A 110904-nucleotide genomic window follows, 5' to 3' on the forward strand; every position below is an offset into this window, starting at 1 on the left:
CGCGCGTCCGGGCGGCTTTGCTCTACCGAGCTACACCACCACCGGGGACACGACCACAGGCGGCCGCAAGGCCGCCTGCTTCGTGCTGGCAGGACCATGCACGGTTCTAGCACTTTCCGATCAAGTCTGGTAATGCGACGCGCGGACGGGCAGCCCGGCACATGCTGGCCCCTGCCCGCTTCCTGAAAGCGCGTCGCCGGCTTAGCTCAGCGGTAGAGCAGCGGTTTTGTAAACCGAAGGTCGGGGGTTCAATCCCCTCAGCCGGCACCAGCGCTTCTTGCGCATCCGTCAGTTTGACGTCTTCGGAATGCTGCCGTGTTGCAGATGCTCGACATCCGCGCCGACGACATCGACCCATGCGTGCTTCGAGCGCTCGAACACCGATTTTGATGGCGCCGGAAAATTCGGATCCGCGATGGCGCCGACCGCGACGCCCATCATCGCAGGGAACTTGTCGGGCCTCCAATAAACCGTCGAGCCGCAATCGGGGCAGAAATAGCAACGGATGTTCCCGCCGCTGTCGCCGGTGCGAACATATTCTTTCGGCGCGCCCGAGACCTTGACCGCTTCGGCCAGATAGAAGGCACCAACGCCGAATGGCGCACCGGTCCGCCGCTGGCATTCGAGACAGTGACAGGCCGCGACCATGAGGGGCGCCTCCGGAAGCGACAGCGCAAGCGCGCCACAACTGCATCTGGCGTCGATCATTGACTTCACTCCTTGCGTTCCTTGCTTCGATGTCCGGGAAAGCTGCGGCGATGATCGCCGCGCGTGTCACGCGCGATCGGCCGTGCCTTCCGGCAACGCGTCCAGCCGCCAGAGCCCGAGGCTCTTGTCGCGCCAACCACCGCCACCCTCGTCGCAGCGCTCGTTGATCAATTCGCGCGGCTGCGTCCAGCCGAACGGGGGCTTCGTCATGTTGAGCGCGCGCCAGTCGCCGTCCTCGCAATCACTGTTATCCCCCCATTCCGGAAACGTCGTGACCACAAGGAATTGCGCACCGCTGGCACGAAAGCGGGCCATGGCGCGCGCGATATTCTGAAAGCTCAGATGCACCAGACAGTCGCGGCACAGGATCACCTCGCAGCGCGGCAGCGGATCGCGCGTGATGTCGGCGACGAGGAACTGGCCGCGCAATTCGCCCCGCGCGACGCGCGCGCTGTTGGCCACGATCAGCGATGGCACGACATCGATGCCGGTATAGTCGACATCGAGTTGCATGCCGCCGATCCAGCCGGCATCGCCGCAGGGCGCATCGAGCAGCGAGCGCACGCCAAGTCGTCGCAACATCCAGGGCAGTGCTTCGCGGATCGCGGCGGTGGCGCGATCCTCCGAGCCAAGACCCGAGACCGAGGTCGCAGCACCCCACAGATTGGTCCGCTGGATCCGCTCGAAGCGCGCGGCGAGGTCGAGGCCTGCAAAATTCTCGCGGTCGGCAACGAACCGCTCATGGGCGAGCACGGACGGACGATGGGAGATCATGTGGTAGAACTCGCGTCAAGATTCCGTCGCAAGCATACTATAGGCGCAAGGCATTCCATTCCGGAATTTCCCGCGAGCGAGTTCGCAGATGATCACCCGACGAGCGGCCGCGGCCGGCCTCGCCACCCTGCTGGCACCGATCGCCGCGCGCGACGCTTCCGCCGAAGAGCTCAAGGTCGCCTCCGGCGGGGACAGCCTCTCCGTGTTGCGCTATGCGGCGGCCGGATCGCAGCAGCGCCCTGCCGTGGTCGCGCTGCACGGCGCCCGCGGCATCGAGATCAGGCCCCGCGCCTATGAACGATATGCCGATGCGCTGACGGCAAAGGGCATCGATACCTATTTCCTCCGCTACATGACGGCAGCCGACATGGCTGCGTTGACGTCCACCTCGCATGAGATCCGTGAAGCCTATGAGACGACGCGCTACGACGGCTGGGCCGATATGGTCGCTGCAACGGTGACATCAGTGCTCGGCCGGCCCGATTGTTCGGGGCGCGTCGGCCTGCTTGGCTTTTCGCTGGGCAGCTACATCGCCGCCGAGGCCGCCGCGCGCGACAGCCGCGTCACTGCTCTCGCCGTGCTGTATGGCGGAATGCCCAAGGCCATGGCCACCAAGGTCAAGCACCTGCCGCCGCTGATCGCGCTGCATGGCGAGGCCGACAAGAACGTCCCGATCTCGGAAGGACGGCAGTTGGTTGCGCTCGGCAAGTCCGTCGGCGCCGAGACGGAGTTCGTGCCCTATCCCGGCAAGGCCCACGGCTTCGATTTCTCCGAGACCGATCCGATGACACCTGATGCGATCGATCGGGTGACGCGGTTTTTCCAGGCCAAACTCGTCGCCTGACCGGACGGGTCTTGGATTGGACCGGAGCTCAACATGAGGTAGTATGTGCCTCGCATGCCGTCCTATGCCAACCGAGATAGCGCCAAGATCGTCGCCGGAGCCGTGGCGGCCGTCGTCGCGACGATTTTCCTGTTTGCGATAGCGATGGCATTCTTGCTGCAATAGGGCTCTGCGGCACGCCGGCGGCGCAAGCGCCGCCGACCTTGGTCGTCGCGCGGGATCAGGCCGCGCGCACCGTGCGCAGGAATTTTCCGACTTCGTCCTTCAGCCTTGTGCTGTCGGTCGCCAGCATCTTCGCGGTCGAGAGCACCTGCGAGGAGGCCGAGCCGGTCTCGGTCGCGCCGCGCTGCACGTCGGTGATGTTGCTCGAGACCTGCTGGGTGCCGTGGGCGGCCTGCTGGACGTTGCGCGAGATCTCCTGTGTCGCCGCGCCCTGCTCCTCGACGGCCGCCGCGATGGTCGAAGACACTTCCGACAGCCGCTCGATGGCCGCGGAGATGTCACGGATCGCCGTCACCGAGTCCTGGGTGGCATTCTGGATGCCGGAGATCTGCTGGCTGATCTCACCGGTGGCCTTCGCAGTCTGCTCGGCCAGCGTCTTCACTTCGGAGGCGACGACGGCAAAGCCGCGGCCGGCCTCGCCCGCCCGTGCCGCCTCGATGGTGGCGTTCAGCGCCAGCAGATTGGTCTGGCCGGCAATGGTGTTGATCAGCTCGACGACGTCGCCGATGCGCGTGGCCGCAATCGACAGCTCGCTGACGCGTTCGGTCGTGGTGCGCGCCTGGTTGACGGCCTCGCTCGCCATCCGCGCGGATTCCTGCACCTGCCGGCTGATCTCGTTGACCGAGGACGACAATTCCTCCGTGGCGGTCGCAACCGATTGAACGTTGCCGGTGGCTTCGCCCGAGGCAAGCGCGACAACAGAGGTCAGTTCCTGGGCGCGCTGCGCGGTGGTGGCAAGCGTCGTGGACGACGCCTCGAGCTCGGTGGAGGCGGATCCGACCGTATCGATGATCTCGCCGACCGCGCGCTCGAAGCCATCGGCGAGGTTGACCATATCGCGGCGGCGCTGCTCGGCAGCTTGCTTCTCGGCTTCCACCTGCGCAGCCTTGAGGCGCTCGACCTCGATCGCGTTGGTCTTGAACACCTCGAGGGTCTTGGCCATCTCTCCGATTTCGTCGCTGCGGTCCTTCTCAGGCACTTCGGTCTTGAGATCATTGCGCGCCAGGCCTTCCATGGCGGCCTTGAGACGGGCTATCGGCTTCGACATCGCCACGAGGCCGATGAAGAGCGCGATCGCGATGCCGACGACCAGGCCGCCGGCGCTGACGCTCATCACGGTCCAGACCGCGGATTTGGCGTCACGCTCGATGGCTTCCTTGCGCTTGGCGACGGCCTTGGACGTGTCCGCCGTGAACTTCGCAACACGTTCGAGAGCCGCATCGATCAGCGGATCGCACGCCTTGTGCGCACGATCGGCGACCTTGGCATTTTCCTCTGGCGTGCTTGCAGCCGCGCCGGCCTGGAGCACCGGATCGCAGCCTGCAAAGGCCGCCGTCAGCTGCGCGCCGACGCCCTTCGTCTCGGCGGCTCGCGCCGGATCATCCTGCTCGGCAGCATTCAGAAACTGAACAACTTCATTGCGGTTCTGGTTCGCGATCTTGAGGCGATTGGCGTTGCCCGCCTCGGTGGTCTCGGTGAACACCGCATAGAGCGCGGCGTGGTAGGTCTCGATGCGGCGCTGGGCGCGTGTGAGGTTGAGGGCCGCCGACTGCATCGCCGTGAGCTCGCTGAAGCCGTCGACGGTCGCGGACAGCTCGCGGGTGCCGAAGGCCGCGACTGCGACCAGAGCGGCGCCCATCACGGTCACGATCAGCGCAACCTTCAACACGATTTTCAGATTATTCAGAAAGCTCATCGCAGCCGCCAATCAACACAGGGGTTCCATTGCCGGAACAAAATCCGGCGGCGGCATTGGAACCCGAGGACATTAACATTCGATAGTAAATGTCGTGATCGAGGTTACGGAAAAATACCCAATCTGTGCCTGGCCGTAAGCCTCGCGTAAGCTTGCGCTTTCTTTTGTGGCATAGGCCGAATTGCAAACGTCAATCCGCGCCGGCTCCCGGCCTCATCGCGGGGAGGCCTCCTGGCCGTTATCGGACTGGGTGTGAGCGCGCACGAGGTCCTCGGCGAACGCGATCACCTCCGCCCGTTTCTCGGGCGGCAGTAACAGAAAGGCGCGCACGAGCCGCAGGCCCTGCGCTTCGTCCGACGACTCGGCCCTGGAATCCATCCGACCAATGTCAGGCGGCCGGGAAAAATATGCAATCCCCTGGCACGCGACCTCCTTGATTCGGCGCTCCGGCTTTGGTGGAATGGCCTCTAACAGGGTGGTGGATCATGAAGTGGATCAGGGAGCGCGACGCGCTGATCGCGCAGACACTGGCCTTCGTGCAGTCGGTTGCCGGCAAGAAGGACGATTTCCGTCAGCCGGATACCGCTACGGCTGCTCCGGTCCTGGCGGCAGAGATTGTCTCCGTCCAGGCCGTGACCATGGCGTTTGAACGGGTGCCGGCCGATCCACCGCCGCAGGTCGTCCCATCGCCCCAGCCCCTGCCCCTCCCCGCGCCACGGGCGGGCACCGATTTCCGCAGCGAGATGCAGACCCGCATCGCCAATTTCAGAAAGCATCAGGAGCGGTTTGAGCGCGAGCGGGAGGAATATTGCGCGGCGACGTTGACCAAGCTACGCGCTGCCATCCATGAGGCTGCCCCGCCGGCCCGGAAATAGGGCCGGCCCGCCCGTCTACAACCAGGACCACACCAGCCACAGATTGGCTGCGCAGGCGCCGATCAGCGCCAGCGTCAGCGGCAGGAGCATGTGCCCAGAGCAGGTTTTGAGGTCGGTCGTCATGCCAGGGAACATCTGCTGATTCCGCCAAACGAGTCCCAAGCTTTCTTTTTTTGGGGATTCAGGACTCGTTAAGGACTCAGGTCCCAGCCCCTGGCACCGCTAACCGGCGCCTATCACGGGCCTGTGATCGGCTCGGAACTGCCCGGCCCATGAATTCGTTAATGCGCTTTCCAGGAGCGGGAAGCATGCCCTACGCCCTGTTCTGCAACGACAGCCAGATCAGCAAAGCCTATCCTGATGAAGCCGACGTCTGGCAGCTTGCTCAAAGGAGCGGCCTTGTCGTCGATGTCACTACCGACGACGAGCGGCACGGTCCGCGCCGGGTGCTCGACAACGACTACGAGATCAAATCCTGCCGCGCCGCCCAAGGCGAGGACCCCGCCAAGAACAAGGCGGACGCCGAGCGGGAATCCAGGATGGAGCTTCAGCTCAATTCATGAGATCCGGCCAACGCGCCTCAGAGCGAGGCGCTTCGGGACAAGGTCAGGGCGTCGCGATCGCGAGCGAAGCCTGCTCACCACCGACGGCCACGCAAGCCTTGCGGCGATGCAGCCCGCGGATTGCTCCGGTTACCTTCAGCACCTTGCCGGACGGACAGGAAGCGTCCTTGACGAAGGCGACCTCGTAAGGTGCCAATGTCAGAGGCTCGGATTTGAGGATTGTTTGGGCAAAGCACGGCACCGCGGAGAAGCAAGCGACCGCTACCACTGACGCCAAGATACGCATGTTCGTCATCCCACCAGCCCGGTAATCCCCTAATCCGCGTACCGGAGCGCGAGTTCCGTAAGTCGCAAAAATTATTTTTGCTTTACCCGATGCCCGTGACATCAGTGAGAAAGCGCGTGCCGGACTGTTTGCCTGCAAATGACGCGCCAGATGGTTCACGCATTGAAAACAGAGCCGGCAAAACGAAAGGCCGGCGGGCGCCGGCCTTTGTCAGATCGCGTGGTGTCAGATCATGGTCGAGCTCGCTTCCGGGCGGCTCAGTAGCGCGAGGCCGATGGACCACCCCAGCCGAAACGATAGTTCACACCGACCTTGACGGTATGCTCGTCGTCCCGGCCGCGGACACCGACGACGTCGGCCGGACCCGAGGTGATCGTCGTGCTGCCGAAATTATAATACTGGTACTCGGCCTTGGCCGACCAGTTCGGCGCGAACATGTATTCGAGGCCGGCGCCGACGGTATAACCGTCCTTGCTGTTGCCGGTGGCGGTGAAGGTCTGCGGCACGCCGGCGACGTTGACGCCGAGGCCACCATTGCGCCAGGCGTAACCGCCCTTGGCGTAGAGCAGCGCCGGGCCCCAGGTGTAGCCAAGGCGACCGGTGACCGAGCCGAGCTGGTCCGTGTTCGACGTCACCTGCGTCCCGAGCGGGAACGTGGCGCCGTTGTTGTTGGTCGGCAGCCAGGAATACTGGGCCTCGATACCCACCACCCAATTGGGCGCGAACTGGTAGTCGAAGCCGCCCTGCACGCCGCCCATGAAGCGGGCGTCGCTGGACTGGAAGGTGTTGTCGCCCGCGAAGGCGCCGCCGACATGGCCGCCGATGTAGAAGCCGGTCCAGTTGTAGATCACCTGCGGCGGCGTGTAGGCCGGCGCCTTGGTGTAGGTGCGCGGCTGCATGTCCGCCGCCGCCGCCGGTGCGGCCAGCGCGAGCAGAGCTGCTGCACCGAGCAAAATCGTCTTCATGGTCATCCCCGTTCTTTCATTTACGACACTCAGGAAACAACGTGGCGTGAATTGGGTTGCTTCGCGGCGATGCCGGAACGTTGATCGTTCGTTACTGTGACGGGGCGGCAACATCGCGATTTTGTTCCGTCACGTCCCCCCGCGCAGACAAATTTTGTCGCCCGCGCAAGTCCAGCCGTAACGATTTGTCGCAAGGCAAATCGGCCCCGTTCAAAGCTCGCCGAAATGTGATCCAGCGGCCCCGGCGGCTTCTGTCCTAGCACCGCGCGATGAAGGCGGGCTTTGCGCTACCGCGCCATCTTTTCCAGTTCTGGAAAGGGTGCGTAAACCGCGCCGGCGCAGAGCTCGCCCGCGCGATCGACGACGCGGTCGGCCCGTCCGTTGACGTAGACGATGGCGCGCTCGCGCATGACCTTGTAGCTGCCGTCGGTCTCGCGCGGGGTGAAGTGCAGGCAGCTGATATAGAACTGCCGGCCACCAACCTCACGCAACACCGGATCCGCCATGCTGGCATCGCGCACGCCGACCGGATTGTTGAGATAGGCGCGCATCAGGGCCAGCGCGTCGCCGCGAAAATTGTCGGGGAATGGCTGCGGCCCTCCGGCCTGCGCCCCCTCCATCAGGGATGGGCGGTCCCCATCGCTGCCGAAACAACCCGTGAGCGTCAGCGGCAAGGCCAGGATCAGTGCCAGGCTCGCCGCACGTTTCGCCAATCGCCCCACAGTTCGCGCTCGCCGCTCAATCGACTTGGAATGTCTCAGCCCGAGAGTGTCCCAACACTAAGGCTGCGATGATGCCTGTCTAGAGGTGTTTTGCCCGACGAGTCAAACGATTTCGCTAAATCCGCAGGTGCACGCTGATCAACCCCTTGATGCATCGGCGGTCGCCTACTGTGCATGGGGTTGTTTTCGAATTTCCGTTCGCTGGGGCGAACGGCGCACCGACCCGTCGCCAGCACCTCGCGCTTTCGCGTGAAGCATGACGAACGGGCCGGGCCTGAACTCCGCACTAGGCGGCGGGGCAATGCCAGGGATGCCGCCTCGCTGGGGCCAGTGGTTAGCTGCGCTTCTCGGTGGTCACCGGCTTGGCGAGGCCAGAGTGCGTCTTGAGCGACTTCTTGGCCGACAGGTGCTTGTGGTGATGACGGTGCGTCCGCACGGTCTTGTGCTCGTCCGGCGTGATGGCAGCGTTGGCGTTCATCGCCTTGGTCTTGGTGTCGACCTTGGCATCAGCCTTGACGTCGGCAGCGGGCTTGGCCGCGGTGGTCGAGACCTTGCTCTGGGCCTGGTCCGCCTTGATCACCGGCGCAGTCGTGGTGGTCTTGGCATCCTTGACCGCGTCCTTGGCGAAGGCCGGAGCGGCGATGACGGAAGCTGCGAGCAAGGCTGCGGATATGGTCTTCAACATGGTGGTCTCCTCTTGAAGGATCTTGAGGCGGCGCCCTCTCGCCAACTCTTCGATCATGGGGAGAGCCTAGATGGCGGGCGCTGAACCCGTTCTGAAGCGGACGGCAGGCTTCTGTTCATCTGGATGACAAGTTTGTTATCTTTGCCCGGGAAGGCCGAACCGGCGGAGACGGCCGGGAATGTTTTTGGGGGCCGGGTGTTCCGGTCTTTGGGCAATCGTGTAGGATCGCCACGTTCCATACGGGAGAACTTAGATGCGCAGACTCTCAACGCTTCTTGTGCCGGGACTTGTCGCCATGACCTTGGCGGCCGGACCGGCTCTGACCAGCGCCTATGCCGCCGGCAGTGACGAGCCCTCCTCGCCGCCAAAGTCCGATACGTCGACCAAGAAGGGCAAGAAGAAGAGCTCTTCCGTGAGCGATCCGAAATTCCTCGCGGCCTACCGTACCGCGTACACCACGATCTACGACAAGCACGACTATACCGACGCGATCGGCCAGCTGAAGCAGCTCAAGCGCGACGACGTCGCCGACGTCGCCAACCTGATCGGCTACTCCTATCGCAAGCTCGGCGACTACCAGTCGTCGAAGACCTATTACGAGATCGCGCTGAAGGACGATCCGAACCACGTCCGCACCTGGCAGTATTACGGCCTCTGGCAGCTCGAGCAGGGCAACCGCGAGCAGGCGCAGTATCACCTGGACAAGATCGCCTCGCTCGCCGGCACCGACAGCTCCGAGTATCGCTCGCTGGCTGCAGCGCTCGACAAGCCGACCGGCGCGACGCTCGTCTACTAAAGACATCGCATCTTCCGATGACGCGAACGGGCACACCCTTCCGGGTTGTGCCCGTTCTGCTTTCTCGGCTAGCTTTCCCGCACCCATCCCCCCGCAAATTGGTAGCGCAATGGACAAGTGGCTGCGATCCGCGATCGACTACATCGGCTCCTGGATTGAATTCCAGCAAACGACCTTCCAGCAGCCGGGCGTGTTGCTCGCCTTCGTCCATCGCGGCGAGGTCGTCGCCGAGCATGCGTTCGGGCTTGCCAATCTCGACACCGGTGAGAAGCTCACCCCGCGCCACCGCTTCCGCATCGCCTCGCACTCGAAGAGCTTTACCGCGGCCGGCATCCTGAAGCTGCGCGAGCAGCGCAAGCTCCGGCTCGACGATCCCGTCGGCCAGTATGTCCGCGGCCTGCATCCGAGTGTCGCCGGGACGACGATCGCGCAGGTGCTCTCGCACAGCGCCGGGCTGACGCGCGACGGTGTTGATTCAGGCCAGTTCATCGACAGCCGTCCCTATCTCAACGCGATAGAGTTGCTCGCCGAGTTGAAGCTGCCGACCGCGATCGAGCCGGGCACGCGTTTCAAATATTCCAACCACGGCTTTGCCCTGATCGGCCTCGTCATCGAAGCGGTGACGAAGGAGCCCTACTCCGCCTGGATCAAGCGCGAGATCATCGAGCCTGCGGGCTTGCGCGAAACTGAGCCGAATGCGCCGCTTCCCAAGGGCGCGCTGCTCGCGCGCGGCCATACGCGAAAGCTGCCGTTCGGCGAGCGCTGCGTGATCCCGGGCGACAATCCGGCCCACGCGATGGCGTCAGCCGCGGGCTTCGTCGCCACCGCCGCGGACACCGCGCGATTCTTTGCCCAGCTCGCGCCTACTGCGAAGAAGAGCGTGCTGTCGGTCGCGAGCCGCCGCGAGATGACGCGGCATCATTGGCGCGTGCCGCAGAGCTTCGAGGGCTATTACGGCCTCGGCGTCAACGCCGGCAAGACCGACGGCTGGGACTGGTTCGGCCATGGCGGCGGCTTCCAGGGCTACATCTCCAGGACCTGCTCCATCCCCGGATGCGAGCTTGCGATCAGCATCCTCAGCAACTCCATCGACGGCGCCGCACCGTTCTGGATGGACGGCGCGATGCAGATCCTGCGCGTCTTCAAGTCGCGCGGCGCGCCCGACCGCCGCGTCCGCGACTGGACCGGCCGCTGGTGGACGATCTGGGGCGCGACAGACTTCGTGCCCGCCGGAAATCGCGTGCTGATCGCCAACCCGCAGTTCAACAATCCCTTCATGGACGCCGGCGAAATCGAGGTCACTGGCCGCGATACCGGCAAGCTCGTCTGGGCGGCCGGCTATTCCAGCCACGGCGAGCCCGTGCGCCGCGTCCGCGACAGGCGCGGCAAGGTCAGCGACATCTGGATTGCCGGAGCTAACGTCAAACCCGCCAGTGTGGTCGCACGCGAGATTGCGCGGAGGTATCCTCCGCGCAAAAAGCGGCCTACTCCCTGATCAGCGCCTCGACCTCACTGCGAAGCGCCTGGCGCGAGCCATCGCGCGAATAGAACATGTGGCCGCCGGGATAAACGACGAACTTCACCCGCGATGTCACGAAGGCGGGCAGCTGGTCGAGCGCCCGCTTCGTGCCGAAATAGGGCGTGGCGAGATCGAACAGACCGTGCGCGACCAGCACGTTCAGCTTCGCATCCGTGGCGAGGATCTGGCGCAGCTCCGACAACGATTGCGGTGGGTTGATGCCGCCGCCGAAATCCCAGTTGTGCTCGACGGAGCCGTTGAGGACCTCATATGAGCCGTCTGGCCGCCAGTTGAGCTTTCGCGTGAGCACATCGACCGCGGCGCTCGTCAGCGGCGCCTGAAGTGCATCGCCTGAGGGGTCGCCGAAGCGTGAGCTGCTCGAATCCGGATAGGGATCGAGACCACGTACCGAGCCGTCGTAGCGTCCCGTCACCATACCGTTCTTGCGATCGAGTTCGCGGCGGAATTCACCCACGTCGAAGCGGCCGGCGAGCCTGCGGCTTACCGCCTGATCGATGCCGGTAAGCTCAGCGACCTTGTCGGCGAGGCGATTGGTGGCTTCCTGGTTCGCCTCGCCCTTGACGAGATCAGCCAGGAATTCGCCGTTGGCATAAGCCTCCACGTCGGCGAGATCGGCGCGCTTGACCGGTCCCTTGGCTTCGCGCGCCGCCGCCACGTAACTCGGCAAGCTCGCGACATATTGCAGCAGGCTCGTGCCGGTGAACTCGCGGAAATCCAGCAGTGGTGACACCAGGATCATGCCCCTGACGCCCACGCCGTGCTGAATCTGCAACTGGCGCACGACCTTCGGCCCACGAATGCCGCCATAGCTCTCGCCCGTGACATATTTCGGCGAGGTCAGCCGGTTGTGCTTTTCGAGCCAGCGACGAATGACGAGCGCGATCGAATTGACATCCCCGTCGACCGAGTAGAACCGCTTGCGCGCGTCCTCATCGCTCGCGATGACGCGGCTGTAGCCGGTGCCGACAGGATCGATGAAGACGAGATCGGTGAAGTCGAGCCAGGTCTCGGCGTTCGGTTTCACCTCGGGCGAGGCCGACGGCGACAGCCCCTCGCCGTCAAGCGGCAGCCGCCACGGCCCGACCGCGCCGAACTGAAGCCACGCCGAGGATGCCCCCGGCCCGCCGTTGAACAGGAATGTCACCGGCCGCGTCGCGCGGTCAGCACCGTCGAGTTCGTAGGACGTGGCGGCGATGTCGGCGAGCGGCTCGCCCTTCTCATTGAACACCCGGATCGAACCGGCGGTCGCGGTAAAATTGAGCGTTCGGCCCGGCAGATCGAGGGTCTGCTTGGTGGTCGAGTCGTCAGGGAGGCGACGATCGGAAGCCGCTGGCGAAGCCTGCGCCGGCTTCTGTGCATTGCCGGCGCGCCCGGCCTTCTGCCCAGTGGGCGCTGCCGCCTCGTTGCGTGGCTGCGGCGGATCGTCCGCCCAAGCCGGGCTCGCGAGCGCGAAAGCAATGACGGCAAGCACCAGCCCCGCAAGGCGCTGCATCGGCAAACTCATCAACATGATTGCTTCTCCCGGCCCCCTCGCAGCTTCTCTATCCCGGACATAGCCACCAATTGCGACGGTTTGGCGGATCGGAGGCCCTCGACTGGCCTTCGGAGCCGATGAAGCCGGCTTTTGCCCTCAAAACGAGGCGCCCGGTCGGCCCCCGCGTCTGCCTTGCCAGCCGGTCATCCTCGACAATACAGGCCCAGGTCGTATAGACGACCTCGGCGGATCTTTCTCAAGCCAGCGGCACCTGCCTGGAAGCCATGACCAAGCCATCGCGATACGAACGGATCGCCTTCGTCGCCAGCCCGAGCAGCGAGGCGGAGGCCGCCTTCCACCAGCTTACGTCGCAATACGGCAATTGCGATCCTCACGAGGCAGACGTCGTGGTCGCGCTTGGCGGCGACGGGCTGATGCTCCAGACGCTGCACAACCACATGCGCTCGGGCAAGCCGATCTACGGCATGCACCGCGGCACGGTCGGCTTTCTGATGAACGAGTACTCGACGCATGATCTGCGCGCGCGGCTCGAGGCGGCGCATGAATCCGAGATCAATCCGCTCCTGATGCGCGCGACCGATGTCAACGACCGCGTCCATCTCCACCACGCCATCAACGAGGTCTATCTGTTCCGGCAGACCTCCCAGGCGGCGCGCCTGCGCATCCTGATTGACGAGCGCGAGCGCATGCCCGAGTTGATCGCCGACGGCATCATCGTGGCGACGCCGGCAGGCTCGACCGCCTACAATCTGTCGGCCCAGGGCCCGATCTTGCCGATCAACGCGGCGCTGCTGGCGCTGACACCGATCAGTGCCTTCCGGCCGCGGCGCTGGCGCGGCGCCCTGCTCCCCAACACCGCCTATGTCGTGATCGAGGTGTTGGAAGACGACAAGCGCCCGGTCGCGGCGGTGGCCGACCACGAGGAGGTGCGCAGGGTCCGGCGCGTCGAGATCCTGTCCGACAAGACCATCTCGATGCGCATGCTGTTCGACCCCGGGCACAGCCTGGAAGAGCGCATTTTGCGCGAGCAGTTCGGCAATTGAGCTCTCGCCCAGGCGCCCGGCAACGCTTCGTTAACCCGAGCCACGATATGGTTAACGAAGGTTGACCGCTTTAGCCTGGGCGTCATGTTCCGCATCGACTTCAACAAGCTGCGTTTCCTCGTCTGCGACGACAATCCGCACATGCGCCGGATCCTGCGGACGCTGCTGCATTCGTTCGGCGCGCGCGAAGTCTATGAGGCCGAGGACGGCGCGACCGCACTCGAAATGTACAGCCATTACGTGCCCGACATCGTCATCACCGACTGGGCGATGCCGATCTTCGACGGCCTCGAGCTGGCGCAGATGATCCGGCAGCCGGAATCCAAGGGCAATCCCTACGCACCGATCATCATGCTGACCGGTCATTCCGAGAAGCGCCGCGTCACGGTCGCTCGCGATGCCGGCGTCACCGAATTCCTGGCCAAGCCGATCTCGGCCAAGGGCCTCTACCAGCGCATCCTCAACGTGGTCGCCAGTCCCCGGCCCTTCATCAAGACCAAGACCTATTTCGGCCCCGACCGGCGCCGCAACACCAATTCCGCTTATATGGGCCCGGAGCGCCGTGTCGGCGAAAAGCACGAGGTGCTTCAGCAGCCCTCGCTGCTCGACAAGGCCCGCTCCTCCATCTAGCGCAACATCTCATCCGGCGAGGCAGGCATTATGGCGAAGAACAGCGCAAAGGACATCGAGGTCAAGGCCTTCGCCACGCATCACGTGATCACGCAGCCCAATCCGCTGCGTAAGGTGCTGCGCCGTGTCGAGGAAAAGGACATGGACGATCCGGTCGGCCGCGCCGAGCAAGCGCTTGCCGATTTGTCCGGCGAGTTCAAGAGCTGGATGACGACCGAGGCCAACCGTCTCTCGACCGCCTACGTCGCCATTCGCAACGACGGCTTCACCAAGGAACGGCGCGACGAGCTGTTCCACGCCGCGCACGACATCAAGGGCGACGCTGCGACGTTCGGTTTTCCGGCCGCGGCTGTGGTTGCCGAAAGCCTGTGCCGCGTCATCGAGCATGCCCCGGATCTCGAGAAGGTGCCGGCCGAGCTGTTCACGCACCACATCAACGCCATCCTCGCCATCGTCCACGAGAACACCAAGCTCGACACCATCAGCGTCTCCGCCGAGCTCAGCCGGCGTCTGCGCAAGGTCGCCGACGACTATCTCGCCGACGTCAACCGCGACCGCCCCGAACATCTTGAGGCGATCCTGGCGCCGAGCATCGTGCCGGCAGAGTAGCGGCACCACTCTCTCCTCTCGTCATTGCGAGCGCAGCGAAGCAATCCAGGCTGGTTCCGCGGAGGGACTCTGGATTGCTTCGCTGCGCTCGCAATGACGGAGTTTTGCGGGACCGCCTCGGACTACGCCGCGATCAGGTCGTCGTACAGCGGATCGATTGCGTCCTCCGCGACCAGCTCGTCGCAGAACAGCCTCGCCTCCTCGCGCGCCGACTCTGTGGCGAAGCGGCGCAGCAGCACCATCAGTGGCTCGGTGGCGCCGCGATCGCTCTCGCAATGGGTGAGCACGCGCTCGACCATGCGACGGCGCAAGCGCGCCGCGGTGTCGTCGGTATCGACATAGCCCTGCTCGTGGCAGGCATCGAGCGCGACCTGGAACGCGGCGAAGGTCGCTTCGGGCAATCCGGCGCGACGGAGCAGCGCGTGCAGGCTGTTGCCACCGCGATCGTGCAGCAGAGCCGAGACGCGCGCGAGCGGCAGCTCGGCGAGCTCGGCCAGCGCCGCATCAAACAGGTCGAGATTGCTCGACAGCAGCGCGCGCAGGATCAGGCCTGCTGTGAGCTGGCCGGTGATGCGCAGATGCTTGACCAGGCCCTGCATGTCGTCGCCGCGCGAGCGCGCCGCGATATTGATGGTGGAGCGGTCGCGCGCCTCTGACGTCATGCGCTCGGCACGGTCGGCGCTCAGCCAGTTCCGCGCCACGACGAACTGGGCCAGCGTCTCGGAGAGTTTTGCCACCAGCGCGGCGCGGGTGGCGGCCGGAATATCGTCCAGCACCAGCATCGCCTCGCGGATCGCGGCAAGATGGCCGTGACGCTCGACGATGCGCGTCCAGGAGAATGGGGCGAGCTCGGCATGGGGGTTTTCGATCAGCTCGAGGGCCGCGGCAGCGCAGCCGACCTCGGCGATGGCGGCGCAGACCGAGACCGGCAGTGTGATACGGCGGGCGACCGCGCATTGCACCTCGTCATTGCCGGTCGCGACGATGTCGACGAGATCGGCATCGATCAGCAGCGGCGAATGTTCAAGCACGGGCAGCGCCACCGACGGCTGGTCCGCCGACAATGCCCGCACGATCGACGCCGGCGCATCCGTGCTGCGCGCAAAGGCTTCGGCCATCGCCTGCCGCACCAGCGGTGAAGGATCGTCGAGCAGCATCAGCAGCGCGCCTTCGGCGGCGACGCGGTCGTCATGGGAAAGGTCTGAGATCAACCAGGCCCGGGCCAAGGCCCGCGTTGCCTCCGCCCGCTCACCAGCGGGCGCGGTCCTGATCCAATTGATGAACTGCCGAACAATCATGGTGCTTCCGGCTTACGCAACGAAAAACGAGGAGGTGACGGCTTGTCACCTGCAACACAAAATAAACCACGACGCTTAACAAAGCGTTCACCATAACTGGCTGGTTTTATTGAGGATTTGTTAAGAGCTGAAAGCCACCCGAGAGGCGCTGCTGCGCGCTAGCTCGAGAACGTGCCGCTGCGATCGCTGAAGAGATCCAGCGGCTGCGGCGGCCGGACCTCGGGCGTCGCTGAGGCAACCGAGGTGAGCGAGGCGTTGTTGCCCCACAATTTCTGTACCGTCGTCGAGACCGGCTGCGTCGCATCACCGGGCTGATAGATCGAACGGAACGCAGGTGCGGTCGGCGTGTTGTCGGCCACTGTCGTCGACGATGTCGCACTCACCGGCGTCACCGAACGCGAGTCCGGAAAGGTCTGGAGATAGGCCGCGCCATTGACCATCGGCGCGGCGGGCTGCACGCCGTTGGCGGCGGCGACTTGTGTGGTCGACGGCGTGTCGCCATACATTGCCATCGCGCTGCGCGTCGATTTTGCGTTCGAGGCGCTGGCGTAGCGCGCATTCAAAACCGAATAGACTTCAGAGACGCTGCGTGCGCGGCCGTCCCTGGCGTAGAAGATCGAACGGTTGGCGGATGCGGCATTGGGAAACAGCCGCGCACCGACGGCTTGCGGATTGTCTTCGGCATTGGCGATCAGTTTCGCCGCGCCGCCGACGCCCATGAAATGCGCCATGTAGAGCTCGCTGTCGGATGGCCTGCGGCCGATCAGACCCGTGAGCTTGAAGCTGTTGGACTGCGTCAGCGCCGCGGCCATGCTGGAGGCGGCCTCCGGATCGTCGCGCAGCTTCATGATCGAGCGCTTCATGAAGGGATCATCGACGGTGTAGGTGCCGGACGATGTCCTCGTGATGGCGTCGGAATAGTTGCCATAGCCGAGCTGGGTGCCCGCCTCCTTCACCGTGCCGAGCCAGGTCTGGTCGATGAACTGATAGAGGCCGTGGGCAGACGATGTGGTGGCGCCGGCAGACGGATCGAAATCCGATTCCATCTTGGCGGTAGTCAGCATGTATTCGAAGCTGACGCCGGTCTGGTTCGAGGCCTGCTTGATCGCGCCCGCAACGCGCCGGGCACCGTCCGTTGCGGCGGTCTGCGAGGCACTGGAATTGTCGACCGACATGATGGCGTGACCGGCCCGCGCGGCGTGTAAGCGGCGCCGGCAATTCGGCACCCTGATCGTCCCACCGTGGGACGGTTATGGTTAATGCGGGGTTAATTCGAAGGGCTGCTGTCCACCCGAGTCATTCCGGGGCATCGCGCAGAGATGAGCCCGGAATGACAAGAGTTATTTCTTATAAACATCGTTCGGATCGAACAGCCTGTCGGCGTCGACGAAGACCAGCTTCGCGCCCCCGCCCTCGGCTTCGACCTTGCGGTAGAAGCAGGACCGGCGGCCGGTGTGACAGGCCGCCCCAATCTGCTCGACGCGGAGCCAGACTGCATCCTGGTCGCAATCCGTGCGGATCTCGACCACGTGCTGGGTTTGACCTGAGGTCTCACCTTTTCGCCACAAGGCATTGCGCGAGCGGCTGAAATACCAGGCCTCGCCGGTCGCAATGGTCTTGCGCAGCGCCTCGTCATTCATGTGCGCAACCATGAGCACGTCGCCGGTGGCGACGTCGGTCGCGACAACAGTCACGAGGCCGGCGGCATCGAACTTGGGAAGGAAGGCGAGACCTTCCTCGATCTCATGGGAGTGACCGGACACGGGCGTCCTCGCTCAAGACAGTCGCGAGATCAGCGCGGAAGGCCTCGCACCATGGACAGGAAACGGGCCTGCTCCGCAGGATTGTCGCGGAACATGCCGGTGTAGCGGCTGGTGAAGGTCGAAGCGCCATGCTTGGCGACGCCGCGTACCGACATGCAGGTATGCTCGGCTTCGATCAGCACGGCAACGCCGCGTGGCTTCAGGATCTCGTCGATCGCGGCCGCGATCTGCGCCGTCAGATGCTCCTGGGTCTGGAGGCGGCGGGCGAAGATGTCGGTCAGACGGGCAAGCTTGGACAGTCCGACGACGCGCTCCACGGGCGTATAGGCAATGTGCGCCTTGCCGTAGAACGGCATCATATGGTGTTCGCACTGCGAGGTGAACTCGATGTCCCGCACCAGCACGAAGTCGTCATAGCCGGCGGTCTCGCCGAAGGTACGGTCGAGCACCTCCGCCGGGCACTGGTGATAGCCCTGATAGAGCTCGTCGAACGCCTCGACGACGCGACGCGGTGTATCGAGCAGACCCTCGCGCTGGGTGTTCTCGCCGATATAGGCGAGCAGCGTCTTGACGGCGGCTTCGGCCTCGGCACGCGCGGGACGCGGCTGGTCGGCGCGGACGGCGGCCGCAAGGAATTCGGCAGGGTCAAGCTCGGCCGGACGGCTCTCGGGCAGCCGGTCGGAGGGCTTGCTGGGGCGGATGGATTTGATCGTTGCGTCCATGTCTACTCCGTTCGACGGCCCTGCGGCCGGAGTGTCACCGGCAGACGGGGCGGACAAACCGCCGGACGCCTGAAGAGAACAGTTTTGACGAAAATGGCCACTTGGCAAGAACGCCGGCTGCGCAGATCTGGATCACCACCGATGTACCGCCGGACTGTTTTTCCGCCAGTTCCGCTCCTATATAAGACCCTGGACCGCGCCCGCCAAGGCCGATCCGGCAGGTAAGTGTTGGGCTCCATCACATGCTGAACGACATCTATAACAAGCGGATCATCGAGTTGGCCGGTAATATTCCGCGCCTCGGACGGTTGTCGGACCCCGATGCCACCGCCACCGCCCATTCCAAGCTGTGCGGTTCGACCGTGAAGATCGACCTCAAGATGGAGGGCGACACCGTCACCGACTTCGCGCATGACGTGAAGGCCTGCGCGCTCGGACAGGCCTCTTCATCCATCATGGCAAGTCACGTGGTCGGCTCGACTGCGAGCGAACTCCGTGAGTTACGCGAAACCGTTCGCAAGATGCTCAAGGAGAACGGCGCTCCTCCTGAAGGCAAATGGGAAGAGATCAAATTCCTCGAGCCGGTCCGCGACTACAAGGCGCGTCACGCCTCCACGCTCCTGACCTTCGATGCCGTGGTCGATGCGATCGGCCAAATCGAGGCCAAGGCGAAGCGCCCGGCCGCCGTGCAAGCCTGAAGCCGAGCGGCTTACTTCTGCGGCGTCGTGGCCGGCGTCGCCACGCCCCCGGTCGGGACCAGGGCTTCGGCCGTCTTGGTCGACTTGGCGGGCTCCGGTTCCTCACCGAACCTTGCCTGCGTCTTTGGCGCAAGCTCCGCCATCGCAGGCGCAGTGACATCCACGCGCGGCAGCACGTCGGACACTAGATCAGTCGTCACGAGATTGGTCAGCTTCAGCTCAGACGCATCGAGCTCATGCAGGTCTTCCCACGGCGGCACGCTCAGCGCGAGCGACAGCAGGTCGCCCGCTCCGCCCATGTCGAAAGTGTATTTGGCCAGCCGGCCGATGTCGCGTTCCACGATCATCAAATCCTGCGCGTTGTAGCTCGCCGCCTTGGCGTCGTCGGCGCGGTCGCCCATCCAGATCTGGTGGACGCGGACATGGGCCGCTTCCGGCACGTAGCGCTTCTTGCCCGCCAGCAGCAGGAACACGCACATGGATTCGCAATAGGCCTCGGAAGCGACCGCCGGACGGGCGCCCTTCCCGCCGCCGTTCTGCGTGACGCCGACGGTGGTCAGGAGACCGAGATTACGGAAGCGGCGGCCAAGCGTGATCGCGTCATTGACGGAACCGCCACTGGAGTCGAGCACCACTGTGGCGCCGCCGAGCTGCCGGCCGCGGGCGAAGTCGTCAAAGTCCTTCGGTGTATCTGCAGTGATAATGCCGACCGCGCTGACCCAGCCGCGGCAATTGGGCTCGCAGGCAATCCAGCCGAACTTCATCGGCAGCTTGCGCTCTTCGAGCGAGGCGCCAGCGCTGGCTGGCGAGCCAAAGGTCGCGATGGCCCCCGCCAACACGACGCCACAAGCGGCGGTTCCCATCAGCAACCAGCCGCGAAGGTTGAGCGACTTCAGAACTCTCAAACTGGTTCCTTCCCCAAGCCCCAAAAGCAATCAGGCAAGCCCCGTTTCGACGTTCCTTTGAGTCTACACATGGACGTCACAAAAATGGTATCCGGGGGAATACAGATCGTCCATAGGTACTTGCTGCACTGCTCCCTGAAAGCAGGCAAAATATGGCGCGTATACAACAGCTCGTTGTTCCCTGCGTTGGAACTACGCAATTGCGCGCACAGGATGTCGGCACATCGCACATGAAGCACTCAGCCTGCGAACATTGTTCCGCACCCGTCGCCGAAGCACTGCGACTGCCGCGCAGATTCGGCCGCGCGCTGATCTGGCTCTACCGGCATACACTGTCGCCGCTGGTCGGTTACAACTGCCGCCATCTCCCGACCTGCTCCGTGTATGGCGACGAGGCCATCGAACGCTTCGGCCTCTGGGCCGGCGGCTGGATGACGGTCGCCCGATTGTTGCGTTGCAACCCATTCGGCACCTCAGGCATCGACAACGTGCCGCTGACTGCGCCGCAAAGTGCACGCTGGTATTTGCCGTGGCGCTACGGCCGCTGGCGCGGGGTCAACGCCTCGTAACCATGCTGCGGTGCTTTACGCATCGCTGCCCTGAGCGGAACCGGAACTTCGCCCTCCCGTTGTTGTGATGCTCCCACGGGAGGAAACAACAATGCGCTGGAAAATCAGCCATCATTTTCATTTCAAGCCTGGCTTACACCTTAGCTTCGATCTCAGGGATCACGATCCTCGCACCGTCGACATGATCGCGATTCTCGCGCTGCTCGTGCTCGTCATCGGCTCCGGCTGGTATCTGGCCTCAAGCCTTGCAACGCCGCCAAGCACGACGGCATTCATCGTGCCCAGCCAGAGCGTGCACTGGTAGCTAGCGGTACCAGAAGAATCGTCCGGGCGGCGGCGGCACCGGCTCGGGTGGACGCGGTCGCTTCGGGCGCGTCGGTTTCGGCGGCGGCTCGACGGACGAGCTGGCCTCCGCGGCAGGCAACGCATCGCTCCCCGCAACCTTCACCGACAGCAGCAAATTCGACTCATGCATGCGCCAGCGATAGCCGACGCCGAAATCGATGGGCTGGGCGCGCGTGAACAATTCGGCGTAACGCTCCTGGTAGCGGCCGGGGAATTCGTTGATCGGACCGAGATAGCGGCCGAACGGGAAGAAGCGCCATTGCCGCGGATTGTAGTTGGCGAGCGGAATGCCGGAATCGTCCTGGATGATGGTCGCACTGTTGGCGAGCAGCCAGTCGCGCGCGACGGTGAAGTTGCCCGCGTGCAAGAGATACGACGCGCTCTTGATCAGACTGTTGCCGGGCCCGAACGTCTCGCAGAATTTCAGGAAGCCGGCCACGCGAGCCCCGGAATTGGAAAGATCGGTCGAGAAGTAATACAGGGTGCGCGCCTCACCGTCCGAGCCCGCGAAGGTGATGCGGACGCCGCGCGTGGCATTGGGCCCGGGATTGTCGTTGCCGGTGTGCACTCCGCCCTTGTCGTCGAGCGCGACCATCTCGACGTTGCGGATGGTTTTGCCGGAGCGCGCCAGGAAAACGTAGAGGATCGGCAAGGTGCCGTTGACCTGGTTGGTGTGCAGGTCGACCTTCATCTGCTTGGTGATGAAGAAGGAAAAGCTGAGGATCGAGCCGAGCGAGCGCTCGACATTGTACAGCGCGGCATCGACGGAGCCCCGCGACAGCCTGGTCAAATCAGGCACCGCGCCGACCGGTTCGAGCGCGCCGAGCACATAGGTGCTGGCCTTGGAATAGAAGGCGTCGGCGTAAAGGAAATCCGGGCCGCTGAAGAAATAGAACATCGTCGGCCGAGGGGCGGCGAGATTGACGTCGGACCAGCTCCGGATCTTCGATATCTGTCGCTGCTCGAGTTGGCCGAAGGCGCTGTCGAAGAATTTTGCGTGATGCTGCCAGGATGGATCCCTGGTCAGCGCCGTCAGCGGCGAATCCGCCGAGGGCTGCATACCCGCGAGGAAGCGCGCGGTGTCGTCGTAGGTGACCTCGGCCGCACGCACGGACGAGATGGTCGCGGCCAGCAGGGCAACAGCGACGGCCGCAATTCTCATGGGTCGAAACATGTCTATTCGCGATTGTGTGAACTGGCAGCGGCGACCGGCCGCCTGCGGAAAACAGCATAAATCAACAGGCCTGCGAGCACGACGAGCATCCCCGACAGCGACTGCACGGGTCGCTCGGTCAAGAGGTAGTACATCATGAACGCGGTCACGAGCAGGAAAATGAGCGGCGTGAACGGGTATCCCCAGGCGCGGTACGGCCGCGGCAAATCGGGATCGGTGATACGCAGTTTGATGACGCCGGCCACCGTGAAGAACGAGCAGAACAGAAGCGCGAACTGGATGAAGTCGAGCACCGCCTCGAAACTGCGCGTGAACAACAGCAGGTTGGCGACCGCGAGCTGAAACAGGATGGCGTAGGCCGGCGCGCCTCTCACCGATCGCTTCGAGAACACCCGCAGCGCCGGAATGTCCTCTCCCATCGTCATCATCACGCGCGGGCCGATCCACATCATCGCGCTGATCGAGGAGATCAGGCCGACGCAGATCATCGCACCGACGATCCGACCGCCGAGCGCGCCGAAAATAGCGCTGCCGGCAACGCTTGCGACATCGAGCTGGCCGGCCAGCGCGCTGATTGGCGTTGCGTAGAGGAACACCGCATTGAGCGCGACATACAGCACCAGAACGATCAGCGTGCCCGCAAGCAGCGCGCGCGGCAGGTTCTGCTGCGGCATGTTCATCTCGCCGATGATGTACGTCGCGGCATTCCAGCCGGAGAACGAGTACATCACAAAAACGAGCCCGATCGCGAAAGGCGCGCTCACAATGTGGGCGAGATCGCCCGTGTGCGGCGCAAAGGAGATCGGCTGCGGCGTACCGATGACGAAGCCGGCAATCAGGAAAGCGACAATCAGCACGACCTTGAGGATGGTCGAGATCAACTGGAAGGTTGACGAATGCCGCACGCCCGTCAGTTGCACGATCGAGACCAGCCACACCACGCCGATGGCAAGCGGGATCGGGGGGAGATCTGGGAGAACCGACTTGGCGTATTCGCCGAAAGCCATGGCCGCCAGCGCGACCGGCGCTGCGAAACCGACCGTCGCCGAGACCCAGCCGGCAAGAAAGCCGAAGGCCGGATGATAGGCGCGGCCGAGGAAATTGTACTCGCCGCTCGAGCGCGGAAACATCGCGCCCAACTCGCTGTAGGAGAACACCCCGCACAACGCGACGATGCCGCCGACCGTCCAGAGCGCGATGATGGAGAAGCCCGAGGGGATATCCTTGACCTGGAAGCCCAGGCTGGTGAACACACCGACCCCGATCATGTCGGCAACGACGATCGCGGTTGCGACCAGAACGGAAACCCCGGAGCCGCCGGTCAGTCGCCCCGTCCAGGGCGCAGTTCCCGCATCTGATGCCGTCATCTGGGTCCTTAACCTCAGGCGTCGAGCCTCGTCGGAGGCATCGTGCAGATTGGCTCCAGTCAATTCAAGCAGGGTTAACAAGGGTTAAATGAGGCGGTCCAAATAGGTAATCAGCCACCTTCTTTGCCCGCTTTGGGCCAATAAACCCGTAGTTGCCCGCGCAAATGCGCTTGCCTCTCCCACAATCGCGACACGATTGCGTGGTCTTTTTTGATGCTTCCGGATGTGGGGAAGTTTCTCCGGACGCTTAACGTCGCCTAAACACCAGTCGGCTCAATTGTCTTAAAGATTGCCGATGGTTCGTGACTTGGGTCGTGACTTGGGGTCATGGGTGGATGGTCGGGGCCGTTCCGAAATTGAGAGCAGACATGCGCGCTGACCGGACCAAGGCGTCCGGGGCGCGCGGTCGTGCGCTTCGGGTCGCCCTGATCTCAGGCTTGGTGCCATTGTCGCTCACGCTGGTTCAATGCGGCCAGTCGCCCAATCCGATGGCGCTGGCTGCGAGTTCGCAGGCCAACGTCCAGGTCGTTGCGAAGACCAATCCGCAGGCGGGCCATCAACAGCTCGCAAGCGGCGATACCTTCGAGGATCGCTTCCCTGCCCCGCAGTTCAAGGAGCGTTTTCCCTCGGCGAGCGAGAGCTTCCTGCAGCGGCAGATGTCGGACTTCTCGCCCAAGCGCGCCGTGCAGCAACAGCCGGAGCAAGCGCCCTACAAGGTCGCCTCGCTCGCCCCACAGGTCCCGTATCGGCGTCCGCCGCGCCAGGATCTGACGACCCTCGTCAGCATGAAGTCCTCGGCCTTTCCTTATTTCGGCAACAACCCCGCCTCCGACGCGCCCTTCCTCAACATTTCCAAGGGCGACCGACGCGGCCACCGCAGCTTTTCCGGCCGCGTGTTCTGGCAGGACGAGACCTATAACGACAGCCGCGTGCTGATGCACGTCCCCGAACATTTCGACGTGCGCAAGCCTGGCGTGATCGTGGTGTTCTTCCATGGCAACGGCGCGACGCTCGAGCGCGACGTGCGCGACCGGCAGATGGTGCCGAAGCAGATCACCGATTCCGGTGCGAATGCCGTGCTCCTGGCGCCGCAGATGGCCGTCGATGCCGCCGATTCCAGCGCCGGAAAATTCTGGCAGCCCGGCGGCCTGAAACGCTTCATGGACGAATCCGCCAGCCATCTGGCGCAGCTGACTGGTGATCCCAACAGCGTACGCGCCTTCGCCAGCATGCCGATCGTGATCGTCGGCTATAGCGGCGGCTTCCTGCCGACCGCCTGGAGCCTCGAGGTCGGCGGCATCAGCGACCGCGTCCGCGGTGTCGTATTGCTCGATGCGGTCTACGGCGAGACGGACAAGTTCGCGTCCTGGATCGAGAGCCACCGATCCGGCTTCTTCGTCAGCTCCTACACGCACTACACGGCACGACGCGACCACGAACTGATGAGCACGCTCAGGCAAAAGGGTATTGGCGTCTCCGAGGACATGGACGGCCCCTTGCGGCCCGGCAGCGTCGTCTTCGTCGAAACCGGCGAAGGCATCACCCATCGCGACTACGTCAACCACGCGTGGACGCAATACCCGCTCAAGGACGTTCTGGTGAAGATGTCGGCAACGCCGGCGCTGGCGTTGACCCGCGTCGCGGCCACCAGCCCTTCCGCATCGAGCCGCTGATCCGGATATTGCGCATGCCGGCATTTCGGCGCGCTGCCTGCAATTCTGTCAGGCCATGATCAAAATGTGATGTTGATGGCCCACGATCCCGGTAGCCACCGGATTGTTTCCGCTGGCCACGATCATAATTTGCCGGCCAAGTTGAGTTGGAATTCTTCGGGGACAGGGCGTGCGTCAGGGATTGTACAAGGTCGACTTCCACACCGTTCACGGGACCGGCTGCGGCGTCGTCTATGTGACTGAGGGCAAGATGCGCGGCGGCAATTCGGCCTTCGCCTTCATCGGCACCTATACGGGCCAAGGCGATAGCGTCAAGGTCAAGATCTCGACCGAGCGCTACAACGACGACCCGACGTTCAAGGCGCTGTTCGGCATCGACCGGATCACACTGACGCTCGCCGGCCGTGAGGACGGCGACACGGCCGAGTTCGAAGGCACCGCACTGCAAACGCCGGGCGTCGCCTTCAGGGCCGTCTTGAGTCGGATCGCCGACTAGCCTCCCAAAGCTTGGTCTTCAGCTCTTGGGCAGTTTCGGAATGCTCTCGGCGAAGCCGTTGAAGCAAGCCAATCGCTCGTCCTCTTCCTTGAAGAAGCGGCAATCGGCGTAGCCCTTGGCCTTGGCCGGCTTCGGCTTCGGCGTCGGCGTTATGATGGCGTCGTAGCAGTTGAGCCGGTCCTTGGTGCCATCGTCGGTGTCGAGGCAGGCCTGCAACCGGGCTGCGACGGACTGCGGCTTGCCCTTCGGCGCCGCTGCCGGCTTGGCCGCCGCCTCCTTGGTCCCAGCCTTGGTCCCCGCTGCAGTCCCCTTGGGCTTGACCTGCACCAGCGGCTTGTCCCCCACCATCGGTGGCTTGTCGGTTTGTGCAAACGCGGAGGCTGAATAGAGCACCGCGGCAACCGCCAGAATCATCCTCATTTCAGTCAACTCTCTTTGGTCCCCATGTCTGGCCTTCTAGCGCTCTCCCGCGCCGTTTGCCAAGCGCCTTGCGCAGGGCAAACACAGCCATCAGACCGGGGCCACAGCCACCGGCCGGGGCCGGCTCACGATCACCAGGACCAGCGCCAGGACGACGAAGCCGACCGCCACGAAGCTTGTGCTGTGCAGCAGGTCGCGAGCAAACAACAGCCCTCCGACGGCGGAGCCAATGGCCTGGCCGATATAGAGGACTGACGTGTTGAGCGCGACGGTTGCGGGCGCAAGCGGCGGGGCGGCCGCGACCAGCCGCACCTGCTGCATCGAATTGGTCGAGGCAAAGCCCAGTCCCCAGATCGCGACCCCGGTCGCCATCAGCACGAGCGTGCCGGCGCTCAGCGCCCAGCCGGTGATCCCAGCCAGTAACAGGCACGTGAACAGCAACGAGGTCCGGTACGGCCCCCAGGTATCGACGATACGGCTCGCCACGGCGACGCCGAGAAAACCGCAGACGCCGTAAATGGCGAACACCACGCCGATCGCATCCGGGCTTGCGTCGGTCAGCTTCTTGAGCAGCGGACCCATGAAGGTGAACACTGCGAACTGCCCGGACATTTGCAGCATCGTGATCAAAAGCAGCAGTTGGATAGTCCTGCTGCGGCCAACCTCGCTCCAGATCTTCAGGTCGACCGGCGTACCCTTCAAGCCGGCCGGCAGCCGCACCAGCAGCAACAGGAAGCTGACACAGCCGAGCGCGCCGATCGTGCCATAGGCGGCGCGCCAGCCATAACGACTGGCGATGAACGTGATCAGCGGCAGGCCGACGGCGGCCGCAAGCGACCAGCCGAGAAAGATGTACGCGATCGTGCCCCCGCGCCGCTCCGCCGGCACGATCAGCGCCGCGGTGCCGGCGGCCTGCGGCGTGTACAGCGCGCCGATTGCGAGCATCACGAGGCGAATGACAAGCAGTCTTGCATAGTCAGGCGCAAAGGCAGAGGCGAGATTGCCGAACGCCAGCACCGCAAGCGTGGTCGCGAGCAACATCCGCCGTTCAATGCGGCTGGTCAGCCAGGCAGTCAGCGGCGAGCCGATGCACAGCGTGATCGCGCCAAAGGTGATGAGCAGCCCCGCCGCATGGATGCTGGTGCCGAGCCCGCTCGACAATTCCGGCAGCATCCCCGCCGGCGCCAGCACCGAACAGCCAGTGACGAGATTGCCAAGCATCAGGGCTGTCGGGGTGAAGCGGCCGGCGCGGGGATATTCCATGCAACTGCATGTAGAGCAGCGCCGCGGCCAGTTAAAGGGCGTCGTCCGAAATAGTTGGCGCATCGCCTTGGCTTTTGCGCGCCACTTTCTTGGAAATGCCGGATTGCACAGGCCGAATCGCCTGATATATCGCTCGTTCCCGCTTACCTGCGCTCGTTCGCAGGAGTGAGCCTCAGGAGAAAAGCAATGTCCGACCAGCCCAAAGACCAAGCCAAATCCGAATCCGGCTTTCAATATTCCCTCAGCAACCTGAAGCCCGTGACCCCCGCCGCCAAAGTCACCCTCACCTTCCCCGACGGCGCCCAGCGCCAATATGACCAGAACATCACCGGTCTCGATATCGCCAAGGGCATCTCGCCATCGCTCGCCAAGCGCACCGTCGCGATGGCGCTCGACGGTGTGCTCACCGACCTCAACGATCCCATCGAAGCCGACGCCAAGATCGAACTCGTCAACCGCGACGATCCGCGCGCACTCGAACTGATCCGCCACGACTGCGCCCACGTGCTGGCGGAAGCCGTGCAGTCGCTCTGGCCGGGCACGCAGGTCACCATCGGCCCGGTGATCGAGAACGGCTTCTACTACGACTTCTTCCGCAACGAGCCGTTCACGCCGGAAGACTTTGCCGCGATCGAGAAGAAAATGCGCGAGATCATCGCGCGCGACAAACCTTTCACGAAAGAGGTTTGGGATCGCGAAAAAACAAAACAGGTGTTCCGCGACAAGGGCGAGGCCTTCAAGGTCGAACTGGTCGACGCCATCCCCGGCACCGAGCCGATCAAGATCTACTACCAGGGCGACTGGTTCGATCTCTGCCGCGGCCCGCACATGACCTCGACCGGCAAGGTCGGCAATGCCTTCAAGCTGATGAAGGTGGCCGGCGCCTATTGGCGCGGCGACAGCAACAACCCGATGCTGACCCGCATCTACGGCACGGCCTTCGCCAAGCAGGAGGACCTCGATGCTTACCTCAAACAGATCGAGGAAGCCGAGAAGCGCGACCATCGCAAGCTCGGACGCGAGCTCGACCTCTTCCACTTCCAGGAGGAAGGCCCCGGCGTCGTGTTCTGGCACCCGAAGGGCTGGACGATCTTCCAGCAGCTGATCGCCTATATGCGCCGCCGCCTGACCGGCGATTACAGCGAGGTCAACGCGCCGCAGATCCTCGACAAGGTGCTGTGGGAGACCTCGGGCCATTGGGGCTGGTACCGCGAGAACATGTTCGCGGCGCAATCGGCCGGCGACGAAGCCGAGGACAAGCGCTGGTTTGCGCTGAAGCCGATGAACTGCCCCGGCCACGTCCAGATCTTCAAGCACGGCCTGAAGAGCTACCGCGACCTGCCCATGCGCCTCGCCGAGTTCGGCGTGGTGCATCGCTACGAGCCGTCGGGCGCCATGCACGGCCTGATGCGCGTGCGCGGCTTCACCCAGGACGATGCGCATATCTTCTGCACCGAGGAGCAGCTCGCCGACGAGTGCCTGAAGATCAACGATCTCATCCTATCGACCTATGCCGATTTCGGCTTCACCGGCGATCTCACGGTCAAGCTGTCGACGCGGCCGGAGAAGCGCGTCGGCACGGATGCAATGTGGGATCACGCCGAGCGCGTGATGGCGACGGTGCTGCGCGAGATCCAGTCGCAGAACAACCACATCAAGACCGAGATCAATCCGGGCGAAGGCGCGTTCTACGGACCGAAGTTCGAATATGTGCTGCGCGACGCCATCGGCCGCGACTGGCAGTGCGGCACCACGCAGGTCGACTTCAACCTGCCGGAGCGGTTCGGTGCGTTCTACATCGACCATGACGGCGGCAAGAAACCCCCTGTCATGGTGCATCGTGCGATCTGCGGCTCGATGGAGCGCTATATCGGCATCCTGATCGAGCACTATGCCGGCAACTTCCCGCTCTGGCTTTCGCCGGTGCAGGCAGTGGTCACCACCATCACCTCGGAAGGCGACGAATACGCCAAGGTGGTGCTGGAGCAGGCGCGGCGCGCCGGTCTTCGGGTCGAGATCGACCTGCGCAACGAAAAGATCAACTACAAGGTTCGCGAGCACTCGCTGGCCAAGATTCCGGCGCTGCTCGTGGTCGGCAAGAAAGAGGCCGAGACGCATTCGGTCTCGGTCCGCCGCCTCGGCAGCGACGGCCAGAAGGTGATGACGACCGAGGAAGCCATTGCCGCCCTGGTCGACGAAGCAACCCCGCCGGACGTCCGGCGGGCGCGCGGCGCGGTCTGATCGTTGAAATCGATCTAAACTCGCTTTCGGTTGCGGGCGTGCATGCCTATCTCGGCATGGCACGCCCGTCGTCCATCTGAAGAGGCCATCGCAATGCTTGATGCCATCGAACTCCTGAAAACCCGCCGCTCGGTCAAGCCGCGCGAGATGACCGGCCCCGGCCCCTCGCCGGCTGAGCTCGAGACCATTTTGACCATCGGTGCGCGCGTGCCCGATCACGGCAAGCTCGCCCCCTGGCGCTTCATCATTTTCGAGGGCGATGCACGTCAGCGCGCCGGCGAAGTGATCGCCAAGGTCTTTGCCCGCAAGAATCCCGGCGCTCCTGCAGCCGATATCGAGACCGAGCGCAAGCGCCTGACCGATGCGCCGCTGGTGATCGGCATCGTCAGCTTCACCAAGCCGCATCCCAAAGTGCCGGCGTGGGAGCAGGAATTATCCGCAGGTGCCAGCGTCATGAATATCGTCACGGCCGCGACCGCGCTCGGCTACGGCGCTTGCTGGCTCACCGGCTGGTTCTCCTTCGATCGCGACGTGCTTGATGGCCTCGGCCTAAAGGTGGACGAAAAACTCGCCGGGTTCGTGCATATCGGCAAACCGACCAAGCCGAGCGAGGATCGTCCGCGACCGGTCCTTTCCGAAATAGTCACGCGCTTTTAATCGAAGTTTTGTTGACGCCTCTGACGTCTTGCGGCTTTGCTCCCTCGCGAGGGAGGAGCCCGGATGAAGCGTCGTGAATTTCTGGTCGGGGCCGCAATGCTGGCCGGCACGATGGCGCGGAGCCGCGCCACCGACATCCCCGCTCCCGCACCCGACAAGCTGCGAGGCATCACCGCGTTCTTCGAGAATGAGGTGACCACCGGCCGTTTACCGGGCGCGATCGTGCTGATCCACCAGCACGGCAAGCCGGTCTATTTCAAGATGTTCGGCGTGCGCGATGTCAGGACCCGCCTGTCCATGACGCCGGACACGATCTTCGCCATCCATTCGATGACCAAGCCGATCACCAGCCTCGCGGCGATGATGCTGATCGACGAGGGCAAGCTCGCGCTCACCGACCCCGTGTCGAAATACATTCCCCTCTTCGCCAGCACGAAGGTCGGAATGGAGATCACCAAGCCCGACGGTTCGATGGCGCTCGAGATGGTGCCGCCGGACCATCCGGTGACCATCAGGGATTTGATGCGGCACACCTCGGGCATCACCTACGACTACATCGGCGGCAGGTGGGTCGAGCTTGCCTATAAGGCGGCCAATATCTTCGAAGGCCCTTTCAACAACCGGGAATTCGCCGACCGTATCGCGAGGCTCCCGCTGGCGCGCGAGCCGGGGACGCTGTGGCGCTACGGTCACTCCACCGACGTGCTCGGAAGCGTCATCGAGATCATCACCCAGCAGTCGCTCTACGATGCGCTGAAGCAGCGCGTCCTCGATCCGCTCGGCATGACCAGCACCAAATTCGCGTTGTCGACGCCGGACGAGTTCGAGCGGATGGCGCGGCCGCTGCCGAGCGACCAGATCCTGCTCAAAGGCGAGCGCGAACGTCTCGACCATCCGGAATGGCAATCCGGCGGCGGCGGCCTGCTTTCGACCATCACGGACTATCAACGCTTCGCGCAAATGCTGCTCAACGGCGGCGAATTCGACGGCAAGCGCTATCTCAGCCCGGCTGCCTTCAAGGACATGACGAGCGATCAGATCGGGCCCGGCTCCGGCGTCGAACGCGACTATTTTTATTTCCCCGGCGATGGCTTCGGTTATGGCTACGGCATTGCAGTACGAACCGATCCGGGCAACGCCAAACCGCCGCCGGCCGGTTCGATCGGCGAATTGAAATGGGACTCAGGCAGCGGCACCTATTTCGGCGTCGATCCAAAGCTCGATATGGTCTACATCCTGATGGAGCAGACCCAGAACGAACGGGGCCGCATCACGCCCGCGTTCAAGGAACTGGTCTACGGGAGCTTTCCGCCCGAGCTAAGCCGCCCGTGAGGGGCGCTGATCGAACTCGGCAAGCAGCTTTGCGATCTCGGCGGCCGGGCGCGCTGCACTGAACAGAAACCCCTGCACCTCGTTACAGCCTTCGGCGCGGAGCCAGTCGAGCTGATCCTCGGTCTCGACGCCCTCCGCGGTCGTGGTGATCTTGAGGCTGCGGCCAAGCCCCGAGATCGCACGCACGATCGCGACGCAATCGGGCCGCTGCGCCAGATCCTTCACGAAGGAGCGGTCGATCTTGATCTTGTCGAACGGGAAGCTGCGGAGATAGCTGAGACTGGAATAGCCGGTGCCGAAATCATCCATGGAGATGCCGACACCGAGCTCGCGCAGTTGATGCAGGATCGCGAGGTTGGCGTCGGTCTCGGCCAGGAAGATCGACTCGGTGATTTCGAGCTCGAGCCGCTTCGGCGACAGGCCGGACTGCGCCAGCGCCGAGATCACGACCTGAACCAGATTGCGGCTGCGGAATTGCGCCGGCGACAGATTGACCGCGACCTTGACGTCGGAGGGCCACTTCACCGCTTCCTGGCAGGCCTCGCGCAGCACCCATTCGCCGAGCTGGGTGATGAGGCCGATGTCTTCCGCGACTGGAATGAATTCCGCCGGCGAGACCATACCCTTGTCGGGGTGGCGCCAGCGCAACAGCGACTCGAAGCCGGAGATGCGGTCTGATGCGATCGACACCAGCGGCTGGTAGTGCAGCTCGAACTCGCCATTGGCAAAGGCGCGGCGCAGATCGACCTCCATGTCGCGGCGCTTCTGCGCCTGCAGGTCCATCTCGCGTTCGAAAAAATGGTGCACGCCGCCACCGTCGGATTTCGCCCGGTACAGCGCCATATCGGCGTTGCGCATCAGTTCCTCCGACGTCGTGCCGTCGCCCGGCGACAGCGCGATGCCGATGCTGGCACCGATCACCATCTCCTGACCGTCGATGTCGTACGGCGCCTTCAGCAAATCGATCAGCAGCGTCGCGCAGGTGCTCGCCTCGTTCGGCGAAACGTCTGCGGCGAGGATCACGGCGAACTCATCACCACCAAGCCGCGCCGCGAGATTGGCGCCGCGAACAGCCGTGGTGAGACGTTCGGCCACTTCCTTCAACAGGCGGTCTCCGGACGGATGCCCGAAGGAATCGTTGATGTTCTTGAACAGGTCGAGATCGATATAGAGCACGCCGACCCGCTTGCCGCCCGCCTGGTCGAGCGCCTGCTTCAGGCGTTCCCGGAAATATTCGCGGTTGGGCAGGTCGGTGAGACCATCGTGGTGCGCCATATAGGCGATCCGCGCTTCCGCCTTGCGCCGCTCGGTGATGTCGGCCACCGCAACCAGATAACCGTCGCGATCGTTGAAGAAGACGCGGCGGCCAAAGGTGAGCACTTCGATCTCGCTGCCATCGGCGCGCAAGTGACGCCAGTTGCGCGAGGAATGGTAGGTTTCCCCGATCCGCTCGAGCGCCTCGGCGTGGCTTTCCCACTCGTCCTCGGGCCAGATCTGGTGCAACTTCATGCGTAGGAAGGCGGCGCGACTGTAGCCGTAATGCTGGACCGCGGCGTCATTGACGCTGAGGAATTGCTTGGTTTCGGCGTCGAACACCCACATCGGCATCGGATTATTGTCGAACAGCAGGCGGAACGAAGCGTCGCGTCGCTTCATCGCAGTGACATCGGAGATGGTCAGCGAAAGGACCTCGGCGAACGCCGTCGCGCTCATGCGCAGATAGCGGCCATCGCTCGTGATCTCGAGCTGCTCACCGCGGCCGCCCAAGACCGTCTTCAGCAAGAATTCCATGATTTCAGCCGCTGCCAGCAGCGTGGTGCCCTGGCCGATCTGGCGCCACAACAGGCCGCTGCTCGTCACATCAAGCAGCAACTCCGCGCTCTTGTTGTGATGCACGACCTGAAAATCGAACGGCTGACCGTTCGCATCGCGCAGCGTCGCCAGCGAGACCACGGCATCGTCGGTCGCCGAAAAGATCGCATCCAGCAGGTTGTACTGCGCGCCGCGCTCGTTGACATAGGCGCCGACCAGCGTCGCGCCCCAGCGCGAGGCGGTCGGCAGCGCCAGCAGATCGTAGGTCCTGACCATGCCGTCGCGCACGCAATGGGCGCTGGCCTGGTGCGGCCGTCCGTTCTTGAGCGCGCTTGCCACCGCTGTTGACAGCGCGGTTGCATAATCTGGCGGCAGCTCCTGGACCGGAATGTCCCAGCGCTCGTCGCCGAGCCATTTCTGCACGTAGCGTCCGCTGCGCGACAGTTCGAGCGTGCCCTCGCCCTTCAACAGTGCGATGTGATCGGCCAGCCGTCCAAGGCTGCCGAGCATCACGTCTTCATATCGCGGCAGCCGGTCACCCGGCCTCAATGCGGCACGCCATTTGCGTTGAAGCACCGGGATGTCGTCAAACATTTCGGTGGCCGGTTTGCCCGGCATCTTCTTCGCGGCACTCATTGCAGTCCCCAACGCACTTTTCCGGCGCATCCAAAGACCGGCCTGCTTAATGGCGTGTAAAAGGCCGCAGCCGCCAGTTCCGTTACAGTGATTATGACAGTTTTAAGTCGCGCGTTGGTTAGTGCGCGTTAGAGACTATGACGGTGGCTTGAAATACGAAGCGGAGGTTTCGTGCACAGCTGCATCGCCGCCGCCATCACTACTGCGCCTCCCCCGCCAACCTCTCAATCACGAGATCCAGTAGCGCGCGCAGACGCGCCAGCCGCTTGAGATCGCGGTGATAGCCGACATAGGTGTCGCGGCCCGGCGGGCTTGCGCCGATATCGAACGCGACCAGGCGGCGGTCGCGATCGCCGAGCGGACGCGGCAGCACGGCAAGACCGCCACCAGCGGCGCAAAGCTCGGCTTGCGCTTGCCTGTTGTTGCTGCGCGCGGCGATCTCCGCCTTCGGCAACGTGCGCTTCAGCCAGACGGCGTCGGGCATCTCGGCGAATTCCGCGTTCATGGTCACGACGCGGGTGTCGCTGCCATCACCGGGGCGCGGCGGCTTGCTGCCCTTCTTGCCGTAAAGCGCGTAGGGAATGTGGAGCAGCTTCCGGGAAATGACCTCGGGCTCGTTGAACGGCTTGATGCGAAAGACGAGGTCAGCTTCGCGCCGCGGCAGGCTGTAGAGCCGGGCATCGGTCAGGAGTTCGACTATCACCTTGGGATGGCGCTTGCCGAACGCCGCGATGGCAGGCGACAGCATCAGCGTGCCGAACCAGTCCGACGAGGAAAGACGCAAGGTCCCGTCGAGCTGCGTCGTAGACCCCGTCGCCTGCCGCTCAAGCGCGAGCGCCTCCTCCTCGATCCGCTCGGCATGGGCCAGCACGGCCGCGCCTTCGTCGGTGAGGACAAAACCGTCGGCCGTGCGCTGGAACAGCGCCTGCCCGAGCGCCTGCTCGAGCGCGCGCAGCCGGCGTCCCATCGTCGGCTGGGTCTGCCCGATTTTTCGCGCGGCAGCACCCAACGTGCCTTCGCGCGCAATCGCCAGGAAGATGCGCAGATCGCTCCATTCCATCGGATTTCCTCTTCATTCAAAAATGCACGAGTATCGTACATCCTTGTTTCTTCCCATACAAAAACTCATGGGCCTATTGGAGGCCGACAACGGAGCGAGACGACCATGACGAGACCAGCGACGATGCACGCGGGCGTGCTGGAGTCCCACAACGCGCCCTTGCGCATCTCAACCATCTCCACGCCCGAGATCGGCCCGCGCGAGGTGCTGGTGCGTATCCGCGCCAGCGGCGTCAATCCACTCGACACCAAAATCCATGCCGGCGCTGCGGCGCATGCGCGCCATCCGCTGCCGGCGATCCCCGGCATCGATCTCGCTGGCGTGATCGAGCAGACCGGAGACGAGGTCTCGCGGTTCAAGGTTGGCGACGAGGTGTATGGCATGACCGGCGGCGTCGGTGGCGTGCAGGGATCGCTCGCCGAATTCGCCGCTGTCGATGCCGACCTGCTGGCGCTGAAGCCTGCCAATCTGAGCATGCGCGAGGCCGCCGCCCTGCCTCTGATCTTCATCACCGCATGGGAAGGCCTGATCGACCGTGCCGCCTTGAAGGCCGGACAGAAAGTGTTGATCCATGGCGGCGCCGGCGGCGTCGGCCATGTCGCTATCCAGATTGCACGCGCGTTCGGCGCGGAGGTGTTTTCGACAGGCTCGGCCTCGCAACGCGCGACCATCGAAGGTTTTGGCGCCACCTTCATCGACCGCGAGGTCTCAGTCGACGCTTACGTCGACGAGCACGCCTGCGGCCGCGGCTTCGACATCGTTTACGACACCGTCGGCGGCAAGGTGCTCGATGCGTCCTTTGCGGCGGTGCGCCGCTTCGGCCATGTCGTCAGCGCGCTCGGCTGGGGCACGCATGCGCTGGCACCGCTGTCGTTCCGCGCCGCCAGCTATTCCGGCGTGTTCACCCTGCTGCCGCTGCTCACAGGCGAAGGCCGTGCGCATCACGGGGAGATCATGGCGGAAGCCACGCGCCTCGCCGAGGCCGGCAAGCTGGTGCCGCTGCTCGACGCCAGGCACTTCACGATGGAGAGCGTGGGCGAAGCCTATGCGCTGATCCGGGACCACGCCACCAAGGGCAAGCTGGTGGTCGATATCTGAAGCGCAGTCGCAGGGCTGACCATCCTGCGAGGCACGCGCGACTAGTCCTCGCTGGATGCCGTGAAGCGGTTGCGCAGGTAAGCCTGCGAGAGCAGGAAGAACAGCGCGCGCTCGCCGTGATATTTGGCTGACGGCCGCGTGCGCTCGAAGCCATCGGCAAAGATCTTGCCGGACTGGTCGCAGACCTGCCACCGCCAACCGAACCGTTTGCGCCTGGTGAGGATCACTTCGAACATGCCGACGCGCTTGGTCCCCTGCTCCTTACCCGGGCGCAGGCCATTTAGCAGCGCCGGGGTCCCCCATTGGACGGATGCCCGACATATAACCCAGCAGGACGGAAAGCGAATGAAATTGATTATCGGAATTGCGTATCTTGCAAAGGTCATAACGAAGTCGCGGTGAGGCTGGAATAAGCCGATGCCGCCGGTGTTTTCTTCCTCCGCTGCGCGGCGTGGTCGCGCTTGCCGCCGGTATGCAAGGTGAAACACAGTGGGACTGTCCGGTAAGCGAATGCTCACCGGGCTTTCACAACAAATGTTGCATTCGAGTGGCGCCGAAGGATGCGCCGGATGAGAAGCGCGGTACGATGTTGTGGAAATCCATGCAGTCGAACGTCGTGCCGAGGCAACGCAAGGTCAGCGTGCGACGACTTCGACCTCGCCGTCGACGCCGTTCACGACGTTGAAGCCGCGCTCGTAGACCTTGCCCTCGTTCTTGGCGATGGCACGGTATTCGCCCTCGGAGAGCACGACGCGGGGGAAGGCGCCGATCGATTCCTTGATGACGTCGCCGCCGGGCGTCAGCACCGACCAGGCGGTGTTGGCGAGCGCCTCGCCGCCCTTGTCGCTGACGAGCTTGAGCGTGATCACCGCGGCGCGGTGGGTGATGGTGACGTCGGTGAGCTTGCCGGCCTGGACGCGGATGTCCGAGCGCACCACCGAATTGGCGTCGCCGTAATTGGAGATGATGTAGTAGGTGCCCTCGGGCAGCAGCACGACGTCGCCAGCGGCGACGTTCGGCACGAGCGAAGCCCGCTCGCCGGATTCGAACTGGCTGCCCTTGTAGATCGCGAACGAGATCTGGTTCTGCGGGATGCGGCTAGTGCCGACGCGGCCCTCGATGCGCAACCCCCCGGCCGGCAGCACGAAGGACTCGCGGTCGGTCTCGGCCTTCAGACTGACGGTGCGCACCGCGCTGACGAGGCCGAAGGCGACGTGCACGACATAATTGCCCGGCGGCAGCACGATGTTGGGCGTCGCGTTGCGGTCCTCGCGGATCAGCTTGAACGTGCCGTTCTCGTCGGGACGATCGGCGAACACGCGCCACACCAGGCCGCTGGTGATCGCAGGCGTGTCCTTGCCGTATTTGGCGGACAGCGACAGCACGGCCTGGCCGGGCGCGGCCGCATTGAGGGGAGCTGCCGGCGGCACGCTCGTCACCGCGGGCGGTGGCATGCTCGGCGTATTCGGCTGTGTCAGGGTCGGTGGCAGGCTTGGGGGACCGGCGCCCGGACCGGACGGCGGCGCCAGGCTGACGGCGCCGCCGGGATCTGGCACCGAGGCCGGAGGCACCGGCGGCGGACGATCGGAGAAAAGCTGCGCCCGCGCGGAAGTTAGGCCTGACAAACCGAGGCATGCGGCCAAGAATGTGGCCAAGACAAACGCCGGCAGCGGCATGCCGCCGCGCCGCCATCTGATGATGCCGTCACCCCCTGGAGTCATGCCTCCTGCTTTTCACCGAAAACGCGGCAAATTCAAGCCTCTGAAATCCCGGGGATTACGGTCCTTTGGAACCCGGTTGACGTCTGCGTGATTACATCTGAGGCAACGGGCCCTCGCCACACTCCTGCCCCCCTGCGTCCCGAACGCTATAAACCATGCTTTGTCCTGTTTCTGGCGAAGCGGCAGCGCGGCGCCTACTCTGGAGTGAGGACGGCCCGAGGTAGGAGAGTTTCGGTGCTGGATATCTTGAGAGGCCGGGCTTCGAACGGCGCGAATGGCGAGAAAGTCGGCCTTGGCAGTATCCGCCGGCCTGTTATCGGTCTCGCCCTCGGCGGCGGCGCAGCGCGCGGTTTTGCCCATATCGGTATCATGAGAACGCTGCTGGCCAACGGCATCGTGCCCGATGTCGTGGTCGGCACCTCGATCGGTGCTGCGGTCGGCGGCGCCTATGCGGCCGACCGGCTCGACGCGCTGGAGGATTGGGCCCGCAGCCTGCAGGGCGTGCGCAACATCCTCGGCTATCTCGACATCCGCCTCAACGGTTCGGGCCTGATCGGCGGCGAGAAGCTCGCAAGCCGGCTGGAGGAATCGATCGGCCAGACCCTGATCGAAGACCTGCCGATGAAATATGCCTCGGTCGCGACCGAGGTCCGGACCGGCCACGAGATCTGGCTGACACGCGGCCGTCTGGTCGAGGCGATGCGCGCCTCCTATGCGCTGCCCGGCATCTTCTCGCCCGTGATGATCGGTGACCGCTGGCTGGTGGACGGCGCATTGGTGAACCCGGTGCCGGTCTCGGCGGCGCGGGCGCTCGGCGCGGAAATCGTCATCGCGGTCAATCTGTCCACCGACATCTTCACGCATTCGACGACGATTCATGCGCATGGGGCGATGCCCGTGCCGGTCGCCGCCCCTGTCGCCGAGGAGGTTCCGGCCAAGCGGCGTTTTCCGCGCATCTTCTCGCCGGAGAAGACCGTCAAGCGCGAGTTCTTCGGCAGCGCCGGCCGTCCAGGCATCTCGTCGGTGATGATCGATGCCTTCAACATCATGCAGGACCGCATCACCCGTGCGCGGCTCGCCGGCGATCCGCCGGACCTCCTGATCACGCCGCGGGTCGGCCAGTTCGGCTGGTTCGACTTTCACCGCGCCGAAGATCTGATCGCGCACGGCGCGCGCGCCGCCGAGCGCGCGCTGGAACAGATCCAGGAAACCATCGACGTGCTGGCGCCCCCGCCCGAAGGCGCGGCGCCGAAGGCGGCCGAATAAGTCTGGCTCAGGCCGTCTTGATGTAGTCGCGCAGGGCTTCCTGCTCGGACTCGTATTCGCGCACGCGCCATTTGACAATGTCGCCGATCGAGATCAGCCCGACCACCTTGTTGTTCTCGAGCACCGGCAAGTGGCGGAACTTGCCTGTTGTCATCATCTCCATCAGCTCGGCGACCGTGTCGGTCTCCTTGCAGCTCACGACCTTGCGCGTCATGACCTGGGAGACCGGCTCGTCCAGCACGCCGGCGCCGCGCTCACCGAGCACACGCACGATGTCGCGCTCGGACAGGATGCCCTCGAGCCGGCTCTGGTCCATGACCAGCACCGCGCCGATCTTCTTCTCGCCGAGCAGCTTGACGGCAGCGGCGAGCTTGGCATCGGGCGCGACGCTCAGGATCTGGTGGCCCTTGGTATTGAGAATGGAACGTACCGTCATTGTCGCCTCCCTGAATCGGACCCGTCCGCTTTGCGCGGTCCGGACTTGTTCGCGAGTCTTCAACTAACAGTTTCAGCGCCGGTTTCACGCTCGAGCGCTTTGCGAAGTGCAGCTTCCATGAGCTTGCTGCTTCGGAACATTCTTGACGGGAATGATGGATGAATTCGGGCTGAGCCGCAAGCGCCGCTTCAAATACCGCTTGAAATGTCCTGTGATGACGCATCCGCAGCATCACCGTTTCGCACACGCGGCACAGGATCGAACAGCGCGAACAGCAGCAAGCCTGCAAAGAAGCCACCGATATGCGCTTCCCAGGCAACACCTGCGCTATCGCGTTCGACGCCGATCGCGCCGACGCCGAAGATGATGTTGAGGGCGAACCACACGGCGAGGAAGCCGACGATCCGCCGGTCGCGCAGCGCCTGCAGCAGTGGAAGCGCCGGAACCCTTGCTGCGGTATCGGCGTCCGAACGGCTGAACGACAGGAAGCTGCCGCGCACGAACGCGAACCGGATCGCCGCCGCCATCGCACCCGATACCGAGGCCGATGCGCCGATCATCGGCACCACGGCATGCTCATGGGTGACGAGATGGGCGAGCGCGCCGGCGGCGGCCGTCACCGCCAGGAACACGAAGAAGCGCAAGCCGCCGAAGCGCCGCGCCAGGGCGCTGCCGAATGGCAGCAGCCACAACACATTGAAGGCGAGATGGGTGAGATTGGCGTGCAGCAGCGAATAGGTGACGAAGGTCCAGACCTTCGCACCGGCGCCGCCCGCGAACTGCAGATTGACCAGCGAGGAATCGTAGCGCTTCGGGATGAAGCCGAAGACGTCGATGGTCCAGTTCTCCAGCTCCGGCGGCAGCAACACCCGCAGATGGATCAGCGCCAGCAGCAGGACATAGGCCGTCAGCGGCCACGGCAAGGTCAGGATCGGCTCGCGCGGGGCCTCTTCGAGGACGATGGCGGGCTCGTCCGACGGTGGTTGTGGCGGGGAATCCAAGGCGGTTTCGCTTTCAGGCGCGATCAGGCAACGGTTCTCGAAGCAAGGACTTGGAGATAGTCGCGTTTACCGGCCTTGCGCAAGTGCACAAAAGGAAAAGGCAGGGCCCTGGGAAAAGCCCTGCCTGTCCGTGTCGGCCTTTCCGACGCAACGAGAGAATAAGGTGTATCCCTACCCCTCCCCGCGGCCAGTGACCAAACTGTTTGACGCCCGTGTACAGGCCTCGCCGAGAACCTGGAGAAAGCGGCGAGGCTTGCGACTGCAATCACCATAGCAGGCGTGCGGCGAACGCAAAGCGCATAGTTAATTTAACGTTAACGACGCAAAGGCCGCGCTGCGGATGCCAAAAACGCGTCCGCGGCATGGACGCTGCAATTCCCCTCCTGCACAACATCAAAGGGATCTCGGGTGCGCTGAAGCGGGACAGCTTTGTCCCATGAGGTTGCGCCGAGAAGTAAGCGTCGATCATGAAGCATCCATCGAGCAGCGCGTTCTTCGCGTATTGGGACAAGAAGCGCGGCAGCGCGCGGGCCCCTGACCGGGCCGATATCGACCCGGCCGCCGTGCGCGAGCTGCTGGGCGACATCTTCGTCCTGTCCTGCGAGCCAGGCTTTCCGTTCCGCGTCGCCGGCACCCGCCTCTGCGCGCTCGCAGGCCTCGATCTCAAGGACCAGGGCTTTGCCACCTTGTTCACCGAGGCGAGCCGCGGCGAGATCGAGGAGATCACGACAATCGTCGCCGACGAGACCCTGGGTGCGATCGCCGGCCTCACGGCGCAGCGCGAGGACGGCAGCAAGGCGCATCTCGAGCTGCTGCTGTTGCCCTTCAATGCCCGCCCGCATACGCCTGTCAGCGTGACCGGTGTGCTCGCGCCGTTCGAGGATGAATGCGGCGCGCTCGGCCCGTTCACGGTCACCTCCTGGCGCTACCTGCACCAGCCCGAAAAACTGCTGCCGCGCGCGATCCGCAAGCTGCAGATCGCACGCGGGTTGATGGTGTATGAGGGGCTGCGCTAGGCAGCCTCTCTCGTCGTGCTCACGGCATCGCCAGATGCCAGGCGCCGTTCAAGAAGCCGTCGCCAGTGACGTCGCCGGGCTTGGTGTCCTTGGCGAAAGTATAGAGCGGCTTGCCCTTGTGGGCCCACTGCTTGGAGCCGTCATCGCGGGTGATGATGGTGTAGCCGTCGCCGGGCGTGTCGCTGGCCTCAGCCTTCAGCGCCGGCCAGTTTGTCGCACACGGCCCGTTGCAGGCGGACTTGCCGTCCATGTCCTTGTCGAACGTGTAGAGCGACATACCCTTGGCGTCGGTAAGCACGTTGCCCTTGTCGGTCTTGCCGGTCTTGGTCGGCGGTGCGGCGAAGGCCGCGGAGGCGAGCGCGAGCGAGGTTGCGAGCGTGAGTGCGAGGCGGATCGAGGACGTCGTCATGGTATCTCCTGTCATGCAGATGGCTTGCACGAGGTAGGACGCCGCGACCCGCGCACTATTCCTCGTGAGCGGGCAAAGATATTTTTGGCTGCGTAGAGTAACGTCGCGGAATAAATTGCTGACGAAGATACGGGACAACGAAGATGAGCAAGCCTCGATGGCGCCGTGCGCACGCCAGTGATCTCGAGGCGATCAGTGCGATCGCAGCGCGGATTCATCCTGATCTCCCTGAAAGCCCCAGCGTGCTCGCGGAAAAGATGCGGCTTTATCCGGATGGTTGCCGCGTGCTCGCCGCGGGCAACGCCATCGCAGGCTACGGCCTCGCGCATCCCTGGATGCAGCAACGGATCCCGCCGCTCGACCATTTCCTCGACCGATTGCCCGATGCGGCCGACTGTATCTATCTGCACGACGTCGCCGTGCTGCCCGAGGCCCGCGGCGGCGTGGCGCGCAGCTATGTCGCGGAGATCGAACGGCTCGCGCGATCGTCAAGTCTTGCGACGCTTGCGCTGGTCTCGGTCCACGGTACGCGCGTGCTGTGGGAGCGTCTCGGCTTCCAACCCGTCACGCCGGATGCGGCGCTAAGCGCCAAACTCGCGTCCTATGGCGCGAACGCGACCTACATGCTGCGCAGGCTCGCCCCATAGGCCCTGCCCCGCGCCCCCTCAGCCGCGGCGCTTCTTCTTGTTTTTCTTGCCCGACGCACCCGGCCATTCGGTGACCGATGGCGCGTGTTTGGCGTCGCCGGATTTGTTGCCGAATTTCTTGTTTTTCGTCCCGAACGCCGGCTTGCCGGATTTGCCGCCGTCATGAGGCTTTGCGTGGGGCTTGCCGTGCGGCTTGCCCTCGGGCTTTCCCCGTGGCCTATCGTGCGGCTTCCGCTCGTTCGCGTTCCACGGATCGTCGCTGCGGCGGGCAACCTGATCGTCGTCACCGTCATCGCGCTCGCGAGCGCGGATGCGCTTCTCGGCCGGCGCATTCGCTTGCGGCGCGCCCGTCACCAGCTCGATCCGGATGCTGTCCTCCTTGTCCGGTCGCTTGACCTTGGCGGCAAAAGCTTCCGCAACGCGCTCGGAAATCTCGAACTCCGTGGTGGTGTCGCTGATCTTGATCGCACCGATATCGCGCTTGTCGATGCCGCCGCGGCGGCAGATCATCGGTAGCAGCCACCGCGCTTCGGCATTCTTGCGACGGCCGATGGCGGCCCGGAACCAGACCGTCGGCTCCCCCATGACGTGCTTCGCCGACGACTTCCCCGACTTGGCGCGAGGCCGCTCGGAGCGATCATCGCCGTGCGCGGCGCGATGACGATCGTCACGCGGCCGATTGCTTCGTTCGCCCGGATCGATGATGTCTTCCGGCGACGGCAGCCGCGCGCGGTAAAGCCGCGCGAGCGCGGCGGCGATATCTTCCGCTGACCGCTCGGCCAGCAGGGCCTTCGCCAACTCCAGATCGTCCGATGTTGTCTCCTCAGTGAACAACACGTCCTTCATGCGCTCATGATCGAGCTTGCGGATCTCATCCGCCTGCGGCGCCGTGCCCCAATTCGCCTCGATGCCAGACAGATTTAACAATACCTCGGCACGCCGCCGTCGTATCGGCGGCACCAGCAGAACGCTGACGCCCTTGCGGCCGGCGCGCCCGGTGCGGCCTGAGCGATGTTGCATAACCTCCGGATCGTTCGGCAGATCGGCGTGAATGACGAGGTCGAGGCTCGGCAGGTCGATGCCGCGCGCGGCAACGTCGGTCGCGACGCAAACGCGGGCGCGCCCGTCCCGGAGCGACTGGAGCGCCAAAGTGCGCTCGTTCTGCGTCAACTCACCTGACAGAGCCACCACGGAAAAACCGCGCTCCAGCAGCGCTGCCTGCAAATGCCTGACGGCATCGCGCGTATTGCAGAACACCAGCGCGCTCGGTGCCTCGTAGAAGCGCAGCACGTTGACGGCGGCATGCTCGACGTCACCGGGTGCGACCCGGATGGCGCGATACTCGATGTCGGCGTGACCGCCCTCGTCGCCCGCGACCTCGATCCGAAACGCGTCCTGCTGGTACTGTTTGGCCAACGCCACGATGCCGCGCGGGAACGTCGCCGAGAACAGCAGCGTGCGGCGCGTCTCCGGCGTGGTCTCGAGGATGAATTCCATGTCCTCGCGAAAGCCGAGATTGAGCATCTCGTCGGCCTCGTCGAGCACGACGACCTTCAGTTCGGATATGTCGAGGCGGCCCCGCCGCAAATGATCGCACAGGCGGCCGGGCGTGCCGACGACGATATGCGCGCCCGCGGCCAGCTCCCGCTGCTCCCGGCGCGGGTCCATGCCACCGACGCAGGAAACGACACGCGCCCGCGCATGCTCATAAAGCCAGATGAGCTCGCGCTGGACCTGCAGGGCGAGTTCGCGGGTCGGCGCGACGATCAGCGCCAGAGGCGCCGCGGCTTGTGCGAACCGCTCGGCGTCGCCCAGAAGGTCCCTGGCCATGGCAAGACCGTAAGCGACGGTCTTGCCCGAGCCTGTTTGCGCCGACACCAAGAGGTCGCGGTCGACCGCATCCTCGCCGAGCACGGCGAGCTGAACAGGTGTCGGTGAATCGTAATTACGCTCGGCCAACGCACGGGCGAGCGGCGGGGTCAGGGCCGGAAAAGACACGGAATGGAAAACCTTGGTTGGTCCGGGCGCGGAACGGAAAGCCGAGGGGCCCGACCCTGCAATCGCTGCAGAAGGCCCGGTCACACCCATGATGATTTTGATTTGGACGCTCTTTACGCCAGATGCGGCCAAATCGCCATGGCTTTGATGCATGGCATTGGCGACAGGGTGAACGGGTTTGGGAGGCTCGGCCCGGCTCTTTTGGCGCTCTTTTCGGCCGAACGGCGGAGTTTTGCAGCTTTCTCGCCTGAATCGGACGTACCAAGGATGCACCAATGACGCGACAAGTGGACTAAGGTCGGGCAGAGATTGGTAGGAGCACAACGATGCGATTGGCGGTCATTTCCGACATTCACGGCAACCTTGCTGCTTTGGAAGCCGTGCTGGCCGACATCAAGGCGCGTGGTGTCGACAAGACTGTCAACCTCGGTGATTGCGTCACCAGCCCGTTGTGGCCGAGAGAAACGTACGAAGCGCTGCAATCACTCGCCTTGCCGACCGTGCGCGGTAACCACGACCGCTGGATCGAGGAGTTTCCGGAAGAAAAGCTCTCTCCTGCAGGCAGGTACGCGCGCAACGCGTTGACGGCGGAGCAGCGCCTCGCGCTCCATAAGCTGCCTCCGCAGCTACGGCTTGAGAACGGAATCCTCGCCTGCCATGGCACGCCTGACAACGATACGGCGTGCCTGCTGGAGGAATCGCTCGACGACGGCCGCTTCGTGCCAGCTCGCCGCGACGTGCTGGAATCGCGCCTCGCCAGCGAGCCGATGGCGCGCGTGGTCCTGTGCGGCCACAGCCACCGCCAAGCGGCCGTTCATGGACCGAATGAGTGCCTGGTTGTCAATCCGGGCAGCGTTGGGTGCCCGGTGTTCGCGGACATTCCTTTTGCGGCCAAGCTGGAACACCGCTCGCCCCATGCCCGCTATGCGATCATCACACAGCGAAAAAGAGGCTGGCAGGTCGAGCTGTTGGCCCTGGAATATGACTGGGAGGCGGCATCAGCGCGTGCTCTTGCCAACAACCGTCCGGAATGGGCACAAGCCATGTTGGCCGGATACGTGAAATAGCAGCTCGCGTGAGAGCGAAATAACAGGTGAAACATGGCCGACAGCATATCGCTCGCCGACAAGCTCGCGACCTTCAATGACCACTGGTCGCCACGCACAGTCACGACCTTCAACGATTGCGACGTGATGGTGGTGAAGGTGAAGGGCGAATTCACCTGGCACAAGCACGACGACACCGATGATTTCTTTCTCGTCCTGAAGGGTACGCTCGACATCGAGTTGCGGGACCGCACCGTGACGCTCCGCCCCGGCGAGCTCTACGTGGTGCCCAAGGGGGTCGAGCATCGTCCGGTGGCACGCGAGGAGGTTCATCTGATGCTGATCGAACCGATCGGCACGCCGAACACGGGCGACAAGGCGACGGCCGCGTCGCGCAAACTCGCATAGCAGGCGCTGATCTAATCCCTTGATGGCACGAGCCTGCCGGAGCTGCCGGCCAGCCTTGCCTTCGCCCGCACCACAAATTCTTTGGCCACGCGACTGACGGCGCGGATAGCGCGCCAGGCTTCGGTCGCCTGCAACCACGCCTTCATCTCCATGAACTTGCCGTAGGTCCAGGCGAAAGCCGGGATCCGCATCAGCTTGTCGCGCGTCAGGTGAAACAGGCGCTCGACCAGCACGAGCTTGAGCAGCTCGCAACCGACAAACGCCGCCATACCGCTGAGGAACTGACCTGTTGCAACGAGGTATGCTGCCAGCGGCTTGATCGGCTCAAGGATGATCACCGGCACCGAAAACAGCGCGAGCGACGGATAGGGTGGCAGCGACCTGATCCAGGCGCGCAGCCGCTTGAATTCCAGATTCCGTTCAAGCCAACGCGAAATCGGCCGTGCGACGGCCATGAAGACCGCATCCACCAGGAAGTAGATGGCGGCGAGGATATAGGTGACGGGTCTCAGGATTCGCTTCACGATGCACTCTCCCGTGAACCAAAAGCCGGAGACCGGGCTTAAGTTTCGCCTCAAGGTGAATTTCTCGTGGATTCCCTGTGGAACTTTTTGGGCAGGCGACCTGACCTGACTTAGATCTCGGCGTAGATTTCAAGCAGATTGCCATCAGGATCCCTGAAAAACAGCGTGCGATGCCCGAACGGCTGGTTCGTCGGTGGCGACAGAAGCTCAACGCCCTGCCGCACGAGTTCCTCGGCGCAGGCGTCAACGTCGGCTGGGGAGACTTTGAAAGCCAGTTGCAGCGAGGCACTCCCTGCCGGTGTCGGCGCATCAGAGGCCGTGCGGCTTGGTCGCGCCAATGCCAGCGTGTTGCTTCCTATCCCGTACTCGATCCAGTTCGGCGATAGTTCGCGCAGCAGCGACAAGGCGATCACGTCCTCGTAGAAGCGGCGCATCGCGGCCATGTCGCGCACGAAGATGACGGTGTAGTCGATCGCACGGATGGCGCTGAAGGGCGAGCGGGTACGGTTGGGTTCGTTTGCCATGGTCTCGTTTATTCCAACTCTGACGCGTAGCCCGCATGGAGTAACAGCGGAATGCGGGATCGGCGGCCCCGGATTGCGTGGCGCTCGATCCGGGCTACAATCATTCCACCAATTCCGGCCACGGCACGATGGTCGATTTCACCGTCTTCATCGCCATCGCATCCTTGACCGCCTGCGCCACACCCTGCTCGGTGAACGGATAGATCGTCTGCATCTTCAGCCACGGGTATTTGTCGCGGGTGCGGTAGAGCATATCGACGCCGAGCGGCAGGTCGTTGCCGGTAAAGCCCCACGAGCCGAGCACGTTGAGGTCCTTGGTGCAGATACGGTGCCAGGAGGTCTCGATCGAACCGGCGTCGGTGAACTGGCCCATTTCGACATAGGTGCCGCTGTCGCGCAGCATCTCGATGCCTTCGGGGCCGGCGGTCGGGTGGCCCGAGCAATCCATCACGAGATCAGCACCGAAGCCGCCGACGATCTCGCGGACACGCGTGATGCGCTCCTGCGGCGATTTGATCTCCTCGATGTTCACGGTGGCTTCCGCGCCGAACTCACGCGCGAGCTTGAGCCGCGGCTCCTCCGGTGCGCCGACGCAGATCACGCGCCCTGCCCCCATTTCTTTTGCCGCCGCGACCGCCAAAATGCCGATCGGGCCCGAGCCCTGGATCACCACCGTATCGGCCCAGGTGAATCCGCCAGCGCGGGTCGCGCGGTTGAAGGCACGGATGCAGGAGGTCAGCGGCTCCGACAGCGCACCGAGACGCAGCGACATGTCATCGGGCAATTTGTAGATCTTGGTGCCCGGCAGCATGTCGAGATCGACATAGACATATTCGGCCCAGCCGCCCCACATATGCGGCGCCTTGTCGAAGCCGAGATAGCGACCGTAATAGACAGGCGTCAGGCATTTGTTCGCTGTCTGCGGATAATGGATGCAGTAATAGCAGCGGCCGCACGGCATCAGCGGCGGGATCATCACCTTTGATCCGACCTTGAGCGGCTTGCTCATGAAATCCTCGGTGAATTCCTCGCCGCATTCGACGATGACACCGCCGAGCTCGTGACCGAGGGTGAACGGCCACGGCAGCGGCTTCGGCCAGTGACCTTTCAGGATATGCAGATCAGTGCCGCAGACACCGCACGCCCCGATCTTGATCAGCGCGGCCTTCTTGCCGACCTTCGGCCACGGCACCGTCTTGATCACGGGCTCCGAGCCCGGTCCGGCGTGAGTGCATACGCGGATTGAATCCATGGCTGTTTCCTCGCGGCCCGTCTTGTGTTGAATGATTGTGTGGGCTCTGACGGAGCGTATGTGAGGTTCGGCAAGATGCCAACCGCGGCAGCGCGTCGTAGCCCGCATGAAGCACAGCGCAATGCGGGAAAATGGCCACAGCTTGCGCTGCGCTCCATCCAGACTACAGGCGCCTCGGGCGCAATCCTGCCAAGGTGATCGCTTGAACCCCCTCCCCCAGAATCCCTTGGCCGCGTCCGGTTCGTTCGCGGCCATGAAGTCCGTGCCTTACAGGTTGCAGTTCATCGCCTATGTGCTGGCGATGATGGCCGACAATATCGAGCATGTGATCAGCTATTGGGTGGTGTTCCAGAAATTCCACTCGCCGACGCTGGGTGGCTTTGCCGTGCTGTCGCACTGGCTGCCGTTCCTGCTGTTCTCGGTCGTGGTCGGCGGGCTGGCCGACCGGTTCGATCCGCGCCGCATCATCCAGTGCGGCATGCTGCTGTTCATCGTGGCCTCCGCCGGCTGGGGCTTCTTCTTCATCACCGACACGATCCAGATGTGGCACGCGATGCTCCTGCTGGTGATCCACGGCTGCGCCGGCGTGCTGTGGCAGACGCCGAACCAGCTTCTGCTCTACGATCTCGTCGGTCCGGCCGACCTTCCGAGCGCGGTGCGGCTGAATGCGATGGCGCGCTATCTCGGCATCCTCGTGGGGCCTGCGGTAGGCGGCCTCATCATGCTGACGCTCGGCACCTCGCACGGCATCATCTTCAACACTCTGTTCTATTTGCCGATGCTGCTGTGGCTGTTCTGGGCCCCGGTGCGCGACGGCAGCATCGCCGTGCGGCGCTTTGCCGTGCGCGGCTTTGCCGACATCCTGCTGACGATCCGCGCCATCGGCACACAGCCGGTGCTGACGGCGATGACATGGCTTGCCGGCCTCACCTCCTTCATGATCGGCAACGCCTATCACGCGCAGATGCCGGGCTTTGCCGGCGATCTCGGCCATGGCGATCCCGGCGTGTCCTACAGCGTGCTGCTCGCGGCCGATGCCGCCGGCGCGCTGCTCGCCGGCATCGCGCTGGAATCCTGGGGCCGATTGAAGGGCACGCCGAGCACCGCGATCACGCTCGCGATGCTCTGGAGCGTGGCGCTGCTCGGCTTTGCCGCGGTGCAGATCTATCCCGTTGCGATCGTGCTGCTGTTCTGCGCGGGCTTCTTCGAGCTGTCGTTCAACACCATGGCCCAGGCACTGGTGCAGTTGAATGCGCCGGCCGACATGCGCGGCCGTGTCGTTGGTCTCTATAATATGGCGGGACTTGGCATGAGGGCCTTCAGCGGTATTACCGTCGGCGTCTTTGGTGCGGCGATCGGCATCCACTGGTCGCTGGGGTTGTCGGCCGCGGTGCTGCTGGCGCTGCTGGGATTGCTCTATCGGCGCGCGACCAGGAAGGCCTAGGGGCGGCACGGTCGCCGGCTGGGACTGCGGCGGCTCTCCGATCCGGAAACACCGGGATGCAGCCCGCGGGTGTGGCTTTTTGAACGCATTGTGTCCGTCCGTTGTCGCCGCGCCAAATCATAACGCGGCATTAACCCTATGCGCCTTAGGGTCGTCTCGGACTCCGCCAGGCGGGGGGTCGGGTTGTGAAAATGGCGTTGGCGAACAAAAAATTTCTTCCGGCCGCCGAGGAACGTCGGCGTTTCCAGCGGGTGAAGGTGCACCTGCTCGGCCGTTACATGCTGCCGGATCGCCGTGAATTCCCCTGCCAGGTGATCAACATGTCGCCGGGCGGCCTTGCGCTGCTCGCCCCCGGCATCGGCAATGTCGGCGACCGCGTGGTCGCCTATCTCGACCATATCGGCCGGGTCGAGGGCAAGATCACCCGGATCATCGACAACGGCTTCGCCATGACGGTGGGCGCGACGCCGCGCAAGCGCGACAAGCTCGCGGCCCAGCTGACCTGGCTCGCCAACCGCGACATCCTCAATTTGCCGGAAGATCGCCGCCACGACCGTATCATCCCGCGCAACCCGATCGCGGTGCTGACGCTCGAGGACGGCACCAAGATGACCTGCCGCATCATCGACCTGTCGCTGTCGGGCGCGGCGATTGCCGCCGAGAACCGTCCGCCGCTGAAATCGATCGTTCTGCTCGGCCGGGTGCAGGGCCGCGTGGTCCGAAACCTCGAAGACGGCTTCGCGCTCGAGTTCATGCACGAACAGCCGATCGAGACACTCGAAGAGAGCGTTACCGCGCGGTAAAGCGCGACGGCGCCAAACCCCCTGTTTTTCCAGCCCTGAAGGCGGTCTCTGCGATGCAGATGCCGCCTTTTTCGCGTCTCGCTGCGGCCGCAGGCGGTTAACGCGCGGCCTGTTCACACACCCAACCAGCGGTTCCGTCAGCGTTTCCGCGTTAATCGCTACAATTTTAATCAATTGCAGTATTCTCAAATTTTAGTCGATTTCTATTCAAGTATAAATCGAATTCGCCGCCAGTTTTACTTGTATTCGTCTCGACTTGACTTGGCTGACTTAGCGGCAACTCAAAAGCTCCGTGCGAAATGTGGTCCCAACAAGAAACGGGGGCCGCAATGTTGGACTTCAGGGGACAGGGAAAGGCACTGGCGCTCGCCGCCATGCTGTTCGGAATCAACGCGACGGTGCAGGCAGGCGAAAGCCGTCTGCTCTACGCGAGCCTCGGCGACACCACGCGTGCGCCGATCGGCTGGGTCGAGTTTTGTGCAGAGAACGCCGCTCAGTGTCAGAGCGGACCGACGCAGGCACGCGATATCGTGATGTCGCAGACCGCGTGGCGCGACCTGACCAAGGTCAATCGCTGGGTCAACGAGACGATCAAGCCTTTGACCGACCAGGAGCACTGGGGCGTCGTCGAGAAGTGGTCGTTGCCATCAGACGGCTACGGCGATTGCGAAGACTACGTGCTGTTGAAGCGCAAGATGCTGATGGATGCCGGATGGCCCCGCGAGGCCCTGCTCATCACCGTCGTGCGCGACAAGAAGGGCGAAGGACACGCGGTGCTGACGGTGAAGACCGACAAGGGCGAGTTCGTTCTCGACAATCAGAATGAGAACGTCGTCGCCTGGACGGAGACCGGCTACCGCTTCGTCAAGCGGCAGTCGCAGAGCGATCCCAACGTCTGGGTCTCGCTTGGCGATACCAAGCCGGCGGTTTCGACCGCCAGCGCCAGAGATCAGTAGAGACAACGAACGAGTTACGCGACCCGGTCGCATCCCCACCCCTCCCCGTCCCAGACCGGTTCGCGCGCGGCCAGGCTTCCCCCAAAGCCTGGCCGCAACTTTTTTGAGGCTTTCTGTTCCCTGCGCTAGCGGTCTGCCGGAGCGGCGAGAGCGAGTTGCAGGCCGGCGCGCAAGGCCGAGCCGGGATGGCGGCCGAATTGGGTGGCGAGGCCCTTGTTGTCCAGCGATGGCGCGAACATCCTGAGCCTCTCCGCCATCCGGTGCGACTGCTCCACCTCCCCTTCCAGCGCATAGGCCGCGGTCAGTCCGGCCCAGCCACGAGGATAGCGCGGGTTGAGTGCGACCGAACGTTTGAACAGCGTGATGGCCTCTTGATATCTCTTCAATTCAAGCTCGCCATTGCCGGCAAACTCCAGCCAGATCGGCATGATCGGATCGCGCGGGCTAAGCCGCATCGCGTAACGCACATGCGCGAGCCCCTCGGCGGGGCGGCCCGAACGGATCAGCCCGTTGCCGATCTGCGCATGCGCGCTGGCATCGCTGGGGTCGATCCTGATCGCGCGCTCCAGATGCTCCATCGCCTCCGGCAGGGTCGGCAACGTGTTGAGCGCGAGCGCGAGGTAGAAATGCGCATTGCTCGAGTCGGGATCGCGTTCCAGCACCCGGCGCAGGATTTCGATCGCCATCTTGCGATGCGCCATCGAGTCGGTATCCAGCAGCGTGATAGGCGCCGATGCCCGTGAGCGCGCGCAGATTCTGCGGCTCCTTCTCCAACGCGCCCTGAAACAGCGTCAGCGCCTGGCGATAGCCTTCAAGACGGACTTCCGACAGCGCGGCCCAGCCGCGATAGGCGAGCGCGGCGGCATCCGAGCTCTGCGACAGGCGCGAGCTCTCGATCGGCAGCATCTCGAACTGGAGCTCGCGGGCGAGCCGCGCGACAATCTCGTCCCGCAAGCCCTGCCGATCGGCACCGTCGCGTTCGATCCGCGTGCTCCAGATCGACAGCCGGCTCGTCGGATCGACCAGCTCGACATTGACACGCACCCCCTCCTCCTGCCGCCGGACGCTGCCTTCGAGCACGTAGCGGACCTTCAACTCGTGGCCGAGCCTGCCGACATCGATCGCCTGACCGGCGAAGCTGCGTGCTGTTTGCTGCGAGATCACGCGGAAAGACGGCAGGCGGGAGAGCGTGTTGGTGAGATCGTCCGTCAACATGTCGGCCGTGAGCTGGAGATGGTCGTCCGCGACGCCCAGCGTCGTGAAGGGCAGCACCACGATCGGCACGAGGCCATTCGGAAGCATTGCATCACCGCCTGAGGACGGCGAACGCCAGGAATCCCCGGTCTCGGCGGACGGCCCGGCGACAAGTTCCGTGATGTCTGTTTGCTGACGGGCGCGCAGCTCGAACAGCGCGCCCAGGGTCAGGACCAGCACCAAGCCGAATCCCGTCGCCATCTTTCTCGCCAATTGCCAGCGCGCGCTCTCTTTGCGTCCCGCCGCAACCACCGCCTCCAAGGGCGGCGCATTCGAGATGGGAAGAACCGGCGCTGCCGCGCAATCGACGTCAGCCACGCGGTCGGCTTCGGCAGCGCCGGAGCGCAAGCCGTCGAGCATCGCGCGCGTCGCCTTCTCGGGGCCGACGCCGAGCTCGCGCTGCAACAGATCGGCGAATCCGGCGGCGCGGGTCAGCGCCTCGTGCCGGCCGTGATAGCGCGCATAAAGCGCGATCGCGAGCCGCTGGAAATCCTCGCGCAGCGGATCGAGCGCGACGAGCTGCTCGACCGCTGCGATCGCGTCGTTGGGATCTGCGACGAGATCAGGGCGTTCGACAAATGTCGCGCAGAGATGCGCCGCAGCAAGCTGAAGTCGCGCTCGCTGACCGTCCACCCACTCCTCGATCCCTTCCTCGTCAATGTGATGACCGGCGAGAAAGTCGCCGGTCAACAGACGAGCGGCAAGCGCAAGCTCCGCGGCCTGGGTTGATCGCGAGAGCTGCTCGAATTCGCGCGCGTCGATCGACCACAGCTCGCCGTCGAGCCGCACTACCCCCGCGTCGGCGATCACGAGCGACGGGCCAAGATGCTTGCGCAGCAGCGCAAGCGCCTGCCGCAGGCTTTGCCGGGCCTGCTGGTCCGAACAGTCCCCCCACAACAGCGTCGCGAGTTCTTCGCGCTGGGCCGCATAGTCGCGGCTCATCGCGAGATAGGCAAGCAGAGCGCCAGACTTGCGCGTCGGCAGCGCAATCGGAACGGGCGGGTCGTCAAGCGAGCTCACGACGAGGCGGCCAAGCAGCCGCAATCGCATGGTGCTGCGCGATGTCATTTGCGGGCTCACACCGACTCCCTCCCCTGGCGACGGTTGACCCGCTCTTTTCATGCGATCCTACGAGCGCTGCCAGCGAGAACAAGTCGAATAGGTCACATAACCAGGGTCCGTTTCACGTTTTTTTTTGCAGTCCCGTGACGGCGCCTGCCGCAGTGTTTTGAGTCTCGAGGTGCGACAGCGCGGGAAGCCGATTTTTGGAAGCGCTGCAGCATCCGGGCACGATCGTCAGAGGGCACCGCGTCCGCGACGCCGTGGGTAGCGATATCACCAGGCGTTTTTCCGCTCAGGCACTCGGAAAATTCATTGAGGAGGACTCCATGCAATTCAATTCACGCTTTGATTTGGCCGGCAGCCTTGTCGTTCTTGGTTTGCTTGCTGGCGTCGGCCCGGCGTCAGCCGATTTCGATGGTCCCAGGCTGAAAGGATCCTACGGCTTCACGGGATCAGCCGAATGCCTGGTCGCGCCCGGTCATGTCGGCGACCCGAACGGATCACCGCTTCCCAACCCAACGCCCGGCATTGCGCTGCCGAATGCGGGATTCCAGGCCAATCTGCGCCCGAATGACGCCGTGCCGGGTTCCTCGACCGATGCCTTCGCCACCTCGTTCGCGGTGGAAGGCATCCGCAAGTTCAACGGTAACGGTACCGGCACCGTGAAAGGCACGGTCGTCGGCGTCACCATACGTCCCACCCCCGGCCCCGGCGGCTTCCCACACTTCCCGCCCGCCGCCGGCTCCGCCGATTTCAGCTTCTCCTTCACCTACACCGTCAACGAGGACGGGACCTGGACCAGCACCATGGTGCCGGGCAGCTACACCGAGACGCACCTGACCGGGCCGCGGACCGGCCAGACCTCGACGGTCGACGCGATCCCGCCAATCACGGGCATGATCTCGGAGGACGGCAAAACGCTGACGGCAGCGCATGTGACGACAGCCGTGGAAACACACACCTACTCCAACGGCGATGTCGAGCCGCGGATCTGCCATCGCTCGCGAATCTACATCAAGCTCAAGCACGACGATGACGATGACGATCGAGGCAACGGCAATCACTAGTCGTGGCTGATCGCCCTTCCCCCCCGCGCGACCGCCATGCCGTTCTGGCGGTCGCTATAAGTCTCGCCTGCGGCCTGATCGCCCCGGCGAAAGCCGACATTCGCGTCGACGGCGACCCACGAGCCTTGCAACTGCAGGCGAGCGGCGACAGCCTTGCCGCTGTGCTGGCGCGTTTCGATCAGCTGTTCGCGGTGAAGGTCCGTTCGGCGGTGCCGCTCATGAGCGAGGTCAGCGGCAGCTATTCCGGCACGCTGTCGCAAGTCATGGCGCGGCTGCTCGACGGCTACAATTATGTGATCAAGGTGGATCGCGACGTCACCGAGATCCTGGTGCTCGGCCGCGGTGGCGATGTCGCCATCGTGCCAAAAGCAAGGCCTGCTTCTACAACAAAGACAGTGACAGCCCGCTGGCGCTAACGCAACTCCCGCCGGGAGGCGCACGCGCCTCTCGGAATCGCAGTCCCACCCCGCGCAACGTGGCAGGATATTTCTTGTAGATCTTGCCGTTCTTCATGATCAGCACATCGCCGGCCCGCCCACACAATCCGGACACATTCAATCTCCGCGCTGGGGTGCCGCTATGCAGCCGCCGCGACAGGTCGCCAGGCGAAGATCAGCCAGCCGATACCGTGGGAGAGCAGATCAATGCCGAGCAGCATGCCCAGCACCCAGAGCCCCGTCATCGGAAAGCCCGTGAGGATGATGAGACCGGCGAGCACGCCGAACAGGCCTGACGCCAGCATGATCCCGCCGCCCTGCTGCCAGCGGCCGATGCCGATCAGCATGCGGACTATTCCGGAGACCAGGAGCGCGAGGCCAAGCACATAGGTGAGCAGCAGCGCGCCGGTCAGCGGCTGGCTGACGAGGATGATGCCGAAGGCAATGTAGAGAATGCCGAGCACCAGCTGCCAGACAAAGCCGCCCCAGCCCTTGGTCCAGAAGGCGTGAAAGATCTCGAAGGCGCCCGCGGCGATCGCCATCCAGCCGATGAACAGCGCGCTGACCACGGTGAAGAAGGCCACGTCGCCCAGCACCATCAGTCCCGTGAACACCATGAAGAGACCCAGCAGCACGCAGACCCAGCGAGGCGGTTGCGGAAGGTTGGTCGCCCCGATCGGCGCACTATGATCGTAAGTCGTCATGACATGCTCCCTCGGTTAATGCCAACGCCAGCCGCAATGACGGCGGCCACGATGCCACCAGCACACCCAGCGCCGACGCCGCCGATGCCATGACGGCGGTCGCGCCGGCGGCCGATGGGGCGGACGATGAGGCGGGCGATGCGCCGGAGGCTGCGGGCGGCTCGATTGGGCAGTCCATTGCGCATAGGCGCGACCCGCCTCTTCACGCTCGAGCGGCGCTGGACGATTGGTTGGCGTCGCGTCAGTCAAGGCTACGGCGTCCTTCGGCAACAGGCTCACGCCTGCCCCCGTGAGGATCACGCCTCCGAACACGATACGAAGCGCACCGCGGCGGTCCGTCTCACTCATGGCATACTCCTTCCAGGTCCCCGCCCCCCTTCGAACTCACGTTTTTGCAGCGGCCTCGTCGCTCGGAATCTCGCCCGGAAGATAGTTCGGCAGCCGGCCCGCCGGAATGATCGCGATCAGCGCAAGACCCGCCATAATCAACAGCCCGATCTTCAGCGCGCGCAGCCGCGCCTCGGCGAGACGCGGACGGCTTCCGCGACTCTCCAGTAGCCGCGCGATGCTGCGATTGCGGAAATTGGTCTGTGACGCTGACGCATAGACCTCTTCATTGAGCGGCAGCGCGCGACCGGCAAACCGCGACAGACCATCATGAATGAAGGTCCATCGTGCTTCGGCCGTCGCGCCCGGCGCGAGGCTGGTTGTCGCAATCGCGCCAGCATTGACCATTGGATTGGTGCGACCGCCACCCTGCTCGATCGCGGCTAGCGAATTGAATGGAAGCCCGGTCGCGTTGGCGCCGAGCTTCGCACGCGCCTCCTCCGGCCCGATCGTCTCGCAGACCAGCGCAAACAGGAACGGCTTTGACACGCTCATGATAGAAAATTCGAAGTCGACGTCTCCGGCGCCGTAGATGCGGCCATTGGTGCCGACGACTCAGACGCCGAACAACTCGCTCGGCACCCGGGCAAGCGCCGGATAGACCTGCGAGTTCCCACCATCCCGATTTGATATGAAGCGGCGTTGCGCCTCGTTCACCAGCGACTGCACTGTGTCCGGGTCCGGCAGGTGGCCGGTCGAGACATAGCTCCGCTCCCGCTCTTCAAGGGCCGAACGCGACGCGATTGCACCAACTCCGCAGAGCGGATTCGACTATTGCCGAAGCAGCTCCATAACTCGATGCGCGAACGAGAGTTGATGCCTGTTATCAGACTGAGTCAATTTACAACCATAGAGCGATTTTGCATTACAGCCATACGAGTCCCACGGAGATGCACTTCCGGAACTATTCATGGGAAATAGCGGCATATCAGTAAGCGAGGCTGCCTCGCTTGCATCGAACTCTAATCAAAAGTCGAGTAACACGAAATTTCAATCATCAACGCAAGATTGCAACTTGCACTGACAGGCGTACGATCGCGAGTCTGCGCAGCAAAAACCGCGCAGCAAGTGGTGAGGCGTGACATGGTGGCACAAGCAAGTGACGGACCCCTGTTGCTCGTCAAGAAACTCGGCGGGCTCTTGGCAATCATCTTTGGATGCTTGCTGACCGCGGTCGGCGTGACCTTTGAATCCAGCGGAACGACTTTCGTCGGTGTCCTGCTGCTGGTCATAGGCGCTGTTCTGCTGGTGTTGAAGATCGTCAGGCGCAACGAAGGATCTTCGTTGCCATAGCCGATCAATGCGGCTCGCCTACACGCCGAGCACGTCGGCAAGCCGCAACTCGTCCGCGGCGGGATCCTTGAGAAACAGCTCGGCCTCGATTTCGTTCAGATGCGACAGCATCTGCGTGCGCGCAGCCTGCTTGTCGCGCTTGCGGATCGCGGTGACGATCTCGGCATGATGATCGGTGCCGCAGGCGGGCGTGTCGTGACGGCGATAGAGCAGGATGATCAGCGATGAGCGCGCGATCAGTTCCTTGAGGAAGCCGAGATAGATGCTGTGGCCGCTCATCTCGGCGATGAGCCGGTGAAAGTCGCCGGAGAGCCGGACCGAGGCGCGCGCGTCGCCGCGCAGCTCGGCTTCGCGCTCCTCAGTGAGGTGCTGCTGAAGGCGCTCGATCCATGCGGGCGAGACAGCCTCACAGGCATGATCGACGATGGTCGGCTCGATCAGGCGGCGCGCCTCGAACACCTCGCGGGCATCCGCAGGCGTCGGACGCGCAACGAAGGCGCCGCGGTTCTTCTCGATGTTGACGATGCCCTCATGCGCGAGCTGTTGCAGCGCGGTGCGGACCAGGGTGCGGCTCGCGCCATAGATCTCGCCGATCTCATCCTCCCCGAGCTTGGTGCCCGGCAAAAGTCGATGCTCGAGGATCGCCGCGGTCACGCCCTCCCTGATCCGGCTGACGCGATCGCTCACATCTGGCGCATCGGATTTCGGGCGGGGTTTGGCGGCCATCAGTTCGAAGTTTTGGTTTGAGGGCTCGATCAACGACGTTCGGTCCCGATGGTAATCGACGAGGTGTATCCAATCACAGGCGAAACTTTATACAATCTTCGCCCAATTTGTGTGCATGTCCGCACGCACGCTATGGGCGGCACAATCGCACCGGATTCGATCTAACGATCTGACTCCGCTGCACAGTTTTCGAATTGGGCAATTTTGGCGCTGTTGGCACGGACCTTGCGGAGAGAGGCGGAGCACCGCCCTCCTCTCGGACACGCCATGGCCACTCCTGCCGCTCTCGAACTGGTTGCCGTCACCAAGCGCTATGACGCGACGCTGGCGGTCGACAATGTCAATCTGAAGATCCCGGCCGGCACCTATTGCTGCCTGCTCGGCCCGTCCGGCTGCGGCAAAACCTCGACCTTGCGCATGATCGCGGGTCACGAGGCAGTCAGCGAGGGCGACATCATCCTCGGCCCGCAGAACGTCACGGACCTCGAGCCCGCCAAGCGCGGCACGGCCATGATGTTCCAGTCCTACGCGCTGTTTCCGCACCTCACCGTGCTCGACAATGTTGCGTTTGCCCTGAAAATGCGCGGCATCGACCGCGCCACCAGGCACAAGCGCGCCGGCGAGCTTCTGGAACTGGTGGCGATGAGCCCCTATGCCAGCCGCCTCCCAGCCCAGCTCTCCGGCGGCCAGCAGCAGCGCGTGGCGCTCGCCCGCGCGCTGATCACCGAGCCGCAGATCCTTCTGCTCGACGAGCCGCTGTCCGCGCTCGATCCGTTCCTGCGGGTCAGGATGCGGGGCGAGCTCAAGCGGCTGCAGCGCGAGCTCGGCATCAGCTTCATCCAGGTCACCCACGGCCAGGAAGAGGCGATGGCGCTTGCCGACCACATCGTGGTGATGAACCAGGGCAAGATCGAGCAGCAGGGCACGGCCCGCGACATCTTCCACCATCCCCGCACCGAATTCGTGGCTCGCTTCATCGGGGGGCACAACGTCCTCAACGACGCCGGCAGCCTCATCGCCGTGCGCGCCGATCAGCTCGGCATCAAGCCGGTCACTGACGGCGCGTTCGGCGCGCCAGCGCTGCTGACCCAGACCGAGTACCAGGGCTCCTATGTTGCCGTCTCGCTCACGCTCGACGACGGCACTGCCCTGTTCTCACACGTTCCCGAAGCCGCGTTCGACGTCCACCCGTTCCGGCCGGGCGATCGCGTGCTGGCCACCTGGGATCCCACCAAGGCGCAACGTCTGCAATAGCGCCGTCATTTTAGAAAATGCGCAACACAGAGGAGTGACTGGAATGACCGACACGACCAAAAAGACCGGCGTCAGCCGCCGCACGTTACTGAAGGGCACCGCGGGTCTCGCGGGCCTCGCCGCCGGCTCCGGCGCCATCACCGGCTTTCCCTACGTGATGTCGGCCGAGCCGAAGGTGCTGCGCTATCTCGGCACCGCCGTGAACGAGGGCGACGACATCTCCAAGCAGTGCCTGAAGGACACCGGCATCAAGATCGAATACATCACCGCGACCACCGACGACGTCACCAAGCGCGTGATGACCCAGCCGAACTCGTTCGACGTGCTGGACACCGAATATTTCTCGCTGAAGAAGCTGGTGCCGTCGGGCAACATCCTTGCCCTCGACGCCAAGAAGATCAAGGAATTCGACAACATCACCCCCGTCTTCACCAAGGGCGAAACGCCCGGCGGCAAGAAGATCGGCGGTCAGGGCACCGCGCCCTGGAAGGTGCTGTATCTCGAAGGCAAGGACTCCAAGACGTTTTCCAAGACGGCGACCGAGTTCGTCACGCTGATCCCGACCGTCTACAACGCCGACACGCTCGGCATCCGTCCCGACCTGATCAAGCGCCCGATCAGCTCGTGGTCGGAACTGCTCAACCCCGAGTTCAAGGGCAAGGCCTCGATCCTCAACATCCCCTCGATCGGCATCATGGATGCCGCGATGGTCGTGGAAGCCACCGGCAAGTACAAATATGCCGACAAGGGCAACATGACCAAGGAAGAGATCGATCTCACCATGAAGGTGATGACCGAGGCGAAGAAGGCCGGCCAGTTCCGCGCGTTCTGGAAGGACTTCAACGAGAGCGTCAACCTGATGGCCTCGGGCGAAACCGTCATTCAATCGATGTGGTCGCCGGCGGTGACGAAAGTGCGCTCGATGGGCATCGCCTGCACCTTCCAACCGCTGAAGGAAGGCTATCGCTCCTGGGCGTCCGGCTTCTGCGTCTCCAAGGGTGTGTCGGGTGCGAAGCTCGACTGGGCCTATGAGTTCGTCAACTGGTTCCTGTCCGGCTATGCCGGCGCCTATCTCAACCGCCAGGGCTACTACTCGGCCGTGCTCTCGACCGCGAAAGCGAACATGGAGCCCTACGAGTGGGCCTACTGGATGGAAGGCAAGCCGGCCGAAAAGGACATCAAGGCGCCCGACGGTTCGCTGCTGGAGAAGGCAGGCGCGGTGCGTGACGGCGGCTCCTACGAGGATCGCATGGGCGGCGTCGCCTGCTGGAACGCGGTGATGGACGAAAACGACTACATGGTCCGCAAGTGGAACGAGTTCATCGCCGCGTGATGGATACGTCGGAAGACATCCTGCAACAGGGATCCCCGGACCTGGTCCGGGGATCCGAGACGAGGCGCGCGGCGAAATCCGCGCGCCTGTCGCCGTCCTTCATCTCCTGGCTCCAGGCCGGGCCGATGATGCTGGTGTTTCTCGCCTTCTTCCTGATCCCGCTGGTCTTCGTCGTCATCGTCTCGTTCTGGGATTACAACGAATATCAATTGCTGCCGGCCTTCTCGGGCCGCGGCTACACCGACACGTTCGAAGGCTGCATCGCGCAGCTCCCCGATCTCTGCACGATCGCAAAGACCTATCTGAAGACGCTGAAGCTCTGCTTCCTGGTCTGGGCCATCACGCTCTTCATCGGTTTCTGGGTCGCCTATTTCCTTGCCTTCCACGTCAAGTCGAAGACCTGGCAGATGGGGCTGTCGCTGCTCTGCACGATCCCGTTCTGGACCTCCAACGTCATTCGCATGATCGCCTGGATTCCGCTGCTCGGGCGCAATGGCCTCGTAAACTCCGGGCTGATGAAAACGGGCCTCATCAACCAGCCGGTCGAATGGCTGTTGTTCTCCGAATTCTCCGTCGTGCTGGCCCTGGTCCACCTCTTCACCTTCTTCATGGTGGTGCCAATCTTCAATTCGATGATCCGCATCGACAAATCGCTGATCGAGGCGGCCTATGATGCCGGCGCCTCCGGCTTGCAGACGCTGGTCAACGTCATCATCCCGCTGGCCAAGCCTGGGATCGTGATCGGCTCGATCTTCGTCATCACCATCGTGATGGGCGACTTCATCACCATCGGCGTGATGGGCGGCCAGCAGATCGCGGCGGCTGGCAAGATCATCGAGACCCGGGTGAACGCGCTGCAATTCCCGGCTGCGGCCGCCAATGCCGTGATCCTGCTCGTCATCACCTTCCTGATCATCACCATGATGTCGCGCATCGTCGACATCAAGAAGGAGCTGTAGGCGATGAAGGAAGGACGCCCGCGCTCATTCTATGTGCTCGCGATTTTCTTCGCGGCCTATGTGCTGTTTCTCTACGGCCCGATGATCGCGATCTACGTGCTGTCGTTCCAGGGGCCGCAGGGCGGCCTCACCTTCCCGATGAACGGCGTGTCGACCTACTGGCTGGCAAAACTGTTCCAGGGCACCGGCATCATCGATCTCGGTGCATCCTTCCGCCGCTCGCTGTTGCTTGGCATCATCGTGATGGCCGTCACCGTCGTGCTGTCGGTCGCCGCCGGCATGGCCTTCCGCAGGAAGTTCAAGGCGCAGAGCATTCTGTTCTACTCGGCGATCGCAAGCCTGATCGTCCCCTCGATCATCACCTCGCTCGGCATCTCGCTGGAATTCCGCATCATCGACGATTTGATCAAGGCGCATTGGAACGAAAACTTCGAGACCTCGATGGGATTGCTCACCTCCGGTCTGGGTGCGCATCTGACCTGGACGCTGCCGTTCGGCCTGCTGATCATGTTTGCGATCTTCAACCGCTTCGATCCCAGGCTCGAGGAAGCGGCGCGCGATCTCGGCGCGACACCGTGGCAAACGTTCCGCTACGTCGTGCTGCCGATCATCCTTCCATCCGTGATCGGTATCGGCCTGTTCGGCTTCACGCTGTCCTGGGACGAGCTCGCGCGCTCCAGTCAGGCGATCGGGGCGGTCAATACATTGCCGCTCGACCTTCAGGGCCTCACCACGACGGTGACGAACCCCGATATCTATGCGCTCGGCACCATCATCTCCGCGGTGTCCTTCGCGGTGATCACGCTTGCGCTGGGCACCATCCACATGCTCAACAAGCGCCAGGCGGCGAAGGGCTCGGACGCCGGCAAAGGCCTGGTCTGATCGCGATGCGACTGCACGTCGTCAATCCCAACACCACTGTTACGATGACGGCGAAGATCGCCGCAGCGGCGCGCGCGATTGCGCTGCCCGAGACCGTGATCGACGCGCGGCAGCCCGCGATGGGGCCGGTCTCGATCGAAGGGTTTTACGACGAGGCTTTCGCCGTTCCGGGCATGCTCGGCTGCATCCGCGAGGCCGACCGCGACGGCGCGAACGCGCACATCATCGCCTGCTTCGACGACACCGGCCTCGATGCCGCGCGTGCCGTTGCAAAAGCCCCTGTCATCGGCATCGGCGAAGCCGGCTTCCACGTCGCGAGCCTGGTCGCGGCACGCTTTGCCGTGGTGACGACGCTTGGTGTCTCTATCGTGCCGATTGAACACAATTTGCGGAAATACGGCCTTTCGGAGCGTTGCGCCCGTGTGCGGGCCGCCGAGGTCCCCGTGCTGGCACTCGAGGAACGCAACGCCGAGGCGCTCGGCAAGATCTCCGCGGAAATCACGGCCGCGATCCGCGACGACCGCGCCGAGGCGATCGTGCTCGGCTGCGCCGGCATGGCGGATCTTGCGGCAGAGCTCGCCGCCACCCATGGCCTGCCCGTGGTTGATGGCGTTGCTGCCGCGGTGACGCTGGCCGAAGGACTGGTCCGGCTCGAGCTCTCAACATCCCGGCTCGGCCCCTACGCGGCGCCCCGCGCGAAGACCTATTCGGGCCCGTTTTCGCCGTTTCAGCCCTGAGCTTCCGCTTGCGTGCTGAGAGCGATCAACTTTTGTGTTTCGGTCACGAGCGACGCCCAGTTCTGCCGGATGCCGTGCTAAGACCCGCACCAGTAGTTCTACGGGGCTTTGCATGAGAAAGAACGATGTCACCTGTTCAGCGTGCGGAGCCGGCTTTCGGCGGCTCGAGCTTGCCACGCCAGCGGCCAATTCGGGCGAGTATCGCTGTCCGGCTTGCGACGAGGTCGTGGAGACCTTCGACGGCACTGCGTTTATCGCCTATCGCATGACGATCCAGCCTTCGTTGAAGGCTGCCCGTCCTTAAGGGCTGTCGAAGTTCCGCTGGACCTTTGCGGTTCGGCTGGTCCGATCCCCATTCACACCGAATTCGGTTTGGGCGGGCTTGTTTTTGCCGAACGCGAGGGGCCTTCGCGTTGGGTCATCAGCGCTTTTTCCCCAAGCGGCCACCTTTTCGTCCCAATTGTTGCTGAACAGTAACACTTTCGGGACGCCCCGGCCGCCTTGCTTCTCGTTCTTGTGCTGCCGCTCTTCGCCACTCACCAAGTTTCAATTTGGGTCTTGTCAGCGATGATCGATCTCGCAGAGGACACTCCGTCCAACCCCCTCCTTCGTCTTGGCGCCCAGCCGATCGCGTTGACGGCTGCGGCACTGCTGCTCCTGATCGCCGGCGTCACCTCGATCGCGATCTGGCGCGCCTATACCGGCGCTGCGCCTGAGACCGACCGCGTGGTCGCCTCGCGGCAGCTTCAGGTGCGCGCGGCGCAGGCCTCCGAGCAACTGGTCGAGAAGACCAAGGGACTGGAGGCGACCCAGCAGGAATCGATCGACCAGCTCCAGGTCGTGCAGGACCAGCTTCAGAGCATGAAGAAGCTGCTCGCCTCGCAGCAGGCCGATACCAAACGCCTATCGGATCAGGTCGCCGGTCTGAACGAATCCATCGACAGCTTGCGGCAATCCTTTGCCAGCGTCCGGTCCACGGAGGCCGACACTCCCGCGGTTACCTCAAGGAAACCCTCGCGCCACCGCGTCCACGCCAGCGCGCGCAAACGCACACGCGGCTGATCCGTTCCGCCTCGTCGGCATTATTTTCGGAACTTGTGAACTGGATCACATTCGTCCGTATGATTCCGCGCCATGGTGGGCTCTACCGGATGGCGTGAGCCGATTTCAATATCCGGGGCTGGCAAGGTCGTTGACGGTATACTGCGTCAACGGCCTTGTTTTTTAATGCTGCGGTATTCCGATGCCTTAGCTGGGCACCACCCTCAACCTCTACTCACAGACCTGAACGCGGCGGACGCGCCAGCCCCATTGCGTCATTACGCGCTGCCGCACGAGGTAGCACTGCGCGCCGTAGCCGCCATCATCGTAATCGGCGCCGTAAGAATAGGGGTCGCCGTAGGCGGGATAACCGTAACCATAAGCTCCGTAATAGCCGGCGCCCGCAATGCCGGCGCCGATCGCGACACCCGGCCAAAAGCCGCCACCGTGCCAGCCATGACCCCATCCGCCGTGGCCCCAGCCGCCACCGCCCCAATGGCCACCACCACCACCCCAATGGCCACCGCCGCCCCAATGGCCGCCCGCCTGCGCCGCCTGGGGCGCTGCGAGACCAACCGCCACGACGGCCAGTGCGGCCACGATCATCTTGCGCAACATCAACTCACCCTCCGCGTGGAAACGCTCCACACTCCAAAACAGGAACCAAGCTAATGTCATCGGATCATCGATGATAGGCGGGCCGGCTCACTTCCGCGCGAGCATCAGCAGCCGCGGCAGATGCTCTTCATCTTCTTGTCGAGCAGGCGGTTCTCGGCGCTCACTGTGGCATCGGCGTCGGGGTTCGTGCCCGAGGCTGCCCCGGTGGTGACACCGGGCGCCGTGTTCGCGCCGGAGGATTGCGCCGTGCCCAGGCTGTTGGTGCCGGGCGGCGGCGCGGGCGTATTGGCGACGCCGGTCGATCCGGTCGCGCCACCGGTGGTCTGAGCGAGCGACACAGCCGGCATTGCGGCGAGGCCGATGATGACGATCAACATCTTGAGCGAAGCGCTTGCGGACGGTTGGGTCATTGGAAAGATCTCCCTGCCCAATCAACGGTAGCTGCAATGACAGGTTCCGGAACAAATCCCGTCGCATCAGCTTGAAACAGGAAAGGCAAAACCATCATGACGGATCGCGATCCCTTTGCAGAGGGCGAACGCGCAGCACGCGAAAACATTCCCGCCGAGGCCAATCCTTACTCGAACGGCAGCGACGAGCATGCGCTTTGGGCCGCCGGGCACGAGAAGGTCGCCGGCGCAAGCGAGGCGCGGGAATCCGAGGGAAGCTGACGCCCCCTCCGGGCTGCCGAACACCGTCGCTACGCGGCCGCACCCATCTCCTTGCCGAGATCCTCGACCATGGTCACGAAGATATGCGACTCCTCTCCGGCTCCGCCGATCTGGAGGCGCCGCCACGATACAAGGCGTCGACCGCGGACGGGATTGTTGATCGTATCGGTGATGGGCTCGAGTTGCTGCCGCTGGGCTAGCAGCTGCTTGTCGCGCTGTTCAATCAGATCGGCGGTTTCCTTGGAAAACAGTTCGCGCGCTGTCTTGCCGACGATTTCGCCGCGCGACATGCCGATCTGCTTTTCGGCGGCCTTGTTGATGAACAAATAGCGCATGCTGCGCGCGTCCTTGGCGATGATGCCCTCAGTCACGTTCTCGATGATGGTGGCGAGGAAACGCTCCATCCGCTCGAGAATGCGCTCCCGCTGCCGCTGCTCGGTGACGTCCTCCTGCACCGATACCCAGCCGCCACCGTCCATCGGCCTTTCGTAGATCTTGATGATGCGGCCGTCGTTCAACGTGATCTCGTAGGCCGTTGGCTCGCGCTTGGCGATCCGATCGCGCACGGCGCCGACATATTTTGCGACGTCGCCGCTGAACAAGCCGCTCTTGACCCGGTGCTGGAGAATCTCCTCGAGTGTCGAGCCGGCCTGGATCGTCTCGGGCAGATTGTAGATCCGTCGATAATTGGCGTTCATGGCGACCACGGCTGCCTTGCCATCCAGCATGATCAGGCCCTGCGGCATGCTGTTGATCGCGGCCGAGAGCTGCCACTTCTTGGCCTGGTACTTGTCGTTGAAATTGTCGCGCTCGGTCATCGCCGCGTCGCGGGCCTGCGCGGTGCCGAGCTCGAGCTCCTCGAGCTCGAAGATGCGCGCAACGGCGTCGCGGAAGTGCTGCACGGCGCGTGCAAGATGTCCGATCTCGTCGTGGCGACCGAGATGCGGCACCTCGCTCTTGACGTCTCCGTCCGCGATCCGGTCGGTCGCCCGCGTGATCTCGGTCAGCGCCCCGACCACCGAGTTCCGCATCACCACGACATTCAGGCCGCCGAGATAGAGCGCGGCGAGCCCGAGCATGAACAGGTAGGCTGCGGCGTAGCGGTTCTCGTCGGCGAGTTGGTCCGCCTGGCGGGCGCGTTCCGCATAGATGCGTTCGAGCGCCTCGACATCGCTGTTGAGCTTGCTGCGCAGGCTCCGGTTGGCATCATTGTCGCCCAGCTCGCGCGCCGCTGCGGGACTGATCTCGAGCCCGCGCCGCACCACCTCCTGCCGAAACTCGATGAACTGCGCGATGCGCTGTCGGAAGGTGGAGAACAGTTCGGCGTCGTCGTCACCGACGGTGCGCTCCATGCTCTTCACCGCGTCCGCGAGCTCGTGGTTACGTCGTATCAGCTCGTCGGCAAACTGCTTCGCCGCGTGGCGGTCACTGGACATGTAGATGCCGCGTGATTCCATCACGATCGCGTAGATCAGCGCATTGATGCGCCCGGCGCTGATCGCAGCCTCTGCGGAGGTCGCATACATGTGACGATAGGTCGTCTGCAACCGGACGGTCTGGACCGACATCACGAGCAGCAAGGTCGTCACAATCGCGAGAAAGCCGGCGATGCTGTAGACCTTCTCCGCGACGCTCAGCGTGTCGGCCCCGCGTGCGAAGCGGACAAATTTCTTTAAAAGTCGGATACCGGCGTCGAGGCCGGATCGCGATGCCGCAGCGTCCATAGCGCCGCTCTCCCTGGTTGAAAGAGCGTCACGATAGGCCTGTCTGCGCTAGCGGAGGATTAAAATACCTACTGGTATTTTTACGGCGTGAGCAAATGGAACCGGGGCGCGGATCAGCCGATCCGCTTCAGGCCCTTCGTGAAGCGCGGGCCGTTGGCGACATAGAACCTGGCGGCGCTTCCCATCTTCTGCACCTGGGCATCGTCCAGCGTGCGGATGACGCGCGCGGGCGAACCGATGATGAGCGAGCGTTGCGGAAACTCCTTGCCCTCGGTGATGACGGAGCCGGCACCGACGATGCTGTTGCGGCCGATCTTCGCGCCGTTCATGACGATCGAGCCCATGCCGATCAGCGCGCCTTCCTCAATGGTGCAGCCGTGCAGGATGACGTTGTGGCCGACGGTGCAGCTCTTGCCGATGACGAGCGGAAAGCCGAGATCGGTGTGGCAGGTCGAGCCGTCCTGCACGTTGGCGCCCTCGCCGATCTCGATCCACTCATTGTCGCCGCGCAGCACCGCGCCGAACCAGACGCTGGCGCCCGGCTTCAGGCGCACCTTGCCGATCACGGTTGCGGTTTCCGCGATGAAGTAATTGCCGTCCGAAGGAAGGTCGGGCGCCTGCCCGTCGAGCTCGTAGATCGCCATGGAGGTCTCCTGTCACGTCAACCAAGCCATAGCGAAACGACGGCGCGGAGGCAAAGGGCCGCCGCGAAGAGCCTATCGAAGCGTCAGCCGAGCACGCCGGTCGCGCGCAGCGTCATCAGGAAGAAGGTGCCGCTCATCATGCTCCAGAAGCCGGCGATGACGGTCGCCACCATCACGAACTCGAAGCGGCGGCTTTCGAGCCGCATGCCGCGCAGCGTATTGCGCATGATGATGAAGGGCGCCGCGAACACCAGGAACGGCACGGCTGCAAACGTCTTCGGCGCCACGCCTTCCTGCAGCAGTCCGAAACCGGCTTGGCGCTGCGACAGCGCCTGGTACCCATTCGCGAGCGCGCCCGCGAGCGCAAAACCGATGCAGATCGAGAAGAAGGTGTTGAGAGCTTCAGGTGTCATCGGAACAGTCCGCCCATACGCAACGCGAGGAGCCTTCCCTGTGACAAATAGTGCCGGTTAACGCTACATTATCCTTAAGCGAAGGTTAACGGGGCCGCCCGGCCCGGACAGGGCCCCCGTCGTTCACTGCAGGGCCGGAACCTTCCGCGAAATCGCCGCCACGTGGCATATTCGCCGGTGATTCGTCGGCCACCGGCCGACCGGCCACGGACCCATTGCGCGACGTCATGACAGTGTTTTCGGCCACCTCCCCTCGCTCTGCCAGGACGAACGCAAGGGCGCGTGCGCGGAGCCATCTCGTCCCGGTCGCGCTGACCTGCGTGTTCGTGGCGAGTGCGATCGCGCTGGTTGCCTATCTGTTGTGGCCGACCTGGAGCACGGGCGGCACTGACACGCCGGACAAGCTGCCCGTGAGCGTCGGCGGCACGCTGTTCAACCTGCCGATCTCCGCGATCCGGATGAAGATCCAGCGGCACTCCGGCCCGCAGGAGCGCATCGATCTCGACTTCCTCTATCCCTCGCTGGACGCGCCCAGCGGGCCGACGCACGTGACCGCCGACACCGTGGACACGGCGATGCAGCCGATCGACCGAATCTTCCTCTCGATCGCGGCGCATCACGATGCGCTCTCGCCGGAACAGCGAACGACGACGATCTATCCGCGCTATCTCGAGCCGTCAGCGACGGCGCCGGACGACGGATTGACGATGCGCCCGTTCCGCAGCGACACGCCCTATGGCAGCGAGGATCTGTATTCAGCAAGCACCCCCGCGCTCAGCGCGCGCTGCACGCGCGATGCGTCGACGCCCGGCATGTGCCTGTCCGAACGCCGCGTCGGCGGCGCCGACCTCACCTTCCGCTTTCCGCGCAGCTGGTTGTCGCAATGGCGGGACATTGCGGAGGCGATGGACAAGCTGACGGCGCAGCTGCGCGGGCCGCACAGCTGAACCCGGCCGCGACGCAAAAGTCGAAAACAACCCCATGCACAGTAGCGAGGCGGCCGCCGCGGCTTCGTATTTTCGATAATTCGCCATTTTCGAAATAAAGCTTGTTCCGTCGGGCAAAACAGGAGCATGATGGCATCATGGCGCGACCCCGCGTTGATGCGGCCACCGACAGGCCTCGGGCGATCCCTGGGCCTGTCGGCGTCGCGGCCATCAAGCCCTTTTTTGTCACTCGGCCTGCGATATCGATCACACGGCCGTCGATCGATTACTGCTCCTTCTTGAACAGGTCCTGGAAGATAAGCTGGCCCCAAATGCGGCCGCGTGCGTGTACCAGCGCGCCACCCTCGTTGAGCCGTCCCAGCTTGACGGGTGCGAACCCCAATTGTTTGGCGAGGGTCGCTACGGGAGCGACCGCGTCCTCGTCATCGCTGGACAGAAAGACGACCCGGTGCCCACCCTCGACGATCGGATCGGCAGCAAGCCTCGCTGCAGCGAGGTGATTGAAACCCTTCACGAGCTTGGCGCCGGTGAATGCCTTGGCGACGACGGCGGAGGACGGGAAATCGTCCGGGGCTTCTCCCAACGCGTTGGTCGCGTCGATAACCGTCTTGCCCTTCCAGTTCGGCAGGGCCTTCGCAACCTCGCGATGCTCCCCGAACGGAACCGCAAGGATGATCGTGTCAGCCTCAAGTGCATCCCGCAGCGACATGGCGACGACTTTGGGTCCAATCGCGCGAGCCTGTGGCGCCAACGCTTCAGCGGGCCGACGGCTCGCAACGGTCACGTCGACGTTCTTACGGGCGAAAGCATGGGCGAGGGCCTGACCCACTTTGCCGAATCCTACAATCGCATAGCTCATCATGACTACTCCAGTCTGTGTTGATATTGATCGCTCGTGCCTTCAAACAGCCGAGAAACCGCCGTCGACAGACAGCTCGACGCCGTTCACGAAGCTCGAATCGTCTGACGCAAGAAACAGCGCGGCCGCCGCAATCTCCTCAGGAAGGCCCATCTTTCCCCGCGGGATCAGGGATTCGAACATCCGCTTCGCCTCCGCGGTGAGAACTTGGTCCTGCATCGGTGTGGCGATCGGCCCCGGGCTCAGCACGTTCACCCGGATATTCCGGCCCTTCAGTTCGTTGAGCCAGGTGCGTGCGAATGAGCGCAACGCCGCCTTGCTCGCCGCGTACACGCCGTAGCCGGGAAAACCTTTCACCGAGGCAACCGATCCGGTCATGAAGATCGATCCGCCATCGCGGAACAGCGGCAGCGCCTTCTGCACCGTAAACAACGTGCCGCGCGTATTCAGGCCGAAGGTCACATCGAAATGCTGCTCGGAGATCTCGCCCAACGCGACGGCTTCGCCGATGCCTGCGCTCGCGTACAGGACGTCGATCTTGCCTTTGACCCGTTTGACCGTGTCGAACAGTCGGTCGAGGTCGTCGAGATTGGCTGTGTCGCCACGCACGCCCGTCACGTTTCGGCCAATCAGCTTGACGGCCTCGTCGAGCGCCTCCTGTCTCCGGCCCGTGATGAAGACATAGGCGCCTTCTTCAACGAACCGCCTGGCGCTCGCCAGCGCCATACCGCTCGATCCACCCGTGACGACTGCAACCTTACCCTCAAGCTTTCTCATGACTTCTCCATTCGTCGGGACAGCCTCTGTCCCCGAGGACCTCGACCTAGGCCTGCCGGCGTCAGGCGTTGAGTGCAGAAGTGCGCACATCGGTTGTGCGAAATCGATCCGGCTGGATGACTACGACAGCCGTGGCGACCGGCATCCGCCGTTCGCGATTGGGCCGCGCTTGCCGGCATGGGCTATGATCACCGCCCGTGCTACCCAGCATTCGAGAGGGTGTTCGACGTGTCGGACACGAGCTTTGGAAGCGGCACCGCGCGGTGCCGGATTGCACCATGATCGACTGGGACGACGTTCGCTACTTTCTTGCCGTCGCGCGCGGAGGCTCGGTGCGGGCCGCCGCCGAGCGCCTCGGCGTGAACCACTCCACCGTGCTGCGACGCATCGCCCAGCTCGACGAACGCCTCGGTGTGCACATGTTCGAAAAGCTGCCTTCGGGCTACCGCCTGACGGCTGCGGGCGAGGAGGTCCTCGAGTTCGCGGACCAGATGGAAGCGTCGTCGCACCTACTGGAGACGCGCGTCCTGGGGCGCGACCAGAGCGTGCGCGGGCGCCTGCGGGTGACGCTGGCGCCTCCCCTCGTGACACACCTGCTCATGCCTGATTTCGCCGACTTCGCGCGTCTGCATCAGGATATCGAGATGGAAATCCTGTCGTTCGGAGAGCTCGCAAATCTGACCAACCGAGAGGCCGACGTCGCGATCCGTGTCGTCTACGATCGCAGAACCCTGCCGCTCAATCTTCACGGCCTGAAGGGGCCGGAGGTTTTCGGCGGCGTCTACATGGCCAGGGATCGACTGGCCGCATGGCGTGCGGGCGCGCCTGATCCCATCAGGTGGATCGTCATCAGCAGTCACGGAATTCCGGATTGGGCAAGCGAGGGTGAGGTTCGCACCACCGGGGTTCCATTCAGGACCACGGACGCCGAAGCGCAGGTCGCTGCAGCAAGGCAAGGGATCGGAATGACAACACTGCCGTGCTTCGTCGGCGATGCCGACCCCCTCCTGGTGAGGGTGCCGGGCACTGACCTGCACATGTACGGAACGCTCTGGCTTCTCACGCAGGGGGAGACACGCAAGACGAAACGCGTGCGGCTGTTCACGGAGTTCGTATCCCGCAGGCTCGCCGCGTACGCTCCGCTTGTCGCGGGGCTGTCCGTATCGCGCGACTGACGCGCGGCGTCATGGCACCCGATGGCCTTGAATGACCCGGCTGTAGCCAATGTGACTGATGTCACAGACCTCGAATTGCATTTGGCCATTCTGCGGATAATCTGACGTTCTTGCATTCGGGGGCTGGAATGCGGCTTCGGCTGCTTGGTTTGTTGATTGTTACGACCTGGTTTTCGATTTGGCTTGGAACCGGCTCGGCACTGGCCGAGAAGCGGGTCGCGCTCGTCATCGGCAATTCGGCCTACAAGAACGTCGGGAGGCTGGCGAACCCCACGAACGATGCCACTCTGGTCGGCGGCATGTTCAAGAAGGCGGGTTTCGACAATGTGGATGTCAGGCTCGACCTCAACGCCGCCGACATGCGCAGGTCGCTGCGCGAGTTCGCAGGCCGGACTCGCGATGCCGAGGTTGCGGTGATCTACTACGCCGGGCACGGCATCGAGCTGGACGGAACGAACTACCTGATCCCCACTGACGCCGCTCTGGAGACCGACGGCGACGTGCTCGACGAGACCGTCGCGCTGGACCGCGCCCTCTTTGCCATCGAACCCGCCAAGCAGCTCCGGCTCGTCATCCTGGATGCTTGCCGCGACAACCCGTTCGCCAAGACGATGAAGCGCACGGTGGCCGCCCGGGCCATCGGCCGCGGCCTCGCCAAGGTCGAGCCGACCAGCCCGAACACCATGATTGCCTTCGCGGCCAAGGCGGGCTCGACGGCGTCGGATGGCGATACGAAGAACAGTCCGTTTGCCACCGCTTTGGTCGAACGCCTGCCGACGCCGGGGCTCGACCTGGGCAAGGCCTTTCGATTCGTGCGCGACGACGTCCTCAAGGCCACCGGCTCCAGGCAGGAGCCGTATGTGTACGGCTCCCTCGGAGGCGATGACGTTTCGCTGGTACCGGCAAAGCCTGTGGTGACGGCGCCGCAAGGCCCGCAAGCCAACCCCCAGGACAGCATCCGCAGGGACTATGAGCTTGCACTGCAGACCGGAAACCGCGACGCCTGGGAAGCTTTCCTCCAGGCTTATCCCGATGGCTTCTATGCGGGCCTCGCCCGCGCGCAGCTGAAGAACGTCGCAGCCGAGGAGGCGCGCGCCGCTGCGGCGGCGAAGGCCCGCCAGGCCGAAGACGAAAAGGCACGTCTCGCAACCGAGCGCGCGAACAAGGCCGAGCAGGAGAAGGCGGCGGCCGCCGCCAAGGCCGCCGAGAATGCCCGCCTTGCCGCCGAAAAGGCCAAACAGGTCGAGGAGGCCAAGGCGCTCGTGGCCGAGCAGCGCCGCAAGGACGCGGAGGCCTCCGTGGCCAAGGCACAGGCCGACAAGCAAGCTGCCGAGACGGCGCTCGCCGAAAGGCTGGCCAGCGAAAAGGCCGCTGCCGAAAAACAGCAAGCTGCCGACAGCACACAGAAAGTCGCGGCCGTTGCGCCGACTGTGTCGCAGCCTACCCTCTCCCTCGCAGAAACGACAAAGCTGGTTCAGTCCGAGTTGCGCCGCGTCGGCTGTCTGGCGGCATCGGCCGACGGCGACTGGAATGCATCATCACAACGCTCGCTGACCCTGTTCAACAAATACGCAGGGACGAAATTCGACGCCAAGCTCGCGAACATCGAGGTGCTCGACGCCATCAAGGCCAAGCCGGGCCGCGTCTGCCCGCTGGTGTGCGATCACGGCTTCAAGGCCGATGGCGATGCTTGCGTGAAGATCGCCTGCCGCGCAGGTTATCGCGTCAATGACGACAACGAGTGCGAGAAGGTGCAGGACAAGAGGCCCGTTGCGACCCGCGAGGACGCCAAGAAGCGAGACGACGAGAGGAAGAAGGTTGAAGCCGCACCGTCGAAGCAGCAGTCGGCAGGCCAGGTCTATTGCGACACTCGGAGTTGCCGTCCAGTGCGACAAGGATGCCGTTTGCAGCTGCCGAAGGCTGGTTTCACTCAGGGACATATGACCGAGGTCTGCGATTGAGGGTTGGCCGCATATGCTGAGAGTCCTGATTGCCCTTCTTCTTACAAGTTTCACCTGCGGCACGGCCCTGGCCGAGAAGCGTGTCGCTCTGGTGATCGGCAACTCTGCCTACAAGAATGTGGCGCGGCTGACGAACCCCGCGAACGATGCCGCGCTGGTCGGCGACATGTTCAAGAAGGCGGGTTTTGACTCGGTCGACGTCAGGCTCGACCTGAACGTCGCCGCGATGCGCAAGGCGCTGCGCGATTTCGGCGGCAAGGCGCGCGAAGCCGACGTCGCGGTCATCTATTATGCCGGTCACGGGATTGAGTTCGACGGCACCAACTATCTGATCCCGACCGACGCGACACTCGAGACCGACAGCGACGTGCTCGACGAGACAATTGCGCTGGATCGGGCCCTGTTCGCCGTCGAGCCAGCCAAGCAGCTTCGCCTCGTCATCCTTGACGCTTGCCGCGACAATCCGTTCGCCAAGACCATGAAGCGGACCATTGCCTCGCGTGGCATCGGCCGTGGGCTCGCCAAGGTCGAGCCGGCCAGCCCGAACACGATGATCGCGTTCGCCGCCAAGGCGGGATCGACGGCATCGGATGGCGACTCCGGGAATAGTCCCTTTGCCACCGCTGTGGTCGAGCGCCTGCCAACCCCGGGGCTCGACCTCGGCAAGGCCTTTCGATTCGTCCGTGACGACGTGCTCAAGACCACCGGCTACACGCAGGAGCCGTATGTGTACGGCTCGCTTGGAGGCGATGATGTGGCGCTCGTCCCCGCCAAGCCGACCGTCGCCGGGCCGCAAGCGAGCCCGGAGAGCGAAATCCGGCGCGACTATGAACTGGCGCTCCAGATTGGGACCCGGGACGTGTGGTCCTCCTTCATCAACCGCTACCCGAGCGGCTTCTATAGCGACCTTGCCAAGGGCCAATTGAGCAAGATTGCCGCCGAGGAAACTCGCGATGCGGCTGCGGAAAAGGCCAGGCAGGCCGAGGATGAGAAGGTCCGATTGGCGACCGAGCGCGCCAAGAAAGTCGAACAAGAGAAGGCCGCAGCGGCGGCAAAGGCTGCCGAAGACGCCCGGATCGCGGCCGAGAAAGCCAGGCAGATTGAGGAAACGAAGGCTGCGGCTGCCGAGCAGCGCAGGAAGGATGCAGAGGCCGCCGTCGCCCAGGCGCAAGCCGAGAAGCAGGCTGCCGAGAAGGCGCTCGCCGACAGGATCGCCAGCGAAAAGGCAGCATCCGAGCTAGCCGCAAAGCAGGCGCCCGAGAAGGCTCAGGGCGACGGTGAGCAGAAGGTCGCAGCAGTGGCCCCAACTCAGTCGCCGCCCAGTCTCTCGCCGCAGGAGACTGCCAAATTGGTGCAGTCAGAACTCCGTCGTGTCGGATGCCTCGCGAGCGATGCGGACGGCGACTGGAATGCGGCCTCACAGCGTTCGCTGGCACTGTTCAATAAACATGCCGGCACGAGGTTCGACGCCAAGCTGGCAAGCTTCGAGGCGCTCGATGCGATCAAGGCCAAGTCGGGCCGTGTCTGCCCGCTGGTGTGCGATCACGGCTTCAAGGCCGATGGCGACGCTTGCGTGAAGATCGCTTGCCGCGCCGGCTACCGCGTCAATGACGACAACGAATGCGAAAAGGTGCAGGACAAGAAGCCGGTTGCGACCCGCGAGGATGCAAAGAAGAAAGACACGGAGCGGACGCAGATCGAAGCTGCGCCGGCAAAGCCGCGTGCGTCTTCTGGTCAAATCCTTTGCAACACGACCGGCTGTCGGCCGGTAAAGCCCGGCTGTCGCATTGTCAGCGGGAAGAATTCCATGGACTCAGGGAAACAATACGAAGTGTGCAATTGAGGCGCGGCTGAAAGGCCCTCAGTGCCTGACGTCACGGCGGAGCTGCGGGTTCTTGCAAAGAAACAAAGCGACGAGGCCGCGGACGCCCGGGCCTCAGGCATATCATCCGTCATTGCGAGCCAATATGGAGAGAGCGCGCCTTGATGTCCGATACATGCCCCGGAGGCAGCGCAGCGTCTCTTCGACGGTGCGCTGCAGAGCCGGGGCCCATGTTGCAGCGATACGCCGTGGGGCTTCTGGGTCCCGGCTCTGCACAGCAACGCTAAAAGCGCTGCAGTGCGTCCGGGACACGAGACCTATTCCTGATCGACCAGATCGTCCTCGAGGATCGCCATCTGGAACTGGAAGGAGCGATCATCATCCTCGTCATCGACGAACAGCACGCCGATGAACTCCTCGCCGATATAAACCTCGGCGGAATCGTCCTTCTTCGGCCGCGGCACGACGCGGATCTTGGGATTGCCGAATACGCGCTTCAGATACGCGTCCAGCTTTCTGACTTCTTTGACGTCCACGGCAAGTCTCCGATCAAAATTGGCAGGCCGCGTTTTAGGACGAGATGCGGCGAACCGCCAGCATGAATTGCCAAAGAATTTGGGGACGGAAAGGGCCGGACGATCCGGCCCTCACCTCGCAGAACTCAAAGACCCATCGCGTTGATCATCTGGTCCATGGTGCGCGACGGCTCGGCGCAGCCGGCCTCGCCGACGATCTTCGCCGGCACGCCGGCGACCGTGACGTTGTGCGGCACGGGCTTCACCACGACCGAGCCGGCCGCGATGCGCGCGCAATGGCCGATCTCGATATTGCCGAGGATCTTGGCGCCGGCGCCGATCAGCACGCCGTGACGAATCTTGGGATGACGGTCCTCATTCTCCTTGCCGGTGCCGCCGAGCGTGACGCCGTGCAGGATCGAGACGTCGTCCTCGATCACAGCCGTCTCGCCGCAGACAAAGCCGGTGGCGTGGTCGAGGAAGATGCCGCGGCCGATGCGCGCGGCGGGATTGATGTCGGTCTGGAACACCGCGGACGCACTGCTCTGGAGGTAATACGCAAAGTCCTTGCGGCCCTTCAGATAGAGCCAGTGCGCGAGGCGATGAGTCTGGATGGCGTGAAAGCCCTTGAAGTAGAGCAAGGGATCGATGAATCGCGACGTCGCGGGATCGCGGTCGTAAACGGCGACGAGATCGGCGCGGAAGGCATTGCCGAGATCAGGATCGTCGCGCAGGGCTTCGTCGAAGGTCTGCCGCACCAGATCGCCCGAGAGCGCGGCGTGGTCGAGCCGGTCGGCCACACGATGGACCACCGAATCTTCGAGGCGGCTGTGATGCAGCACGGTCGAATAGATGAAGGTCGCAAGCTCGGGCTCGCGATGGACGATGTCCTCCGCCTCGCCACGGATCCGGTCCCAGATCGGATCGAGCGTCGCGAGCTTCCCTCCCGGATTGACCTGATGCACTGCCATGAATCTGCTCTTTCGAATGGGCTGCTTTTGTTGGATCTATAGCACAGTGTAGGCGACAAAGTCCTGACGGGCTTGCCTGAGAGTGAACAGCACCTTGCCCCGCGCAAGCACGCCAACGCCTTGAATTACAACAGTTTCTCTTGATAACCCCAGGCGGCAAGGTCGGCTTGAAATGGTCAGAGTCTTGCCAAATTCAAGTCGGGCGGCGTCAAACTATTGGTGAATTTCGTCTCGACCATTATTGCGGGCATGGTCCGGCAGAGGACGGAGCGGTTTTGAGCATCACCACCGATCAATTGCGCGCGCGCGCCGCGGGACCGCTTTGGCTGCGGCTGGCGGCGGTGGCCCTGCCCCTCCTCATGATCGCGCCGGCGTTCTGGAACGGCTATCCGCTGTTGCAATGGGATACCGGCGGCTATCTGGCGCGCTGGTACGAAGGCTATCTCGTGCCGAGCCGGTCCACCGTGTTCGGCCTCTACCTGCACTTTGGCGAGAGCTCCGGATTCTGGATCAACCTCGCGGTCCAGTCGCTGTCGACGTTGTGGCTGTTGCAGCTCACCTTGCGCGTCCTCTCGATGCTGCAGACGCCCCGCTTCGCCGCCATCAGCCTGCTGCTGATCGTGTCGACGGCCCTGCCCTGGCTCGCCAGCATGCTGCTCACCGACATCTTTGCGGGACTGTCGATCCTGTCGCTGTTTCTCCTGGTCACCGGCGGCAGCCGCATCTCGTGGGCAGAGAAGGCCGGGCTGTTCGTCTTCACCGCCTTCGCCGCCGCAACCCATAGCGCCACGCTCGGCGTGCTGTTCGGGCTCTGCGCCGCCGGCTGGATGGCGCGGCCGCTGCTGGGGCGTCGTCTGCCGATTGCGGGATTGGCGCAGGGCAGCCTGACGATCGTCGTCGGCAGCCTGATGCTGATCGCGGCCAACCACGCGCTGTCAGGCAAATGGGCGTGGACCCCCGGCGGCACCGGCGTCGCCTTCGGCCGCATGATGCAGGACGGCATCGTCGCGCGCTTCCTTGGAGATCACTGCCCGCACGAGAACTTCAAGCTTTGTCCCTATCGCAATGAATTGCCTGCCACCGCCGACGAATTCCTGTGGGGCAATAGCATGTTCAACACGCTCGGCCGCTTCGACGGGCTCAATGACGAAATGGGCACCATCGTCGAGCGGTCGCTCGCCGAGTATCCGGCCTGGCAGGCCGGGGCGGCGCTGCGGGCGACGGGCGAACAATTGCTGCATGTGGCGACCGGCGAAGGCGCCAGCGTCTGGATTCCGCACACCTATGGCATCATCGAGCGCTACATTCCGGCGCAGGTCGCGCCGATGCGCGCGGCACGACAGCAGAACTGGGAGCTCAATTTCGACACCGTCAACTGGCTCCACGTGCCGGTGGCGCTGGTCTCGATGCTGGGGCTGCTCGTGCTGCTCGGACACGCGCTGGCCAACAGAAGGCTCGACGACCTGACCCTGCTGGCGGCGACCGTGACGCTGGCCTTGCTCGGCAATGCCTTCATCTGCGGCGTGATCTCAGGGCCACACGACCGCTACGGCGCGCGCATGGTGTGGGTCGCGACCTTCGTGGTGCTGATGGCGCTGTCGCGTCGCTTTGGCGACGACGAGTCCAAAGCACGATAAGATCGCGCAGCTCAATCGCGGCGCGACAGGAAATCCAGCACGCCTGATTTGTAGACCTTGTCGCCGACCGCGCGCATGTGATCGCGGCCGGGAATATCGAGCACTTCCGAGCCGGGGATGATCGCACCCAACGCGCTGGCCGAGCCCGCGACGTCATCGGTCGAGCCGACCGCGACCAGCACGGGCACATCGATCCGCGCGGCCTCTTCCCTGGTCATGAGCTCGCGCGTGCCACGCAGACAGGCCGCCAGCGCGACACGGTCGGAGCGCGTTTGATCCGCAAACGCACGGAACGTGCGGCCGACGGGATCGCTGACGTCGTCGAGCGAGGGTGCTTCCAGCGCCCTGGCGACGACCTCGCCGGGCCCGGTGCCCTCGATCAGGCCGCCGATGCCGATGCCGCCGAGGATCGCCGAGCGCAGGCGCTGCGGCTCGTTGAGGCCGAGCCAGGCCGCCATCCGCCCGCCCATCGAATAGCCCATGATGTCGGCCTGCGGGATGGCGAGATGATCCATCAGCGCGAGCACGTCGCCCGCCATGGTGGGGATCGAGTATTGCGCGGGATCGTAGAGCTTTGCGCTTTCGCCATGGCCGCGATTGTCCAGCGCGATGACGCGGCGACCATTCTTGCGCAGCTCCGAGACCCAGGTCGGATAGACCCAGTTCACGTTCTTGCTGGAGGCAAAGCCGTGCACCAGGATGATCGGATCGCCCTCGCCTTCGTCGAGATAGGCAATTTCAACAGCGCCGTTGTGAAAGCTCGGCATCAGCAGGTCCGCAATGTTGTGGGAGAGGTTTGATCTTAAGCCGTAACGGCCGCGCTGGCCAGAGCGGCTTCAGCAGCAAGCTGCGCGCGGCGGAGCCGCCGGGCCCGCCTGCGATCGCACCAGGCCTGGGTGAGGCGCTCGGTGGTCGCCTTGATCGAGGATAGCAGGCCGAACAGAGTCAGTGCCGCACCAAGGAGCCACAGCGTGAGATCGAACGCGCCGCCGACGAGCAGCAACGCACCACGCCCCAGCACCTTCATGATCGCGCGCGTCTTGCTGCCTTGCGCTTCCGCCAGCCGCGCCGCGCGCGCGACATCCTTCGGGCCCTCGGCGATGCGCAAGCTATCCATGGCGCCGCGCGTACCAGTCTTCTCGGCCACGCGCGTGACATCCTTGCCGAGCCGGACCAGCGCACCGGCTTTCTCGACGCGGAACGCGGCCTTGATCGCACTCACGGTCTCGCCCGGACGGAACACCGAACCCTTGGCGACCGCGTTCTGAAGCATCGGCGTATCGACCACGTCACGCGCGGAACGGCCCGCCCATTCGGCAAGTCCCTCGCCGAGCCGTCCGACCTTGCGCGCATCCTTCACCAGCGTCAGCCCGGCTCGAACAGGCGCGGCGCCGCCGGCGGACACATAGGTCACGGCGGTCACCGCAAGACCCGCAGTGGCGAGACCAAGCACAAGGCGATCGGTATCCTCACCCATCGCGAGATGCTTGCCCTCGCGCACGACGTCCCTGATATCGCCGATCACGAAGAGATCGCCGGCCACCGTCCCTGACAGGCTCGCGACATCATCGGCATTGCCGGTGACGAGACCGGTGGCAAAGCGCTTGGCGAAATGCGCGCTGGAGTTTTCTGTTTTGACGGCATCGCTGACCCGGTTGAGCAGGTCGTCAGGCAGCGCGATGTTGCGGTCACGCGCGAGCGCGACAAAGCTGTCGGCGAGATCGGCATCGCCAGCCTTGAGCGCCGCCTCGATATTGTCCTGAACCAAATGATCGTTCTGCGCGAGCGCCGCATCCAACTTCAGCTCGGACAGCGCCGCCGGATCGTCCTGAGCTGCGAGAACAGCGCCGGCTTGCCGGGCATGCGGCGCTACCTGCGCGAGCACAAGGCTGCATGCAGCAATTCCTGCCAAAGCTGAGCTGATTCGCAGCCACTTCATGCTGAAAGCCTGGACCTCAGGAGAATCATCTGCGCGGGACCATTGGCCCGATGGTTCGTCTTTCGTCGCAATTTCACGTGTCCGAGAGAGATAGTATGCCAAAATTGCGACACAACGTCCCCGACGAAAGAAGGGCTTCTCTGAGGCGACAAGATTGTGTCGAATTTGCATGAGCAAATGAGCATGGGGCAATTGCGAACCTTTCGGTTCCGCCGGGCTAGCAATCATATGCACCCATCAGTATGGTCCGCGGCGTCATCAATTTGCCGCGTCACTGCTGATTGTGTCTGCCGCCATTGCCACTCCAGGATGAACTACGATGTCCGACCATGTCGTCCCGCACTTCCATAACGATGCCGGTGTCCCCGTCATCGAGATCGGCTCGCAAGAGTTCATGTGCGTCGGCGCCAATCCTCCGTTCGATCATCCGCACGTGTTCCTGGACCTCGGCAACGACAACGAGATCATCTGCCCGTATTGCTCGACGCTGTACCGCTTCGCGGCCGACCTGAAGGCGGGCGAAGCCCGTCCGCCCGAATGCGTCTTGAAGGACAAGGTGGCCTGACCGGTTTGTTCGGTCAGGGGTGGCTCTCCCGCGAACGATCGTCATTGCTGGTGCCGGAATCGGAGGACTGACGGCCGCGCTTGCGCTGGCCGCACGTGGATTTCGCGTCGTCGTGCTGGAAAAGGCCGAGCGGCTCGAGGAAGTCGGCGCCGGTCTGCAACTCTCTCCCAATGCCAGCCGCGTGCTGGTCGAGCTTGGCCTCGCCGATAGGCTCAAGCTGCGTGCCGTGGTGCCGGACGCGGTTTCGATCATGAGCGCGCGCGCCGGCGGCGAAGTGTTGCGGATGCCGCTCGGGGAAGCGGCGTCCGCGCGCGCCGGGGCCCCCTATTGGGTCGTGCACCGCGCTGACCTGCAATCGGCGCTCGCGGGCGCGGTCGCCGACCATCCCGATATCGACTTGAAGCTGGGCGCGACCTTCGAGGATGTCGCGCCTCACGCCAAGGGACTGACCGTCGTCCATCGCAGCGGCACCATCAGGCGCAGCGATCTCGCCAGCGCACTGATCGGCGCCGACGGCATCTGGTCGACGGTTCGCCAGCATCTGTTTCCCGAGGTGCAGCCACGCTTCTCCGGTCTGATCGCCTGGCGCGGCACGCTGGATGCCACGCAATTGCCGAAGGATCTGACGGCGCGGCGGGTGCAGCTCTGGATGGGCCCGAACGCGCATCTCGTCGCCTACCCCATCGCCGGCGGACGCCAGCTCAACGTGGTGGCGGTGCTGCCGGGCACCTGGAACAGGCCGGGCTGGAGCACGCCGGGCGATCCGTTCGAGGTGATGGAGGCCTTCGCCGCGCCGCGCTGGCCACCAACGGCGCGGATGATGCTGGCCGCCGTCGACAGCTGGCGTAAATGGGCGCTGTTCGGCGTGCCCGATGGCTGCCCCTGGAGCAAGGGCCCGGTCGCACTGCTCGGCGATGCCGTGCATGCGATGCTGCCTTTTGCCGCACAAGGCGCCGGCATGGCGATCGAGGATGCCGCCGTGCTCGGCCGGCATCTCAGCCTCGAGGCGGCCGAGGATATGGCCGGCATCACGGCCGCGCTGACGCAATATGGCCTGATGCGTCAGGCCCGTGTCAGGAAAGTGCAGCGGACCGCGCGGCAACAGGGCCGCATCTATCACTTCAGCGGCCCCCTCGCGATCGCCCGCGATCTTGCGATCCGCGCACTCGGGCCCGAGCGCATGCTGGCGCGGCAGGACTGGATCTACGGCTGGCGGCCTTAACGCTTCGGCGCGGGCTTGATGTCCGGCCGCTGCGGCGTGGCGCTCGCCGGGGTCGCATCAGGCGGCGTTTCGCGGCACCTGTTGCGGCGCCACGCCTCCTCCGCCAGCTGCGCCTGCCCGCGGACCGCGACATAGTCGTTGCGATAGGCGAGCTCGGACACGACGGCGCCGCCGGTCCCGGTCTCGGCCTTGTCCATCAACTTCTGCAAATCCGCGGTGCGGACGACGAGCGCTTTGCGCTCGGCCTCGAGTTGCTTGCAGTCGTACAGTTCGTATTTGGCGGGATCGGCGAAGGCCGGCGCGATCGTCTCACTGACGCTGGCGCAGCCGGACAGCGCGCAGCCGGCCACGACCAGCGCCGCGGCCGCGCAGCAGGTGCGCAGCGAAGAGGAAAACGAAGCAGTCATGCCGGATGCATAGTCCCCGTGAATTGAGAATGCCTAAAGCAGGGCCAGATGTCCGGATTGAGGCTTTGCCTTGTGCCGCCGGCTCGCTTAAGGAAGAACCCCCGATCCGGCCGAAAGCGCCAGCTCCAGACGGCTGGACGGGACTTAAGTGTTTGATCTCGTTGGATCAAGCGGGCATGGCGAAATTGGTAGACGCAAGGGACTTAAAATCCCTCGGCTCGCGAGAGCTGTGCCGGTTCGACCCCGGCTGCCCGCACCACCTGCCCCGGCACCGCCGATTGGGCCCACAGCATGATCCAGAAGCACGCTAGCGCAATCGCCAACTGATCGAAGCCGTCTATGAAGGCATACCCCGTGATCGACGCCAGCGCGGGAATACCGACCGCAACGGTCATGACGGCGGCAAGCCCCGCTGCAGGAAGATCGACGATGAGAATGGCGGCGTAGAGCGCGACATCGAAGAAGGCATATTCCTTCAGTCGCGGAGCGCAGAGGTAGAACGCATACATCGTGAGCACGGCGAGGCGCATCGCCGCGACGGGATGTTCAATCAGCCAGCGGTCGAACCAGTTCAACGGTGATCTCACGTCGACCGGCCCGCGCGCAGCAATCATGCGCCAGACTGAAACCGCGAGCGGCCCGATCACGAGCACTAGCGCGGCGAAGCCATAAAGCGAGGCAATGACCAGCTTGCTGCCGACAAGTCCGAGACGGTCTGCGAGTGCGCGCGCGAGGAACAGCAGCGACGGATTGACCTCGTTACTTGGCGAATGTTGCCCCGGAATCTGGCCGAAGATCGCGCCCAACCAGCTCGGAAGGAGATGGGCGTAAAACACCGCCGAGATCAGAATCGGCAGCACGAACCCACCGGATGCAACCGCGATCAGCATCAGCTTGCGCGACCGCTGCAGCGGCAAGAGATAGAGCGCAGCGATGATCGGACAGTAGACCAGCTTGAACGAGGTGACGAGGCCGAGCAGAGCGGCCCCGGCAAATTGCAGCAGCGAGCTCTTATTCCCCAGCCTGTCGGAGCCTGCAGGACGCAGCAACAGCGCCAACGCCGCCGCGATCAACAGGCCGCTGAAGATCGCAAAATTGCCGGTCGCCAGAACCCATTCGAGGCCGACGAAGCCGCCAAGCGCGAAAATAACCCGTAGCGCGGTGCCGCGGAGACTTCGACGGCCCTCGCCAAGACCAGGCAACGACAATGCGCACAGGATGGCAAGAACGAGATAGATGGCCTTGTAGTGGGCAACCAGTACGCCGCCGGCGCAGAGCGGGCGAAAAGCGTCCAGCGTCACGGGCAGATAAGGATAGGAATACTTCGCGTCCTTGAGGTTCTCCATGAAATAGGGATCGAGCCCGGCGATATGGGCATCGACGGCCGCGCAGTTCACCCGCGCGTCCCAACCGAAGGTCTCGCCCATGCCGAGATCGATCGCCGTTGCGGCAGCGACCAGCATGGCCACGGCCACGATGAGGCGGGTCAGCCAGCTCGTGCCCAGCACATCGGCGGCATGTGGCCCTCCCGCTGCGGCAAGGGATGCAGCATCACCGCTCTTCATGAAACCACCCCTTCCGGTTCGTCCCGTGCCGGCACGCCGCGAAAATCGAGCAGCATGGTCCAAAAGCAAACCAGCGCGATGGCGAGCAGAGCAAACCGGCCCTCAAATGCAATTCCCGCAATCGAAGCCACTGCGGGAATGGCTATGGCGACGATCAAAACCATGGTGAGCGCCGATGACGAAAGATCGACCACGAGGACGGCGAGATAAAGCGCCAGCTCGAAAAAGGCGTATTCCTTGATGCGCGGCGAGCAGAGATAGAGCCCGTACATCGCAAGCACAGTGATGCGCATGGCGGCCTGCGGGTGATTCATCAGCCAGCGGTCCAGCCGTGCCGGGAATGATGCTCCACCGGCGGCAATCCCGATCCCGAGCGCCCGCACCAGCACCAGGGCGAAGGGTGCGAGCACGAGCGCGAACGCGGCAAGCGCGTAGATCGCGAACTCGATCGGCCTGTTGTCCGCCAGCCCGATGCGGTGGATGAGATTGTGCGCAACCAGGAGCAGCGATGGATTGATTTCTTCCAGATGGACCGAATGCTGGTTGGGGATCTGTCCCTTGATCGCGAGCAGCCAGCTCGCGAACAGCTCCGGATAGAACAGCACCGAGATCAGGATCGGTAGCGCGAAGCCAAAGCCCGCCACCGCGAGAAGACCAAGTTTCCGGGCACGTGGCAGCGGCAGGAAGTAGAGCGCAGCCAGGACAGGGCAGAACACCAGCTTGAACGACATGACGAGACCGAGCAGCGCTGCACCAGCGATGCGCATCTTGAAGCGCCGGTCGCCCTCCAGTTCGGCGTGAAGCAGCAGCGCCAGCGCCACCGCCGTCAGCAGGCCGCCCAGAATCGCAAAATTTCCGGATGCCAACACCCATTCGAAACCAACGAATGCGCCAAGCGCACAGAGCACCTTGAGGCCCACATCGCGCGGACCGGCACGCGACCTGCGGAGCCCAGGGAGGAGCAAGCCACAGAGCGCGGCGAGGACGAGATAGAGGCCCCGGTAGTGATCGATGAGAAAGCCGCCCGTGCAAAACGGTCGGAACGCGTCAAGGGTCGCCGGGAGATAGGGATAAGAGTAGGAGGTCCCCTTCAGGTTCTTGACGTAATAGGGATCGAGCCCCGCAGCATGCGCGTCGACTGCGGCACAATTGACACGAGCGTCCCAGCCGTAACCCGTCCCCAACGCAGTGTCGTTGGCGAGATTGCCTAGCGCCAGCAGGGTTACGATCGCGATCAGGGAACGAAGCCAGACGTTCCGACTCGGAGCCGTGTCTGCCGACGGTCCTAACCATCGTGTCGTACCGGTGACGTCGGACACCGCAAATACCTGTCTGTCTGGCTTCTCAGCGCCCTGTGTGGCGCCCCAAACCACAATGGGCAGGATGGATTGCCGATTGATGTCCTCGGCGTGGTGCCCCGATCTTATGGTGAATGCTTGGTTTCCAGCCCGCGGCTAGGGAAGGCGCACCGCTTGTGACGCGCCAAAACGATTGTTCCCCGCCGGACAGCCATCCCAAAACATGGGTTGTGCGACGCAGCATGGGCTTTAGATATAGCCCCTGAAATTAGGGGTAAGCTGCTTGTCCGACGTCAATGCCGACGAATGGGTGTCCTCAGGACACCGTCCGATGGGGTTTCCCGAATTCGTCATCGTGATCGCGTCCATCATGGCGCTGAATCCGCTCGCGATGGACATGATGCTGCCGGCGCTGCCCAATATCGGGGCGGCCTTCGGCATTCCCAACGCCAACCATCTCCAGCTTGTGCTGTCGACCTTCCTGATCGGCTTCGGTGCCGGCCAGTTCATCATGGGCCCGTTGTCCGACCGGTTCGGCCGCCGGCCGGTGCTGCTCGGCGGCATGGCGGTCTATGCCGTGGCGAGCGTGCTGGCGGTCGCCGCGCCGAGCTTCGAGACGCTGCTGCTTGCGCGCGCGCTGCAGGGGCTCGGCACTTCGGCGACGCGCGTCATCGCGACCTCGATCGTGCGCGACTGCTACGCCGGCCGCCGCATGGCGAGCGTGATGTCGCTGGCGATGATGATCTTCATCGCCGTGCCCGTGATCGCGCCCTCGTTCGGACAGGCGGTGCTAATGATCACGCATTGGCGCGGCATCTTCGTCGTGCTGATGCTCTACGGAATCATTGCGCTGGCATGGAGCGTGTGGCGGCTTCCGGAGACGCTGCCTGAGACCGAGCGCAGGTCGCTCGCGCCCGCCGACGTGCTCTCGGCCTTCCGCCAGACCGTCACCAACCGCCAGACCATCGGCTATGCGAGCGCCGCCGGCGCCGTGATGGGCGCGCTGTTCGCGTTCGTGTTCTCGGCGCAGCAGGTCTTCACTGGCATCTATCATCTCGGCCATTACTTCCCGCTTGCCTTCGCCGCGATCGCGGCCGGCACTGCCGTCGCCGGGTTTCTCAACGCGAAGCTGGTCGGACGGCTCGGCATGCGCGTGATCTCGCACGGCGCGCTCTCGCTCTACGCCGCAGTGGCTGGCGTGATGCTGCTGACCGAGATCCTCGGCGTGCTGCCGCTGCCACTGTTCATGGCCCTGTCGGCGCTGATGATGTTCTCGTTCGGCATGATGGTCGCCAACTTCACCGCGCTGGCGATGGAGCCGCAGGGTCATATCGCCGGCACGGCCTCTTCGCTCTACGGCTCGATCACGACGCTGATCGGCATCGTGGTCGGCACCTCGATCGGCCAGAGCTTTGACGGCACGCTGCTGCCGTTCTCGATCGGCTTCTTCCTGTCGACGCTAGCGGCGCTTGCGATCGTGCTCGTGGTGGAGAAGGGACGACTGTTCAAGCCGCATCATCGCCCGGTCGTGTAAGGAACTTCGAGGCGTCCGCGATGTTGTCCTGCAGCAATTCGAGAGGCGCCTTCAATGGAACCACAGCACCACGACGAAGCTCCCAAGTTGGACCGTCAGCCGACTGAGCGGCCGGCGTCGTCAGCCGAGCAAGCCGTCGTCAATCCGCCCTTTGCGAGCGAAGGGCTCGAGCAGGTCCGCGACAGCCACTGCTGAAGCGCGACGCGAACGCGACACACCTATTTCAGATCGAGATTGACAGACAAAAACGGCGCCGCTGATGACAGCGGTGCCGCGCGATGATTGGGACAAAAGACGCGGGACGCGCTCGCCCTACTCGGACTTGTCGATGTTCCAGAAGATCGGGGTTGCCGGGCCGTCGAGCACGCCGGACAGCGACTTCCGCCAGGCGCTCGGCGACTGATATTGCCCCAGCGGAATGTAGAGTACCTGATCGTAGGCTTCCTTCTGGATTTCGGTCGCGATCTTCTTCTGCTCGTCAAGCGAGGCGGCGCGGACGAAGGCGTCCTTTAACTGTTCGACCTTGGCGTCCTCCGGCCAGCCGAACCAGCCGCCCTTCTTGCCTTGCCCGCCGACGGCGATGTTGGAAATCGGGTTCGAGGCGTCGGCGCTGACGAAGTTTGTGACGAACATGTTCCAGCCGCCCTCCTTCGGAGGCTTCTGGCTGGCGCGCCGGCTTACCACCGTCTGCCAATCGGTGGCCTGCAAATCGACCTTGAAGCCGGCGTCGCGCAGTTGCTGGGCCATTACGATCGGCTGGGCCTTCAGCGTCACGACGTCGCCCGGCGCCATGAGCACGACCGGTGTCCCGTCGTAGCCGGACTCGGCGAGCGCCTTTCTGGCCGCAGCCATGTCGCCGCCCTTCGCGAGCACCTCACCGCCAATCTCCGTCGCGAACGGCGTGTCGCAGATGAAGGCCGCGGCGCACGTCTTGTAGTATTTGGGATTGCCGATCAGCGCATCGAGCACGTCCTTCTGGTTGACCGCCAGGAATGCTGCGCGGCGAACCCTGACGTTGTCGAATGGCGGATGCAGGAAGTTCATCCGCGCGCCGGTCTGGAAGCCGAACTTGTTCAGGATGTCGACCTTGAGGTCCTTGTCCGCTTCAATGGCGGGCAACATTTCGATGGCGGGAACTTCCATGAAATCAATGTCACCCGACTGCAGCGCGTTCAACGCCGTCTGTGCGTCCGGCATCGTGATCCATTCGACGCGATCGACCTTCACCACCTTGCCGCCGGCGGTCCAGCTCGGCGGCTCCTTGCGCGGCACATAGTCGGTGTTCTTGACATAGACTGACTTCACGCCCGGCTGGAATTCATCCTGCACGAACTTGAACGGCCCGGAGCCGATCTGCTCGGGGATCTGCTTGTCCACCGGCGTGTCGGCCAGACGCTTCGGCATCATGAAAGCGACCCGCGACGACGGCTTGCCAATCGCTTCCAGCACGAGCGCGTACGGCTCCTTCAGCTTCAGCGTGATGGTCTTGGGGTCGGTCGCCTCGATGCTCGCGGTGAACTGCATCATCTGCTGCCCCATGCTGTCGACGGCGGCCCAGCGCTTCAGCGAGGCAACGCAATCTTCCGCGGTGACGGGCGTGCCATCATGCCATTTCAGGCCGTCGCGCAGCGTGAAAGTGTAGGTCAGCTTGTCGTCGGAGATGGTCCAGTCCGCCATCTGCGGCTGGATCTTGAAGTTGGAATCCGTCGCGAGCAGCGTGTCGTAGACCATGTAGCCATGGTCACGCGCGATATAGGCGCTGGTGAAGATCGGATCGAGGATGCGCAGGTCCGAATGCATCACGGCGGTGATGGTCTTGCCCGCGGCGAGAACCGGCGAAGCCAGTGCTGCAAGCGTCAGGACTGAAAGCGCCGAGACGGAAAGCGCAAGTTTGGAGGCGAACGCACGACGCAGATGTCGCAACATCGAAGCTCTCCTGAAGAGCGACGCCGCTGAACACAGCGGCGCCGCACGATGATCGGGGTCAAAGGCGCGAGGCGCGCCCTTGTCTTGGCTTACCTTGGCTGGACTTGGCCTACTCCGACTTGTCGATGTTCCAGAAGATCGGGGTTGCCGGCCCGTCGAGCACGCCGGACAGCGACTTCCGCCAGGCACTCGGCGCCAGATACTGGCCAAGCGGAATGTAGATCACCTGGTCATAGGCTTCCTTCTGGATTTCGGTCGCGATCTTCTTCTGATCGTCGATCGAGGCGGCGCGGACGAAGTCGTCCTTGAGCTTCTCGATCTTGGCGTCCTCCGCCCAGCCGAACCAGCCGCCCTTCTTGCCCTGGCCGCCGATCGAAAGATTGGCGATCGGGTTGGACACGTCGGCGCTGACCCAGTTGGTGAAGAACATGTTCCAGCCGCCCTCTTTCGGGGGCTTCTGGCTGGCTCGGCGGCTCACCACCGTCTGCCAGTCGGTCGCCTGCGCATCGACCTTGAAGCCGGCTTCGCGGAGCAGCTGCACCGCCACGGTCGGCTGCGCCTTCAGCGTCACGACGTCGCCGGGCACCATGACGACGACGGGCGTGCCGTCATAGCCGGACTCGGCGAGCAGCTTCTTGGCTTCCGCCATGCCGTTGCCCTTGACCAGCGATTCGGAGCCGACGTCGGTCGCGAACGGCGTGTCGCAGATGAAGAAGGCGCCGCAGATCTTGTAGTATTTGGGATTGCCGACGAGCGCGTCGAGCACGTCTTTCTGGTTCATCGCCAGAAGCGCAGCGCGACGGATCTTCGGATTGTCGAACGGCGGAAACAGGAAGTTCATGCGACCGAGCGTCTGGTAGCCGAACTTGTTCAGCGTCTCGACCTTGAGGTCGGAATTGCCTTCAAGCACCGGCAAGAGATCCCACGGCGGCACCTCCATGAAGTCGATATCGCCCGATTGCAGCGCGTTCACCGCGGTCTGCGAGTCCGGCATGGTGATCCATTCGACACGGTCGACCTTCACCACCTTGCCGCCAGCGGTCCAGCTCGCGGGCTCCTTGCGCGGCACGTAATCGGGATTCTTCTCGTAGACGGCCTTCACGCCGGGCTGGAATTCACCTTGCACGAACTTGAATGGGCCGGAGCCGATCTGCTCGGGGATCTGCTTGTCCGGCGGCGTCTCGGCCAGGCGCTTCGGCATCATGAAGGCCACGCGCGAGGACGGCTTGCCGATCGACTCGAGCACCAAGCCGTAGGGCTCCTTGAGCTTCAGCGTGATCGTCTTGGGATCGGTCGCTTCGATGCTTGCCGTGAACTGCATCAATTGCTGGCCCATGCCGTCGACGGCGGCCCAGCGCTTCAGCGAGGCAACGCAGTCTTCCGCCGTCACCGGCGCGCCGTCATGCCACTTCAGGCCGTCGCGCAGCGTGAAGGTGTAGGTGAGCTTGTCGTCGGAGATCTTCCAGTCCGCCATCTGCGGCTGGATCTTGAAGTTCGAATCCGTCGCGATCAGCGTGTCGTAAACCATGTAGCCATGGTCACGCGTGATGTAAGCGGTGGTGAAGATCGGATCGATGATACGCAGATCCGAATGCATCACCGCGGTGATGGTCTTGCCCGCCGCAAATACCGGCGAGGCCATCGCCGTTGCAAGCGCGACGACCGATAGCGCAAGTTTGGAGGCGAACGCGCGACGCCCCCGGCGCATCAAGCTCAACATTAAAGTTTCTCCTGACGTGAAACTGTTCAAAGGCCGGCTATTGGTTGAGCATCAGGTTCGTTCTTTGGGCGAACTTACTTGATGCAATGCCTTTATCTTTCGAGACTTGCAGACCGTCTTGGGCACGTCAATCCGGTTTCGGTGCAGCCCCTTGCGGCAGGCGCAAGGGCTCCACAAAGACCGGATTGGCTCTACAACTCGATCTGCTCGTCCTGCCCGCGCCGATGCAATGCGCGTTCCACTTTTCGAAGCTTGAGAGACATCGAGATGAATCCAGCCAATCTCCCCTTTGATTCCGAAGCCATGCTCGAAGGATTGCGCACCTGGGTGGAATGCGAGAGCCCGACCTGGGATGCGAGCGCAGTGAACCGCATGCTCGATATCGCAGCGCGGGATATGGCGATCATGGGTGCGACGATCGAACGCATCGCCGGCCGCCAAGGCTTCGGCGGCGCCATTCGCGCGCGTTTTCCCCATCCCAGGCAAGGCGAGCCGGGCATCCTGATTGCCGGGCACATGGATACCGTCCATCCGGTCGGCACCATCGAGAAGTTGAAGTGGCGACGCGAAGGCAACCGCTGCTACGGCCCCGGCATCTTCGACATGAAGGGCGGCAACTACCTCTCGCTGGAAGCGATCCGGCAGCTGGCGCGCGCGTCTTTCACCACGCCGCTGCCGATCACCGTGCTGTTCACGCCGGACGAGGAAGTCGGCACGCCCTCGACGCGCGACATCATCGAGGCGGAGGCCGCGCGCAACAAATATGTGCTGGTGCCCGAGCCCGGCCGCGCCGACAACGGCGTTACCACCGGACGTTACGCCATCGCGCGCTTCAATCTTGAGGCGACGGGACGACCGAGCCACGCCGGTGCGACTTTGTCATCCGGACGCTCGGCCATCCGCGAGATGGCACGGCAGATTCTTGCGATCGACGCGATGACGACGGAGGACTGCACCTTCTCGGTCGGCATCGTGCATGGCGGGCAATGGGTCAATTGCGTTGCCACGACCGCCACCGGCGAAGCACTGTCGATGGCCAAGCGTCAGGCCGATCTCGACCGCGGCGTCGAGCGCATGCTGGCGCTGTCGGGCACCGCCAACGACGTCACCTTCAAGGTGACGCGCGGCGTGACCCGGCCGGTGTGGGAACCGGATGCCGGGACCATGGCGCTGTATGAAAAGGCGCGTAGCATCGCCAAATCTCTCGGCGCGGAATTACCACATGCGAGCTCCGGCGGCGGATCCGACGGCAACTTCACCGGCGCGATGGGGATCCCGACGCTCGACGGCCTCGGCGTCCGCGGCGGCAATGCCCACACGCTGGAGGAGCATATCGAGGTCGAGAGCCTCGTTGAGCGCGGTCGGCTGATGGCCGGCCTGCTGGCGACGCTGGAGTGACTTTGAGCCCGTCATTCCGGGGCGGTCCGAAGGACCGAGCCCGGAATGACTGTGGCAACGACCAGCCGCATTGCAAAATCCGTGGCCCCGATGGCACGGGAATTGCTGAAATGTTAGGCTGATGGCAACCTGCCGAAGGACTTGCCGCGATTTGACTCTAATCTGACGGATCCAACTTGCTCGGATATCTCGTTCGCCGAATCTTCGCCGCCGTGCCCGTCATGGGCGTCGTCGCGCTTTTCGTATTCCTGCTGCTGCGGCTGACGCCGGGTGATCCCGCCGCCATCCTCGCCGGCGACAATGCGACGCCCGAACGGCTCGAACGTATCCGCACCTCGCTCGGCCTCAACGAGCCGCTGATCGTCCAGTTCATCACCTGGGTGAACAAGCTGCTGCACGGCGATCTCGGCACCTCGCTGATCTCCAATCTGCCGGTCATGAAGATGATCGGCCAGCGCGTCGAGCCCTCGATCTCGATCGCGCTGTCGACCATCATCCTCGCGGTCATCGTCGCCGTGCCGCTGGGCGTTATCGCGGCCTGGAAGCACGGCACCTGGATCGACCGTTTCGTGATGGGTCTGTCCGTGCTTGGCTTCTCGGTGCCGGTGTTCGTGGTCGGCTATGTCCTGATCGAGGTGTTTGCGATCGACCTGCGCTGGCTGCCGGTGCAGGGCTTCAAGAGCATCAGCGCAGGCTTCTGGCCGTTCTTCGAGCGCATCATCCTGCCGACCTGCGCACTCTCCTTCATCTACATCGCGCTGATCGCGCGCATGACACGCGCGGCCATGCTCGACGTGCTCGGCGAAGATTATGTGCGGACGGCGCGCGCCAAGGGCATCAACGAGGTCGCGGTGATGCTGCGGCACGCGCTGCGCAACGCCGCGGTGCCCGTGATCACCGTGATCGGCACCGGCTTTGCGCTGCTGATCTCCGGCGTCGTCGTCACCGAGAGCGTGTTCAACATCCCCGGCATCGGCCGCCTCACCGTGGACGCGGTGCTGGCGCGCGACTATCCGGTGATCCAGGCGATGATCCTGCTGACCTCGCTGATCTACGTCGTCGTCAATCTCCTGATCGACGTCGCCTACACGCTGCTCGATCCCCGGATCCGGTACTAAGGCTAGGACAAGAACAACAATGACGGTCGATAGCCTTCCCCAGTCCTCCATTCCGATCACGTCGCCGCTGCGGCCGCGCCTCGGATTCCTCACCTCGACGCCGATCATCGCGGCGGCCACGATCCTGCTCGCAGCTATCGTGCTGATCTCGATCCTGGCACCGCTGATCGCGCCGCATGATCCGATCCAGCTTGCGCCTTCGCAGCGGCTCAAGCCGGCGTCGGCGCAATTCCTGCTCGGCACCGATGCCTATGGCCGTGACCTCTTGTCGCGCGTCATCTATGGCGGCCGCATCTCGCTCTTGATCGGCATCGGCTCGGCGGTTCTGTCGGTCGTCATCGGCCTCGCGATCGGCCTCGTCTCCGGCTTCTTCAAGCTCGTCGATTCCGTGATGATGCGCATCATGGACGGCCTGATGGCGATGCCGAGCATCCTGCTTGCGATCGCCGTGGTCTCCCTGTCGGGCGCCAGCATCTGGACCGTGCTGGTTGCCATCACCATCCCCGAAATCCCGCGCGTGGCCCGTCTGGTGCGCTCGGTCGTGCTGTCCGCGCGCGAGGAGCCCTATGTCGAGGCCGCGATCTCGGTCGGCTCCAGTCTGCCGAAGATCATGTGGCGACACCTGATGCCGAACACGATCGCACCGCTGATCGTGCAGGGCACCTATGTCTGCGCCTCCGCGATCCTCACCGAAGCCATCCTCTCCTTCCTCGGCGCCGGCATCTCGCCGGAGACGCCGACCTGGGGCAACATCATGGCCGAGGGCCGCCAGTACTTTCAGCTCAAGCCGACGCTGATCTTCTGGCCGGGCCTGCTGCTCTCGATTGCCATCCTCAGCATCAATTTGATCGGCGACGCCGCCCGCGACGCCCTCGATCCCCGCATGAAGCAGCGGGAGGGCAAGTGAAACCCTTTACTCCGTCGTTCCGGGGCGGTGCAAAGCACCGAACCCGGAATCTCGAGGTTCCGGGTTCGCGCTTCCGCGCGCCCCGGAACGACGTTGGAGATCTCGCATGACCAACCCAGTTCTCGACATCAACAACCTCGTCGTCTCCGTCGGCAAGAAGCCGAATGGGCCGAAGATCATCGACGGCATCTCGATCCAGGTGCACGCAGGCGAGACGCTGTGTCTCGTCGGCGAAAGCGGATCGGGCAAATCGGTGACGTCGCTGACCACGATGGGCCTGCTGCCGAAGGGCACGCTGGTGCCGTCGGGCGGCAGCGTCAAGCTCGTCGGCGAGGAGATCCTCGCCGCGACCGATCGCCGTCTGCGCCAGCTGCGCGCGACCAAGATGGCGATGATCTTCCAGGAGCCGATGACCGCGCTCAATCCGGTGGTACCGGTGGGCCGCCAGATCGACGAGGTGCTGCGCGCCCACACCAGGCTCGATGCGAAGGCGCGCAAGCGGCGCATCCTCGACATGATGGAGCAGGTCCACCTGCCCCAGGTCGAGCGCATCTTCGCCTCCTACCCGCACCGCCTCTCCGGCGGTCAGCGCCAGCGCATCATGATCGCGATGGCATTGGTGCTGGAACCGAAGCTGCTGATCGCGGACGAGCCGACCACGGCGCTCGACGTCACCACGCAGAAGCAGATCCTGTCGCTGATCCGCGAGCTCCAGCGCGATCACGGCACCGCGGTGCTGTTCATCACCCATGACATGGGCGTGGTCGCGGAGATTGCCGACCGGGTCGCCGTCATGCGCCAGGGCCGGCTGGTCGAGACCGGCCCGCTCGAGACCGTGCTGCGCAATCCCGCGATGGAATACACCCGCAATTTGCTGGCCTCCGTGCCGAGCCTGGTGCCGCGGCCGCCGCGTGAGGAGAGCCGCGAACCGATCGTGCTCGAGGCCAACGACCTCAGCAAGATCTACAAGGAGCGCGCCTTCTTCGGCAAAGGCCGCGAGGTCGTGGCCGCCGACAAGGTGACGCTGACGCTGCGCAAGGGCCGGACCCTCGGCATCGTCGGCGAAAGCGGCTCGGGCAAGTCGACGGTGGCACGCTGCATCGTGCGCCTGATCGATCCGACCTCCGGCGGCGTGCGGCTTGCCGGCCGCGAGATTTCCGACATCTCGCGCCGCCTGCTGCAGCCGCACCGGCAGAAAATCCAGATCGTGTTTCAGGATCCCTATCGCTCGCTCAATCCGCGCGTCACCGTCGGCGAGAGCATCGCGGAAGGCCCGATCAATTACGGCGTCTCGCACGCGAACGCGATGAAGCGGGCGCGCGAGCTGCTCGAGCTGGTCGGCCTGCCGCCCGACGCCATCTCGCGCTATCCGCATCAGTTCTCGGGCGGCCAGCGCCAGCGCATTGCGATTGCGCGGGCGCTCGCGCTCGATCCCGATGTGCTGGTCGCGGACGAAGCAGTCTCCGCGCTCGATGTTTCCGTGCAGGCGCAGGTGCTGGAACTCCTCGACGAGATCCAGAAACGGCTCGGCATCGCAATTCTGTTCATCACCCATGACTTGCGCGTCGCCGCGCAAATCTGCGACGAGGTGGTGGTGATGCAACACGGCCGCGTCGTCGAACAGGGCCCCGCGGCCGAAGTGCTGACGCACCCGAAGGAGACCTATACCAAGGCCTTGCTGGACGCCGCCCCGGGCCGCAACTGGGACTTTGCGAATTTCCGGCCGGTGTCGGAGGGTGTGGCGGCCAACGCGTAGCTCTCTCCACTCGTCATTGCGAGGAGCGAAGCGACAAAGCAATCCAGGCTGTCCCCGCGGAGGGATCCTGGATTGCTTCGCTGCGCTCGCAATGACGTTGGTTGCCGCGAGCATTCCCAAAACAGCTTGAGGCCATGCACAGCGCGGGTGCGTCCCACCTTGCTCTCGCCGCAGGGGCAAGGCTAACGTCCCGCACTCTTTGTTCACTGGACTTGAATTGATGACTCGTATCGCCGTCGGCGGCTTCCTGCACGAGACCAACACCTTCGCTCCGACGAAGGCGACGTATGCCGACTTCCAGCATGGCGGCGGCTGGCCGGCGATGACACAGGGGCCCGACGTGCTGAAGGTGATGCGGCGCATCAATGTTGGGCTGGCCGGTTTCGTCGACAGCGCCGAAGCCAATGGCTGGGAACTGGTTCCGACCATCGCATGCGGCGCGAGCCCATCGGCGCATGTTACGGAGGATGCGTTCGAGCGCATCGTGAAGGTGATGGTCGACGGCATCAAGGCCGCGGGCCCGATCGACGCGGTCTATCTCGACCTGCATGGCGCCATGGTCACCGAGCATCTCGACGACGGCGAAGGCGAGATTTTGGCGCGCGTGCGGGGCGTCATCGGCAAGGATATTCCCCTGGTCGCAAGCCTCGACCTGCATGCCAACGTCACGCCTGAGATGATGGAACACGCGGACGCGCTGATCGCCTACCGCACCTATCCGCATGTCGACATGGCCGACACCGGCCGCGCCTCGGCCAAGCATCTCGCTCTGCTGCTGGAGACGAAGCAGCGCTTCGCAAAGTCGTTCCGCCAGATACCGTTCCTGATCGCGATCAGCTGGCAATGCACCAACGACTTCCCCACCAAGGGAATCTACCAACGGCTCGCCGCGCTGGAGAGCGATGCGGTTCCGACACTGTCCTTCGCGCCGGGCTTCCCCGCTGCCGACTTCCGCGATTGCGGGCCGAGCGTGTTCGCCTATGGCAAGACGCAAGCGGACGCCGACCGCGCCGCGGATTCAATCGTCAAGCTGATCGAAAGCCACGAGGACGATTTCGACGGAAAGATCTGGTCGCCCGATGACGGCGTGCGCCATGCCATGGAACTTGCGAAGAGCGCAAGCAGGCCGATCATCATCGCCGACACCCAGGACAATCCCGGCGCCGGCGGTGATTCCGACACCACGGGCATGCTGCGCGCGCTGGTGCGCAACAGAGCGAGCGCGGCAACCGGCGTGATCTACGATCCGGAATCGGCCAAAGCCGCGCATGCGGCTGGCGTCGGCGCCACCGTGACGCTGTCGCTCGGCGGCAAGTCAGGCATTCCCGGCGACGAGCCCTATACCGAGACCTTTGTCGTCGAAAAGCTTTCCGACGGCCGCTTCATCGCGCCCGGCCCCTATTTTGGCGGCCGCGAGATGGAGATGGGCCCCTCCGCGTGCTTGCGCATCGGTGACGTCCGTGTCGTCGTGAGCTCGCACAAGGCGCAGCTCGCTGACCAGGCGATGTACCGCTATGTCGGCATCGAGCCGACGAAAGAAAAGATTCTGGTCAACAAGAGCTCGGTGCATTTCCGCGCCGATTTCGAGCCGATCGCGGAAAAGCTGATGATCTGCGCCGCGCCCGGCGCGATGCCGGCCGACACCGCCTCCCTGCCCTGGACGCGCCTGCGTCCGGGCATCCGCATCAAGCCGAACGGCCCCGTTTTCAATCCCCCTTCACGCTAACCGGACAGGATCACATGCCCACCATTGACCGCATCGACGGCTACGCCGACGAACTCACCGCTATCAGGCGCGATCTGCACGCCCATCCCGAGATCGGCTTCGAGGAGGTCCGCACGTCGGGCATCGTCGCCGACAAGCTGGCTGGCTGGGGCATTGAGGTGCATCGCGGTCTCGGCGGCACCGGCGTGATCGGAATCATCAAGGGCAAGGGCTCGGGCAGCAAACGCATCGGACTGCGCGCCGACATGGATGCGCTGCCGATGGAAGAGAACACCAATCTGAAATGGAGCTCGAAAATCCCCGGCCGCTTCCACGGCTGCGGCCATGACGGCCACACCACCATGCTGCTCGGCACCGCGCGCTACCTCGCCGAGACCCGGAATTTCGACGGCACCGTGCACCTGATCTTCCAGCCGGCCGAGGAAGGCCTCGGCGGCGCCCGCGCCATGATCAAGGACGGGCTGTTCGAGAAATTTCCCTGCGACGAGCTCTACGGCCTGCACAACGCGCCCGACCTCAACCATGGCGAGATCGCGATCCTGCCGGGCCCGGCGATGGCCAGCGCCGACTTCTTCGACCTCCGCATCACCGGCTACGGCGCGCATGGCGCGATGCCCGAGCGCTCCAAGGACGCGGTTGTGATCGCGACCACGCTGGCGCAGGCGATCCAGACGATCGTCAGCCGCAACGTCGAACCGCTCCAGGCCGCCGTGGTGTCGATCACCCAGATCCATGCGGGCTCGGCCTACAATGTCATTCCCGGCGATGCGCATCTCTGCGGCACCATCCGCACCTTCTCGAAGGAAGTCCGCACCCTCGTCAGCGAACGCATCCGCACCATCTGCGCCGGCATCGCCAGCGCCTATCAATGCGTGATCGACGTCGACATCCGCGACACCTTCAACGTGCTGGTCAACCAGGTCGAGCAGTCCAAGGTGGTCGAGGACGTCGCGCGCACAGTCGTCGATCCCGCCAAGGTGATCACTCGCACCCAGCCGAAGATGGGCAGCGAGGATTTTGCCGACATGCTGGAGACCATTCCCGGCGCCTATTTCTGGGTCGGCCATGACGGCTCGGTGCCGGTGCACAATCCCGGCTTCGTGCTCGACGACAAGATCCTGCCGATCGGCGCCAGCATGTTCGCCCGGATCATCGAAACGCGCATGCCGGTCGGCTAGCAATGCAGAAAAAAAGCGCCGAAGATACCGTCACCTCGCTGCACGATCTCTCCGCGGTCGATCTGATCGCAGGCTATCGCGCCAAGCAATTCTCGCCGAGCGAGGTGCTGGAGGATTTGCTCACGCATGTCGCCGCGTGGGAGCCGCATCTGAAGGCGCTCTATGCGTTCGATCCCGATGGCGCGCGCCAGGCCGCCAAAGCCTCGACCGCGCGCTGGACCGGGGGCGAGCCTTGCGGCTCGCTCGACGGCGTGCCTGTCACGGTGAAGGACAACATCGCGACCAAGGGCGTGCCGGTGCCGCTGGGCGCTGCGAGCGTCAAGCTCGTGCCCGCCGAGAAGGATGCCCCGCCCGCCGCACGGCTGCGTGAAGCAGGCGCGATCATCTTCGCCAAGACCACGATGCCCGACTACGGCATGCTCTCCTCGGGACTCTCGTCGTTCCATGCGCTCGCGCGCAATCCCTGGGACCTCTCCAAGAATCCCGGCGGCTCCAGCGCGGGCGCAGGCGCCGCGGCGGCGGCCGGCTATGGCCCGCTGCATCTCGGCACCGATATCGGTGGCTCGGTCCGTCTGCCGGCGGGCTGGTGTGGCCTCGTCGGCCTGAAGCCGAGCTTCGGCCGCGTGCCGATCGATCCTGCTTATTTCGGCCGCGTCGCCGGCCCGATGACCCGCACGGTCGATGATTGCGCGCTGATGATGAGCGTGATCGCCAAGCCCGATCGGCGCGACGGCACGAGCCTTCCCGCCGAGCCGCTGAACTGGAAGGGGCTGGAAAAGTCGCCGCGCAAATTACGCATCGGCCTGATGCTCGATGCCGGCGTCGGCCTGCCGGCGGAAAGGGCCGTCCGCGACGTCGCGGTGAAGGCGGCCAAGGCGTTCGAATCCGCAGGTAGCGTCGTCACCGAGGTCGACGGCATTCTCACGCGCGAGATGCTCGATGGCCTCGACAATTTCTGGCGCGCGCGGATGTGGGATGATCTGTCGAAACTGGCGCCGGCCGAACAGGCAAAGGTGCTGCCCTACATCTTCAAATGGGGCGCATCCGGCGCGAAGCTGTCGGGCGTCGACGTGATCCGCGGCTTCAACCAGACCATGGCGATCCGCGCGGCCGCGTCAAAACTGTTCTGCGAGCTCGATTATGTGATCTCGCCGACAGCGCCGAACGTGAACTATGCAGCGGAATGGGCCTCGCCCACCAACGATCCGATGCGGCCGTTCGAGCACATCTGCTATACCGTGCCATGGAATATGTCGGAGAACCCGGCCGTCTCCATCAATGGCGACTTCGATCCCACAGGTTTTCCCATCGGCGTGCAGATCGTCGGCCGCCGCTTCGACGACATCGGCGTGCTCGGCATGGCCAAGGCGTTCGAAGGCCTGCGCGGCGCGCAAAGGCCGTGGCCGAAGCCGCCGGCGACGTAAACAGTCTCTCGTCATTCCGGGTTGCGCCCTGTTGGCGCAAGCCCAGAGTCCATTCATCGGCACTACTGATGCCGAGAGATGGATTCTCAGGTGCGCAATTGCGCACCGTAGCTCGCGCTTCGCGCGACCCGGAATGACGTGTTACAGAGAGAGCAATAATAATGGAAGGAAACCGCCATGGCGTATGAGACGATCAAATACGAGGTCGCCGAGCAGATCCTCACCATCACGCTGAACCGGCCCGACAAGCTCAACGCCTTCAATGCGCAGATGCAGGCAGAACTGATCGACGCGTTCGACGCCGCCGACAAGGACGACAATGTCCGCGCCATCATCGTCACCGGGGCCGGCCGTGGTTTTTGCGCAGGCGCCGATCTGTCGTCGGGCGCAAACACATTCGATCGCGACGCGCGGCGCGGGCCGGTGAAGCGGTTCGCCGACGGCAAGGTCGATTACAGCGATCCGCAGGTGCGCGACGGTGGCGGCCAGGTCACCTTGCGCATCTTCAAATGCCTGAAGCCCGTCATCGCCGCGGTGAACGGACCCGCCGTGGGCATCGGCGTCACCATGCAGCTCGCAATGGACATCCGCATCGCCTCGGACGCGGCGCGCTTCGGCTTCGTGTTCTCCCAGCGCGGCATCGTGCCGGAGGCCGCCTCGAGCTGGTTCCTGCCGCGCATCGTCGGCATCTCGCAGGCGCTGGAATGGTGCTATTCGGGCCGCGTCTTCCCCGCGCAGGAGGCCCTTGCCGGCCGTCTCGTCAGCAAGGTGGTGCCGCCGGATGGTCTGCTGCCGACCGCGCGCGCATTGGCAAAGGAATTCGCCGCCAAGACCGCGCCGGTGTCGGTGGCGCTGATCCGTCAGATGATGTGGCGGATGATGGGCGCCGACGATCCCATGGAAGCCCACAAGGTCGACAGCCGCGGTATCTATGCCCGCGGCCGCTCGGAGGATGTGAAGGAAGGCGTGGTATCGTTCCTGGAGAAGCGCCCCGCGCAGTTCAAGAACAAGGTGTCCAGCGACATGCCGGACTATTTCCCGTGGTGGACCGAGCGGGAATACAAGTGACGCTCTCGTAGGGTGGGCAAAGCGAAGCGTGCCCACGCATTTTTCGTAATCGAGAGAGATGGTGGGCACGGCGCAAGAGCGCCTTTGCCCACCCTACGGCAGCTTTAATCCATCACCAACGCCACCCGCCCGATCGCCTTGCGATCCAGCAACAACCGCATCGCCTTGGCAAACTCCGCCAACGGCAGGCGGTGCGAAATGTTGGGCCGCAGCTTGCCCTCCTCCGCCCATTGCAGCAGCGCCTTCAGACGCACCTCTCCCAGCGCCGGATTCTTGCGTACCGCTTCGCCCGCACGCACGCCGAGCACGCTGGCGCCCTTGATGAGCAAGAGATTGGTCTTGGCCGAGCCGATTCCGCCGGTGAACCCGATCACCAGGAGACGCGCGCCCCAGGCGATGCAACGCATCGAGTCCTCGAACACCTGGCCGCCGACGGGATCGAACACGACGTCGGCGCCGCGGCCATCGGTGATGCGCTTGACGGCATCGCGAAACGGCTCGCGGTCGTAACGCACGAGATGATCGGCGCCGCGCGATTGCGAGATGGCAAGCTTTTCGTCGCTAGACGCCGTCGCGATCACGGTGGCGCCAAGCATCTTGCCGATCTCGACGGCGGCAAGACCGACGCCGCCTCCGGCGCCGTGCACCAAAAGCACCTCGCCCGGCGCGACCCGGCCGCGGTCGATCAGCGCGTGATAGGCGGTGCCGTGGCCAGCGAGATAGGTTGCGCCTTCCGCGTAATCGAACGTCGACGGCATCGGCGTGAGCTGCGACGGCATCACCACCGCCTCGTCCGTGAAGGCGCCGTGACGCATCTTGACGATGACCTTGTCGCCGACCGAAACGCCCCTCGCCTCGGCGCCGACCTCGATGACGTCGCCGGCAGCTTCCATCCCCGGGGTGAACGGCAGCTCGGGCTTCAGCTGATACTCGCCTGCGGCCATCAGCACATCAGGGAAATTCAACCCCGCGGCACGGATGGCAACTCGCACCTCGCCCGGCTTGAGAGCGCGCGACGGAAACTCTTCCAGCCGCAACGTTTCGGGCGGGCCGAGCGCGCGGCAGACGACAGCCCGCACCATCAGGCCACGCTCGCCTTGCTGCGTAGCAGCGCCTCGCGGATCAGCGGCAGGCGGTCATTGCCAAAATATATGTCGGTCTTGTTCACGAAAATGGTCGGCGAGCCGAAGCCGCCGCGGGCGACGACCTCTTCAGTGTTGGCCTTCAGCTGATCCTTGATCGCCTGTTCCGAAATGCCGGCGAAGAATTTTTGCTCATCGATGCCGACCTTCCTGCAGATCTCGGCGAGCACCGCGTCCTGCGAGATGTCCTTGTCGCCGCCCCAATAGGCCTCGAACACCGACGTCGCGAACGGCACCATGTCTTTGCCGAGCCAGATGCAGCCGCGCATCGCCTTGACGCTGTTCACCGGAAACACCGTCGGCGGCATCTTGATCGACAGCCCTGCCGAGCGCGCCCAGTCAGCGAGATCCTTCTTCATGTAGCGCGCCTTCAGCGGCACCGGCGTCTCGCGCTGCGCGTAGACGCTCGGATTGACCGTGTTGAAGATGCCGCCGACCAGGATCGGTCGCCAGACGATCTCGGCGCCAAGCTCTTTCGCCAGCGGCTGGATGTTGTGGAAGGCGAGATAGGTCCAGGGGCTGGAGCAGTCGAAGAAGAATTCGATCATGGCGTTTCCTTGTTTTATTCTGCTCTCTCCCCCGTCATTGCGAGCGACGCGAAGCAATCCAGACTGCCACCGCGGAAAGATTCTGGATTGCTTCGTCGCTTCGCTCCTCACAATGACGGCGGGTCAGCCCTTTCCTGGGCGTTCCCAGCCATCGCCGCTGGAATGGTGGGCGACTTTTGTTGTTCTGTACCTTGACGTTAGGACATGGCAGGAAGGGGCGCAACACAACCTGCCGGGAGGGCCGCCATGCTGTTTCCAACCACGAACGCCGGCTCCTTGCCGAAGCCGGAATGGCTCGCCGAGCCCAATATGCTCTGGGCGCCCTGGAAGTCCGGAGGCGACGAGCTGCTACGTGCCAAGCGCGATGCGACCCTGATCTGGCTGAAGGTCCAGGAGGACGCCGGCATCGACATCGTCACCGAGGGCGAGCAGGCCCGGCAGCATTTCGTGCACGGTTTCCTGGAGAAGATCGAAGGCATCGACTTCGCCCACAAGGTCGAGATGGGCATCCGCAAGGACCGCTACAAGGCGATGGTGCCGCAGGTGGTCGCGCCGCTGCGCCTGAGGGGCCGCGTCCATGAATTCGAGGCACGCGTCGCGCGGACCCACACCAGGAGGAAGCTGAAATTCACCCTGCCCGGCCCGATGACCATCATCGACACCATCGCCGATCGTTACTACGGCGACCGCGTCAAGATGGCCTTTGCCTTCGCCGAGCTCCTGAACGAGGAGGCAAAGGCGCTTGCCGCCGACGGCGTCGATCTCGTGCAATTCGACGAGCCCGCCTTTAACGTCTATATGGACGAGGTCAACGACTGGGGCATCAAGGCGCTGGAGCGCGCGGCGCAAGGGCTGACCTGCGCCACGGCCGTGCACATCTGCTACGGCTACGGCATCAAGGCCAACACCGACTGGAAGGAAACGCTCGGCACGCAGTGGCGGCAGTACGAGCAGATCTTTCCGGCCATCGACGCCAGCCCGATCCAGCAGGTCGCGATCGAGTGCCGCAACTCCAAGGTGCCGCTCGATCTGCTGGCGCTCCTGAAAAACAAGATCGTGCAGGCCGGCGTCATCGACGTCGCCAGCGACACGGTGGAGACCGCCGAGGACGTCGTGCAGGTGATCGACGCGGTGTCGAAATTCGTGCCCAAGAGCAACATCATCGCCACCACCAATTGCGGCATGGCGCCTATGCGGCGCGAAATCGCCGAAGCCAAGCTGATGGCCCTCGGCGCCGGTGCCGCGCTGGCGCGCGAGAAGCTGGGGTGACGGCCACAATCCGACCGTCGCTACGATAGCGCGGTCGGATGCAGCACGGCTTGATAACCGGCATTCAGCGTGCGGAGTGTCGACGGCGGCGTGAGCAGGGTTGCCTCATCTGGGAGCTGCTTCGCCGCAGAGTATCCCGCCGGCGACCACAGCAGCGCTCTGCCCTGCGTGACCAGATAGCTCTGCTCGCCGTGCTGCACCATCGCGCCACCAGGCAACTGGTCGAGCGGCACCAGCAGCGCGTGCAACCGCTTCCGGCCGTGATCGAGCCTCTCGTGGTGCAGCACCGTGTCGATGTCGTGCATGCGGACGTCGTGCACGCGGTTGCCCTTCTCCCAAGCGGCGCGGAAGCGATTGGCGTCGTCCTTGCGGCAGTAGAAGCAGGGGCGATGCCCGGCGGCGAGGGCCGTGGCCTCATCGAGGAAGAACAGCTCGGTCCAGCTTCGCTGCGCCATCACCTCGCGGCGGCGGCCGCGGAATTCGCAGGTGCAGGTGAGCCAGGCCGGCGACGACCAGCGCTTCCTCAAGAGCGTCTTCGTCGCGGGATCATGGATGATGCCGCGATTGCCCGTGAACATCCCGCGATGTGGGGTGGCAATGATCTCGCCGGTCGGCGTGACGCGATTTTGCAGGGGCATGGGAGCGCGCCTATCCAACTGCCGTCATTCCGGGATGGTCTGCAGGACCAGACCCGGAATCTTGAGATTCCGGGTTCGATGCTTCGCATCGCCCCGGAATGACTCCTCCCTCCCTTACGCCGCGCCGTCGCGGAGCGGCGGGTGATAGGACAGCGCAGTGTCCCAGGGGAAGAAGATCCAGGTGTCCTGCGAGACCTCCGTGATGAACGTGTCGACCAGCGGACGGCCCTTCGGCTTGGCGTAGACGGTAGCGAAATGCGCATCGGGCAGCATCTCGCGCACCAGCTTGCCGGTCTTGCCGGTGTCGACGAGGTCATCGACGATCAACAGCCCCTTGCCGGTGCCGCCGCCGAGCTTCATCGCCTGTTCTGAAATACCCTTGAGGACCTGGAGATCGCCCTGCTTGTCATGATCGTAGCTGGCGATGCAGACCGTATCGATCACGCGCACGCCGAGCTCGCGCGCCACGATCGCCGCGGGCACCAGGCCACCGCGCGTGATCGCAATCACCGCGTGGAATGGGCCGACCTCGTTGAGCCGCCAGGTCAGCGCCCGGCAATCCCGGTGGAACTGGTCCCACGACACCGGAAAGGGCCTGCCCGCCCGCTCCTGCGCGCTCAGTTCCGGTGCGTCACCAGCCATGGTCGTCTCCTGCTTTCGTCTGCCGGCATTTGCTACCGGGTGATGTTCAATCCCGCCAGCATTTCCTTCACCGCCGCCATCGCTGCGGCGAGCTTATCCGCATCGCGCGAGCGCACCACCAGATTGGTGTTGGGCTTCTGCTCTTCGTCCATGAAGGGATAGCTGCCGATGATGGTGTCGGGGTGCGCGGCCGCGATCGCCCGCAAGGGGCTGCCGATGTCGCCTTCACGCGCATTGGCGCGGACCGATTCGGACAGCATGCGCACGCCGGATTTCAGCTTGGGCGAGACGATGTCCATCATCGCCTGCATGATCGAGGGCACGCCGGCCATGACGATGACATTGCCGATCTTGAATCCGGGCGCGAGGATGGTCGCGCTCTGGATCAGCTCGGCGCCATCGGGGATGCGAGCCATGCGCAGCCGGGCCTCGTTGAGGTCCTGCTCGCTCCAGCGCTCCCTGAAGCGCGCGACCACCTCGGGGTGATGGTCGATGCCGACGCCGAACGCCTTGGCGACGCTGTCGGCGGTGATGTCGTCATGCGTCGGCCCGATGCCGCCGGTGGTGAAGACATAGGTGTAACGATGCCGCAGTGCATTCAGAGCTGCGATGATATCGTCCTCGTCGTCAGAGACGACCCGGACTTCCTTCAGGTCGATGCCGATATTGGTCAGGTATTCGGCGATGAAGCCGATGTTCTTGTCCTTGGTCCGGCCGGACAGGATTTCATCCCCGATGACCAGAATGCCCGCCGTGACGATCTCGCTCATACCTTAAGTCCCTCACCTGTCCCGCCGAATTTGCCGGGGTAACGCGTTGAAGTCACGCGGTTTTGCTGCCGAAATAAGCAGTCCTCAGCCATTTTTTCAGGCACGCCACCGGCTGTCCCCGGCAAATGCGCGTTCTCAGTGCTTATCGCGCTGGCCCGCCCCTTGCTACCTCCCCAAAGTCATGCACTCTTGCCGCATGGCCACAGGACGTTGCGGTCTGCACCAAACCTCTTCGGCCTGACCATTGGCGCAACGCCTGGGGAGACAAGTCGGGATCTATGGCAGTCGCGTTTGACGAAATGAATATTCCTGGCGGGGACCTTCGCCCCGCCTATCAGGAGCTGGCACGCTGGCTCAAGGAGACGCCTCCCGAGGCGCTTGAATATCGCCGTCAGGAGGCCGAGCTCCTGTTCCGCCGCATCGGCATCACCTTCGCGGTCTATGGCGATTCCGAATCCACCGAGCGCCTGATCCCGTTCGACGTGATCCCCAGGATCATGTCCGGCAAGGAATGGACGCTGCTGGAAAAGGGGCTCAAGCAGCGCGTCAAGGCGCTGAACATGTTCCTGCGCGACATCTATCACGGCCGCGACATCCTCCGCGCCGAAATCGTGCCGGACGACCTGATCTTCCAGAACCCGGTGTTCCGGCCCGAGATGAACGGCCAGCAGGTGCCGCACGACGTCTATGTGCACATCGCCGGCATCGACATCATCCGGGTCGATGCCAACGACTTCATCGTGCTCGAGGATAACGCCCGCACACCCTCGGGCGTGTCCTACATGCTGGAAAACCGCGAGATCATGATGCGGCTGTTTCCGGATCTGTTCGCCCGCCACAAGGTGGCGCCGGTCGAGCGCTATCCGGACGAATTGCTCTCCGCGCTGCGCTCGGTCGCGCCGCACAGCGCATCGGGCGAGCCGACCGTCGCCCTGCTGACGCCGGGCGTCTACAACTCCGCCTATTACGAGCATTCGTTCCTCGCCGACAAGCTCGGCATCGAGCTCGTCGAGGGCCGCGACCTCATCGTCAAGAACAACGAAGTGTTCATGCGGACGACCGAGGGCGTGAAGCGGGTCGACGTGATCTACCGCCGTGTCGACGATGATTTCCTCGATCCCCTCACCTTCCGGCCCGACTCGGCGCTCGGCGTGCCCGGGCTGATGTCGGCCTATGCGGCCGGCAACATCACGCTCGCCAACGCCGTCGGTACCGGCATCGCCGACGACAAGGCGATCTACTCCTATATGCCGGAGATCGTGAAATTCTACCTCGGCGAGGAGCCGATCCTGAAGAACGTGCAGACCTGGCGCTGCCGCGAGCCGAAAGACCTTGCCTATGTGCTCGACCACTTAAGCGAACTCGTCGTCAAGGAAGTGCACGGCTCCGGCGGCTACGGCATGCTGATCGGCCCCGCCGCGACCAAGGCGACGATCGAAGCCTTCCGCGAGAAGCTCAAGCGCGAGCCGGAAGGCTTTATCGCCCAGCCGACGCTGGCGCTCTCGACATGCCCGACCTGCACGGCCTCCGGCCTTGCCCCGCGCCATGTCGATCTCAGGCCCTTCGTGCTGACCGGCAGCAAGAGCACGACAATCGTGCCGGGCGGGCTGACGCGTGTGGCGCTGAAGGAAGGTTCGCTCGTGGTGAATTCGAGCCAGGGCGGCGGTACCAAAGACACCTGGATTCTGGACGAGTAGAGAGATGCTGTCGCGTACCGCCGAAAACCTCTACTGGCTCGCCCGCTACGTCGAACGGGCCGAATATCTCGCGCGCACCATCGATGCGACGCTGCGCGTCACCGCGCTTCCCGCCGCCTATATCGGCAAGACCAATGAATGGGACTCGGCGCTGCTGACCGCCGGCGTCGCGGAAAGCTTCTATCAGACCCATGAGGAAGCCAACGAGCACAACGTCGTCGACTACCTCTCCTTCTCGCCCGACAATCCGTCCTCGATCCGGAACTGCATTGAGGCGGCGCGGCTGAACTCGCGCTCGGTGCGCACGGCGCTGACCAGCGAAATGTGGGACACCATCAACTCGGCCTGGATCGAGTTGCAGGAGGTCTGGAGCAAGGGCACCTCGACGCGCGAGGACCTCGCAAAATTCCTGCGCTTCGTGCAGGAGACCTCGCTGCGTTTCGACGGCTCGGCCTACCGGACCATGCTGCGCAACGACGCCTACTGGTTCTCGCGGCTCGGCCTGCATCTGGAGCGCGCCGACAACACCGCGCGCATTCTCGACGTGAAGTATCACGTGCTATTGCCCGAGGAGGAGCATGTCGGCGGACCGCTCGACTTCTATCAATGGAGCTCGATCCTGCGCTCGGTGTCGGCGCTGACGGCCTATCACTGGGTCTACCGCGAGACGCTGAAGCCGTGGCTGGTCGCCGATCTGCTGATCCTCAACAGCACGCTGCCGCGCTCACTGGCGAGCTGCTACGACAATCTGGTGCGCAACCTCGACCAGATCGGGGTTGCCTATGGAAGGCAGGGCCCGGCCCAGCGCCACGCCCGCGGCATCCGCAACCGGCTGGAACACAGCAACATGAACGACATTTTCCAGCATGGCGTGCATGAATTCATTCAGGAATTCATCGCTGACAATTCCAGGCTGGGCGAAATCATCACGAAGCAGTATTTGATCTGATAAGCGCCGTCATTCCGGGGCGCCCGTAGGGCGAACCCGGAATCTCGAGATTCCGGGCCTGGTCCTTCGGACCATCCCGGAATGACGCCGCAAGAACAACGGTCCATCATGCGCCTGCGAATCCTGCACACCACGACCTATCGCTACGAGCCGGCGGCGACCAGCGTGATCCAGATCCTGCGCATGACGCCATGCAGTCATGACGGCCAATATGTGGCGGAATGGCAGATCGACGTCTCCACCGACACCAAGCTCGACATGCATGAGGACGCGTTCGGCAATGTCACCCATGTGCTGTCGTGCGGGCCTGTCAGCGACATCAGGATCACGGCCGAGGGACTGATCGAAACGCATGATACGGGCGGAGTGCTGCGCGGCGCCGACGAGCGCTTTCCCGCCGACATGTTCCTGCGCACCACCGACCTCACGACCGTCAATCCCGCGATGGCCGCGGTCGCGCGCCAGTTGCGCAGCGAGGCCGAGAGCGACACGCTCGGCTTCCTGCACACGCTGATGAGCGACATCAGCGATCACATGACGTTCGACGAGGACCCGACCAACAGCGGCACCTCGGCGGCGGAAGCGTTCACGCTCAAACGCGGCGTCTGCCAGGATTACGCGCATATCTTCATCGCCTGCGCCCGCACCGGCGGCGTGCCGGCGCGCTTCGTCTCCGGCCACTTCCTGCGCTCCGACGGCACCGTGCATCAGGACGCCGGGCATGCCTGGGCGGAGGCCTATGTCCCAGATCTCGGCTGGATCGGCTTCGATCCCGCCAACTCCATCTGCACCACCGATTCCCATGTCCGCGTTGCGATCGGGCTGGATTATCTCGGCGCGGCTCCCGTGCGTGGCACCCGCTATGGCGGCGGCGCGGAGACGCTGACGGTTGCGGTCAAGGTCGAGCAGGCCGGCCGCGGCGGGCAATCGCAGTCGCAATCACAGTCCCAGCGGCAGAGTTAGAGGCGTTCCCTCCTCCCGTCATTCCGGGGCGATGCGCAGCATCGAGCCCGGAATCCATCGAGCCACAGAGTTGGTGGATGAATAGATTCCGGGTTCGCGACTTCGTCGCGCCCCGGAATGACGACGTGGCCGGGGAATCGGGGGTTGGAGCGGGCGGCGAAATTGGCTAGTAATTTCGCGCAAACGCGTTCGGGGACTGGAAATGACCTATTGTTGCGGAATCCTGGTTCGG

At 64.0% G+C, this 110904-nt stretch carries 110 protein-coding genes, 2 tRNA genes and 2 pseudogenes (1 of these 114 only partly in view); 60 read left to right on the forward strand and 54 right to left on the reverse strand.

The genetic code is table 11. The features are described 5' to 3' along the window. Positions 1–195 precede the first annotated feature (195 nt). Positions 196–270, forward strand: a tRNA-Thr gene (locus tag Q0687_RS15330). Between the two features lie 18 nt (positions 271–288). On the opposite strand, the gene Q0687_RS15335 is transcribed toward Q0687_RS15330, so the two are convergent. Next, entirely contained in the window at positions 289–708 is a 420-nt protein-coding gene (locus tag Q0687_RS15335; protein ID WP_298878058.1) for a GFA family protein, read from the reverse strand. A 66-nt stretch (positions 709–774) separates the two neighbouring features. Then, positions 775–1482, reverse strand: coding sequence for a class I SAM-dependent methyltransferase (locus Q0687_RS15340; protein WP_298878060.1), 708 nt, complete (start codon positions 1480–1482; stop codon positions 775–777). Between the two features lie 88 nt (positions 1483–1570). On the opposite strand from Q0687_RS15340, the gene Q0687_RS15345 reads away from it, so the two are divergent. Continuing rightward, positions 1571–2326 carry a dienelactone hydrolase family protein gene (locus Q0687_RS15345; protein ID WP_298878062.1) on the forward strand — a complete coding sequence of 252 codons (756 nt, stop codon included), beginning with the start codon at positions 1571–1573 and terminating at the stop codon, positions 2324–2326. Between the two features lie 220 nt (positions 2327–2546). Here the strand turns inward: Q0687_RS15345 and Q0687_RS15350 are convergent, their stop codons facing one another. Further along, positions 2547–4244: a methyl-accepting chemotaxis protein gene (locus tag Q0687_RS15350; RefSeq protein WP_298878064.1), complete on the reverse strand. Its 1698-nt coding sequence runs from the start codon at positions 4242–4244 to the stop codon at positions 2547–2549. A gap of 213 nt (positions 4245–4457) precedes the next feature. Next, entirely contained in the window at positions 4458–4622 is a 165-nt protein-coding gene (locus Q0687_RS15355; protein ID WP_298878066.1) for a hypothetical protein, read from the reverse strand. Positions 4623–4729: 107 nt separating this feature from the next. Here Q0687_RS15355 and Q0687_RS15360 point away from each other — a divergent pair, with 107 nt between their 5' ends. Both Q0687_RS15360 and Q0687_RS15365 read left to right on the forward strand, forming a co-directional pair. Beyond that, positions 4730–5119 carry a hypothetical protein gene (locus Q0687_RS15360; RefSeq protein WP_298878068.1) on the forward strand — a complete coding sequence of 130 codons (390 nt, stop codon included), beginning with the start codon at positions 4730–4732 and terminating at the stop codon, positions 5117–5119. Between the two features lie 308 nt (positions 5120–5427). Beyond that, positions 5428–5682, forward strand: coding sequence for a hypothetical protein (locus Q0687_RS15365; protein ID WP_298878070.1), 255 nt, complete (start codon positions 5428–5430; stop codon positions 5680–5682). A gap of 43 nt (positions 5683–5725) precedes the next feature. Here Q0687_RS15365 and Q0687_RS15370 read toward each other — a convergent pair whose 3' ends face one another. From Q0687_RS15370 to Q0687_RS15385, 4 genes are all read right to left on the reverse strand, one after another. Next, positions 5726–5968, reverse strand: a complete 243-nt coding sequence (locus tag Q0687_RS15370) for a DUF6719 family protein (RefSeq protein WP_298878071.1) — start codon at positions 5966–5968, stop codon at positions 5726–5728. A gap of 257 nt (positions 5969–6225) precedes the next feature. Next, positions 6226–6933 carry an outer membrane protein gene (locus Q0687_RS15375; protein ID WP_298878073.1) on the reverse strand — a complete coding sequence of 236 codons (708 nt, stop codon included), beginning with the start codon at positions 6931–6933 and terminating at the stop codon, positions 6226–6228. A 287-nt stretch (positions 6934–7220) separates the two neighbouring features. Next, positions 7221–7655, reverse strand: coding sequence for a hypothetical protein (locus tag Q0687_RS15380; protein ID WP_298878075.1), 435 nt, complete (start codon positions 7653–7655; stop codon positions 7221–7223). 334 nt (positions 7656–7989) lie between these two features. Then, the gene (locus Q0687_RS15385; protein ID WP_298878076.1) at positions 7990–8340 is read right to left on the reverse strand and encodes a hypothetical protein; all 351 of its coding nucleotides are present in this window, start codon (positions 8338–8340) and stop codon (positions 7990–7992) included. A 253-nt stretch (positions 8341–8593) separates the two neighbouring features. Here Q0687_RS15385 and Q0687_RS15390 point away from each other — a divergent pair, with 253 nt between their 5' ends. After that, entirely contained in the window at positions 8594–9136 is a 543-nt protein-coding gene (locus Q0687_RS15390; protein ID WP_298878077.1) for a tetratricopeptide repeat protein, read from the forward strand. A 109-nt stretch (positions 9137–9245) separates the two neighbouring features. After that, on the forward strand, positions 9246–10631 hold the full coding sequence (locus Q0687_RS15395; protein ID WP_298878079.1) for a serine hydrolase domain-containing protein: 1386 nt from the start codon (positions 9246–9248) through the stop codon (positions 10629–10631). Here Q0687_RS15395 and Q0687_RS15400 read toward each other — a convergent pair. After that, entirely contained in the window at positions 10621–12186 is a 1566-nt protein-coding gene (locus Q0687_RS15400) for a peptidase S10 (RefSeq protein ID WP_298878081.1), read from the reverse strand. The genes Q0687_RS15395 and Q0687_RS15400 overlap by 11 nt on opposite strands. A gap of 248 nt (positions 12187–12434) precedes the next feature. On the opposite strand from Q0687_RS15400, the gene Q0687_RS15405 reads away from it, so the two are divergent. From Q0687_RS15405 to Q0687_RS15415, 3 genes are all read left to right on the forward strand, one after another. Further along, positions 12435–13214 carry an NAD kinase gene (locus tag Q0687_RS15405; protein WP_298878083.1) on the forward strand — a complete coding sequence of 260 codons (780 nt, stop codon included), beginning with the start codon at positions 12435–12437 and terminating at the stop codon, positions 13212–13214. An 84-nt stretch (positions 13215–13298) separates the two neighbouring features. Continuing rightward, positions 13299–13844, forward strand: coding sequence for a response regulator (locus Q0687_RS15410; RefSeq protein WP_008133731.1), 546 nt, complete (start codon positions 13299–13301; stop codon positions 13842–13844). A 30-nt stretch (positions 13845–13874) separates the two neighbouring features. Continuing rightward, a complete protein-coding gene (locus tag Q0687_RS15415) occupies positions 13875–14453 on the forward strand; it encodes an Hpt domain-containing protein (protein ID WP_298878090.1) in 579 nt (192 codons plus the stop codon). Between the two features lie 122 nt (positions 14454–14575). On the opposite strand, the gene Q0687_RS15420 is transcribed toward Q0687_RS15415, so the two are convergent. The 4 genes from Q0687_RS15420 to folE all read right to left on the reverse strand — a co-directional run bounded on the left by Q0687_RS15420 (position 14576) and on the right by folE (position 18236). Continuing rightward, positions 14576–15751, reverse strand: a complete 1176-nt coding sequence (locus Q0687_RS15420) for a DUF2336 domain-containing protein (RefSeq protein ID WP_298878092.1) — start codon at positions 15749–15751, stop codon at positions 14576–14578. Positions 15752–15909: 158 nt separating this feature from the next. Then, entirely contained in the window at positions 15910–16926 is a 1017-nt protein-coding gene (locus Q0687_RS15425) for a transglycosylase SLT domain-containing protein (protein WP_298878095.1), read from the reverse strand. A 165-nt stretch (positions 16927–17091) separates the two neighbouring features. Next, complete coding sequence (gene hisI / locus Q0687_RS15430; protein WP_298878098.1) at positions 17092–17514, reverse strand: phosphoribosyl-AMP cyclohydrolase; 423 nt, start codon at positions 17512–17514, stop codon at positions 17092–17094. A 29-nt stretch (positions 17515–17543) separates the two neighbouring features. After that, positions 17544–18236, reverse strand: coding sequence for a GTP cyclohydrolase I FolE (gene folE, locus Q0687_RS15435; RefSeq protein WP_298878101.1), 693 nt, complete (start codon positions 18234–18236; stop codon positions 17544–17546). A gap of 242 nt (positions 18237–18478) precedes the next feature. Between folE and Q0687_RS15440 the strand changes: the two genes are divergently transcribed. Further along, positions 18479–18934: an iron-sulfur cluster assembly scaffold protein gene (locus tag Q0687_RS15440; RefSeq protein ID WP_298878104.1), complete on the forward strand. Its 456-nt coding sequence runs from the start codon at positions 18479–18481 to the stop codon at positions 18932–18934. Positions 18935–18945: 11 nt separating this feature from the next. Here Q0687_RS15440 and Q0687_RS15445 read toward each other — a convergent pair whose 3' ends face one another. Continuing rightward, on the reverse strand, positions 18946–19839 hold the full coding sequence (locus tag Q0687_RS15445) for a hypothetical protein (protein ID WP_298878107.1): 894 nt from the start codon (positions 19837–19839) through the stop codon (positions 18946–18948). 230 nt (positions 19840–20069) lie between these two features. Here Q0687_RS15445 and yidD point away from each other — a divergent pair, with 230 nt between their 5' ends. Then, positions 20070–20408 carry a membrane protein insertion efficiency factor YidD gene (gene yidD, locus Q0687_RS15450; RefSeq protein ID WP_298878109.1) on the forward strand — a complete coding sequence of 113 codons (339 nt, stop codon included), beginning with the start codon at positions 20070–20072 and terminating at the stop codon, positions 20406–20408. Positions 20409–20499: 91 nt separating this feature from the next. Then, entirely contained in the window at positions 20500–20712 is a 213-nt protein-coding gene (locus Q0687_RS15455) for a hypothetical protein (protein ID WP_298878112.1), read from the forward strand. Here Q0687_RS15455 and Q0687_RS15460 read toward each other — a convergent pair whose 3' ends face one another. Then, positions 20713–21915, reverse strand: a complete 1203-nt coding sequence (locus tag Q0687_RS15460; RefSeq protein WP_298878116.1) for a hypothetical protein — start codon at positions 21913–21915, stop codon at positions 20713–20715. 14 nt (positions 21916–21929) lie between these two features. Continuing rightward, positions 21930–23294, reverse strand: coding sequence for an amino acid permease (locus Q0687_RS15465; protein ID WP_298878118.1), 1365 nt, complete (start codon positions 23292–23294; stop codon positions 21930–21932). A gap of 368 nt (positions 23295–23662) precedes the next feature. Here Q0687_RS15465 and Q0687_RS15470 point away from each other — a divergent pair, with 368 nt between their 5' ends. Both Q0687_RS15470 and Q0687_RS15475 read left to right on the forward strand, forming a co-directional pair. After that, positions 23663–24967: an alpha/beta hydrolase gene (locus Q0687_RS15470; protein WP_298878119.1), complete on the forward strand. Its 1305-nt coding sequence runs from the start codon at positions 23663–23665 to the stop codon at positions 24965–24967. A gap of 169 nt (positions 24968–25136) precedes the next feature. Continuing rightward, positions 25137–25463 (forward strand): GrlR family regulatory protein, encoded by a 327-nt coding sequence (locus Q0687_RS15475; RefSeq protein ID WP_298878121.1) that lies wholly within the window; start codon positions 25137–25139, stop codon positions 25461–25463. 18 nt (positions 25464–25481) lie between these two features. On the opposite strand, the gene Q0687_RS15480 is transcribed toward Q0687_RS15475, so the two are convergent. After that, positions 25482–25883, reverse strand: a complete 402-nt coding sequence (locus Q0687_RS15480) for a hypothetical protein (RefSeq protein WP_298878122.1) — start codon at positions 25881–25883, stop codon at positions 25482–25484. 90 nt (positions 25884–25973) lie between these two features. Then, positions 25974–27146 (reverse strand): MFS transporter, encoded by a 1173-nt coding sequence (locus Q0687_RS15485; protein WP_298878124.1) that lies wholly within the window; start codon positions 27144–27146, stop codon positions 25974–25976. Between the two features lie 186 nt (positions 27147–27332). On the opposite strand from Q0687_RS15485, the gene thrS reads away from it, so the two are divergent. The 3 genes from thrS to Q0687_RS15500 all read left to right on the forward strand — a co-directional run bounded on the left by thrS (position 27333) and on the right by Q0687_RS15500 (position 31376). Then, the gene (gene thrS / locus Q0687_RS15490) at positions 27333–29387 is read left to right on the forward strand and encodes a threonine--tRNA ligase (RefSeq protein ID WP_298878127.1); all 2055 of its coding nucleotides are present in this window, start codon (positions 27333–27335) and stop codon (positions 29385–29387) included. Positions 29388–29480: 93 nt separating this feature from the next. Continuing rightward, positions 29481–30044: a nitroreductase gene (locus Q0687_RS15495; protein ID WP_298878129.1), complete on the forward strand. Its 564-nt coding sequence runs from the start codon at positions 29481–29483 to the stop codon at positions 30042–30044. Between the two features lie 63 nt (positions 30045–30107). Further along, complete coding sequence (locus tag Q0687_RS15500) at positions 30108–31376, forward strand: serine hydrolase domain-containing protein (RefSeq protein ID WP_298878131.1); 1269 nt, start codon at positions 30108–30110, stop codon at positions 31374–31376. Here the strand turns inward: Q0687_RS15500 and Q0687_RS15505 are convergent. Together Q0687_RS15505 and Q0687_RS15510 are read right to left on the reverse strand one after the other, a co-directional pair. Continuing rightward, positions 31362–33824: an EAL domain-containing protein gene (locus Q0687_RS15505; RefSeq protein ID WP_298878134.1), complete on the reverse strand. Its 2463-nt coding sequence runs from the start codon at positions 33822–33824 to the stop codon at positions 31362–31364. The genes Q0687_RS15500 and Q0687_RS15505 overlap by 15 nt on opposite strands. Positions 33825–34023: 199 nt before the next feature. After that, positions 34024–34884, reverse strand: a complete 861-nt coding sequence (locus Q0687_RS15510; RefSeq protein ID WP_298878136.1) for a LysR family transcriptional regulator — start codon at positions 34882–34884, stop codon at positions 34024–34026. A gap of 105 nt (positions 34885–34989) precedes the next feature. Between Q0687_RS15510 and Q0687_RS15515 the strand changes: the two genes are divergently transcribed. After that, a complete protein-coding gene (locus Q0687_RS15515; RefSeq protein ID WP_298878138.1) occupies positions 34990–35982 on the forward strand; it encodes a zinc-dependent alcohol dehydrogenase family protein in 993 nt (330 codons plus the stop codon). A gap of 41 nt (positions 35983–36023) precedes the next feature. Here the strand turns inward: Q0687_RS15515 and Q0687_RS15520 are convergent, their stop codons facing one another. Continuing rightward, entirely contained in the window at positions 36024–36218 is a 195-nt protein-coding gene (locus tag Q0687_RS15520; protein WP_298878140.1) for a hypothetical protein, read from the reverse strand. 399 nt (positions 36219–36617) lie between these two features. Then, positions 36618–37703, reverse strand: coding sequence for a hypothetical protein (locus tag Q0687_RS15525; RefSeq protein WP_298878143.1), 1086 nt, complete (start codon positions 37701–37703; stop codon positions 36618–36620). A gap of 234 nt (positions 37704–37937) precedes the next feature. On the opposite strand from Q0687_RS15525, the gene Q0687_RS15530 reads away from it, so the two are divergent. Further along, positions 37938–38969 carry a patatin-like phospholipase family protein gene (locus Q0687_RS15530; protein ID WP_298878145.1) on the forward strand — a complete coding sequence of 344 codons (1032 nt, stop codon included), beginning with the start codon at positions 37938–37940 and terminating at the stop codon, positions 38967–38969. 7 nt (positions 38970–38976) lie between these two features. On the opposite strand, the gene Q0687_RS15535 is transcribed toward Q0687_RS15530, so the two are convergent. Beyond that, positions 38977–39405 (reverse strand): CBS domain-containing protein, encoded by a 429-nt coding sequence (locus Q0687_RS15535; RefSeq protein WP_298878148.1) that lies wholly within the window; start codon positions 39403–39405, stop codon positions 38977–38979. A gap of 188 nt (positions 39406–39593) precedes the next feature. Beyond that, the gene (locus Q0687_RS15540) at positions 39594–40406 is read right to left on the reverse strand and encodes a rhomboid family intramembrane serine protease (protein WP_298878150.1); all 813 of its coding nucleotides are present in this window, start codon (positions 40404–40406) and stop codon (positions 39594–39596) included. 467 nt (positions 40407–40873) lie between these two features. Here Q0687_RS15540 and Q0687_RS15545 point away from each other — a divergent pair, with 467 nt between their 5' ends. Next, complete coding sequence (locus Q0687_RS15545) at positions 40874–41422, forward strand: PAS domain-containing protein (RefSeq protein ID WP_298878152.1); 549 nt, start codon at positions 40874–40876, stop codon at positions 41420–41422. Between the two features lie 19 nt (positions 41423–41441). Here Q0687_RS15545 and Q0687_RS15550 read toward each other — a convergent pair whose 3' ends face one another. Then, the gene (locus Q0687_RS15550) at positions 41442–41831 is read right to left on the reverse strand and encodes a hypothetical protein (RefSeq protein WP_298878155.1); all 390 of its coding nucleotides are present in this window, start codon (positions 41829–41831) and stop codon (positions 41442–41444) included. 143 nt (positions 41832–41974) lie between these two features. Between Q0687_RS15550 and Q0687_RS15555 the strand changes: the two genes are divergently transcribed. Next, positions 41975–42478: a GNAT family N-acetyltransferase gene (locus Q0687_RS15555; protein ID WP_298878156.1), complete on the forward strand. Its 504-nt coding sequence runs from the start codon at positions 41975–41977 to the stop codon at positions 42476–42478. An 18-nt stretch (positions 42479–42496) separates the two neighbouring features. Here the strand turns inward: Q0687_RS15555 and Q0687_RS15560 are convergent, their stop codons facing one another. Beyond that, entirely contained in the window at positions 42497–44476 is a 1980-nt protein-coding gene (locus Q0687_RS15560; protein ID WP_298878157.1) for a DEAD/DEAH box helicase, read from the reverse strand. 326 nt (positions 44477–44802) lie between these two features. Between Q0687_RS15560 and Q0687_RS15565 the strand changes: the two genes are divergently transcribed. Both Q0687_RS15565 and Q0687_RS15570 read left to right on the forward strand, forming a co-directional pair. Further along, positions 44803–45543 carry a metallophosphoesterase family protein gene (locus tag Q0687_RS15565; protein WP_298878158.1) on the forward strand — a complete coding sequence of 247 codons (741 nt, stop codon included), beginning with the start codon at positions 44803–44805 and terminating at the stop codon, positions 45541–45543. Positions 45544–45576: 33 nt separating this feature from the next. Next, positions 45577–45930: a cupin domain-containing protein gene (locus Q0687_RS15570; protein WP_298878161.1), complete on the forward strand. Its 354-nt coding sequence runs from the start codon at positions 45577–45579 to the stop codon at positions 45928–45930. A gap of 11 nt (positions 45931–45941) precedes the next feature. Here Q0687_RS15570 and Q0687_RS15575 read toward each other — a convergent pair whose 3' ends face one another. From Q0687_RS15575 to Q0687_RS15585, 3 genes are all read right to left on the reverse strand, one after another. Then, on the reverse strand, positions 45942–46454 hold the full coding sequence (locus tag Q0687_RS15575; RefSeq protein WP_298878164.1) for a hypothetical protein: 513 nt from the start codon (positions 46452–46454) through the stop codon (positions 45942–45944). A 110-nt stretch (positions 46455–46564) separates the two neighbouring features. Further along, entirely contained in the window at positions 46565–46978 is a 414-nt protein-coding gene (locus tag Q0687_RS15580; protein WP_298878166.1) for a VOC family protein, read from the reverse strand. Positions 46979–47078: 100 nt separating this feature from the next. Beyond that, positions 47079–48230 carry a zinc-binding dehydrogenase gene (locus Q0687_RS15585; RefSeq protein ID WP_298878167.1) on the reverse strand — a complete coding sequence of 384 codons (1152 nt, stop codon included), beginning with the start codon at positions 48228–48230 and terminating at the stop codon, positions 47079–47081. Positions 48231–48432: 202 nt separating this feature from the next. Here Q0687_RS15585 and Q0687_RS15590 point away from each other — a divergent pair, with 202 nt between their 5' ends. From Q0687_RS15590 to Q0687_RS15600, 3 genes are all read left to right on the forward strand, one after another. Next, positions 48433–49674 carry an MFS transporter gene (locus Q0687_RS15590; protein WP_298878170.1) on the forward strand — a complete coding sequence of 414 codons (1242 nt, stop codon included), beginning with the start codon at positions 48433–48435 and terminating at the stop codon, positions 49672–49674. Positions 49675–49865: 191 nt separating this feature from the next. Next, positions 49866–50477, forward strand: coding sequence for a PilZ domain-containing protein (locus Q0687_RS15595; protein WP_298878173.1), 612 nt, complete (start codon positions 49866–49868; stop codon positions 50475–50477). Between the two features lie 329 nt (positions 50478–50806). After that, on the forward strand, positions 50807–51433 hold the full coding sequence (locus Q0687_RS15600; protein WP_298878176.1) for a transglutaminase-like cysteine peptidase: 627 nt from the start codon (positions 50807–50809) through the stop codon (positions 51431–51433). A 125-nt stretch (positions 51434–51558) separates the two neighbouring features. Here Q0687_RS15600 and Q0687_RS35825 read toward each other — a convergent pair whose 3' ends face one another. Together Q0687_RS35825 and Q0687_RS35830 are read right to left on the reverse strand one after the other, a co-directional pair. Further along, positions 51559–52134: a tetratricopeptide repeat protein gene (locus tag Q0687_RS35825; protein WP_363323953.1), complete on the reverse strand. Its 576-nt coding sequence runs from the start codon at positions 52132–52134 to the stop codon at positions 51559–51561. Between the two features lie 919 nt (positions 52135–53053). Then, positions 53054–53809 (reverse strand): annotated as a pseudogene (locus Q0687_RS35830) (BTAD domain-containing putative transcriptional regulator); the annotation flags it as partial. Between the two features lie 143 nt (positions 53810–53952). On the opposite strand from Q0687_RS35830, the gene Q0687_RS15615 reads away from it, so the two are divergent. Next, entirely contained in the window at positions 53953–54816 is an 864-nt protein-coding gene (locus tag Q0687_RS15615) for a hypothetical protein (protein WP_298878185.1), read from the forward strand. Between the two features lie 2 nt (positions 54817–54818). Continuing rightward, entirely contained in the window at positions 54819–55232 is a 414-nt protein-coding gene (locus Q0687_RS15620) for a hypothetical protein (protein WP_298878188.1), read from the forward strand. Positions 55233–55393: 161 nt separating this feature from the next. Here the strand turns inward: Q0687_RS15620 and Q0687_RS15625 are convergent, their stop codons facing one another. Together Q0687_RS15625 and Q0687_RS15630 are read right to left on the reverse strand one after the other, a co-directional pair. Further along, entirely contained in the window at positions 55394–55957 is a 564-nt protein-coding gene (locus Q0687_RS15625) for an HdeD family acid-resistance protein (RefSeq protein WP_298878191.1), read from the reverse strand. A gap of 384 nt (positions 55958–56341) precedes the next feature. Beyond that, positions 56342–56884, reverse strand: a pseudogene (locus tag Q0687_RS15630) (glutaminase); the annotation flags it as partial. A 543-nt stretch (positions 56885–57427) separates the two neighbouring features. On the opposite strand from Q0687_RS15630, the gene Q0687_RS15635 reads away from it, so the two are divergent. After that, positions 57428–57637, forward strand: coding sequence for a hypothetical protein (locus Q0687_RS15635; RefSeq protein ID WP_298878194.1), 210 nt, complete (start codon positions 57428–57430; stop codon positions 57635–57637). 18 nt (positions 57638–57655) lie between these two features. Here Q0687_RS15635 and Q0687_RS15640 read toward each other — a convergent pair whose 3' ends face one another. Further along, the gene (locus tag Q0687_RS15640) at positions 57656–58363 is read right to left on the reverse strand and encodes a GntR family transcriptional regulator (RefSeq protein WP_298878196.1); all 708 of its coding nucleotides are present in this window, start codon (positions 58361–58363) and stop codon (positions 57656–57658) included. A gap of 267 nt (positions 58364–58630) precedes the next feature. On the opposite strand from Q0687_RS15640, the gene Q0687_RS15645 reads away from it, so the two are divergent. The 7 genes from Q0687_RS15645 to Q0687_RS15675 all read left to right on the forward strand — a co-directional run bounded on the left by Q0687_RS15645 (position 58631) and on the right by Q0687_RS15675 (position 64590). Next, positions 58631–59617, forward strand: coding sequence for an ABC transporter ATP-binding protein (locus Q0687_RS15645; RefSeq protein ID WP_298878198.1), 987 nt, complete (start codon positions 58631–58633; stop codon positions 59615–59617). A 43-nt stretch (positions 59618–59660) separates the two neighbouring features. Further along, a complete protein-coding gene (locus Q0687_RS15650; RefSeq protein WP_298878201.1) occupies positions 59661–60950 on the forward strand; it encodes a PotD/PotF family extracellular solute-binding protein in 1290 nt (429 codons plus the stop codon). After that, positions 60950–61909, forward strand: a complete 960-nt coding sequence (locus Q0687_RS15655) for an ABC transporter permease (RefSeq protein WP_298878492.1) — start codon at positions 60950–60952, stop codon at positions 61907–61909. Before Q0687_RS15650 ends, Q0687_RS15655 begins: the two co-directional genes overlap by 1 nt. Positions 61910–61912: 3 nt before the next feature. Then, a complete protein-coding gene (locus Q0687_RS15660) occupies positions 61913–62791 on the forward strand; it encodes an ABC transporter permease (RefSeq protein WP_298878203.1) in 879 nt (292 codons plus the stop codon). Positions 62792–62796: 5 nt separating this feature from the next. Continuing rightward, complete coding sequence (locus Q0687_RS15665) at positions 62797–63528, forward strand: aspartate/glutamate racemase family protein (RefSeq protein WP_298878206.1); 732 nt, start codon at positions 62797–62799, stop codon at positions 63526–63528. A 112-nt stretch (positions 63529–63640) separates the two neighbouring features. Beyond that, the gene (locus Q0687_RS15670; RefSeq protein ID WP_298878208.1) at positions 63641–63832 is read left to right on the forward strand and encodes a hypothetical protein; all 192 of its coding nucleotides are present in this window, start codon (positions 63641–63643) and stop codon (positions 63830–63832) included. A gap of 263 nt (positions 63833–64095) precedes the next feature. After that, complete coding sequence (locus Q0687_RS15675; protein WP_298878209.1) at positions 64096–64590, forward strand: hypothetical protein; 495 nt, start codon at positions 64096–64098, stop codon at positions 64588–64590. A gap of 210 nt (positions 64591–64800) precedes the next feature. Here the strand turns inward: Q0687_RS15675 and Q0687_RS15680 are convergent, their stop codons facing one another. Continuing rightward, positions 64801–65187, reverse strand: a complete 387-nt coding sequence (locus Q0687_RS15680; protein ID WP_298878212.1) for a hypothetical protein — start codon at positions 65185–65187, stop codon at positions 64801–64803. Between the two features lie 104 nt (positions 65188–65291). Further along, positions 65292–65597: a hypothetical protein gene (locus Q0687_RS15685; protein ID WP_298878215.1), complete on the reverse strand. Its 306-nt coding sequence runs from the start codon at positions 65595–65597 to the stop codon at positions 65292–65294. Positions 65598–65693: 96 nt separating this feature from the next. Between Q0687_RS15685 and Q0687_RS15690 the strand changes: the two genes are divergently transcribed. Then, positions 65694–65858 (forward strand): hypothetical protein, encoded by a 165-nt coding sequence (locus tag Q0687_RS15690; RefSeq protein ID WP_298878218.1) that lies wholly within the window; start codon positions 65694–65696, stop codon positions 65856–65858. Positions 65859–65887: 29 nt separating this feature from the next. Here Q0687_RS15690 and Q0687_RS15695 read toward each other — a convergent pair whose 3' ends face one another. From Q0687_RS15695 to Q0687_RS15705, 3 genes are all read right to left on the reverse strand, one after another. Further along, positions 65888–67582 (reverse strand): PAS-domain containing protein, encoded by a 1695-nt coding sequence (locus Q0687_RS15695; RefSeq protein ID WP_298878221.1) that lies wholly within the window; start codon positions 67580–67582, stop codon positions 65888–65890. Between the two features lie 113 nt (positions 67583–67695). Next, positions 67696–68226 carry a gamma carbonic anhydrase family protein gene (locus Q0687_RS15700; RefSeq protein ID WP_298878224.1) on the reverse strand — a complete coding sequence of 177 codons (531 nt, stop codon included), beginning with the start codon at positions 68224–68226 and terminating at the stop codon, positions 67696–67698. A gap of 83 nt (positions 68227–68309) precedes the next feature. After that, the gene (locus Q0687_RS15705) at positions 68310–68639 is read right to left on the reverse strand and encodes a hypothetical protein (protein ID WP_298878227.1); all 330 of its coding nucleotides are present in this window, start codon (positions 68637–68639) and stop codon (positions 68310–68312) included. A 227-nt stretch (positions 68640–68866) separates the two neighbouring features. On the opposite strand from Q0687_RS15705, the gene Q0687_RS15710 reads away from it, so the two are divergent. Next, positions 68867–69586, forward strand: a complete 720-nt coding sequence (locus tag Q0687_RS15710) for a hypothetical protein (protein WP_298878230.1) — start codon at positions 68867–68869, stop codon at positions 69584–69586. Between the two features lie 265 nt (positions 69587–69851). On the opposite strand, the gene Q0687_RS15715 is transcribed toward Q0687_RS15710, so the two are convergent. Together Q0687_RS15715 and Q0687_RS15720 are read right to left on the reverse strand one after the other, a co-directional pair. Next, positions 69852–70445, reverse strand: coding sequence for an NAD(P)-binding domain-containing protein (locus Q0687_RS15715; protein WP_298878494.1), 594 nt, complete (start codon positions 70443–70445; stop codon positions 69852–69854). Between the two features lie 42 nt (positions 70446–70487). Then, positions 70488–71222 carry an SDR family oxidoreductase gene (locus Q0687_RS15720; RefSeq protein WP_298878232.1) on the reverse strand — a complete coding sequence of 245 codons (735 nt, stop codon included), beginning with the start codon at positions 71220–71222 and terminating at the stop codon, positions 70488–70490. 278 nt (positions 71223–71500) lie between these two features. Between Q0687_RS15720 and Q0687_RS15725 the strand changes: the two genes are divergently transcribed. From Q0687_RS15725 to Q0687_RS15735, 3 genes are all read left to right on the forward strand, one after another. Next, on the forward strand, positions 71501–72397 hold the full coding sequence (locus tag Q0687_RS15725; protein WP_298878234.1) for a LysR family transcriptional regulator: 897 nt from the start codon (positions 71501–71503) through the stop codon (positions 72395–72397). A gap of 128 nt (positions 72398–72525) precedes the next feature. Next, the gene (locus tag Q0687_RS15730; RefSeq protein WP_298878237.1) at positions 72526–74358 is read left to right on the forward strand and encodes a caspase family protein; all 1833 of its coding nucleotides are present in this window, start codon (positions 72526–72528) and stop codon (positions 74356–74358) included. Between the two features lie 13 nt (positions 74359–74371). Beyond that, the gene (locus Q0687_RS15735) at positions 74372–76201 is read left to right on the forward strand and encodes a caspase family protein (RefSeq protein WP_298878240.1); all 1830 of its coding nucleotides are present in this window, start codon (positions 74372–74374) and stop codon (positions 76199–76201) included. A gap of 296 nt (positions 76202–76497) precedes the next feature. Here the strand turns inward: Q0687_RS15735 and Q0687_RS15740 are convergent, their stop codons facing one another. Both Q0687_RS15740 and cysE read right to left on the reverse strand, forming a co-directional pair. Further along, positions 76498–76716 (reverse strand): DUF3126 family protein, encoded by a 219-nt coding sequence (locus Q0687_RS15740; protein ID WP_007602550.1) that lies wholly within the window; start codon positions 76714–76716, stop codon positions 76498–76500. A gap of 125 nt (positions 76717–76841) precedes the next feature. Beyond that, a complete protein-coding gene (cysE, locus tag Q0687_RS15745) occupies positions 76842–77666 on the reverse strand; it encodes a serine O-acetyltransferase (RefSeq protein ID WP_298878244.1) in 825 nt (274 codons plus the stop codon). A 275-nt stretch (positions 77667–77941) separates the two neighbouring features. Between cysE and Q0687_RS15750 the strand changes: the two genes are divergently transcribed. Further along, entirely contained in the window at positions 77942–79303 is a 1362-nt protein-coding gene (locus Q0687_RS15750; protein ID WP_298878247.1) for a hypothetical protein, read from the forward strand. A gap of 11 nt (positions 79304–79314) precedes the next feature. On the opposite strand, the gene Q0687_RS15755 is transcribed toward Q0687_RS15750, so the two are convergent. Together Q0687_RS15755 and Q0687_RS15760 are read right to left on the reverse strand one after the other, a co-directional pair. Further along, positions 79315–80070 carry an alpha/beta hydrolase gene (locus Q0687_RS15755; RefSeq protein WP_298878248.1) on the reverse strand — a complete coding sequence of 252 codons (756 nt, stop codon included), beginning with the start codon at positions 80068–80070 and terminating at the stop codon, positions 79315–79317. Between the two features lie 35 nt (positions 80071–80105). Next, positions 80106–81242: a hypothetical protein gene (locus tag Q0687_RS15760; protein WP_298878249.1), complete on the reverse strand. Its 1137-nt coding sequence runs from the start codon at positions 81240–81242 to the stop codon at positions 80106–80108. A gap of 319 nt (positions 81243–81561) precedes the next feature. Between Q0687_RS15760 and Q0687_RS15765 the strand changes: the two genes are divergently transcribed. Both Q0687_RS15765 and Q0687_RS15770 read left to right on the forward strand, forming a co-directional pair. Then, positions 81562–81807 carry a zinc-finger domain-containing protein gene (locus tag Q0687_RS15765; RefSeq protein WP_007602543.1) on the forward strand — a complete coding sequence of 82 codons (246 nt, stop codon included), beginning with the start codon at positions 81562–81564 and terminating at the stop codon, positions 81805–81807. A gap of 19 nt (positions 81808–81826) precedes the next feature. Next, the gene (locus tag Q0687_RS15770) at positions 81827–83029 is read left to right on the forward strand and encodes an FAD-dependent monooxygenase (protein WP_298878251.1); all 1203 of its coding nucleotides are present in this window, start codon (positions 81827–81829) and stop codon (positions 83027–83029) included. Here the strand turns inward: Q0687_RS15770 and Q0687_RS15775 are convergent. Next, positions 83026–83436, reverse strand: a complete 411-nt coding sequence (locus Q0687_RS15775) for a twin-arginine translocation pathway signal (RefSeq protein ID WP_298878252.1) — start codon at positions 83434–83436, stop codon at positions 83026–83028. The genes Q0687_RS15770 and Q0687_RS15775 overlap by 4 nt on opposite strands. Before the next feature lie 170 nt (positions 83437–83606). Between Q0687_RS15775 and Q0687_RS15780 the strand changes: the two genes are divergently transcribed. Next, positions 83607–83695, forward strand: a tRNA-Leu gene (locus Q0687_RS15780). A 562-nt stretch (positions 83696–84257) separates the two neighbouring features. Beyond that, positions 84258–84593 (forward strand): hypothetical protein, encoded by a 336-nt coding sequence (locus Q0687_RS15785; protein ID WP_298878254.1) that lies wholly within the window; start codon positions 84258–84260, stop codon positions 84591–84593. 404 nt (positions 84594–84997) lie between these two features. Here Q0687_RS15785 and Q0687_RS15790 read toward each other — a convergent pair whose 3' ends face one another. Next, on the reverse strand, positions 84998–86320 hold the full coding sequence (locus tag Q0687_RS15790; RefSeq protein ID WP_298878256.1) for a hypothetical protein: 1323 nt from the start codon (positions 86318–86320) through the stop codon (positions 84998–85000). Positions 86321–86582: 262 nt separating this feature from the next. Here Q0687_RS15790 and Q0687_RS15795 point away from each other — a divergent pair, with 262 nt between their 5' ends. Continuing rightward, positions 86583–87833: a multidrug effflux MFS transporter gene (locus Q0687_RS15795; RefSeq protein WP_298878257.1), complete on the forward strand. Its 1251-nt coding sequence runs from the start codon at positions 86583–86585 to the stop codon at positions 87831–87833. Positions 87834–88145: 312 nt separating this feature from the next. Here Q0687_RS15795 and Q0687_RS15800 read toward each other — a convergent pair whose 3' ends face one another. Together Q0687_RS15800 and Q0687_RS15805 are read right to left on the reverse strand one after the other, a co-directional pair. Then, positions 88146–89759: an ABC transporter substrate-binding protein gene (locus tag Q0687_RS15800; protein WP_298878260.1), complete on the reverse strand. Its 1614-nt coding sequence runs from the start codon at positions 89757–89759 to the stop codon at positions 88146–88148. Positions 89760–89868: 109 nt separating this feature from the next. Further along, entirely contained in the window at positions 89869–91479 is a 1611-nt protein-coding gene (locus Q0687_RS15805) for an ABC transporter substrate-binding protein (protein WP_298878262.1), read from the reverse strand. Positions 91480–91746: 267 nt separating this feature from the next. Between Q0687_RS15805 and Q0687_RS15810 the strand changes: the two genes are divergently transcribed. The 8 genes from Q0687_RS15810 to Q0687_RS15845 all read left to right on the forward strand — a co-directional run bounded on the left by Q0687_RS15810 (position 91747) and on the right by Q0687_RS15845 (position 102054). Further along, positions 91747–92877 (forward strand): M20/M25/M40 family metallo-hydrolase, encoded by a 1131-nt coding sequence (locus tag Q0687_RS15810; protein WP_298878265.1) that lies wholly within the window; start codon positions 91747–91749, stop codon positions 92875–92877. Positions 92878–93053: 176 nt separating this feature from the next. Further along, entirely contained in the window at positions 93054–93995 is a 942-nt protein-coding gene (locus tag Q0687_RS15815; RefSeq protein WP_298878268.1) for an ABC transporter permease, read from the forward strand. Between the two features lie 19 nt (positions 93996–94014). Then, the gene (locus Q0687_RS15820) at positions 94015–94902 is read left to right on the forward strand and encodes an ABC transporter permease (RefSeq protein ID WP_298878271.1); all 888 of its coding nucleotides are present in this window, start codon (positions 94015–94017) and stop codon (positions 94900–94902) included. Between the two features lie 106 nt (positions 94903–95008). Beyond that, positions 95009–96658, forward strand: a complete 1650-nt coding sequence (locus Q0687_RS15825) for an ABC transporter ATP-binding protein (RefSeq protein ID WP_298878274.1) — start codon at positions 95009–95011, stop codon at positions 96656–96658. A 220-nt stretch (positions 96659–96878) separates the two neighbouring features. Continuing rightward, positions 96879–98384 (forward strand): M81 family metallopeptidase, encoded by a 1506-nt coding sequence (locus Q0687_RS15830; protein ID WP_298878276.1) that lies wholly within the window; start codon positions 96879–96881, stop codon positions 98382–98384. A 14-nt stretch (positions 98385–98398) separates the two neighbouring features. Further along, positions 98399–99562 (forward strand): M20 aminoacylase family protein, encoded by a 1164-nt coding sequence (locus Q0687_RS15835; protein ID WP_298878278.1) that lies wholly within the window; start codon positions 98399–98401, stop codon positions 99560–99562. Between the two features lie 2 nt (positions 99563–99564). Then, the gene (locus Q0687_RS15840) at positions 99565–100986 is read left to right on the forward strand and encodes an amidase (protein ID WP_298878282.1); all 1422 of its coding nucleotides are present in this window, start codon (positions 99565–99567) and stop codon (positions 100984–100986) included. Between the two features lie 177 nt (positions 100987–101163). Further along, positions 101164–102054 carry a crotonase/enoyl-CoA hydratase family protein gene (locus tag Q0687_RS15845; RefSeq protein WP_298878285.1) on the forward strand — a complete coding sequence of 297 codons (891 nt, stop codon included), beginning with the start codon at positions 101164–101166 and terminating at the stop codon, positions 102052–102054. A gap of 104 nt (positions 102055–102158) precedes the next feature. Here Q0687_RS15845 and Q0687_RS15850 read toward each other — a convergent pair whose 3' ends face one another. Next, a complete protein-coding gene (locus Q0687_RS15850; protein ID WP_298878287.1) occupies positions 102159–103136 on the reverse strand; it encodes an NADPH:quinone oxidoreductase family protein in 978 nt (325 codons plus the stop codon). Beyond that, complete coding sequence (locus tag Q0687_RS15855) at positions 103136–103744, reverse strand: 2-hydroxychromene-2-carboxylate isomerase (RefSeq protein WP_298878288.1); 609 nt, start codon at positions 103742–103744, stop codon at positions 103136–103138. Before Q0687_RS15855 ends, Q0687_RS15850 begins: the two co-directional genes overlap by 1 nt. A gap of 246 nt (positions 103745–103990) precedes the next feature. Here Q0687_RS15855 and Q0687_RS15860 point away from each other — a divergent pair, with 246 nt between their 5' ends. Beyond that, positions 103991–105013, forward strand: a complete 1023-nt coding sequence (locus Q0687_RS15860; RefSeq protein ID WP_298878291.1) for a methionine synthase — start codon at positions 103991–103993, stop codon at positions 105011–105013. Positions 105014–105033: 20 nt separating this feature from the next. Here Q0687_RS15860 and Q0687_RS15865 read toward each other — a convergent pair whose 3' ends face one another. From Q0687_RS15865 to Q0687_RS15875, 3 genes are all read right to left on the reverse strand, one after another. After that, positions 105034–105651, reverse strand: a complete 618-nt coding sequence (locus Q0687_RS15865) for a hypothetical protein (protein WP_298878293.1) — start codon at positions 105649–105651, stop codon at positions 105034–105036. A 114-nt stretch (positions 105652–105765) separates the two neighbouring features. Next, positions 105766–106293 (reverse strand): xanthine phosphoribosyltransferase, encoded by a 528-nt coding sequence (gene gpt / locus Q0687_RS15870; protein WP_298878296.1) that lies wholly within the window; start codon positions 106291–106293, stop codon positions 105766–105768. Between the two features lie 32 nt (positions 106294–106325). Next, a complete protein-coding gene (locus Q0687_RS15875; protein ID WP_128951024.1) occupies positions 106326–107063 on the reverse strand; it encodes a molybdopterin-binding protein in 738 nt (245 codons plus the stop codon). A 278-nt stretch (positions 107064–107341) separates the two neighbouring features. Between Q0687_RS15875 and Q0687_RS15880 the strand changes: the two genes are divergently transcribed. The 4 genes from Q0687_RS15880 to Q0687_RS15895 form a co-directional block, all read left to right on the forward strand. Next, positions 107342–108760, forward strand: a complete 1419-nt coding sequence (locus Q0687_RS15880; protein ID WP_298878305.1) for a circularly permuted type 2 ATP-grasp protein — start codon at positions 107342–107344, stop codon at positions 108758–108760. Positions 108761–108764: 4 nt separating this feature from the next. Then, on the forward strand, positions 108765–109709 hold the full coding sequence (locus Q0687_RS15885) for an alpha-E domain-containing protein (RefSeq protein WP_298878307.1): 945 nt from the start codon (positions 108765–108767) through the stop codon (positions 109707–109709). Positions 109710–109817: 108 nt separating this feature from the next. Continuing rightward, on the forward strand, positions 109818–110672 hold the full coding sequence (locus Q0687_RS15890; protein WP_298878308.1) for a transglutaminase family protein: 855 nt from the start codon (positions 109818–109820) through the stop codon (positions 110670–110672). Between the two features lie 202 nt (positions 110673–110874). Further along, positions 110875–110904, forward strand: partial view of a proteasome-type protease gene (locus Q0687_RS15895; protein WP_298878310.1) — the beginning only. 729 nt of this gene lie beyond the right edge of the window; the window shows 30 of its 759 coding nt (coding positions 1–30); it begins with the start codon at positions 110875–110877; its stop codon lies beyond the right edge, outside the window.

Origin of the sequence: uncultured Bradyrhizobium sp., from assembly GCF_936928535.1 — a bacterium.
Classification (GTDB): Bacteria; Pseudomonadota; Alphaproteobacteria; order Rhizobiales; family Xanthobacteraceae; genus Bradyrhizobium.

Excerpts from the sequence above, each read along its gene's own strand:
- Q0687_RS15335 (WP_298878058.1), bottom strand. The coding sequence starts at position 708 with ATGATCGACGCCAGATGCAGTTGTGGCGCGCTTGCGCTGTCGCTTCCG.
- Q0687_RS15340 (WP_298878060.1), bottom strand. The coding sequence starts at position 1,482 with ATGATCTCCCATCGTCCGTCCGTGCTCGCCCATGAGCGGTTCGTTGCC.
- Q0687_RS15345 (WP_298878062.1), top strand. The coding sequence starts at position 1,571 with ATGATCACCCGACGAGCGGCCGCGGCCGGCCTCGCCACCCTGCTGGCA.
- Q0687_RS15350 (WP_298878064.1), bottom strand. The coding sequence starts at position 4,244 with ATGAGCTTTCTGAATAATCTGAAAATCGTGTTGAAGGTTGCGCTGATC.
- Q0687_RS15355 (WP_298878066.1), bottom strand. The coding sequence starts at position 4,622 with ATGGATTCCAGGGCCGAGTCGTCGGACGAAGCGCAGGGCCTGCGGCTC.
- Q0687_RS15360 (WP_298878068.1), top strand. The coding sequence starts at position 4,730 with ATGAAGTGGATCAGGGAGCGCGACGCGCTGATCGCGCAGACACTGGCC.
- Q0687_RS15365 (WP_298878070.1), top strand. The coding sequence starts at position 5,428 with ATGCCCTACGCCCTGTTCTGCAACGACAGCCAGATCAGCAAAGCCTAT.
- Q0687_RS15370 (WP_298878071.1), bottom strand. The coding sequence starts at position 5,968 with ATGCGTATCTTGGCGTCAGTGGTAGCGGTCGCTTGCTTCTCCGCGGTG.
- Q0687_RS15375 (WP_298878073.1), bottom strand. The coding sequence starts at position 6,933 with ATGAAGACGATTTTGCTCGGTGCAGCAGCTCTGCTCGCGCTGGCCGCA.
- Q0687_RS15385 (WP_298878076.1), bottom strand. The coding sequence starts at position 8,340 with ATGTTGAAGACCATATCCGCAGCCTTGCTCGCAGCTTCCGTCATCGCC.
- Q0687_RS15390 (WP_298878077.1), top strand. The coding sequence starts at position 8,594 with ATGCGCAGACTCTCAACGCTTCTTGTGCCGGGACTTGTCGCCATGACC.
- Q0687_RS15395 (WP_298878079.1), top strand. The coding sequence starts at position 9,246 with ATGGACAAGTGGCTGCGATCCGCGATCGACTACATCGGCTCCTGGATT.
- Q0687_RS15400 (WP_298878081.1), bottom strand. The coding sequence starts at position 12,186 with ATGTTGATGAGTTTGCCGATGCAGCGCCTTGCGGGGCTGGTGCTTGCC.
- Q0687_RS15405 (WP_298878083.1), top strand. The coding sequence starts at position 12,435 with ATGACCAAGCCATCGCGATACGAACGGATCGCCTTCGTCGCCAGCCCG.
- Q0687_RS15410 (WP_008133731.1), top strand. The coding sequence starts at position 13,299 with ATGTTCCGCATCGACTTCAACAAGCTGCGTTTCCTCGTCTGCGACGAC.
- Q0687_RS15415 (WP_298878090.1), top strand. The coding sequence starts at position 13,875 with ATGGCGAAGAACAGCGCAAAGGACATCGAGGTCAAGGCCTTCGCCACG.
- Q0687_RS15420 (WP_298878092.1), bottom strand. The coding sequence starts at position 15,751 with ATGATTGTTCGGCAGTTCATCAATTGGATCAGGACCGCGCCCGCTGGT.
- Q0687_RS15425 (WP_298878095.1), bottom strand. The coding sequence starts at position 16,926 with ATGTCGGTCGACAATTCCAGTGCCTCGCAGACCGCCGCAACGGACGGT.
- folE (WP_298878101.1), bottom strand. The coding sequence starts at position 18,236 with ATGGACGCAACGATCAAATCCATCCGCCCCAGCAAGCCCTCCGACCGG.
- Q0687_RS15440 (WP_298878104.1), top strand. The coding sequence starts at position 18,479 with ATGCTGAACGACATCTATAACAAGCGGATCATCGAGTTGGCCGGTAAT.
- yidD (WP_298878109.1), top strand. The coding sequence starts at position 20,070 with ATGAAGCACTCAGCCTGCGAACATTGTTCCGCACCCGTCGCCGAAGCA.
- Q0687_RS15455 (WP_298878112.1), top strand. The coding sequence starts at position 20,500 with ATGCGCTGGAAAATCAGCCATCATTTTCATTTCAAGCCTGGCTTACAC.
- Q0687_RS15460 (WP_298878116.1), bottom strand. The coding sequence starts at position 21,915 with ATGAGAATTGCGGCCGTCGCTGTTGCCCTGCTGGCCGCGACCATCTCG.
- Q0687_RS15465 (WP_298878118.1), bottom strand. The coding sequence starts at position 23,294 with ATGACGGCATCAGATGCGGGAACTGCGCCCTGGACGGGGCGACTGACC.
- Q0687_RS15470 (WP_298878119.1), top strand. The coding sequence starts at position 23,663 with ATGCGCGCTGACCGGACCAAGGCGTCCGGGGCGCGCGGTCGTGCGCTT.
- Q0687_RS15480 (WP_298878122.1), bottom strand. The coding sequence starts at position 25,883 with ATGAGGATGATTCTGGCGGTTGCCGCGGTGCTCTATTCAGCCTCCGCG.
- Q0687_RS15485 (WP_298878124.1), bottom strand. The coding sequence starts at position 27,146 with ATGGAATATCCCCGCGCCGGCCGCTTCACCCCGACAGCCCTGATGCTT.
- thrS (WP_298878127.1), top strand. The coding sequence starts at position 27,333 with ATGTCCGACCAGCCCAAAGACCAAGCCAAATCCGAATCCGGCTTTCAA.
- Q0687_RS15495 (WP_298878129.1), top strand. The coding sequence starts at position 29,481 with ATGCTTGATGCCATCGAACTCCTGAAAACCCGCCGCTCGGTCAAGCCG.
- Q0687_RS15500 (WP_298878131.1), top strand. The coding sequence starts at position 30,108 with ATGAAGCGTCGTGAATTTCTGGTCGGGGCCGCAATGCTGGCCGGCACG.
- Q0687_RS15505 (WP_298878134.1), bottom strand. The coding sequence starts at position 33,824 with ATGAGTGCCGCGAAGAAGATGCCGGGCAAACCGGCCACCGAAATGTTT.
- Q0687_RS15510 (WP_298878136.1), bottom strand. The coding sequence starts at position 34,884 with ATGGAATGGAGCGATCTGCGCATCTTCCTGGCGATTGCGCGCGAAGGC.
- Q0687_RS15515 (WP_298878138.1), top strand. The coding sequence starts at position 34,990 with ATGACGAGACCAGCGACGATGCACGCGGGCGTGCTGGAGTCCCACAAC.
- Q0687_RS15520 (WP_298878140.1), bottom strand. The coding sequence starts at position 36,218 with ATGTTCGAAGTGATCCTCACCAGGCGCAAACGGTTCGGTTGGCGGTGG.
- Q0687_RS15525 (WP_298878143.1), bottom strand. The coding sequence starts at position 37,703 with ATGACTCCAGGGGGTGACGGCATCATCAGATGGCGGCGCGGCGGCATG.
- Q0687_RS15535 (WP_298878148.1), bottom strand. The coding sequence starts at position 39,405 with ATGACGGTACGTTCCATTCTCAATACCAAGGGCCACCAGATCCTGAGC.
- Q0687_RS15545 (WP_298878152.1), top strand. The coding sequence starts at position 40,874 with ATGAAGCATCCATCGAGCAGCGCGTTCTTCGCGTATTGGGACAAGAAG.
- Q0687_RS15550 (WP_298878155.1), bottom strand. The coding sequence starts at position 41,831 with ATGACGACGTCCTCGATCCGCCTCGCACTCACGCTCGCAACCTCGCTC.
- Q0687_RS15555 (WP_298878156.1), top strand. The coding sequence starts at position 41,975 with ATGAGCAAGCCTCGATGGCGCCGTGCGCACGCCAGTGATCTCGAGGCG.
- Q0687_RS15565 (WP_298878158.1), top strand. The coding sequence starts at position 44,803 with ATGCGATTGGCGGTCATTTCCGACATTCACGGCAACCTTGCTGCTTTG.
- Q0687_RS15570 (WP_298878161.1), top strand. The coding sequence starts at position 45,577 with ATGGCCGACAGCATATCGCTCGCCGACAAGCTCGCGACCTTCAATGAC.
- Q0687_RS15580 (WP_298878166.1), bottom strand. The coding sequence starts at position 46,978 with ATGGCAAACGAACCCAACCGTACCCGCTCGCCCTTCAGCGCCATCCGT.
- Q0687_RS15585 (WP_298878167.1), bottom strand. The coding sequence starts at position 48,230 with ATGGATTCAATCCGCGTATGCACTCACGCCGGACCGGGCTCGGAGCCC.
- Q0687_RS15595 (WP_298878173.1), top strand. The coding sequence starts at position 49,866 with ATGGCGTTGGCGAACAAAAAATTTCTTCCGGCCGCCGAGGAACGTCGG.
- Q0687_RS15600 (WP_298878176.1), top strand. The coding sequence starts at position 50,807 with ATGTTGGACTTCAGGGGACAGGGAAAGGCACTGGCGCTCGCCGCCATG.
- Q0687_RS35825 (WP_363323953.1), bottom strand. The coding sequence starts at position 52,134 with ATGGCGCATCGCAAGATGGCGATCGAAATCCTGCGCCGGGTGCTGGAA.
- Q0687_RS15625 (WP_298878191.1), bottom strand. The coding sequence starts at position 55,957 with ATGACGACTTACGATCATAGTGCGCCGATCGGGGCGACCAACCTTCCG.
- Q0687_RS15635 (WP_298878194.1), top strand. The coding sequence starts at position 57,428 with ATGGTGGCACAAGCAAGTGACGGACCCCTGTTGCTCGTCAAGAAACTC.
- Q0687_RS15640 (WP_298878196.1), bottom strand. The coding sequence starts at position 58,363 with ATGGCCGCCAAACCCCGCCCGAAATCCGATGCGCCAGATGTGAGCGAT.
- Q0687_RS15645 (WP_298878198.1), top strand. The coding sequence starts at position 58,631 with ATGGCCACTCCTGCCGCTCTCGAACTGGTTGCCGTCACCAAGCGCTAT.
- Q0687_RS15650 (WP_298878201.1), top strand. The coding sequence starts at position 59,661 with ATGACCGACACGACCAAAAAGACCGGCGTCAGCCGCCGCACGTTACTG.
- Q0687_RS15655 (WP_298878492.1), top strand. The coding sequence starts at position 60,950 with ATGGATACGTCGGAAGACATCCTGCAACAGGGATCCCCGGACCTGGTC.
- Q0687_RS15660 (WP_298878203.1), top strand. The coding sequence starts at position 61,913 with ATGAAGGAAGGACGCCCGCGCTCATTCTATGTGCTCGCGATTTTCTTC.
- Q0687_RS15665 (WP_298878206.1), top strand. The coding sequence starts at position 62,797 with ATGCGACTGCACGTCGTCAATCCCAACACCACTGTTACGATGACGGCG.
- Q0687_RS15670 (WP_298878208.1), top strand. The coding sequence starts at position 63,641 with ATGAGAAAGAACGATGTCACCTGTTCAGCGTGCGGAGCCGGCTTTCGG.
- Q0687_RS15675 (WP_298878209.1), top strand. The coding sequence starts at position 64,096 with ATGATCGATCTCGCAGAGGACACTCCGTCCAACCCCCTCCTTCGTCTT.
- Q0687_RS15680 (WP_298878212.1), bottom strand. The coding sequence starts at position 65,187 with ATGTTGCGCAAGATGATCGTGGCCGCACTGGCCGTCGTGGCGGTTGGT.
- Q0687_RS15685 (WP_298878215.1), bottom strand. The coding sequence starts at position 65,597 with ATGACCCAACCGTCCGCAAGCGCTTCGCTCAAGATGTTGATCGTCATC.
- Q0687_RS15690 (WP_298878218.1), top strand. The coding sequence starts at position 65,694 with ATGACGGATCGCGATCCCTTTGCAGAGGGCGAACGCGCAGCACGCGAA.
- Q0687_RS15695 (WP_298878221.1), bottom strand. The coding sequence starts at position 67,582 with ATGGACGCTGCGGCATCGCGATCCGGCCTCGACGCCGGTATCCGACTT.
- Q0687_RS15700 (WP_298878224.1), bottom strand. The coding sequence starts at position 68,226 with ATGGCGATCTACGAGCTCGACGGGCAGGCGCCCGACCTTCCTTCGGAC.
- Q0687_RS15705 (WP_298878227.1), bottom strand. The coding sequence starts at position 68,639 with ATGACACCTGAAGCTCTCAACACCTTCTTCTCGATCTGCATCGGTTTT.
- Q0687_RS15710 (WP_298878230.1), top strand. The coding sequence starts at position 68,867 with ATGACAGTGTTTTCGGCCACCTCCCCTCGCTCTGCCAGGACGAACGCA.
- Q0687_RS15715 (WP_298878494.1), bottom strand. The coding sequence starts at position 70,445 with ATGAGCTATGCGATTGTAGGATTCGGCAAAGTGGGTCAGGCCCTCGCC.
- Q0687_RS15720 (WP_298878232.1), bottom strand. The coding sequence starts at position 71,222 with ATGAGAAAGCTTGAGGGTAAGGTTGCAGTCGTCACGGGTGGATCGAGC.
- Q0687_RS15725 (WP_298878234.1), top strand. The coding sequence starts at position 71,501 with ATGATCGACTGGGACGACGTTCGCTACTTTCTTGCCGTCGCGCGCGGA.
- Q0687_RS15730 (WP_298878237.1), top strand. The coding sequence starts at position 72,526 with ATGCGGCTTCGGCTGCTTGGTTTGTTGATTGTTACGACCTGGTTTTCG.
- Q0687_RS15735 (WP_298878240.1), top strand. The coding sequence starts at position 74,372 with ATGCTGAGAGTCCTGATTGCCCTTCTTCTTACAAGTTTCACCTGCGGC.
- cysE (WP_298878244.1), bottom strand. The coding sequence starts at position 77,666 with ATGGCAGTGCATCAGGTCAATCCGGGAGGGAAGCTCGCGACGCTCGAT.
- Q0687_RS15755 (WP_298878248.1), bottom strand. The coding sequence starts at position 80,070 with ATGCCGAGCTTTCACAACGGCGCTGTTGAAATTGCCTATCTCGACGAA.
- Q0687_RS15760 (WP_298878249.1), bottom strand. The coding sequence starts at position 81,242 with ATGAAGTGGCTGCGAATCAGCTCAGCTTTGGCAGGAATTGCTGCATGC.
- Q0687_RS15765 (WP_007602543.1), top strand. The coding sequence starts at position 81,562 with ATGTCCGACCATGTCGTCCCGCACTTCCATAACGATGCCGGTGTCCCC.
- Q0687_RS15775 (WP_298878252.1), bottom strand. The coding sequence starts at position 83,436 with ATGACTGCTTCGTTTTCCTCTTCGCTGCGCACCTGCTGCGCGGCCGCG.
- Q0687_RS15785 (WP_298878254.1), top strand. The coding sequence starts at position 84,258 with ATGGGCGTAAAACACCGCCGAGATCAGAATCGGCAGCACGAACCCACC.
- Q0687_RS15800 (WP_298878260.1), bottom strand. The coding sequence starts at position 89,759 with ATGTTGCGACATCTGCGTCGTGCGTTCGCCTCCAAACTTGCGCTTTCC.
- Q0687_RS15805 (WP_298878262.1), bottom strand. The coding sequence starts at position 91,479 with ATGTTGAGCTTGATGCGCCGGGGGCGTCGCGCGTTCGCCTCCAAACTT.
- Q0687_RS15810 (WP_298878265.1), top strand. The coding sequence starts at position 91,747 with ATGAATCCAGCCAATCTCCCCTTTGATTCCGAAGCCATGCTCGAAGGA.
- Q0687_RS15820 (WP_298878271.1), top strand. The coding sequence starts at position 94,015 with ATGACGGTCGATAGCCTTCCCCAGTCCTCCATTCCGATCACGTCGCCG.
- Q0687_RS15825 (WP_298878274.1), top strand. The coding sequence starts at position 95,009 with ATGACCAACCCAGTTCTCGACATCAACAACCTCGTCGTCTCCGTCGGC.
- Q0687_RS15830 (WP_298878276.1), top strand. The coding sequence starts at position 96,879 with ATGACTCGTATCGCCGTCGGCGGCTTCCTGCACGAGACCAACACCTTC.
- Q0687_RS15835 (WP_298878278.1), top strand. The coding sequence starts at position 98,399 with ATGCCCACCATTGACCGCATCGACGGCTACGCCGACGAACTCACCGCT.
- Q0687_RS15840 (WP_298878282.1), top strand. The coding sequence starts at position 99,565 with ATGCAGAAAAAAAGCGCCGAAGATACCGTCACCTCGCTGCACGATCTC.
- Q0687_RS15845 (WP_298878285.1), top strand. The coding sequence starts at position 101,164 with ATGGCGTATGAGACGATCAAATACGAGGTCGCCGAGCAGATCCTCACC.
- Q0687_RS15850 (WP_298878287.1), bottom strand. The coding sequence starts at position 103,136 with ATGGTGCGGGCTGTCGTCTGCCGCGCGCTCGGCCCGCCCGAAACGTTG.
- Q0687_RS15855 (WP_298878288.1), bottom strand. The coding sequence starts at position 103,744 with ATGATCGAATTCTTCTTCGACTGCTCCAGCCCCTGGACCTATCTCGCC.
- Q0687_RS15860 (WP_298878291.1), top strand. The coding sequence starts at position 103,991 with ATGCTGTTTCCAACCACGAACGCCGGCTCCTTGCCGAAGCCGGAATGG.
- Q0687_RS15865 (WP_298878293.1), bottom strand. The coding sequence starts at position 105,651 with ATGCCCCTGCAAAATCGCGTCACGCCGACCGGCGAGATCATTGCCACC.
- gpt (WP_298878296.1), bottom strand. The coding sequence starts at position 106,293 with ATGGCTGGTGACGCACCGGAACTGAGCGCGCAGGAGCGGGCGGGCAGG.
- Q0687_RS15875 (WP_128951024.1), bottom strand. The coding sequence starts at position 107,063 with ATGAGCGAGATCGTCACGGCGGGCATTCTGGTCATCGGGGATGAAATC.
- Q0687_RS15880 (WP_298878305.1), top strand. The coding sequence starts at position 107,342 with ATGGCAGTCGCGTTTGACGAAATGAATATTCCTGGCGGGGACCTTCGC.
- Q0687_RS15885 (WP_298878307.1), top strand. The coding sequence starts at position 108,765 with ATGCTGTCGCGTACCGCCGAAAACCTCTACTGGCTCGCCCGCTACGTC.
- Q0687_RS15890 (WP_298878308.1), top strand. The coding sequence starts at position 109,818 with ATGCGCCTGCGAATCCTGCACACCACGACCTATCGCTACGAGCCGGCG.